The sequence below is a fragment of the Vibrio kanaloae genome (assembly GCF_024347535.1).
GTDB lineage: Bacteria > Pseudomonadota > Gammaproteobacteria > Enterobacterales > Vibrionaceae > Vibrio > Vibrio kanaloae.
The window spans coordinates 2,072,679-2,188,021 of sequence record NZ_AP025497.1 but is presented as its reverse complement, the minus strand read 5'-3'; the positions used below and the strand labels follow the sequence as shown (position 1 = coordinate 2,188,021).

At 44.0% G+C, this 115,343-nt stretch carries 101 protein-coding genes, 2 tRNA genes and 1 riboswitch (1 of these 104 only partly in view); of the genes, 57 read left to right on the top strand and 46 right to left on the bottom strand.

The features are described 5' to 3' along the window. Window positions 1-207: 207 nt before the first annotated feature. The 7 genes from OCV24_RS09875 to recR all read left to right on the top strand — a co-directional run bounded on the left by OCV24_RS09875 (window position 208) and on the right by recR (window position 6,164). On the top strand, window positions 208-1,311 hold the full coding sequence (locus OCV24_RS09875) for a response regulator (protein WP_150877799.1): 1,104 nt from the start codon (window positions 208-210) through the stop codon (window positions 1,309-1,311). A 155-nt stretch (window positions 1,312-1,466) separates the two neighbouring features. Beyond that, entirely contained in the window at window positions 1,467-1,604 is a 138-nt protein-coding gene (locus OCV24_RS09870; protein ID WP_004734169.1) for a hypothetical protein, read from the top strand. A gap of 119 nt (window positions 1,605-1,723) precedes the next feature. Then, window positions 1,724-2,095, top strand: coding sequence for a YbaN family protein (locus OCV24_RS09865; RefSeq protein WP_077680152.1), 372 nt, complete (start codon window positions 1,724-1,726; stop codon window positions 2,093-2,095). Between the two features lie 161 nt (window positions 2,096-2,256). After that, window positions 2,257-2,802, top strand: coding sequence for an adenine phosphoribosyltransferase (apt, locus tag OCV24_RS09860; protein WP_017056456.1), 546 nt, complete (start codon window positions 2,257-2,259; stop codon window positions 2,800-2,802). An 18-nt stretch (window positions 2,803-2,820) separates the two neighbouring features. Then, on the top strand, window positions 2,821-5,004 hold the full coding sequence (gene dnaX, locus OCV24_RS09855) for a DNA polymerase III subunit gamma/tau (RefSeq protein WP_150877801.1): 2,184 nt from the start codon (window positions 2,821-2,823) through the stop codon (window positions 5,002-5,004). Window positions 5,005-5,156: 152 nt separating this feature from the next. Next, window positions 5,157-5,486, top strand: a complete 330-nt coding sequence (locus OCV24_RS09850; RefSeq protein WP_009848672.1) for a YbaB/EbfC family nucleoid-associated protein — start codon at window positions 5,157-5,159, stop codon at window positions 5,484-5,486. A 78-nt stretch (window positions 5,487-5,564) separates the two neighbouring features. Next, entirely contained in the window at window positions 5,565-6,164 is a 600-nt protein-coding gene (recR, locus tag OCV24_RS09845; protein WP_029626987.1) for a recombination mediator RecR, read from the top strand. A 220-nt stretch (window positions 6,165-6,384) separates the two neighbouring features. On the opposite strand, the gene OCV24_RS09840 is transcribed toward recR, so the two are convergent. After that, window positions 6,385-6,633 carry a YkgJ family cysteine cluster protein gene (locus OCV24_RS09840; RefSeq protein WP_017056459.1) on the bottom strand — a complete coding sequence of 83 codons (249 nt, stop codon included), beginning with the start codon at window positions 6,631-6,633 and terminating at the stop codon, window positions 6,385-6,387. 159 nt (window positions 6,634-6,792) lie between these two features. On the opposite strand from OCV24_RS09840, the gene OCV24_RS09835 reads away from it, so the two are divergent. Next, entirely contained in the window at window positions 6,793-7,230 is a 438-nt protein-coding gene (locus OCV24_RS09835) for a YcgN family cysteine cluster protein (RefSeq protein ID WP_017056460.1), read from the top strand. A gap of 123 nt (window positions 7,231-7,353) precedes the next feature. Here OCV24_RS09835 and OCV24_RS09830 read toward each other — a convergent pair whose 3' ends face one another. From OCV24_RS09830 to rlmA, 5 genes are all read right to left on the bottom strand, one after another. Beyond that, window positions 7,354-8,931 (bottom strand): alkaline phosphatase, encoded by a 1,578-nt coding sequence (locus tag OCV24_RS09830; RefSeq protein WP_102506571.1) that lies wholly within the window; start codon window positions 8,929-8,931, stop codon window positions 7,354-7,356. Between the two features lie 193 nt (window positions 8,932-9,124). Next, window positions 9,125-11,011 carry a BCCT family transporter gene (locus tag OCV24_RS09825; protein ID WP_150877803.1) on the bottom strand — a complete coding sequence of 629 codons (1,887 nt, stop codon included), beginning with the start codon at window positions 11,009-11,011 and terminating at the stop codon, window positions 9,125-9,127. A gap of 128 nt (window positions 11,012-11,139) precedes the next feature. Beyond that, window positions 11,140-11,493, bottom strand: coding sequence for a hypothetical protein (locus OCV24_RS09820; protein WP_017056463.1), 354 nt, complete (start codon window positions 11,491-11,493; stop codon window positions 11,140-11,142). A 274-nt stretch (window positions 11,494-11,767) separates the two neighbouring features. Beyond that, entirely contained in the window at window positions 11,768-12,721 is a 954-nt protein-coding gene (locus tag OCV24_RS09815; RefSeq protein WP_077680157.1) for a ChaN family lipoprotein, read from the bottom strand. A 75-nt stretch (window positions 12,722-12,796) separates the two neighbouring features. Then, entirely contained in the window at window positions 12,797-13,612 is an 816-nt protein-coding gene (rlmA, locus tag OCV24_RS09810) for a 23S rRNA (guanine(745)-N(1))-methyltransferase (protein WP_150877805.1), read from the bottom strand. 205 nt (window positions 13,613-13,817) lie between these two features. On the opposite strand from rlmA, the gene OCV24_RS09805 reads away from it, so the two are divergent. Further along, window positions 13,818-14,792 carry a nucleoside hydrolase gene (locus OCV24_RS09805; protein ID WP_146443014.1) on the top strand — a complete coding sequence of 325 codons (975 nt, stop codon included), beginning with the start codon at window positions 13,818-13,820 and terminating at the stop codon, window positions 14,790-14,792. Between the two features lie 93 nt (window positions 14,793-14,885). On the opposite strand, the gene OCV24_RS09800 is transcribed toward OCV24_RS09805, so the two are convergent. Both OCV24_RS09800 and gap read right to left on the bottom strand, forming a co-directional pair. Further along, on the bottom strand, window positions 14,886-15,770 hold the full coding sequence (locus OCV24_RS09800) for a D-hexose-6-phosphate mutarotase (protein ID WP_077680160.1): 885 nt from the start codon (window positions 15,768-15,770) through the stop codon (window positions 14,886-14,888). A 275-nt stretch (window positions 15,771-16,045) separates the two neighbouring features. Continuing rightward, the gene (gap, locus tag OCV24_RS09795) at window positions 16,046-17,041 is read right to left on the bottom strand and encodes a type I glyceraldehyde-3-phosphate dehydrogenase (RefSeq protein ID WP_017056468.1); all 996 of its coding nucleotides are present in this window, start codon (window positions 17,039-17,041) and stop codon (window positions 16,046-16,048) included. A 319-nt stretch (window positions 17,042-17,360) separates the two neighbouring features. Here gap and msrB point away from each other — a divergent pair, with 319 nt between their 5' ends. Beyond that, window positions 17,361-17,798: a peptide-methionine (R)-S-oxide reductase MsrB gene (gene msrB / locus OCV24_RS09790; protein WP_077680161.1), complete on the top strand. Its 438-nt coding sequence runs from the start codon at window positions 17,361-17,363 to the stop codon at window positions 17,796-17,798. Window positions 17,799-17,945: 147 nt separating this feature from the next. Here msrB and OCV24_RS09785 read toward each other — a convergent pair whose 3' ends face one another. Continuing rightward, window positions 17,946-18,752 (bottom strand): DUF2989 domain-containing protein, encoded by an 807-nt coding sequence (locus OCV24_RS09785; RefSeq protein ID WP_077680162.1) that lies wholly within the window; start codon window positions 18,750-18,752, stop codon window positions 17,946-17,948. 114 nt (window positions 18,753-18,866) lie between these two features. Here OCV24_RS09785 and OCV24_RS09780 point away from each other — a divergent pair, with 114 nt between their 5' ends. Then, window positions 18,867-19,148, top strand: coding sequence for a YeaC family protein (locus OCV24_RS09780; protein WP_017056471.1), 282 nt, complete (start codon window positions 18,867-18,869; stop codon window positions 19,146-19,148). A 163-nt stretch (window positions 19,149-19,311) separates the two neighbouring features. Here the strand turns inward: OCV24_RS09780 and ansA are convergent, their stop codons facing one another. Then, window positions 19,312-20,328: an asparaginase gene (gene ansA / locus OCV24_RS09775; protein WP_150877807.1), complete on the bottom strand. Its 1,017-nt coding sequence runs from the start codon at window positions 20,326-20,328 to the stop codon at window positions 19,312-19,314. Between the two features lie 110 nt (window positions 20,329-20,438). Next, window positions 20,439-22,289 carry a signal peptide peptidase SppA gene (gene sppA / locus OCV24_RS09770; protein WP_077680163.1) on the bottom strand — a complete coding sequence of 617 codons (1,851 nt, stop codon included), beginning with the start codon at window positions 22,287-22,289 and terminating at the stop codon, window positions 20,439-20,441. 289 nt (window positions 22,290-22,578) lie between these two features. On the opposite strand from sppA, the gene OCV24_RS09765 reads away from it, so the two are divergent. The 3 genes from OCV24_RS09765 to OCV24_RS09755 all read left to right on the top strand — a co-directional run bounded on the left by OCV24_RS09765 (window position 22,579) and on the right by OCV24_RS09755 (window position 27,468). Further along, window positions 22,579-24,588, top strand: coding sequence for an NADPH-dependent 2,4-dienoyl-CoA reductase (locus OCV24_RS09765; RefSeq protein ID WP_017056474.1), 2,010 nt, complete (start codon window positions 22,579-22,581; stop codon window positions 24,586-24,588). 207 nt (window positions 24,589-24,795) lie between these two features. After that, complete coding sequence (locus OCV24_RS09760; protein WP_017056475.1) at window positions 24,796-25,344, top strand: NAD(P)H nitroreductase; 549 nt, start codon at window positions 24,796-24,798, stop codon at window positions 25,342-25,344. A gap of 114 nt (window positions 25,345-25,458) precedes the next feature. Then, window positions 25,459-27,468 carry a DNA topoisomerase III gene (locus tag OCV24_RS09755; RefSeq protein WP_150877809.1) on the top strand — a complete coding sequence of 670 codons (2,010 nt, stop codon included), beginning with the start codon at window positions 25,459-25,461 and terminating at the stop codon, window positions 27,466-27,468. A gap of 18 nt (window positions 27,469-27,486) precedes the next feature. Here the strand turns inward: OCV24_RS09755 and OCV24_RS09750 are convergent, their stop codons facing one another. After that, entirely contained in the window at window positions 27,487-28,488 is a 1,002-nt protein-coding gene (locus tag OCV24_RS09750; RefSeq protein ID WP_102506564.1) for a DUF3080 domain-containing protein, read from the bottom strand. Between the two features lie 7 nt (window positions 28,489-28,495). Then, on the bottom strand, window positions 28,496-29,182 hold the full coding sequence (locus OCV24_RS09745; protein WP_046222679.1) for an SDR family oxidoreductase: 687 nt from the start codon (window positions 29,180-29,182) through the stop codon (window positions 28,496-28,498). A 261-nt stretch (window positions 29,183-29,443) separates the two neighbouring features. On the opposite strand from OCV24_RS09745, the gene OCV24_RS09740 reads away from it, so the two are divergent. Continuing rightward, window positions 29,444-30,364: a histone deacetylase family protein gene (locus OCV24_RS09740; RefSeq protein ID WP_102506563.1), complete on the top strand. Its 921-nt coding sequence runs from the start codon at window positions 29,444-29,446 to the stop codon at window positions 30,362-30,364. 193 nt (window positions 30,365-30,557) lie between these two features. Beyond that, entirely contained in the window at window positions 30,558-32,684 is a 2,127-nt protein-coding gene (locus OCV24_RS09735) for a methyl-accepting chemotaxis protein (RefSeq protein ID WP_150877811.1), read from the top strand. A 75-nt stretch (window positions 32,685-32,759) separates the two neighbouring features. On the opposite strand, the gene OCV24_RS09730 is transcribed toward OCV24_RS09735, so the two are convergent. The 3 genes from OCV24_RS09730 to OCV24_RS09720 all read right to left on the bottom strand — a co-directional run bounded on the left by OCV24_RS09730 (window position 32,760) and on the right by OCV24_RS09720 (window position 35,046). Further along, window positions 32,760-32,850, bottom strand: a tRNA-Ser gene (locus OCV24_RS09730). 137 nt (window positions 32,851-32,987) lie between these two features. Beyond that, window positions 32,988-34,790, bottom strand: coding sequence for a DUF3413 domain-containing protein (locus OCV24_RS09725; RefSeq protein ID WP_150877813.1), 1,803 nt, complete (start codon window positions 34,788-34,790; stop codon window positions 32,988-32,990). A 28-nt stretch (window positions 34,791-34,818) separates the two neighbouring features. Continuing rightward, complete coding sequence (locus tag OCV24_RS09720) at window positions 34,819-35,046, bottom strand: YejL family protein (RefSeq protein WP_017056482.1); 228 nt, start codon at window positions 35,044-35,046, stop codon at window positions 34,819-34,821. A gap of 84 nt (window positions 35,047-35,130) precedes the next feature. Here OCV24_RS09720 and yejK point away from each other — a divergent pair, with 84 nt between their 5' ends. From yejK to OCV24_RS09705, 3 genes are all read left to right on the top strand, one after another. Continuing rightward, window positions 35,131-36,135 carry a nucleoid-associated protein YejK gene (yejK, locus tag OCV24_RS09715; RefSeq protein WP_017056483.1) on the top strand — a complete coding sequence of 335 codons (1,005 nt, stop codon included), beginning with the start codon at window positions 35,131-35,133 and terminating at the stop codon, window positions 36,133-36,135. 106 nt (window positions 36,136-36,241) lie between these two features. Beyond that, complete coding sequence (locus OCV24_RS09710; RefSeq protein ID WP_136998622.1) at window positions 36,242-37,660, top strand: Hpt domain-containing protein; 1,419 nt, start codon at window positions 36,242-36,244, stop codon at window positions 37,658-37,660. Window positions 37,661-37,744: 84 nt separating this feature from the next. Next, window positions 37,745-38,923: a chemotaxis protein gene (locus OCV24_RS09705; protein ID WP_136998621.1), complete on the top strand. Its 1,179-nt coding sequence runs from the start codon at window positions 37,745-37,747 to the stop codon at window positions 38,921-38,923. Window positions 38,924-39,012: 89 nt separating this feature from the next. On the opposite strand, the gene nhaC is transcribed toward OCV24_RS09705, so the two are convergent. Next, window positions 39,013-40,449, bottom strand: coding sequence for a Na+/H+ antiporter NhaC (gene nhaC, locus OCV24_RS09700; protein WP_017056486.1), 1,437 nt, complete (start codon window positions 40,447-40,449; stop codon window positions 39,013-39,015). A 498-nt stretch (window positions 40,450-40,947) separates the two neighbouring features. On the opposite strand from nhaC, the gene asd reads away from it, so the two are divergent. After that, the gene (gene asd, locus OCV24_RS09695) at window positions 40,948-42,066 is read left to right on the top strand and encodes an aspartate-semialdehyde dehydrogenase (RefSeq protein ID WP_017056487.1); all 1,119 of its coding nucleotides are present in this window, start codon (window positions 40,948-40,950) and stop codon (window positions 42,064-42,066) included. A gap of 78 nt (window positions 42,067-42,144) precedes the next feature. Here the strand turns inward: asd and OCV24_RS09690 are convergent, their stop codons facing one another. Continuing rightward, window positions 42,145-42,990, bottom strand: a complete 846-nt coding sequence (locus OCV24_RS09690) for an ion transporter (protein ID WP_077680174.1) — start codon at window positions 42,988-42,990, stop codon at window positions 42,145-42,147. Between the two features lie 145 nt (window positions 42,991-43,135). Beyond that, complete coding sequence (locus tag OCV24_RS09685; RefSeq protein ID WP_060467319.1) at window positions 43,136-43,774, bottom strand: YchE family NAAT transporter; 639 nt, start codon at window positions 43,772-43,774, stop codon at window positions 43,136-43,138. A gap of 638 nt (window positions 43,775-44,412) precedes the next feature. Here OCV24_RS09685 and adhE point away from each other — a divergent pair. Further along, window positions 44,413-47,118, top strand: coding sequence for a bifunctional acetaldehyde-CoA/alcohol dehydrogenase (adhE, locus tag OCV24_RS09680; protein ID WP_137025239.1), 2,706 nt, complete (start codon window positions 44,413-44,415; stop codon window positions 47,116-47,118). A 200-nt stretch (window positions 47,119-47,318) separates the two neighbouring features. Here adhE and OCV24_RS09675 read toward each other — a convergent pair whose 3' ends face one another. The 3 genes from OCV24_RS09675 to sodB all read right to left on the bottom strand — a co-directional run bounded on the left by OCV24_RS09675 (window position 47,319) and on the right by sodB (window position 49,653). Beyond that, complete coding sequence (locus OCV24_RS09675; RefSeq protein ID WP_017056491.1) at window positions 47,319-48,002, bottom strand: SDR family oxidoreductase; 684 nt, start codon at window positions 48,000-48,002, stop codon at window positions 47,319-47,321. A 275-nt stretch (window positions 48,003-48,277) separates the two neighbouring features. Next, complete coding sequence (locus tag OCV24_RS09670; protein ID WP_261878789.1) at window positions 48,278-48,781, bottom strand: VC2046/SO_2500 family protein; 504 nt, start codon at window positions 48,779-48,781, stop codon at window positions 48,278-48,280. A 287-nt stretch (window positions 48,782-49,068) separates the two neighbouring features. Further along, window positions 49,069-49,653, bottom strand: a complete 585-nt coding sequence (gene sodB, locus OCV24_RS09665) for a superoxide dismutase [Fe] (RefSeq protein WP_010437112.1) — start codon at window positions 49,651-49,653, stop codon at window positions 49,069-49,071. Between the two features lie 269 nt (window positions 49,654-49,922). Here sodB and OCV24_RS09660 point away from each other — a divergent pair, with 269 nt between their 5' ends. Together OCV24_RS09660 and OCV24_RS09655 are read left to right on the top strand one after the other, a co-directional pair. Beyond that, window positions 49,923-50,261 (top strand): Grx4 family monothiol glutaredoxin, encoded by a 339-nt coding sequence (locus OCV24_RS09660; RefSeq protein ID WP_017056493.1) that lies wholly within the window; start codon window positions 49,923-49,925, stop codon window positions 50,259-50,261. 98 nt (window positions 50,262-50,359) lie between these two features. After that, entirely contained in the window at window positions 50,360-50,989 is a 630-nt protein-coding gene (locus OCV24_RS09655) for a DsbA family protein (protein WP_046222686.1), read from the top strand. A 193-nt stretch (window positions 50,990-51,182) separates the two neighbouring features. Here the strand turns inward: OCV24_RS09655 and OCV24_RS09650 are convergent, their stop codons facing one another. After that, on the bottom strand, window positions 51,183-52,508 hold the full coding sequence (locus OCV24_RS09650; protein WP_029626989.1) for a Na+/H+ antiporter family protein: 1,326 nt from the start codon (window positions 52,506-52,508) through the stop codon (window positions 51,183-51,185). A 65-nt stretch (window positions 52,509-52,573) separates the two neighbouring features. After that, window positions 52,574-53,218 (bottom strand): ribonuclease T, encoded by a 645-nt coding sequence (rnt, locus tag OCV24_RS09645; protein ID WP_017061178.1) that lies wholly within the window; start codon window positions 53,216-53,218, stop codon window positions 52,574-52,576. Between the two features lie 188 nt (window positions 53,219-53,406). Between rnt and motY the strand changes: the two genes are divergently transcribed. Continuing rightward, entirely contained in the window at window positions 53,407-54,288 is an 882-nt protein-coding gene (gene motY / locus OCV24_RS09640) for a flagellar protein MotY (RefSeq protein ID WP_017056497.1), read from the top strand. Window positions 54,289-54,396: 108 nt separating this feature from the next. Here motY and OCV24_RS09635 read toward each other — a convergent pair whose 3' ends face one another. The 10 genes from OCV24_RS09635 to OCV24_RS09590 form a co-directional block, all read right to left on the bottom strand. Continuing rightward, window positions 54,397-54,831, bottom strand: a complete 435-nt coding sequence (locus OCV24_RS09635; protein ID WP_017056498.1) for a DUF2753 domain-containing protein — start codon at window positions 54,829-54,831, stop codon at window positions 54,397-54,399. Window positions 54,832-55,041: 210 nt separating this feature from the next. Further along, complete coding sequence (gloA, locus tag OCV24_RS09630) at window positions 55,042-55,458, bottom strand: lactoylglutathione lyase (RefSeq protein ID WP_017056499.1); 417 nt, start codon at window positions 55,456-55,458, stop codon at window positions 55,042-55,044. A gap of 118 nt (window positions 55,459-55,576) precedes the next feature. Further along, a complete protein-coding gene (gene nth / locus OCV24_RS09625; protein WP_010437137.1) occupies window positions 55,577-56,212 on the bottom strand; it encodes an endonuclease III in 636 nt (211 codons plus the stop codon). Window positions 56,213-56,392: 180 nt separating this feature from the next. Beyond that, window positions 56,393-57,085: an electron transport complex subunit E gene (locus OCV24_RS09620; RefSeq protein WP_029626991.1), complete on the bottom strand. Its 693-nt coding sequence runs from the start codon at window positions 57,083-57,085 to the stop codon at window positions 56,393-56,395. After that, window positions 57,085-57,714, bottom strand: coding sequence for an electron transport complex subunit RsxG (gene rsxG, locus OCV24_RS09615; RefSeq protein WP_017056501.1), 630 nt, complete (start codon window positions 57,712-57,714; stop codon window positions 57,085-57,087). Before rsxG ends, OCV24_RS09620 begins: the two co-directional genes overlap by 1 nt. A gap of 12 nt (window positions 57,715-57,726) precedes the next feature. Then, window positions 57,727-58,773, bottom strand: a complete 1,047-nt coding sequence (rsxD, locus tag OCV24_RS09610) for an electron transport complex subunit RsxD (RefSeq protein ID WP_017056502.1) — start codon at window positions 58,771-58,773, stop codon at window positions 57,727-57,729. Next, window positions 58,773-61,457 (bottom strand): electron transport complex subunit RsxC, encoded by a 2,685-nt coding sequence (gene rsxC / locus OCV24_RS09605; RefSeq protein WP_150877815.1) that lies wholly within the window; start codon window positions 61,455-61,457, stop codon window positions 58,773-58,775. Before rsxC ends, rsxD begins: the two co-directional genes overlap by 1 nt. Before the next feature lie 7 nt (window positions 61,458-61,464). After that, on the bottom strand, window positions 61,465-62,058 hold the full coding sequence (rsxB, locus tag OCV24_RS09600) for an electron transport complex subunit RsxB (RefSeq protein ID WP_150877817.1): 594 nt from the start codon (window positions 62,056-62,058) through the stop codon (window positions 61,465-61,467). Window positions 62,059-62,060: 2 nt separating this feature from the next. After that, the gene (gene rsxA, locus OCV24_RS09595; protein ID WP_046222689.1) at window positions 62,061-62,639 is read right to left on the bottom strand and encodes an electron transport complex subunit RsxA; all 579 of its coding nucleotides are present in this window, start codon (window positions 62,637-62,639) and stop codon (window positions 62,061-62,063) included. A 361-nt stretch (window positions 62,640-63,000) separates the two neighbouring features. Further along, window positions 63,001-63,076 (bottom strand) — tRNA-Asn (locus OCV24_RS09590). A gap of 509 nt (window positions 63,077-63,585) precedes the next feature. Between OCV24_RS09590 and uvrB the strand changes: the two genes are divergently transcribed. The 3 genes from uvrB (at window position 63,586) to luxU (ending at window position 67,675) form a co-directional block, all read left to right on the top strand. Next, window positions 63,586-65,616, top strand: a complete 2,031-nt coding sequence (gene uvrB / locus OCV24_RS09585; RefSeq protein WP_017056504.1) for an excinuclease ABC subunit UvrB — start codon at window positions 63,586-63,588, stop codon at window positions 65,614-65,616. A 302-nt stretch (window positions 65,617-65,918) separates the two neighbouring features. Then, complete coding sequence (luxO, locus tag OCV24_RS09580) at window positions 65,919-67,307, top strand: quorum-sensing sigma-54 dependent transcriptional regulator LuxO (protein WP_017056505.1); 1,389 nt, start codon at window positions 65,919-65,921, stop codon at window positions 67,305-67,307. 23 nt (window positions 67,308-67,330) lie between these two features. Next, complete coding sequence (luxU, locus tag OCV24_RS09575) at window positions 67,331-67,675, top strand: quorum-sensing phosphorelay protein LuxU (RefSeq protein ID WP_017056506.1); 345 nt, start codon at window positions 67,331-67,333, stop codon at window positions 67,673-67,675. Window positions 67,676-67,774: 99 nt separating this feature from the next. Here the strand turns inward: luxU and OCV24_RS09570 are convergent, their stop codons facing one another. Beyond that, window positions 67,775-68,662, bottom strand: a complete 888-nt coding sequence (locus tag OCV24_RS09570) for a YvcK family protein (RefSeq protein ID WP_017056507.1) — start codon at window positions 68,660-68,662, stop codon at window positions 67,775-67,777. Window positions 68,663-68,855: 193 nt separating this feature from the next. Next, window positions 68,856-69,008, top strand: a riboswitch (molybdenum cofactor riboswitch). Between OCV24_RS09570 and moaA the strand changes: the two genes are divergently transcribed. The 11 genes from moaA (at window position 68,997) to OCV24_RS09515 (ending at window position 79,144) form a co-directional block, all read left to right on the top strand. After that, window positions 68,997-69,986, top strand: coding sequence for a GTP 3',8-cyclase MoaA (gene moaA / locus OCV24_RS09565; RefSeq protein WP_017056508.1), 990 nt, complete (start codon window positions 68,997-68,999; stop codon window positions 69,984-69,986). It overlaps the preceding riboswitch by 12 nt. 92 nt (window positions 69,987-70,078) lie before the next feature. After that, window positions 70,079-70,591 (top strand): molybdenum cofactor biosynthesis protein B, encoded by a 513-nt coding sequence (moaB, locus tag OCV24_RS09560; RefSeq protein WP_010437177.1) that lies wholly within the window; start codon window positions 70,079-70,081, stop codon window positions 70,589-70,591. A 12-nt stretch (window positions 70,592-70,603) separates the two neighbouring features. Beyond that, a complete protein-coding gene (moaC, locus tag OCV24_RS09555; protein ID WP_017054953.1) occupies window positions 70,604-71,083 on the top strand; it encodes a cyclic pyranopterin monophosphate synthase MoaC in 480 nt (159 codons plus the stop codon). After that, complete coding sequence (moaD, locus tag OCV24_RS09550) at window positions 71,080-71,325, top strand: molybdopterin synthase sulfur carrier subunit (RefSeq protein ID WP_017054954.1); 246 nt, start codon at window positions 71,080-71,082, stop codon at window positions 71,323-71,325. Before moaC ends, moaD begins: the two co-directional genes overlap by 4 nt. Before the next feature lie 2 nt (window positions 71,326-71,327). Continuing rightward, complete coding sequence (moaE, locus tag OCV24_RS09545) at window positions 71,328-71,801, top strand: molybdopterin synthase catalytic subunit MoaE (protein ID WP_046222691.1); 474 nt, start codon at window positions 71,328-71,330, stop codon at window positions 71,799-71,801. A gap of 637 nt (window positions 71,802-72,438) precedes the next feature. After that, window positions 72,439-74,070, top strand: coding sequence for an ABC transporter substrate-binding protein (locus tag OCV24_RS09540; RefSeq protein WP_017054956.1), 1,632 nt, complete (start codon window positions 72,439-72,441; stop codon window positions 74,068-74,070). A 116-nt stretch (window positions 74,071-74,186) separates the two neighbouring features. Next, window positions 74,187-75,107, top strand: coding sequence for an oligopeptide ABC transporter permease OppB (oppB, locus tag OCV24_RS09535; protein ID WP_017054957.1), 921 nt, complete (start codon window positions 74,187-74,189; stop codon window positions 75,105-75,107). 15 nt (window positions 75,108-75,122) lie between these two features. Continuing rightward, window positions 75,123-76,025, top strand: coding sequence for an oligopeptide ABC transporter permease OppC (oppC, locus tag OCV24_RS09530; RefSeq protein WP_017054958.1), 903 nt, complete (start codon window positions 75,123-75,125; stop codon window positions 76,023-76,025). A 42-nt stretch (window positions 76,026-76,067) separates the two neighbouring features. Beyond that, entirely contained in the window at window positions 76,068-77,039 is a 972-nt protein-coding gene (gene oppD, locus OCV24_RS09525) for an ABC transporter ATP-binding protein (RefSeq protein ID WP_017054959.1), read from the top strand. After that, a complete protein-coding gene (gene oppF, locus OCV24_RS09520) occupies window positions 77,036-78,022 on the top strand; it encodes a murein tripeptide/oligopeptide ABC transporter ATP binding protein OppF (RefSeq protein WP_167514248.1) in 987 nt (328 codons plus the stop codon). Before oppD ends, oppF begins: the two co-directional genes overlap by 4 nt. Window positions 78,023-78,205: 183 nt before the next feature. Beyond that, window positions 78,206-79,144, top strand: a complete 939-nt coding sequence (locus OCV24_RS09515) for a glutathione S-transferase family protein (protein WP_150877823.1) — start codon at window positions 78,206-78,208, stop codon at window positions 79,142-79,144. A 92-nt stretch (window positions 79,145-79,236) separates the two neighbouring features. Here the strand turns inward: OCV24_RS09515 and pta are convergent, their stop codons facing one another. Both pta and OCV24_RS09505 read right to left on the bottom strand, forming a co-directional pair. Continuing rightward, a complete protein-coding gene (gene pta / locus OCV24_RS09510; RefSeq protein WP_150877825.1) occupies window positions 79,237-81,402 on the bottom strand; it encodes a phosphate acetyltransferase in 2,166 nt (721 codons plus the stop codon). A gap of 146 nt (window positions 81,403-81,548) precedes the next feature. Next, window positions 81,549-82,745 (bottom strand): acetate kinase, encoded by a 1,197-nt coding sequence (locus OCV24_RS09505; RefSeq protein WP_046222695.1) that lies wholly within the window; start codon window positions 82,743-82,745, stop codon window positions 81,549-81,551. Window positions 82,746-83,087: 342 nt separating this feature from the next. On the opposite strand from OCV24_RS09505, the gene yfbV reads away from it, so the two are divergent. From yfbV to OCV24_RS09490, 3 genes are all read left to right on the top strand, one after another. Then, window positions 83,088-83,540: a terminus macrodomain insulation protein YfbV gene (gene yfbV / locus OCV24_RS09500; protein WP_077680184.1), complete on the top strand. Its 453-nt coding sequence runs from the start codon at window positions 83,088-83,090 to the stop codon at window positions 83,538-83,540. Window positions 83,541-83,808: 268 nt separating this feature from the next. Further along, window positions 83,809-84,774 carry an ABC transporter substrate-binding protein gene (locus OCV24_RS09495; protein ID WP_077680185.1) on the top strand — a complete coding sequence of 322 codons (966 nt, stop codon included), beginning with the start codon at window positions 83,809-83,811 and terminating at the stop codon, window positions 84,772-84,774. Window positions 84,775-85,030: 256 nt separating this feature from the next. Continuing rightward, complete coding sequence (locus tag OCV24_RS09490) at window positions 85,031-86,503, top strand: GGDEF domain-containing protein (protein ID WP_150877828.1); 1,473 nt, start codon at window positions 85,031-85,033, stop codon at window positions 86,501-86,503. 42 nt (window positions 86,504-86,545) lie between these two features. Here OCV24_RS09490 and dusC read toward each other — a convergent pair whose 3' ends face one another. After that, entirely contained in the window at window positions 86,546-87,502 is a 957-nt protein-coding gene (dusC, locus tag OCV24_RS09485) for a tRNA dihydrouridine(16) synthase DusC (protein ID WP_137025202.1), read from the bottom strand. Window positions 87,503-87,704: 202 nt separating this feature from the next. On the opposite strand from dusC, the gene OCV24_RS09480 reads away from it, so the two are divergent. After that, window positions 87,705-88,325: a YecA/YgfB family protein gene (locus OCV24_RS09480; protein WP_017054968.1), complete on the top strand. Its 621-nt coding sequence runs from the start codon at window positions 87,705-87,707 to the stop codon at window positions 88,323-88,325. Between the two features lie 128 nt (window positions 88,326-88,453). Here OCV24_RS09480 and dsbB read toward each other — a convergent pair whose 3' ends face one another. Together dsbB and nhaB are read right to left on the bottom strand one after the other, a co-directional pair. After that, complete coding sequence (gene dsbB, locus OCV24_RS09475) at window positions 88,454-88,963, bottom strand: disulfide bond formation protein DsbB (protein WP_102507178.1); 510 nt, start codon at window positions 88,961-88,963, stop codon at window positions 88,454-88,456. A gap of 146 nt (window positions 88,964-89,109) precedes the next feature. Further along, the gene (gene nhaB, locus OCV24_RS09470; RefSeq protein WP_017054970.1) at window positions 89,110-90,702 is read right to left on the bottom strand and encodes a Na(+)/H(+) antiporter NhaB; all 1,593 of its coding nucleotides are present in this window, start codon (window positions 90,700-90,702) and stop codon (window positions 89,110-89,112) included. Window positions 90,703-91,342: 640 nt separating this feature from the next. On the opposite strand from nhaB, the gene fadR reads away from it, so the two are divergent. Beyond that, window positions 91,343-92,182, top strand: a complete 840-nt coding sequence (gene fadR / locus OCV24_RS09465) for a fatty acid metabolism transcriptional regulator FadR (RefSeq protein ID WP_017054971.1) — start codon at window positions 91,343-91,345, stop codon at window positions 92,180-92,182. Window positions 92,183-92,308: 126 nt separating this feature from the next. On the opposite strand, the gene OCV24_RS09460 is transcribed toward fadR, so the two are convergent. Beyond that, on the bottom strand, window positions 92,309-92,788 hold the full coding sequence (locus OCV24_RS09460; protein WP_046222700.1) for a YehS family protein: 480 nt from the start codon (window positions 92,786-92,788) through the stop codon (window positions 92,309-92,311). A 238-nt stretch (window positions 92,789-93,026) separates the two neighbouring features. Beyond that, window positions 93,027-95,087 carry a methionine--tRNA ligase gene (metG, locus tag OCV24_RS09455; protein ID WP_146449988.1) on the bottom strand — a complete coding sequence of 687 codons (2,061 nt, stop codon included), beginning with the start codon at window positions 95,085-95,087 and terminating at the stop codon, window positions 93,027-93,029. Window positions 95,088-95,244: 157 nt separating this feature from the next. Between metG and apbC the strand changes: the two genes are divergently transcribed. The 3 genes from apbC to OCV24_RS09440 all read left to right on the top strand — a co-directional run bounded on the left by apbC (window position 95,245) and on the right by OCV24_RS09440 (window position 99,445). Then, the gene (gene apbC / locus OCV24_RS09450) at window positions 95,245-96,321 is read left to right on the top strand and encodes an iron-sulfur cluster carrier protein ApbC (RefSeq protein WP_150877830.1); all 1,077 of its coding nucleotides are present in this window, start codon (window positions 95,245-95,247) and stop codon (window positions 96,319-96,321) included. 247 nt (window positions 96,322-96,568) lie between these two features. Next, on the top strand, window positions 96,569-97,210 hold the full coding sequence (gene udk, locus OCV24_RS09445) for a uridine kinase (protein ID WP_017054975.1): 642 nt from the start codon (window positions 96,569-96,571) through the stop codon (window positions 97,208-97,210). Window positions 97,211-97,318: 108 nt separating this feature from the next. Next, the gene (locus tag OCV24_RS09440) at window positions 97,319-99,445 is read left to right on the top strand and encodes an AsmA family protein (RefSeq protein WP_017054976.1); all 2,127 of its coding nucleotides are present in this window, start codon (window positions 97,319-97,321) and stop codon (window positions 99,443-99,445) included. A gap of 143 nt (window positions 99,446-99,588) precedes the next feature. On the opposite strand, the gene cobO is transcribed toward OCV24_RS09440, so the two are convergent. Then, window positions 99,589-100,194, bottom strand: coding sequence for a cob(I)yrinic acid a,c-diamide adenosyltransferase (gene cobO / locus OCV24_RS09435; protein ID WP_017054977.1), 606 nt, complete (start codon window positions 100,192-100,194; stop codon window positions 99,589-99,591). An 84-nt stretch (window positions 100,195-100,278) separates the two neighbouring features. Here cobO and OCV24_RS09430 point away from each other — a divergent pair, with 84 nt between their 5' ends. Continuing rightward, entirely contained in the window at window positions 100,279-100,728 is a 450-nt protein-coding gene (locus tag OCV24_RS09430; RefSeq protein ID WP_017054978.1) for a low molecular weight protein-tyrosine-phosphatase, read from the top strand. A gap of 110 nt (window positions 100,729-100,838) precedes the next feature. On the opposite strand, the gene OCV24_RS09425 is transcribed toward OCV24_RS09430, so the two are convergent. Together OCV24_RS09425 and rne are read right to left on the bottom strand one after the other, a co-directional pair. Beyond that, a complete protein-coding gene (locus OCV24_RS09425; protein WP_017054979.1) occupies window positions 100,839-102,386 on the bottom strand; it encodes a SulP family inorganic anion transporter in 1,548 nt (515 codons plus the stop codon). 258 nt (window positions 102,387-102,644) lie between these two features. Further along, entirely contained in the window at window positions 102,645-105,785 is a 3,141-nt protein-coding gene (rne, locus tag OCV24_RS09420; RefSeq protein WP_150877832.1) for a ribonuclease E, read from the bottom strand. A gap of 618 nt (window positions 105,786-106,403) precedes the next feature. Here rne and rluC point away from each other — a divergent pair. Then, window positions 106,404-107,348: a 23S rRNA pseudouridine(955/2504/2580) synthase RluC gene (gene rluC / locus OCV24_RS09415; protein ID WP_017054981.1), complete on the top strand. Its 945-nt coding sequence runs from the start codon at window positions 106,404-106,406 to the stop codon at window positions 107,346-107,348. Window positions 107,349-107,625: 277 nt separating this feature from the next. Here the strand turns inward: rluC and OCV24_RS09410 are convergent, their stop codons facing one another. After that, entirely contained in the window at window positions 107,626-108,207 is a 582-nt protein-coding gene (locus OCV24_RS09410; RefSeq protein ID WP_150877834.1) for a Maf family protein, read from the bottom strand. Window positions 108,208-108,356: 149 nt separating this feature from the next. On the opposite strand from OCV24_RS09410, the gene yceD reads away from it, so the two are divergent. From yceD to pabC, 9 genes are all read left to right on the top strand, one after another. Further along, window positions 108,357-108,884, top strand: coding sequence for a 23S rRNA accumulation protein YceD (gene yceD / locus OCV24_RS09405; protein ID WP_017054983.1), 528 nt, complete (start codon window positions 108,357-108,359; stop codon window positions 108,882-108,884). A gap of 35 nt (window positions 108,885-108,919) precedes the next feature. Continuing rightward, window positions 108,920-109,090, top strand: a complete 171-nt coding sequence (rpmF, locus tag OCV24_RS09400; RefSeq protein ID WP_004737376.1) for a 50S ribosomal protein L32 — start codon at window positions 108,920-108,922, stop codon at window positions 109,088-109,090. 9 nt (window positions 109,091-109,099) lie between these two features. Next, the gene (plsX, locus tag OCV24_RS09395) at window positions 109,100-110,125 is read left to right on the top strand and encodes a phosphate acyltransferase PlsX (RefSeq protein WP_017054984.1); all 1,026 of its coding nucleotides are present in this window, start codon (window positions 109,100-109,102) and stop codon (window positions 110,123-110,125) included. A gap of 5 nt (window positions 110,126-110,130) precedes the next feature. Then, window positions 110,131-111,081: a beta-ketoacyl-ACP synthase III gene (locus tag OCV24_RS09390; RefSeq protein ID WP_017054985.1), complete on the top strand. Its 951-nt coding sequence runs from the start codon at window positions 110,131-110,133 to the stop codon at window positions 111,079-111,081. Window positions 111,082-111,161: 80 nt separating this feature from the next. Next, window positions 111,162-112,085 (top strand): ACP S-malonyltransferase, encoded by a 924-nt coding sequence (gene fabD, locus OCV24_RS09385; RefSeq protein ID WP_017054986.1) that lies wholly within the window; start codon window positions 111,162-111,164, stop codon window positions 112,083-112,085. Window positions 112,086-112,110: 25 nt separating this feature from the next. Next, the gene (gene fabG, locus OCV24_RS09380) at window positions 112,111-112,845 is read left to right on the top strand and encodes a 3-oxoacyl-ACP reductase FabG (protein WP_029626769.1); all 735 of its coding nucleotides are present in this window, start codon (window positions 112,111-112,113) and stop codon (window positions 112,843-112,845) included. 166 nt (window positions 112,846-113,011) lie between these two features. Continuing rightward, a complete protein-coding gene (gene acpP / locus OCV24_RS09375) occupies window positions 113,012-113,245 on the top strand; it encodes an acyl carrier protein (RefSeq protein WP_004737381.1) in 234 nt (77 codons plus the stop codon). A gap of 93 nt (window positions 113,246-113,338) precedes the next feature. Further along, window positions 113,339-114,583, top strand: coding sequence for a beta-ketoacyl-ACP synthase II (gene fabF, locus OCV24_RS09370; RefSeq protein WP_010437291.1), 1,245 nt, complete (start codon window positions 113,339-113,341; stop codon window positions 114,581-114,583). Window positions 114,584-114,687: 104 nt separating this feature from the next. Beyond that, window positions 114,688-115,343: the 5' portion of an aminodeoxychorismate lyase gene (gene pabC / locus OCV24_RS09365; RefSeq protein WP_150877836.1), read on the top strand. The gene runs 223 nt beyond the window's last position; only the first 656 of its 879 coding nucleotides appear in the window; it begins with the start codon at window positions 114,688-114,690; the stop codon falls past the right edge of the window.

The following is a 115,343-nucleotide window of genomic DNA, read 5'->3' as shown; positions in this document are numbered from 1 at the left end:
CAATCTCATCTAATTTATACGTAACAGTGAGATCAATGTTTGCGTTACGTCAACTCGTTGCATTATTTACAAGTATTCCAACCCTCGTCACGGATTACCAGTAAAGAGTGAACATTTGTGTATTTAGCATTTTGTTACTAAGTTTTATATTAGTTCTTAGAACAGATAACAATAATAATTCGACTTAGTTTTGTGAGGTTATAGATTATGTACAAAACTCACAGTCAGCCAGTAATGACCTCGGCTCAGGAAGTAATCAACCCGAAATGCGTGATGTTGGTTGATGATGATCCTATTTTTCGCCGTATAACCAGCGCGTACTTAGACACGATTGGTTATAAAGTGGTTGAGGCTGAAAATGGACTGGACGCTCTGCAAAAGCTCAGAGACTCGGCGCCAGATTTAATTGTGTGTGACTTGTCAATGCCGATCCTGGACGGCATTGAGCTTGTGGAAGAGCTCAGTTTAGAGTATCCATCATTGCCTATGATCGTTGTCTCAGGGACAGACGATATGTCGGATGTGGCGAAAGCATTACGATTTGGCATCAAAGACTTCTTAGCCAAACCTTTAGAGGATCACGGTCACTTAGGCAGTGCAATCGCGAATACGTTAAAAGATTCATTCGACAACATTTCGGATCAACGAGATTTTTCAAGCCAATGGTTTTGTGTGGATGACGGAGGAGAGATCCCCGAAGATCAAGAGCTGCATTGGCACCTTAATTATTTACAAGAAAACCCAAGTGCAGCAAAAGACTTACTGCATGCGCTGCTGCCTGAAAAAGATACAAGACAAGGCTCATGGTGTTGTAGTTATCGATTATTGCAATCAACAGAGATGATGCCGCTTGTGTTTGACTACGCATGGATGATGAATGGGCAGTTTGCTTTTTACCTCGTCGATTCGTCCTCTTCTGATAATGCCAGCTCAGCGTCTACATTGTTGGTGCGAGCGCTATTTCACGATTACATAAGAAATAGAAAAGATTTTAATGTTGATCTCAAAGATATTACTGAGATTTTAGAGAAGGGGATTGAGTGCTCCAAATGTGCCACGCCCGTTAATGCATTGTTTGGTGTCGCCAACCTTGCCGAGGGTACCATCTCTGTTTTGCCTGCGGGTCTAGATGGACGCTGGTCGAATGGTGAGATGAATCAAAACATTGCCGCTGGTGAGCGTTTAGGCGAAAACTGTAAGAAGAATTTTATTACGAGAGACTTGCCGATTGAACAAGGCTGCCAACTCTCATTGAGCTTGCTTGGAGCGGCGAGCTTTAGTTTAGACATACACCAAGGGTCTACCGATTAACCCTATATTTCCTCGGTTTTTGTGAATAATTGATTAAGGTATAGTTGCGCAAATGGTGTGGCTATGCCTTTTTTGTTAAATGTCAATTTAGCAAAGCGGGTTTGGTTCACCAGATAGCACATACTTACCTTTACTAACAAAAACAAGAAGCAATCATGGCAGATAACAAAGACTTTCAAGACCCGTTTAATGTATTCTATTTTTTAGGATTTTTAGCCGCATTTTTAGCGATTCCATTGTTACCAGCAACATTAACGTTGATCCGTGTATTCAATGGTTACGCAACATTTTAGTTAACCGATTTCCGTTTGCTGAATCGTAGTTGACTGACTCATAGTTGACTGATTAATAGTTAACGGGTCGTAATTAATTTAAGGAGGCCACAATTAGCGTTCGAGTTTTAAGTCTCAATATTGCTGGTGGCCTTTGTATATTTCTCGCAGTGCTAGGGATAGTTTTACCTGTTCTGCCAACCACGCCTTTTCTTCTTCTTGCTAGCGCATGCTTCATGCGAAGCAATCCTAAAGTTCATAAATGGATGCATGAACACAAAACGCTGGGTCCTTTACTGAACAATTGGTATCAACATGGTGCCGTAACCAAACAAGTTAAAACGCGCGGTGTGTTCTTTATCTTGTTGAGTTTTGCGTTATCCATCTGCTTTTCCCCGATCATTTGGGTTAAGGTTTTCCTTATTTGCGTACTTGTTATTCTTCTCACATGGTTTATGCGACTTCCGACCCATGAGTTGGTTGCTGACAGCAAAGAAAATCACTACCATTAAGCCAATGTGCCTGCTTGTAAAGCGGGCGTTTATTATTTCAGCAATCAGGGCTATGACTCTCGTTGCAATGAATACCAATCGTACCTTTCCTTAATTCCAAGCGTTGATGTTTGATTCATTAACGAGGGTTTGGAAAGCGGCCTAATGAAGTGCATAAGATTATGAACACAGAAAAAATCTCCCTGATCAAAGCAAGCATCAAAAGCATCCCTGATTACCCTAAAGCAGGTATTTTGTTCCGTGACGTAACAAGCTTGATGGAAGACCCTGCGGCTTACAAAGCGACTATTGACCTGCTAGCGGAAACATTCAAGGACATGGGCTTTACTAAGATCGTTGGTACGGAAGCTCGTGGTTTCTTATTTGGTGCGCCTTTGGCTCTTGAGCTAGGTGTTGGCTTCATTCCTGTTCGTAAACCTGGCAAGCTGCCTCGTGAAACTGTGGCTCAATCTTATGAACTTGAGTACGGTACAGATACATTAGAAATCCATACCGACGCTATCGTTGAAGGCGATAAAGTGCTGATGGTTGATGATTTGTTAGCAACAGGCGGTACGATTGAAGCAACAACAAAGCTGATTCGTAGGCTCGGTGGTGTGGCAGAGCACGCTGCATTTGTTATTAACCTTCCAGAAATCGGTGGTGACAAGCGCTTAAAAGGCTTAGGTCTAGAAGTGTTTAGCATCTGCGAATTCGACGGTCACTAATCCTTTTCGGAATTATTCATGAGCTATCTTGCGTTAGCGCGAAAATGGCGACCAACCAAATTCAAAGAAGTGGTTGGTCAAGCCCATGTTTTAACAGCATTAGAGAATGCCCTTAGCCAAAATAGGTTGCATCACGCATACCTGTTCAGCGGCACACGAGGTGTCGGTAAAACGACCATCGGCCGTTTATTTGCTAAGGGTCTCAACTGTGAAACAGGCATTACCTCAACCCCTTGTGGTGAATGTGCAACCTGTAAAGAGATTGATGAAGGTCGTTTTGTTGATCTTCTTGAAATCGATGCTGCCTCTCGAACTAAGGTAGAAGATACCCGCGAGCTTCTGGACAATGTTCAGTACAAGCCAGCACGTGGTCGCTTCAAGGTTTACCTTATCGATGAAGTACACATGCTTTCTAGGCACAGTTTTAACGCGCTTCTAAAGACCTTAGAAGAGCCGCCTGAGTATGTGAAATTTTTGCTCGCAACGACCGATCCACAGAAGCTTCCAGTGACGATTCTATCGCGTTGTCTGCAGTTCCACCTTAAGCCGATCAGTGTTGATAATATTCACGAGCAGCTCGATCATATTCTTGAACAAGAAAGTGTTGCGTCTGAGTCTCGTGCGCTTGGGATGATTGCTCATGCGGCTGACGGCAGTATGCGTGATGCTCTGAGTTTAACGGATCAAGCTATCGCATTAGGCAACGGCAATGTTGTGACAGACACTGTGGCTCATATGCTCGGTACGCTAGACACCGACCAAGCCATTCACTTGCTAGAAGCGATCAGCAGTAAGCAGCCGCAAGTAGCAATGGCTTGCATCGAAGGTCTTGCCGAGAATGGTGTGGAATGGGATGGTTTATTGAGTCAACTTGCGACCCAGTTACATCGCCTTGCAATGTTTCAAGCATTACCATCAACCTTAGATAAAGCACAGCCTGATGCTGAACGGATAGAACTGCTTAGCAACGCATTAAGCCCACAAGATATCCAACTGTACTATCAGATTGTGTTGAAAGGACGTCAAGACCTACCGTTATCACCCACTGCGCGTGTTGGTATTGAGATGGTGGCTTTACGTATGTTGGCGTTTAGACCTGCAGAACAAGCAATGGCAACGGCAATATCGACTCAGTCGACGAGCACTGCGTCAATGGCAGCTCCGAGACAGTCTCAGATGCAACAACAGGCGCCTCAACAGCAAGCTATGCAGTCGCCACCTGTACAACAGGCTCAGCAGCAGAATCCAGCACAGTATTCAGATTCGCAAGGTTACGCTGGCCATTCAGGCAGCCAAGGTTATCCTGAGCAGGATTACTCGCACAGTCAGTATGATGCACCACCGACTTATGACGAACGCCCTAGCTATGGTGCAGAGCAGCCTCAACAGCAAGCGAATTATCAGAATCAGAGCCCAGCTCAGCCACACAACGCTGCTTCACCTGTTTCTTCTGCTCCGCAAGGACAATCAGAACGTCCTGCTTCGCCTGTAAGTGGTTTACGCCACCAACTGCGTTCTCAACGCAGAGGCAGCGCAGTACCAACAGATAGCAAAGGTTCAGCGCCAAAAAAGGCTAAAGCGACACCAGCTAAAACTTCAGTTCTTGACCGAGTTGCTCAGCAACACGGTGGCTCTGAGCGGGTGTCGCCAGCTTCTTTATCTATCTCTTCGACAGAAAAGGTGACCAATGATAATGAACCTTATCGCTGGAAACCGTCTAAACCTGTAGTGAAAGAGGTGAACAAAGAGCTTACACCCACTCAGATCAAGCGCGCGTTGGAGCATGTTAAGACACCAGAAATGGTCGAAAAATTGCTTCAAGAGTCTATTTCTCAAGATCAATGGTCCGCCACGATTCAAAAGCTAGAGACAGCCAAGCTTGTTGAACAGTTAGCATTAAACTCAGTGTTTTCTAAAAATGGAACATCAATTACTCTAACGTTAAGAGCGAGTCAGGCTCACTTGAATACGGACCGTGCGCAGAGCGAACTATTACAGTCTCTCAATGCCGTACTCGGAGAAGAGTGTCATTTGAGCGTTGAAATCGGTGAGGGTGGAGAAACGCCTCTAGAACTACGAGAAAGATTGTATCAAGGCAAGTTGAAAGACGCGTTTACCAGTTTGGAAAACGATGCCAACGTACAGTTTATCGAAAAGCGTTTTGCTGCGGAGCTCGACAGAGACAGCGTTCGTCCTATCTAGAACACTGTCTCATTTAGTGACCGGCATATCATCGCAGATAATCAAATCTGAGAACTGAACATCGAGGGGTTGAATCGCATTGTTTTAACCCCCATTTAGGCACGTATAGCTTAATTAATTTTAATAAACCAATTAGACCAGAGAGTATTAACATGTTTGGTAAAGGCGGTATGGGCAACATGATGAAGCAAGCCCAGCAAATGCAAGAGCGCATGCAAAAGCTTCAAGAAGAAATCGCAAATATGGAAGTTACAGGTGAGTCAGGTGCTGGCCTTGTAAAGGTAACGATCACTGGTAGTCACAGCGTTCGCCGTGTTGATATCGATGAAAGTTTAATGGAAGACGATAAAGAGATGCTTGAAGATCTTATCGCTGCTGCTTTCAACGATGCGGCTCGTCGTGTTGAAGAAACTCAAAAAGAGAAAATGGCTGGCGTAACTGGTGGAATGCAACTTCCACCAGGTATGAAGATGCCTTTCTAAGTAACTTATTCTTAAAGATTCATTCAAGTAATGGTTTGTTGTGAACGAACGGTTACCTGAAAATCAGAACGGTTAAATATGCGTACCAGTCACATGCTGGAGCATCTGATGGAGGCCTTACGTTGTCTGCCTGGGGTTGGTCCCAAGTCGGCGCAGCGTATGGCCTTTCATTTGTTACAGCGCGATAGAAAAGGCGGCCTACAGTTGGCTGAAGCTCTTAGCCAAGCAATGACTGAAATTGGTCACTGTAATGAGTGCCGTACTTTTACCGAAGAAGATACTTGCCATATTTGTACTAATCCTAAACGTCAGGATAACGGTCAGATATGTGTAGTAGAAAGCCCTGCAGATATTGCAGCAATTGAAGCAACTGGCCAATATTCAGGTCGTTACTTTGTGTTGATGGGGCATCTTTCACCACTAGATGGTATTGGTCCAAGTGATATCGGTCTCGATGTTTTGGACTACCGTTTACGCCGTGGTGATATCTCTGAAGTAATCCTAGCGACGAACCCGACAGTTGAAGGGGAAGCAACAGCACATTACATCGCAGAGCTGTGTAGTGCCCATGAAGTGAACGCAAGCCGTATTGCTCATGGTGTTCCCGTTGGTGGTGAGCTAGAGCTGGTGGATGGCACCACGCTTTCTCACTCCTTACTAGGTCGTCATAAGATCTAAAAAAGCCGCTTGGTGAATTATCACTAAGCGGCTTTTTCTTTTACCTGCATAGATAGAAGCGACGATTAAACGGCGCTATTACCTAACACCACCCCAAATGTTCCGACCATTTCTAACGTATACCTATTCATAACAATTCTTATTAATCTGGAATAGTCTCAACAAGACAGTTGAGATTTCGCAAATTTGTGAAATCTTGCGGATATAAGAGCAAATATGCTTAGGTTATCGCTTCTAACTCGATAAGGTTATCGAGTGCTTCTTGGTCCGTCTTTCCACAAACACTAGGGCAGGCTTTGAACTGATGGCAGACTTTAGGACGTGAAGGTTGCCCGAATAACTTACATAGGTCTTGTTCATTTAATTGGATGCAGCGTACGCCAGCAGGTTTGCCATTAGGCATTCCAGGAATAGCAGATGTAATACTCGGAGCGATACAACAAGCTCCACAACCTAAACGACATTCCATCAAATTGAACTCACTAAATAACAGGGTGCGCGATAGTAGCAAAAAATGATGAGAGTGACAGCTGTTGATTGAATCAAAGAATGAACAATTATTATCCTTGAATTTATTATGGGCTAGCGGTATAACACGCACCCCAGTAAACAAGTATGAAGTAATCCTATGACGACCCCATTTTGGCAAGAAAAAACACTAGAGCAGATGACAGAGAATGAGTGGGAATCACTGTGTGACGGTTGTGGTAAGTGTTGCCTACATAAACTAATGGATGAAGATAGTGATGAAGTGTACTACACCAACGTGGCGTGTAGTTGGTTAAACGATAAAACATGTTCGTGTAAAGATTACCCGAACCGCTTCACGTCAGGTGAAGAGTGTTTGAAGCTGACTCGTGACAAGATCGATGAATTTCATTGGCTACCAGACACCTGTGCTTACCGTCTTCTATCAGAATCTAAGCCGATTCCTAAATGGCACCCATTGATCACGGGTTCTAAATCAGAGATGCATGCAGCAGGTGAAAGCGTTCGTAATCAAGTGGTATACGAAATTGATGTGGTTGATTGGGAAGACCACATTTTGAACCACCCGAATCGCTAGTTATTCTAAAAACAGCCGCTCTTGAGCGGCTGTTTTGTTATTCGGTAGTACCAAAAAAAACCAACAATTAGAATCAAAAAAACGCCCCGAAGGGCGCTTGCTCAAACGAGTAAAAAGTTCAGGCTAGTTTACTTGTTGTTTAATGTACTCACCCAGTTCTGAGTGGTGCATGATTTTCGAAACTGGCAGTATTTTCTCTGCTGGGCCCCAAGCAAAAACGTTCACTGGTGTGTGAGTGTGTGTGCCTGTACCCCAAACGATATTTTGACCGGTTGCTTGTTCACGAGCAAGTAGGTTGCCACGGTCGTTATATGGGAAGAAAGCATCGAAATCGTTGATAGCAGGCACTTCCTCTGCCGACAAGTATTTGTGCTGAGCCAATCGGTATGGGTTCGGCTTACTGGCTAATATGTTTTTCGCTTGTTCCGCTGTGATAGGGAACTCACTGTTTTTGTTGACGATCTCAGCCAGCTTTTCAGGTGTTTGTTGCGCTTTATCCAGCTTCTGATATTCGCTGATCATGCCATAGTAGCTTTGTTTCTGATTATATAAACCATCTAGAATGTCGAATGCACCAAAGTTAAAGTTGGGTGCATAGTCGCGATCAGAGAAAGCTTCGCCAGAACGTTTCTGTGGTTTTGGTAGGTTGTCAGAAGAGTAGCTGAAACCGAAAGAGCCTGTTTCGTGGTCTGCGGTCACAATCACGATCGTGTCTTCACGATCTTTTGCCCATTCATACACCGTTTGGATCGCTTCATCAAACTTGAGCAGTTCATGCAGCATAGTGCCGGCATCGTTACTATGGCCCGCCCAGTCGATTTGACCACCTTCAACCATTAGGAAAAAGCCGTCTTCATCTTTGGATAACACGTTGAGTGCTTTTTGTGTCATCTCTTTCAAGCTTGGCTGAGTACGTTCGCCACTCTTTTTCTTATTGCTGTAAGCGATGCCGTCATCCATGCCTGAGTAGGCGAACAGGCCAAGTAGCTTATCGCCTTTAGCTTCTTCTAACATGCTACGGTTAAACGCTAGTTGGTAGCCGTCCTTTTCTGCTTCAGTTAGAAGGTTACGGTCGTCTTTACGTTTTGATTTTAGGTAAACATCGCCCTGAGTCAATTTCTCAAGTTGCTTGTAGGTTTCGCCTTTGTCATTGGTCGATTTTGGAATCCAGTGACGTAGCCCGCCTGAAAGCATTACATCAACGCCCGTTTCTAGCATGTCGTTAGCAATTTGGTTTTCGAGTGAACGGTGAGGTTGGTGAGCCGCAAAAGAAGCGGGTGTCGCGTGAGTTAAACGCGTGTCGGACACTAGGCCAGTTGCTTTACCTGCTTTTTTGGCTTTCTCAAGTACAGTCTCGACATGATTGCCTTGCGAGTCAATGCCAATCACTTCTGAACCACTATAGATACCCGTTGCAAGCATGGTTGCAGAACAAGCGGAATCCACCACAATCGCATCTTCTGGGTGAGTCAGGGATGAACCAATGACCCCTTCTTGCGCTAATTGGTAAAGGGCGGTTTTATTCCCTTTATAAATGGAATTTGGCGCCTGGTTTGCGTAGGTTTCCAATAAGCCAACTTGCTGAGGCCCCATACCATCACCAATCATCAGAATGACGTTTTTGATTTCTGCTGAAAGTACGTTGAATGAGAGTGTTGAGGTCGCCACTGCGGCAATGATTGGTTTAATAATGTGCTTCATTAGTTGTCCCTTTTCATATAAGCCGGATGATTAGAACATCAAAATGTGTCAAAGTCGTTTCACATTTGTTTCATAATTATAAATTTGAGTAATAACTCAAAGTTCTGAGAGAACATAAAAAAAGACTCACGTTTCGGTGAGCCTTTTGCTTACTTAGGAGTGTCCAAGTAAATGGACGACGTTATGGCTAATATTAAGCAAGTTGTAGTTCCGTAACCACTTGATTGAATGCGATTCGAGCATTCTGAGCCTGCTCAGATAACTCGATCTTTTTAGCTTGTGCGGTACTCAGATTACTCTCGGCCTGCTCAAGTGCTTGTTGTAGGTTCTCTGGTAACTCGTGAGTTTCCATTTGTGAACCTTGTTCTAACACATAAGCGCGAATTTCTTTCTTCACTGCGGCAAGTTCTGTGTAAGCAACACGCTCAAGTTCTGCAGCTTCTTGTGCTGCATCTCTTTCTTTCTCAAACTGAGCCAGTGCCATACCTTCTGCAGACCATGGATCCATGTCTGGCAACTCTTCGATGTTGATCGTTGGTTCGATGTACGCATCTTGGTGGCGCAGGTCGAGGTTAGTCGCACGAACCGCTGAGATCATCAGCATCACAGAAATAACAAGCAACGGTAAACCACCGACAATTGCCGCGGTTTGTAGTGTACTTAAACCGCCCAAGAACATCAGAATCGTTGGCAAGAACGATAGAGTAAATGCCCAGAACATACGGTTCCAGCGCATTGGCTCTTCGGTCACGTTGTTTTGTACAACAGACGCCAGGATGTATGAGATCGAGTCAAATGTTGTTGCCGTGAAGATGATACACAGCATTGTAAATACAGCGATAACCAGCGAACTCATTGGCAGCTGTGCAAGCATCGAGAAGATAGCTTTGGTTGCGCCTTCCGCATTCAAAATCGCAACGACATCTAGCTCACCAGAAAGCTGCAGCGATAGGCCGTAGTTACCTAAGATCATGAAGAATAGGAAACAACCTAGAGAACCAAAGAAGATCGAACCTGACACCATTTGTTTGATGGTTCTGCCGCGAGAGATACGCGCAACAAACAGACCCATACTCGGTGCAAATACTAGCCACCATGCCCAGTAGAAAATCGTCCAGTCTTGTGGGAAGTGAGTGTTTTCGAATGTACCGTAGCCACCAAATGGTTCAGCCCACGTTGCCATCACGAAGAAGTTAGACAGTAGACGACCAATTGAGTCTAAACCTGTTTCTAACATGAAGATTGTTGGACCCGCGATCAGAACGAAAGCCAGTAGACCCATCGCACCCCAGAAGTTGATGTTACTTAGGATCTTGATGCCTTTTTCCAATCCAGCATAAGATGAGTAAGCAAAAATCGCAGTACACACTAAAAGCACCATCACTTGCGTTAGGTTATTTTTAGGTAGACCAAATAGGTGATTCAGACCTTCAGTGATTAGAGGTGCAGCTAAACCTAACGTTGTTGCAGCGCCGCCTAATAGACCGAAAATGAAAAGGATATCGACGATTTTTCCAGGTACGCCTTTACTGCGGTGTTCACCAAGAACAGGCATTAACGCACTAGAGATCTTTAGAACTGGCTGTTTACGTACATAGAAGAAGTAAGCGATAGGAATCGCAGGGATCAGGTAGATAGACCACGCGATTGGTCCCCAGTGGAACAAACCGTAAGTTGCAGCCCAACGAACCGCCTCTTCACTGCCCGGCTCTAGTTGGAAAGGCGGTGATTGGTAGTAGTAAGCCCACTCAATACAGCCCCAGTACAAGATACTTGCACCGATACCGCCACAAAATAGCATTGCAGCCCATGATGCTGTTTTGAATTCAGGCTCTTCATCAGCTTCGCCCAGTTTAATTTGGCCCATATCACTGAATACAACGTAAACCATAAATGCACAGGCGGCGAGGCCTAGCGCAAGATATAGAAATCCAAGTTGGTCTGTCATGAATGTTTTCGCAACCGCAATCCAGTCTGCGCCCTGTGCAGGGAACAAAATGAGCGGGAAAACTATCGTGAGTAGGAGTGCAATCGCACCAAAGAAGGTAGGCTTATCAATAAGCTCAAAAGTGTTTTTCACGAGTATTATTCCATTAAAATGAGAGCGGAATTATGGAATGAACTCGTTTTTTAGACCAAATCGGGTATGTTGTCGTGACGACAAATCGCTTTAATGCAGAGAGGAAGGTGCAGAAACAGAGGGGAAAGTTAGATTAAGGCAAGTAGAATGCCACCCACGGTTGCCGCTGCGGATAAGTATTGCCCAGCTGAATAAGAACCATCGTCCTCTTCTTCAATCTTATCTGGATGATCCATACCTAAAGCGCCATGAGCAAATGACTCAACCTTATCGGTAACGGTCTCGTTTTCAGCTTCGACTTTCTTGGCTTCTTTATCGATTTCTTTAAGTGCAGATAATAGGGCTTTGCCTTCATCAGAAAGCTTGACGGTATTTTGTTCAACCTTAAGCGGTGCAGGCTTTTCAGCTTCAGTGCTTTTAGCTTGTGCATTCATTTTCGAAGGTGAATACAGCTGAGTATTACTCGTTCCTACTGGCGTCATATCGCTCTCCTTACCTATCCTTAAATATAGTATCGGCAGAGGTGTGAAAAACTTGTGCAATTAATCATCGATAGTGATGTTTTTTATTTGCACATTACATTTTCGTCTGCTTGGTTAAATCGTCTATTTACTAAGCAAGTCTTGTGCCGATAAGAATGTTTGATTTAGATAGAGTTAGGATGAATGACGGGAACGTGATCAAGTTTTGACGATGGGCTAATTATCTAGGATTAGCCCATCGACTCTTTAGCTTAGAAGAGTGGATCAACAGACCTTACTCACACTCTAGGCTAGCGCTGCGTTTTGACAGGTGCTTGTATGCCTTCATTCGGTTCTCTTTCTTAACAAAGCGAGCCGGCGGCGAAAGCACTTCAAGCTGATAATCATTGCTATCCGTTGAGATCGCTTCAACCGGGCTGATGATGGCGATTTTCAAATCAGGGTTACGACGTAGAATCGATGCTGCCGTCCCTAAACCACCCTCGGTGTGGAACTTGCCAGCCACATGAATTACTTGTTTATCAGGGTTTGATGCTAGGTAATCCACAATCGACTCAGCCATGGTTTCGTCCCAGGTAACCTGAGCGGCAAACTGCTTTTCTGTTTGCTCTGGCGTGCCGTGGTGCATAGAAGCCATGAACTTTTCTTTGTATGGGCTATCGCCAGTATCCACTTCGGCGGCAATCCATTGGCGTTGCTCGGTCGATAACTGGTCTAGGTAAGGCAATCCTTTACGGCCAATACACTGAACAAATGGCTTTGGTGCATTTGCCGCAATAACATCGACGTCGTTGGCTTTTGCGAACTCAACTAACGCGCGGTAATCACTTTCGTAATTTGGCCAAGCAGCCGCTTTAGACATGAGAACTTGTTCGCCAATCTCATCATTTAGATATTGGTTTAATGTGTCTTGATGCTCTCGAGTGAATTGTTCCATTGAAAGCGCAATGTTTGATGTGGCGTTGCGGCGCGCTTTTAAGAAATTGGTTTGGAAGCGATGGATTGCCGAGTGAGTGTGCCATTCGCCAATAAGAACCACATCAGCGTCAATCAGCTGTTTAGGTAATGCATTGAGAGAAAGCGCTTCGCCTTGTGGAGACGCGAATTGGTAATCATAGAATGTGGAAATGGTTTCCGTTTGAGCCACTTTTTGAGAAGTGTCTTTTGCAGGTTGACTAGCACAAGCCGTGAGAAGAGTAGCTAATCCGATAAGAATAATACGTTGCATGAAATGCCTCCTTGAAGAACACGCATACTAAAGGAGGCAAGATGAGATTTCAATGCAAACGATAATCAATATCAATTAAATTTGTTTGCGGTACACTCGCAGCATAAAGTCAGCTTCACAGTTGAATTGCTCTGCCTCGGTGAGTTGTTGTTTAAACTCTTCACTCGCCTTCCAAGCAAACGGCGTCATCTGTAGCAGGTCGAATGCATCTGACCCCGATAGTTCCATCATATAGTTTAGTTGCTCTTGGTGCTCAAGCGTAAAACCTTCGATTACTTCTGGATCTTCGTCGTGCAAGCGAACGCCATCATAAATTGCATCACGCAGTTGATACAGGTGTCGGCTAGCTGGTGTCACGGTGATCACCACACCATTATCTTTGATGGTGCGTTGTAACTCTTCAGCCTTGCAAGGCGCATAAATGCGTAGAATGCCGTCTAAGCTGCTTTCAGCAAAGGGTAAGCGATGACTTGATGCAACTGAGAAGTCGACAGCAGGGTAGCGTTTAGCGGCGTATTTGATAGCAATCTTAGAAATGTCTAGGCCAAAAGTCGCACCATTCTTTTCTTGAAGATTCACGGCAATTTCGTTGGTGTAATACCCTTCGCCACAACCAATATCCAATAGGCTAGGCGCCTCTTCTGGTAGATAGCGAGAACACAACGTCACAACCGCTTGGCGCATTGGGTCATAGTGGTTACCTTCAAGGAAGCGACGACGTGCCTGCATCATCTCTTTGTTGTCACCTGGATCTTTTGAGCGTTTGTGGTGCGCAGGCATCAAATTGACATAGCCTTCTTTCGCTAGGTCGAACTGATGGTTCTTTTCACACTTAAACGTACGATCGTTTTGAGATAAAGGTTGGTGACACAAAGGGCATTGGTAAGTCATGACGCTCTCAGAGGCATAGAGTTGGGCGCAAATTCTACCAAAAAGGTCTGCATCAGGCTAAATAAAAAGACGAAAACATCCGCTCTTAGAATGATGAGTTTAAGTACTATTTCAATCAAAATCATAGCATTAGGTTTAGATCACGTTTATCTGATTTTTTTATGGGTATCGTTCCCTCCTTCCTACTGTTTAATTAGAAGCTGATATGACAAAGAAAATCATCTTAGACACAGATCCGGGCATCGATGATGCAATGGCAATCCTATTTTCAGAAGCGCACCCGGATATTGACCTGATGGGCATCACCACGGTTTATGGTAATGCGACGATAGACAACGGTACTCGGAATGCTCTCTATTTGAAGCAGAGATTTGGTATGAACGCGCTTGTGGCTAAGGGGACGGATAAACCCTTAATCAGAGATCCCGTTGGAGCCACGGTTGTTGTGCATGGCGAGGAAGGTTTTGGTGATGTAAAAGCGCCAAGTTCGTTAGATGTCACAGCGATTGATAAGCCAGCTTATCAGTTCATTGTCGACAGTGTTAGAGCTGAACCGGGAGAGATTACTCTTGTGGCGGTTGGCCCTCTTACTAACCTCGCACTCGCTCTGGAAGCCGACCCAGAAATTGTCGATTTGGTAAAAGAAGTGGTCGTTATGGGAGGCGCGTTCGGTGAAAATGACCATAGAGGTAATGTAACACCATTTGCGGAAGCGAATATCCATGATGACCCTCATGCAGCCGACAAGGTATTTACTGCCTCATGGCCTGTTGTGATTATCGGTCTTGATGTTACTGAGGAGAGCTTTTTTACTCGCCAATACCTAGATGATTTGCGAGACGAAGCTGGAGAGGTAGGGCAGTTTATCTGGGATGTCAGCCGTTACTACTTAAAGTTCTATTCTGAAAAAGTAGGTATGGAAGGGTGTCATGTTCACGATCCTTCAGCGATTGCTTATGTTATCCAACCATCTCTGTTTACCTGTCGTAGTGGCTCGGTCAGAGTCGTGACTGATGGTCCAGCTGAAGGAATGACGATTCAGAAAGCTGACCAACGTAAATATATGAATGATGAGTGGAGTTCATTCCCCGCACAAAAGGTCGGCGTTCAAGTGGACAACAATGCGTTATTGTCACTCTATCGAGAAACTTTAGTTCACTATTCACAGCAGCAAAGCTAATTGATAGCCATCATAGTATTGTTAATAAGTCGTTTAAAAAGTAGCTGTAAAAAGGCCGGATGAACCGGCCTTTAAATAGTCTTATTGAGTCGCTTACTGAGCGGAAATCACCGTAATCAGTTGGTGGTTTTCGCCAGGCTGTAGCGTTTTTCCTGCTTCTAGGCTTGGTGCATGCAGTGTTGATTCTACGCACAGCATGGTTAGGTAACCGTCGTCTTGCATGTCACCCATACTTGCAGCGCCTTCTGCCCATGGGTTCCATAGTACTGCAGAATTATGACCGTGGTTTTCAACTGTTAGCGTGCGATCTAGCTTTTTGTCAGCAATATAGATTTGCGCTTCTGGTTGTGTGTAAACGCGGTCAATCGTGTCGGTCAGTACCAGTTCAGCACCGCCTTGGCAGATCTTGCCACCTTGCAGGCTATCAATGTACTCAGCGCCCATACCAGTGGTCGTTGTGCTGTGGATATCGCCAATATTTAGGTAAGTGTGCAGCGCGCCAGAGAAAGTCCATGGATGCGAATCTGTGTTCTTCACATCCAAAGTTACTTTTAGTTGGTCGCCAATCTCAACGTTCAATCGAGCATCGAATTGATGAGGCCATACTGCCAGCGTCGCTTCGTTAGGTTCCAGACCTAAGCTCACAATCACGCCAGCTTCGCTTTCACGATGCTCAACCAATTGCCACTCACTTGAACGAGCAAAGCCATGTGCAGGTGCTGCAATGCGACCAAACCAAGGCCAACATACCGGAATACCGCCACGTAGGGCTGTTTTTCCGTCGAATTTAGCTTGTTGGCTCATCCAAATCAGGTCTTCTTGACCTTGTGGCTGGAATGACACGACATGGCCGCCAAACAGTGAAATCGCTGCGTTTGCTTTATCATGGATAACGCGAACCAGTTTTACACCTTGGTGTTCAACGATAGTGACGTTGTCAGAAAGTACAGTCAGTGCCGGCAGAGTAGATAAATCCATTACATGATCCTTCTAAGGAAATTAAATTCAAATGCTGACTGTAACAACGGTGCTTGTGATTTTATGAGTGACAATCAGAGCCAGTATTGGAATTTAATTTTAGCGTTTTAGCTTAATCTGTAGCGTTTTAATGAGCCAAAGGTATTTTAACGAGCGAAATAAATGCCGTTCAAAAGGTAACAGGTATTAAAAAGGCGACACTAAGGTCGCCTTTTTCAAAGTCTGCTCAAAACAGTCTTCGCTAATGCTTATCTAAAGCGATTTCTAAAAAGAAATTACTTAGAGATGTGAGCGATTAGGTCTAGAACTTTGTTTGAGTAACCGATTTCGTTGTCGTACCAAGATACAACTTTAACGAATTTGTCAGTTAGAGCAACACCAGCTTTAGCATCGAATACTGAAGTTTGAGTTTCGCCGATGAAGTCTTGAGAAACAACTTGGTCTTCTGTGTAGCCTAGAACGCCAGCCATTTCGCCTTCAGAAGCTTCTTTCATTGCAGCACAAATTTCTTCGTAAGATGCAGCTTCTTTTAGGTTAACAGTTAGGTCAACTACAGATACGTTAGCAGTTGGTACACGGAAAGCCATACCAGTTAGAAGGCCGTTTAGTTCTGGAAGAACAACGCCTACAGCTTTAGCAGCACCAGTTGAAGATGGGATGATGTTTTGAGAAGCACCACGGCCACCGCGCCAGTCTTTAGCAGAAGGGCCATCTACAGTTTTTTGAGTTGCTGTAGTAGCGTGAACTGTAGTCATAAGACCAGATTCAATGCCCCACTTATCGTTAAGTACTTTAGCGATAGGTGCAAGACAGTTAGTAGTACAAGAAGCGTTAGAAACGATGTCTTGGCCAGCGTAAGATGCTTGGTTAACGCCCATTACGAACATTGGAGTTGCATCTTTAGAAGGACCAGTAAGAACAACTTTCTTAGCACCAGCAGTGATGTGCTTACGTGCAGTCTCGTCAGTTAGGAAAAGACCAGTTGCTTCAGCAACTACGTCTACGTCGATAGCATCCCACTTAAGATCTTCTGGGTTACGTTCAGCTGTAACACGTACAGTTTTACCGTTAACGATTAGGTTACCGCCTTCAACTTCAACAGTACCGTTGAAACGGCCGTGAGTTGAGTCGTACTTAAGCATGTATGCCATGTACTCTACGTCGATTAGATCGTTAATACCTACTACTTCGATGTCTGCACGCTCTTGAGCTGCGCGGAATACGAAACGGCCGATACGGCCAAAACCGTTAATACCTACTTTGATAGTCATTGTAGTTGCTCCACAACTTAATTTCTGATTAAAGATAACTGGTAGTAAAATTACAGAATCCAGTATACATCTGCAATAGATAATCCGACTTAACTTGTTTAAAGTCAAAAAAAAGCGCCGCTTTTCTTAACAATTGGGTGTAAGTGGTTGAAAATTGACCATTGCGAATGGCTCTGTACCCTTCCAGTTGGGTAAAATACCTCTAAATGATGATTCATTTATGAGTGTATATGTACAATGTTTTCTAGTGAGAAAGTATGTGCTACAAAATTACTTACATGCAAGCCTTTAAAGAAAAAAGTAAATATAATAAATGAGAATGTGGAGATATATTAACGTGATTCAAAAGGAAGAAAATATGATAAAGCCTGATGAATACTGGCGTGAACGCCTATCAGACGACGAGTTTGCAGTGTGTCGTCAACGTGGTACTGAAGCCCCATATAGCGGTAAGTTACTACACAACCAAGAGACGGGTATCTATAGCTGTACATGCTGCGAAAGCCCTTTGTTTCTGTCGGATAACAAATACGACTCTGGGTGCGGATGGCCTAGTTTTGATGCCCCTGTAACGGATGAAGCCGTACGCTATATAGAAGATCTAAGTCACGGAATGAAGCGTGTAGAGATCCGTTGTGCTGCTTGTGATAGCCATTTAGGTCACGTTTTTCCTGATGGTCCGAAGACAACCGGTGAGCGATTCTGTGTTAATTCGGTGTCGTTAATTTTCAACAAAAATGACAAAAGTACGAAATAACTTGTCACTATTGTTTAATCCTTACAGATCGCATTTGTCGCTTAAGGAACCTTGAACGACTCAGATTACAGAGTTAACTCTAGTACAAATAAAAACAGCTACCATCATGGTAGCTGTTTTTATTTTTAATAAGTGGGAACGGCAAGCTCAATAATTTGGGATTACGGAAGAGCTGTAAACTCCATCTTCAATAGCTTCGACAATTTTATCAGCATCTTTGTTTAACTGTTGGTATTTTGGCTTGGCGAAACGATAAAGAACAGCCAACTCCGCTTCAGATGCTATCGGTACATTAAATTCTTTGGCTACCATTGCCCACACGTACGCTTTTTCCATGTGACCTAGGCTGTGGTTGATGCTGGCCATAGACTTGAAGATTTCAGTATTAACGATTGAACCATTAGATAATGTCAGGGCATTATTGAGCAATTTTAACGTTTTAGCATGATCTCTCGTGGTATAGAAAGTCGCTAAGGCATACTGCATTTCTGCGGTATTTAAGGCTTCTTTTCCTTCTAACTGTAAGAAACTGCGCCTTGCGCTGATGTCGCCAGTTTGTGACCACAAAAAGTAGAGTGTTTCAGGCGTGTCTGATTGAGCTAGTTCTTCAACAATGCGTTCAGACTCTTCAATACTGTGCATTAAAGAGGTAAAGCGGCGTTCTTGAAGTTTGGATTGGTCGATCGTCTCGATCTGTGCGGCAAGCTCTAGGCATTTCTTATAGGCAGTGACCAGTTTAAATTCTTTAATCTTATTGGTTTCGGTTGGTTGTTTTTGGACTTCAAATCGATGCCATATAAGGTCGGTACGCGCAACGCGACATTGACCGTCATTCATGTTCAATTGCTCACACTGTAACGCCGGGTTGCTTTGGCACAACTGATCGGTGTTTTTGTTCCCTTCAAGACACCCAACTAAAGTGAGAGGCAATATGCCAACCGCCAACCATTTCATAATTTTCATATTCCTTCACTTGTGATCAAATACACTTATTTTCGGTCAGGTTCTTGACTCAATTCTGTTACGGGTTATTTTCTGGTGAAAATTGTTAAAACTAAGGCTTTTACCATGGATGCAGAACAACTTCTTAGCGCAATGACTCCCGAAGTCTACGAACGTTTAACTTACGCTGTTGAAACGGGTAAATGGCCAGAAGGCACGGTGCTCTCAAAAGAACAGCGCGATTCGTGTATGCAAGCGGTTATGTTATACCAATCTAAACATAACTCTGAAGCTCAACATATGACAATTGCAGCTGGCGGTGAGATGAGTTTTAAATCTAAGTCTGAACTAAAGAAACAGTTTAAATCAGACCAAGAAGATATTGTTAGGGTTAACCCAAATCATTAATCTTAAATTACAACAAAGGGGTGGCACTGTGCCATCCCTTTTATTGTTAAGTTGTTTATTTGTAAGCAATAAAACGACTTAGTTCACGTTAAAACCCTTTGATTATCATCGTGAAACGACAGGATTCACGTCAAGGCCTTGGCTCAAGGACCACTTAACAATCTTATAAGTTCATCTCACCACGTAACACTTGTTGCATCTGAGTCTTCACTTCTTCATAGCTCAAGCTCTGGCTTAATAGATAGTGTAACTTCGCTAATGCCGCTTCTGGGGTCATATCGTAACCACTGATTACACCTGCTTCCGCTAAGGCACAGCCTGTTGCGTAACCCCCCATGTTGACTTTACCCGCCAAGCATTGAGTCAAGTTCACCACAATGACACCTCGCTCTGAGGCCTCTTTTAAGTGTTGAAGAAGTTCGGGGTTTTGTGGCGCATTACCGACACCAAAAGTAAGCAGAATCATTGCATTAACTGGTTGCAACAGCGTGTTGCGGATCACTTCGTGTGAGATGCCTGGGTACATTGTGATCACGCCGATAGGTTGCGGAGTAATGTTATGAACCTTAAACGCACCTCTTGGTTGTTCGTTTACTTTTACGTTATTGCTAAGTTGGATGTTGATACCCGCTTCTAGCAATGGGGTCAGGTTTGGGGAAGTAAACGCATTGAAGCCATCAGCGTGTGATTTGGTGCTACGGTTACCACGCATCAACCTGTTGTTGAAGAACAGTGTCACTTCGTTGATAGGGTAATTCGCCGCGATGTGCAGTGCGTTCAGTAGGTTGGCTTGTCCATCTGAGCGTAGCTCTGCGAGTGGAATCTGAGAGCCCGTTACAATCACAGGCTTGCCTAGGTTTTCTAACATGAACGACAGCGCAGAAGCGGTGTAAGCCATTGTGTCAGTACCGTGCAAGATCACGAAACCATCGTATTTATCGTAGTTCGCTCGGATATCATCAGCGATAGTCTGCCAATCAAGCGGCGTCATATCTGAAGAGTCCATTAACGGAGAGTATTCATGTATGGTGTACTCAGGCATCTCTGGGCGATGGAATTCAGGCATGCCAGCTAGCTGCTTATCCATGAAACCTGCGACTGGGACATAACCGTGATCAACAGATTTCTGCATGCCAATAGTACCGCCAGTGTACGCGATATAGATGTGTTTTCTTTCCATAGCGATTAATACTTAGTGTGATATAGGGAACAGGAGGGCAATTATAGCGGATTGTCATGCAATAAAAAGAGGCACCTAACACAGAGGCGCCTCTTGGTTATTGGTTTACCTTATTGAACTTGGCAGTTTAAGCAAAAAGCATAACGGCCTTGTGGGTCGTTAAAGCTGCCTAACAGCTGGCTATCTTGAGCTAACTGCTGAGTAACTGGCTGTAAACTGCTAGGTATCATGGATTGAATATCAAGACCAATCGACATCTGGACTTGATTCATGAATTCTTGAATAAATTGTTCAGTTGCTGAAAGAGGCTCTTCCACCCAGTAAATGTTGTAGGTTTCTAACTCGGCAAGTGAAGCCGCCGCTGCAATCGCATCATCAAAATCACCAATTTCATCGACTAGGCCTCTCTGCATCGCATCTTGACCTGTCCATACTCTACCTTGAGCGATCTCGTCGACGGAACCAATGTCCATGCTGCGATTTTCTCCAACCAAGCTGATGAAACGGCGGTAGCCATTTTCAATGCCCATTTGAAAAGCGTCTTTAGCGCCATCACTTAGTCCTGTCGTAATACCCAGATCGGAGAAGGGTGATGTGCCAACGCCATCAGTGTAAACACCAATGTCATTTAGTCCTTTTTCGAAGGTCGTGATGACGCTGAAGATACCAATCGAGCCAGTTAGTGTGGTTGGTTGAGCTAAGATCTTGTCCGCGCTCATAGAGATCCAATAACCACCAGAAGCGGCAAGGCTAGACATGGACACGACAACAGGTTTGCCTGCTTGTTTGATTGCTTCTATTTCATTACGTATTACTTCTGAAGCAAATGCGCTGCCACCGGGGCTATCTACTCGAAGTACGACGGCTTTCACTTTGTCGTCGTTACGAGCTTGGCGAAGTAGTGCGGCAGTCGTGTCCCCACCAACCGTACCACGTGGTTGCTTACCATCCATAATGGCACCACTGGCAACAATTACAGCAACATCATGCGATTCACTTGTTAGGTCTGGAAGCATCGTTGCACGGTATTCGTAGTAGCCAAGCGCGTTGTAGCTGTCTTGACCATCGCTGCCAAACACGTCTGCAAGTTTGAGTCGTACTTGCTGGCGAGTCGCTAGCTCATCAATTAAGCCAAGCTTTTCTGCCAGTTTTGCGATATCACCGTCTACTGACTCAAGGTCTTCCAAGAATGATTCCATGCTTGGGTTTAGAGTTTTAGCATCTATTTGGCGATTGTTGGTCACGTCATCGACGTATGCACCCCACAGTTGGCCTAGCCAACGTGATGCTGACTCTTTGGAAGCATCTGACATGTCGTCACGAATAAAAGGCTCGATTGCAGACTTGTAAGTGCCTACTCGGAACACATGTGTGTTCACGTCTAGCTTCTCTAATAAGGTTTTGTAATAAAGTGAATAAGCGCTGTAGCCTTTAAGAAGGACACCACCATCTGGCGACAAGAATACTTTAGTCGCGTAGCTCGCTAGGTAGTATTGGCTCTGGTTGTAAAAGTCACCTACCGCATAAATCGGCTTACCAGCTGCTTTGAACTCGTTCAGTGCCTTAGCAATGTAACGAAGCTTGGTTAGATTGGTTTCTGGTAGCTCTTTAAGCGCTAACACAATGCCCGTTACGTTTTCATCGTCTTTGGCGTAGCGAATCGTTTCAACAATATCAAACAGTACGTTTTCTTTCGGAAAGTCTTTACCAAGCAATGACCCTGTTACGGAGTCCATCGGGTTGATATAACGGCTTTGTTCTACAATTGGACCCGATAGGTTAAGTACTAAAGCCGATTGTTGTGGAACGACCGGCTTAGTCGTAGTCGAGTGGAAGTATACAAAGTAAATGATGGCGATACTGAGTAAAAAGATGATGTTAACAAGCGCAAGACGTACAAACGTAATGAGCTTCCAAATCCCTTTAAAAATCATACCGATAAATTTGAATATTTTTTTCATTCTTTCTCCACGGTGAGATAACGTTGCCTGAACAAGCCGTAAACCATTAATCTCATAATATTAAGCTGCTTAGTATCCTACGATAATTCCCAAGCTCAAACTACACCAAGAATAGTTTATCGATATATATTCTCATTAAGTATAGGGTCTATTGACCTTTAGAGTTGGCTTTTGAAGCATTAAAATTCAAAGCACTATGATCGGTGTTACAAAAATGTAAACGGTTGTTTGAACTTTTGATGATTGAACTATAGTGTGGTCAGACCACAAGGATAAAATAATAGAAGTGATGTCTGCCATGTACCCACATTTACTTGAACCGCTCGATCTTGGATTTACTCAGTTACGTAACCGTGTATTGATGGGATCAATGCACACAGGTTTAGAAGAAAATAAAGAAGGCCTACACAAACTCGCCGCGTTTTATGAAGAGCGAGCAAAAGGAGGCGTTGGTCTTATTGTTACCGGTGGTTTCTCTCCTAATTTACGTGGCAGATTGACCCCATTTAGTGCTGAATTCAGCAAGGTTAAACACGCAAAAGCGCATCAAGTTGTTACCGAAGCCGTACACAAACATGGTGGTAAAATTGCGCTTCAGTTATTACATGCTGGTCGCTATGCCATGCATCCATTCGCGCAAAGTGCTTCGGGCATCAAAGCGCCAATCGCTAAGTTTGCACCGAGTGAGATGAGCCCTCGTCAAATTAGGAAAACTATTGATGCCTTTGCGAACAGTGCTGAGCTAGCTCAAGTCGCTGGTTACGACGGCATTGAAATCATGGGCTCTGAAGGTTACTTAATTAACCAATTCATCTGTAAACGTACCAACATGCGTTACGACGAATGGGGCGGTTCTTATGAGAAGCGTATGCGTTTCCCGCTGGAGATTGTTAAATCGATCCGTGAGGCGGTGGGTGATGACTTTATTATTATTTTCCGACTGTCGATGCTGGATTTGGTTGAGCAAGGCAGCACCTTTGAAGATGTTGTTCTACTGGCTCAAAAGCTAGAAGAAGCCGGCGTGACCATTATCAATACCGGTATCGGTTGGCACGAAGCGCGCATTCCGACCATCGCGACGCAAGTACCACGAGGCGCGTTCTCTTGGGTGACGGAAAAAGTGAAACCATACGTATCGATTCCAGTGGTGACTTGTAACCGGATCAACACGCCAGAAGAGGCTGAACGCATCCTCAGTTCAGGACAGGCCGACATGGTTTCAATGGCGCGTCCTTTCTTGGCGGACCCGGACTTTGTTAATAAAGCCGCTCAAGACCAAGCGCAGTTCATCAATACCTGTATCGGTTGTAACCAAGCTTGTCTTGATAACGTGTTTAAGGGTAAACGCGCGAGCTGTTTGGTTAACCCACGCGCTTGTTACGAAACCGAAATTGTTGTGCAACCAGCTCAAGCGACTAAGACTATTGCGGTTGTCGGCGCAGGCCCTGCAGGCTTAGCGTGTGCGACGACCTTAGCGCAGCGTGGACACAAGGTTGACTTGATTGAGAAAAATGACCGTATCGGCGGCCAGTTTAGATTGGCCATGCAGATCCCAGGTAAAGAAGAGTTTAGAGAAACCATTCGTTACTTTGCTAACCAAATCGATGCATCAGGCGTCAATTTAAAACTGGATACCGAAGCGACGTTCGAGATGTTGTTGAAGTACGATGAAGTGGTGATGGCAGCAGGTGTAGAACCAAGAAAGCTCGATATTGAAGGCATTGACCAAGAAAACGTGGTTGATTACCAAACCTTGATTCGCGATAAGACACCAGTAGGAAAAAAGGTCGCAATTGTTGGTGCTGGTGGTATCGGTATTGATGTGGCAACTATGCTGACAGAGCCGACTTCACATAGCTTGGATGACTGGCTGCATGAGTGGGGCATCGATAAGAACATGGAACACCCAGGCGGGCTTTATCCTTACCCTGATTCGTTCAGCGATAAAACGGTGTGGGTTATGCAGCGTAAAGAAGGTCGTGTTGGTAAAGGCCCGGGTAAAACGACGGGCTGGATTCATAAACGTACGCTAGAAAAACGAGGTGTGAACCTACTTGGCGGCGTGAGCTACAATAAAATTGATGACCAAGGTCTGCATATCAGCGTTGGTAAAAAAGACCAAGTGTTGGATGCCGATTCCGTTGTTGTGTGTGCAGGCCAAGTATCGGTTCGACCATTTGAAGGCATGTGGCAAGAGTTTGGTGGCAAACTGCACGTGATAGGCGGTGCCGATTATGCCGGTGAGCTGGATGCCGTACGTGCAATTCGTCAAGGTGTTGAGCTAGCTATCAAGTTATAGAATCAGCTATCAAACTGTAATTTTATCGGCAGATATTGTTACTTAATATGCTGAGTTAGATTTTGAACAAGGCTCCTAGGTCATAGATTTAGGAGCCTTTATTGTTTCTAATCTAGGTTAAAGAGACAGTCGTTGAGATTTATTATCGTTTGTATTCTGTGCTAAAGTTCAAGTATATAAATAATAAAGAAATAGTAAGGACTTCAAATGGATGCTTTGGATCTATTGCTCAACCGACGCTCTATCGCAAAACTCTCTGATCCGGCACCTGAAGGTGTCGCGTTAGAAAATATAATCAAAGCGGGCTTACGTGCTCCTGACCATGGCGCACTAACACCTTGGCGCTTTGTTATCGCGCAAGGTTCAGGCCTACAAAAGCTTTCAGACATCTTGGTGCGCGCCGCTGAAGCGGACGAAAGCGAAGAAGCGGTGATCGAGAAAGTAAAGAAAGCCCCGTTCCGAGCTCCTATGGTGATCACCGTGATTGCTAAAGTGACTGAGCACGAGAAAGTGCCCGCGATCGAACAACACCTTTCTGCTGGTTGTGCTGCGCAAGCCATGCAAATGGCCGCAGTCGCACAAGGTTTTCAAGGTTTTTGGCGCTCAGGGAAATGGATGTTCCATCCAGAAGTTCGCCAAGCATTTGGCCTAGAAGGCGATGACGAAATTGTTGGTTTCTTATATTTGGGTACTCCGGGTTGTACGCCAATGAAAGTGCCAGAGCGTGAATTCTCAAAGTTCGTCGAGTTCTTATAAAGAACATTGAAGCTGAATAGTGGAATGCTAACTGTATAAACAACCAGTTTTCCTTGATTTCTAGGGGCCACATTAGATAATGTGGCCCTAATTGTTTGTAGTATCTGGAAAAACATGTCTCGCCTTATTATTGCTGAAAAACCAAGCCTAGGCCGCGCGATCGCCGCCGCTCTACCGAATCCACAGAAGGAAGACCAAGGGTTTATCAAATGTGGTAATGGGGATGTGGTGACTTGGTGTATTGGACACTTATTGGAGCAGGTTGAGCCGGATGCTTATGACGACCGCTATAAAAAATGGAACTTGGCCGATCTTCCTATCGTGCCAGAGCAGTGGCAATTAAGACCGCGTAAGACTTCAAGCAAACAGCTTACGGTGATCCGAAAGCTATTGAAGGACGCGACCCAAATTGTCCATGCGGGCGACCCGGATAGAGAAGGGCAGCTGCTGGTTGATGAAGTGATTGACTACTGCAAGGTGTCCAAGGCCAAGAAAGAGTCGATGGACAGGCTGCTGATTAGTGACTTGAACTTGCCAGCGGTAAAGCGAGCGCTCTCTCAAATGCGCAGCAACCGTGATTTTATTCCACTGTCTATTTCGGCTTTAGCACGCTCTAGAGCTGATTGGTTGTATGGAATGAACATGACTCGCGCCTATACCTTGCTAGGTCAAAAAGCCGGTTATCAAGGCGTATTGTCGGTAGGGCGAGTACAAACTCCAGTGCTTGGTTTGGTGGTGAGACGAGATGAAGAGATCGAAAACTTCATTCCGAAAGATTACTTCACTTTGCATGCGCTGATCCCTTATCAAAACAACGGCCAGAGCTTTGATATTCGTGCTCGTTGGAAACCAAGCGAAGCATGTAAGCCGTGGCAAGACGAAGAAGGCCGAGTGCTCAATCGAAAGTTGGTTGAAAATGTCGCTCAGCGAATTGCGAATCAACCTGCAACCGTGACGGAATCAGAGCAGAAGCAAAGCAAACAAGCCGCGCCGCTTCCTTATTCGTTGTCTGCGTTGCAGATTGATGCGTCTAAACGTTTTGGCATGAGTGCTCAGCAGGTATTAGACACTTGTCAGTCTTTGTACGAGAAACACAAGCTCATCACTTACCCGCGTTCTGATAGCCGCTATCTTCCTAAAGAACATTACTCGCAGCGAGAGTCGATAGTGGATGCCATCGCTAACAATGCGAAAGAGCTGCAAAGTGGTGCTCAAGGCGTAGATCTTTCACTGAAATCAAAAGCGTGGAACGACAGCAAGGTCGATGCTCACCACGCGATTATTCCTACTCCGAAGAAATCATCGGTGAATGGTTTGTCTGCCAATGAAATGAAAATCTATCAACAAGTCGCTCGCCAGTATCTAATGCAATTCTACCCACCTGCTATTTTTGCCGATGCCAAGTTAGTCTTTGATATTGCTGGTGGTGTGTTTATCGCAAAAGGGCGTCAGCTTATCAATCCCGGTTGGAAAGTGTTGATGGGTAAAACAGATACCGAAGATAAAGGTGATGGCACGGATACGGTGCCTCCGTTAGACAAAGGAACCGTACTGACCTGTCGTGAAGGTGTGATTGGCGATAAGAAAACCGAACCGCCAAAGCACTTCACCGAAGCGACCTTGCTACAAGCAATGACTGGTATCGCGCGCTTTGTCGCAAACAAAGACCTGAAAGCCATTTTGAAAGAGACCGACGGCCTTGGTACTGAAGCAACCCGTGCAGGCATTCTAGATACTCTTTTCAAAAGACAGCTGCTAACGCGCCAAGGTAAGAGCATTCATAGTAGCCCTGCGGGTAGAGGCTTGATTCATGCCCTACCTGAGGATTCTACCTTTCCAGACATGACGGCACACTGGGAACACCAATTGCAAGGCATGGCTGAGCGTAACCAAGCGTATCAACCTTTTATGCAAGCGTTGGAAAGCAAGATTGATGGTTTGATGGGCAAGGTAAAAACAGGTGAAGTCCCTGAGTCTCTGCGTCATCTTCCTAAAGTCGAAAGACCAGCTTTTAAACGCCGTAAAGGCGGTGGTGCGAAGTCTTATGCCAACAAAGGTACGTATGCCAAGACAGGTTCGTATGCTAAGAAAGGCACTTCCGCTAAAAAGGGCACTAAAAGCTGAGACTTATTGAGTTAAGACTTAACGTCCAACCTTGCGCCCACAACGCTTAAACAGCTGCTGCCAATAATCCACATGGCGACGAGTTGAGGCGCGAAAGGCTTGATGTGCATCTTGAATGGGAAAGTAATAACTGTGTAGGTCAGGTTGCGCGTCAAACATCCCTAGTTGCGGGGCTAACTGCTGATAGTAGCTATCGAGTTGCGCCATGTAGGGCTGAACCTTGCCAATGTATTGTTGATCGAACACATTGTTGAGATAACGGAACTTAGTGGTGTCTCGTTGTTTCCCGCAGATGATATTGGCATCAAAGGTTGTCAGCTGTTTGGTGATGGTATTGAGCTCAACCGAGGCATGAGCGAGCGAGTAGTACAAATCTCCAAGCGTTGAACTCTTCTCCAATACTTCTTGAACCTCAGTGGTTTTGCCGGAAACGAGCGGAATGTTTAACACTTGATTGATATGTTGTAAGGCATCACTGGTTTGTCGTACCTGATCGCCGATATCAGCGCGTACCCACTGACTACCCCGCATTTGTGACTGCATCGCATCACTGGCATAGATGAGATTCCATTGGTGCAATGGAAACTGTGCGAGTTTCTGTTGCTCAATTTCTTTGAGTAATTCTACGATCTCTGGGTCTAATTCATTACTGGATAAACATTTACCCACACCTGCAAGTAGCGCGACTTGATAATCGTAATTACGAAACTGATCCGCGACCTTGCCCAGAACCGAATTTCTTTCTGCAATCAGATTGAACAAGCCACACTGGCGAAGCTGATAGCTGTCGATGAGACCGATAGAGAGTGTGGGCACGTCAAGCAGCAGTTCTCGTTTTCTCGGTAGGCTTTCAAACTCCCAATCCTCTTTGAGTTCTTCAGCATCTTGTACTCTGGCTATCTTGGTTTGGTAGTCGTCGAACAAGTCGCCGGGGCCATCACTGAAACAGCCAGCTAGCATCACTGTTAGACAAAACAGCGTTGAGTGCTTAACTAGGTTTGAGAGATGCCCTGTATTCATCTGTGGATTACCAGTCTATTTCGCTGCCATCGAAATTGAAGAAGTGACCACTCACTTCGGTATTCGCTGACTCGATGACTTTTATAAGACCAGAAGCTGAGGTGTCGGTGTCGATCAGAGCATTAGGGCCTCCCATTTCAGTCTGTACCCAGCCTGGATGAAGTGCTAACACCGTAAAGCCATTCTCGGTTAAGTCGTTGCTTAGGCTCTTCACCACGGAGTTTAGAGCGGCTTTGGAGGAGCGATAGATATAACCGCCGCCTGAGGTGTTCTCGGTCATGCTGCCGACTTTAGAGGATAAACAAGCGACCTTTTTGATATCGCTGTGTTCTAATAAAGGCAATAGCGTTTCGACAAGTTTCAGCGGAGCAATGGTGTTGACTTCGAATACACGACGCCACTCTTCAACATCGGTATTACCCAGCCCATAGCCTTTAGGACCATAGTAGCCAGCATTGTTAATCAAGACATCAATCGACGGAATTTGAGAGGAGAGTTGGCTCACCGCTTGGTAATCGGTTATCTCTAATTGAATACAGGTCAGGTTGGTGTTGTGCTCTGCGAGTGAGAGCAGTTCTTTTGCTGAATTGGCATCACGGTAAGTCGCGTACACCTTGTGATTACCTTTTAAGTATTGTTGAGTCAGGCTAAAGCCAATGCCGCGGTTCGCTCCAGTAATAAAAATTACATTCATGGTGATTCCTTTTCAGTTCAATTAGTTAAGTTTGATGGCTTAACACGAGAAAATCAACGGTCCACCAACTGGCCATTAGCATTCCTACAAAAATCATTATTGCAGCCATCGAGCCGCAGATCACCCCAAGGATGAGTATTACGTTTTTCATTGTTGCCTTTGAAATGCATTGTGGATAATGATAATTGTTATTATTAATTAAGGTTGTCGCCAAGTCTGAGGCTGTTATGATTTTAAGAAAGATACGCAATTAACTTGATTATGATTCCTTTAATTTACCACCCAATCTATTCGCAATTACCTTTACCTGAAGGTCATCGTTATCCGATTAACAAATATCAGTTGTTACACAGTGCAGTTAAGGTGCTAATGGATAGCAGTCCACTATGGAACAGCAAGTTTGAAGTGTTCCAGCCCACGCCGGTTTCGGTTGACCAAGTAAAACAGGTTCACGATAGCGAGTATGTGGATTTGCTTGTTTCTGGAAATCTACCCGCAGCAAAGATGAGACGCATCGGCTTCCCGTGGAGTGAGTCACTTATTGAAAGAACGCTCTATTCTAGCGGTGGAACCTGCTTGACCGCGGAAATGGCGATAGAGTGCGGTTTAGCGATTCATTTGAGTGGTGGTTATCATCACGCGCATCATGACTTTGGAAGCGGTTTTTGTTTGTTGAACGATTTGGTATTGGCGGCAAAGCACGCCTTGACCTTTGAGCACATAGATAAGGTGCTGATCGTTGATAGTGACGTACACCACGGTGATGGCACTGCGACGCTTTGCCAAGAGAATGACGACATCATTACTTTGTCGTTCCACTGCGACAAAAACTTCCCGGCACGAAAACCGCTATCTGATTTAGATGTGCCATTAAGCCGTGAAACCGAAGATGAAGAGTTTCTGCGCTGTTTCGCACAAGTCACCAAACTGGCAATTGCTCATCACCAACCGGATCTCATCATTTATGATGCGGGTATCGATATCCATCAAGACGATGAACTGGGTTATTTGAATGTTTCCACACAAGGGATATTTGAACGTGACTGCTTCATGATCGGCTTAGCGAAATCAGAATCTATTCCGATGGCCTGCGTAGTCGGTGGCGGATATCGAACTCAACATCAAGATTTGGTGCCGATTCACATGCAGCTGTTAAAAGCGGCTTATCATGTTTACGGCTAACCTCTCAAATTGGCGACTGGATAGCTCATTGAAATGATGGTGTGAAATAAGGCCTCTTGCATCATAAAAGACACGCTTGCACCATTATAATTCATATAAAGTACTTTTTTATTAATTAGTTACGTATTTGTGTGATTAATTGTGGTCTGTAAATTGCTTTACCCATGTGTCTATAAAAACACAAGGGATAAAAATGAACCTGACGGACAAGGAACGTAGTTGGCTTAATTGGTTTGGCGCAACAGGAAAACTGGCTATGCGCAGAGCTTGTTTCCTCAATCGAAGTAGGACGGAGGAACTTGAACAAGCTTTTGAAAGTATTGCTCACACGCGAGTTCAACTTCTGCATAACTGGGTCAAGAATCAATGGGATTTTTTAGAAGACTCTGCGGTTTATTTAGCAAGTCGAACGGAAGAACAAGCTCAGGGGACGTTAGCTAGCCTTCTTAAACGCAGTACGGATTTTTCTGAGTTGGCGATCGTCGATGCCAAGGGGATCGCACAAGCATCGAGTTATCATGAACATATAGGGGTTACTCTTGGAGATAAGAAGGCTTTAGTTGAAGGAGCTTCAAAGCGTTATCTTCATGGGCCGTATATGGATCCACGCACGTTGAACGTAGGGGCCTCGAGTTCATCGTTTCATGACCAAGTGACGCTGATGTTTTATGTCCCCTTTTCTCGGGATGAAGGGCCACAGCAGTTCTTATGTGGTCGGGTTCCAAATGATGTTATTGGTGACATTATTCAGAGAGAAGCGGGGCATATTTATAGCGAATCGGGTGATAACTATATCTTTATGGTCGACTCCATTCATGATCCTCATACTCAGCCGGGTGTTGCGCTCTCTCGTTCTCGCTTTGAAGATAATACCTTTTCACACGGCGAGAACTTAAAGCAAGGGATTCATACTGATTGGGGAACGGTTAAGATCCAGCAGCACACCGAATTTGAGATTCGCTTTACGGACCCAGCCACCAACCAGCTTCACCCAGGCGTAAGAGAAACCATTAAAAATGGCAGTAACCTGTTTATAGATTATCCCGGGTATTCCGACTATCGCCACATACCCGTTATTGGCAAAGGTATCACCTTTCAATTGGATGGTTCATCAGATACCTTTGGCATGATGTGTGAGTCCGATTTAGAAGAGGTCTACAGAGACCGAAGCCTAAGTTATACCTTATCTAAACACTTCATCAGCTGCATGCTACTGCCTCTATTTGTTCCATTACTGTTTGCCAACCTTTATACACTCACACCTTTTATGCAGATTGGCATTATGTTCGCTTGCGCGTTGCTTTCATTGGGCTTATTCCGTTTAGTTAGCGCCAAACCATTAGCGAAGAAGATTCACGAAATGACCGGGGTAATGCAGACCTTAGCCGAAGGTGATGGCAACTTAAGTCGGAGACTAGATCCCACCACATTCAGCCATAATGAACTTGGCAACCTAGGGCGCTGGACTAACAGTTTTATCGACAATTTAGATAACACGGTGAGTGAGTTGATCCATGCGAGTCACGAAGTTAGAGAGGTTTCGGAGTCGATGTTTCGTCGCAGTGTCGTGATGAAGCAAACCAGTGATGATGCATCACAAGCGTTAAGCAATATGCTTCAGTTGAGTCAGCATCAACAGAGTGAAATTACTCATGCGAGTGTCTCAGCAACGCAAATGGATACGGTGATGAAACAAGCCGTCCTGAGCGCGGAAAAGGAATACAAACAGTCTGTCGAAGGCATGGAGATTGTTCGCAATATCGTAGAAAGCTCGGCGCATAGCGTGAATGAGGTGAATAATGAAATGACCAAGGTGTCTGACATTATAGATATCATTACTGACATTACCGCGCAGACTAACCTTTTGGCCTTGAATGCGGCCATCGAGTCGGCAAGAGCAGGTGAACACGGGAGAGGGTTCTCTGTCGTCGCTTCTGAAGTAAGAACTCTGGCTGATCGTACTTCACAAGCCGCTAACCATATTAGTGACCTAATGAAAGAGCTGCATAGTAAGTCTCGCAGTGCTGTGGAATCCATGGAGCGAGGTGTTGAGAATGTGAGTAAAGGAAACTTAACAGTCGACTCAAACGCCCGCAGTGAACAAATTCAAGCAGCGGTGAGTGATCTCTTTACCACGATGTCTAACTTAGATGAAAACAGTCAGAAAAACGGACAAACGGCAGATAAAGCCCAACGTTCAATATCTGACTTACAACTGTCTACTAAGCAACTCGCACGTCGAGTCTCGTTAATGGGTAATGCATTGAGCCGCTTAGACCAATTGATTGGACGCTTTGAAGTGAGCCGAAAGGTGGCGTAGTAGAAACTACGTAAGCTCTTTACGCAAACGCCAGATACAAAAAAGCCGCTGATTTCTCAGCGGCTTTCTTTAATGTGGTGGAGGGATAGGGATTTGAACCCTAGAACCGCTATTAACGGTTGCCGGTTTTCAAGACCGGTGCTTTCGACCACTCAGCCATCCCTCCAGTGGCGTGAATAATATAAGGGGTAGAGGAACTTGTAAACCCTTAATTTTCATAATTTTGTTTGGTTGCTTATTTTCTAATCGCTCATGGTTATAAAAAAGGAAGCGACTGGCTTCCCTTTTATAATTGACGATCATTTAATCATTTTTTGTGTAGAAACGCTGTAGCTCAGTAAGGCCTTGCATCAATACAGGTAAGCGAGGGCTGATATCTTTTAGGCGTTTATAGTTTTGGTCGTATAACTTGTAATTACCAAATTTATCTAACACCGTTGTTTGTTTGTCTGTGATTAGGGCTAGCTCACGAGAGTCGCCAGCTAAAATCCATTTCCTATTACGTTCATCAAACAGATTGCGCCCGCTGCTGAAATCGGTGGGGTTCGAAGATACCCCCAGTAATTCTTGCATTAACGTGACAGACACGTCCAGATGACTTGAGCGATGAGTGTACTCAGATGGTGACTTACCCGGCCAGCTGATAAACAAAGGAACCTGTAGTTGGTAACGACTATAGTTAGAGTTGGCACCCCAGCTATTCGTTTTAGTCTCATTAAATTCTGTACCGTGATTTGAGGTAATGATGACAACAGTATTATCGCTAAGCTCTAAACGTTCTAGTTCAGCATAAATAGTAGACAACTGCTTGTCAGCTGCTTGTGCTGATTTTTTGTAGTCAGCAGCAAAGCGTTCTTCAGTGCTTAACTCAGAGTCAGAATTTAAATCGTAGTTCGAAAAGTTATCAAGTGTAGTCAGCTCAATAAAGTTGAACCAAGGACCTTTGGTTTTTGGTGACTGAACCCAATCAGACCATGCTTGAATAGCACTCTGATCATTGAGAGTCGCTTGCTCTGGTGTCACTTCACGACCACGGAAAATAATTTCTGAATACAGTGGGTCTTCAAAGTTATCACCACTGAACGCAGCAAATTTATAATTATGATGCTCTAACACACCTAATAGCACGGCGCTTGAGCCTTGTGCTTTGATGCTGCTTGAATAACTACTTGGCAGGCCGTAAAACAAACCAAAAATACCATACATATCGTTACTTGAGCTGTAATGATTTGTGAAGTTGATTGCTTGTTGAGAAAAGGTGTAGCTATTTGGCATTGCTGTTGCGTTTAATGCATCAGAACGAAGGTTGTTTACACTTACCATCAGGACGTTTAGGTCATCACTGCGACGGTTGTATTGAATTTTTTCTAGCGGATAGCTAACTAAATTTACGCTTTCTTTGTTCTCTTCCAAGCGCTGTAGGTACTCTTCACGATCTAACAGACCATGTTTTTCCATAAAGCTTTTCGCTGTCATTGGGTAAGACAGTGGGAAGTTGGCTTTTTGGCTTGTTATCGGGTTATAGAAAAAGGCATCAGCCCACATATAAGTGAGGTGACTGCTGATGAAGCATAAAAAGAAAACTGCCGCAATTGGTCGGCCGATGTGCTTGTGAGATAGTTTACGCTGTTTACGCCAAACCCATTCAGACAGACCTAGCTGTAATAAGAAGATAAGTGGCATAACAATGAAGAGGTGTTGCAAATCAGAAGTGAATGCAGACTCCTCTCCACTAAATAAAACCTCCCACACGACAGGTGTCAGGTGGAGGTTTATATTTTGATACGTTTGGGTATCAATTAGCAGGACAGTTAAACCTATGGTCGCGAAGCAAACGGCAACCAAACGTAATAACTTCCTCGACGGAAGAACAAAAGTGAGCGGAAACAGCACTAATAGATAGAGCGCGAAGACTAAAAAGCCAAAATGACCAACCCATGATGCAGCCAAATAAAATTGACCCAATAGGGTTTCTGGCCAAGCAGATTGAGTAATATAACGAGTACCGATCAACATCGCAGCAATGATGTTGAAAAATGCAAACCAGTGACCCCAACCAACCAGTCGAGATACGCGATCGCTATATGAGTTTGCGCTGTCTACCATTTATAATTCTTTTATCCGTCAATCAAACTTAGTGAGACTTTTTATCTTCAAGAGAAGAAATCAAAGCTTCGGCAAATTTTTCAGCAATTCCTTTGCGCTGTGAAGCAGCAACGTTCTGATTTAAGACATTGGTTGCGATATTTCCAGCGATCATCAGTGAAAGTTCTGGTGAAGCTTTGTGCTTAGATAACACGGCACCTACTTCAGCTAGGATTTTTTCAACTTGATCATCTGTATATTTAGATGTAATCGGCATAAGGACTCTAATAATGATAGTAAAAGCGGCTTATGATAACCTACTATGCACAACAACTGAAACCTGAACGGTAATATTTTCACTATGAGCCTTCACCTTTCCAACGTAATTTTACATCAACTAAGCAAGAATGATCAGGAAGAGCTGATTGTTAACTATCGTGCTGAATCTTTAGAAAACGATGCTTCATCTGAAAGCCTAGTCGCTGAACTTCATCGAGTGTTCAACTCAAAAGCAGGCAAAGGGTTTGGTTCTTTCAAATCCGACAGCGAATTCCAGCAGTCGTTGCATGAATTTCGGGCGGGAGAGCAAAGTTTCTATGATTTTTCTCAGAAAAGTGCGCTACGTCTAAAAGATGAACTTTCAAAATACCCTTTTGCTGACGAGGGTACTTTGGTGTTAGCCGAATACCAATCACTGGCAACGGACTATCTTTTTATTGGTTTGTTACCTTCGAATCAAAGTCTGAAAGTAACGGAAGGGCTAGACATTAGCGCGACTGACTACCTTGATATTTCAAAGATGGACATCGTCGCGCGTCTTGATCTTTCTACATACGATACAGATAAAGAATCGAATCGTTACCTTACTTATATTAAGGGGCGTGTTGGGCGTAAAGTTGCTGATTTCTTCCTCGACTTCCTTCAAGCCGAAGTGGGTTTAGATGCTAAGCAGCAAAACCAAGTATTGATGCAAGCGGTAGAAGATTTTGTTTCTGACTCTAAATTAGAGAAAGAAGAAGCGATTAGCTATAAAAAGCAGGTGGCGGATTACTGCAATGAACAGCTAAAAGCCGGTGATGAGGTTCAAGTTCGTGAGCTTTCAGGTGAATTACCAGCAAGCACTGATGGCACTAGCTTCTTTGACTATACTAGTGAACAAGGCTACGAGTTAGAAGATAGCTTTCCTGCAGATCGCGCAACTATGCGTAAACTAACAAAATTTGTTGGTGCTGGTGGCGGTTTGAATGTTAGTTTTGATAGTCTGCTTCTTGGTGAACGTGTTTTTTACGATCCGGAGACAGATACACTAACGATTAAAGGTACGCCCCCGAACTTGCGTGACCAATTGACTCGTAACAAGTCATAACACCTGTTCATAGATAATAGCGGCAGCGGGATGTTGTCGCTTATTTTTCGCTTTACACTCTCTGATAACTGCAATGGTGTGAAGTCGATACGTACAAGGAATATTGATGGAACAATCAGTGGCAACGCCCCATCGCTTTAAAAAGCCAGCAACTTTCTTGGTTGTATTTCTGACTCTATGGTTACTTCCTGCGTTGGCCATCCTTCAGCTTAGCCGTTCTTACAACCATTCCCTTGCTCAAATTGAAGAACTCGACATTCGTGTTACTGAGTTGAGGCAGTCGCTTTACTTCTCTGAACCTCTTCGAGTCTCCCGTATTAATGACTTAGCCCTTGATGCACAGTTAGTGTATTCGATTCGACTGCAGATTGAATCTGATTTTCAACACACATTCTTTCGGCCTGATGTTAATCAGCTACTTTATGTTGTGGACCAATTTCTTGAGAAGTTTGATGAATTCATCCCAATAGAAAGTCAGGTTCAAGACCTTGTCGATAACATAAAGATATTACGCGCTGATACTGGCCTGTATCCTGAGCTAAAACCATTACTGAATGAACTCGGTGTGGTTGTTTTTGAAGCCATGTATTCCGACACTCATCGTTCATCAGCGACTTATCGAGCTTTTGATTCTATTTTGGATAAGTCTTATTTGTTAGAAGACGAAGAGAAAGATGCTATCCAACAGTTACTGGCTGACGCTTCCGTATTGTTGGGTGATTATGCTCGGATAAATTTTCTGGTTGATAAAATTAAGAAAAACTCGGTTAACGAACAGATCATTAAACTTGAAGCTGAATTTAATGACCGTCAATTCAAGCTCTTAACTGTCATGCTAGGCTTAAGTTTAGTTGCGATAATAGCGTTGGTTTGGTGGGGAGTTAGCTCTAAACGAGTGATGCAAGAAGTAGATCAAGAACTGGGTCGAGATCCTGAAGTGAAGTCTAGTAAGGACAATGTCCCCCCATTTTCTAGTGCAGAAGATAGATCGTTTGAAGAACATAATGACAATGTAATGTCCTCGGCTATCAAGCAATCCGAAAATGACTCTTACCTATCGGAAAGGGACTCACGGGACCAAAACTCCGAGCTTCAGCCTCCAAAGCAACCTGGCGTTGCAATACAACAAACTATTCAGCACAACACAGAAGAGGCGCAAATGTCTGAGGGGTATATTGTCAGCGTGACGGATTCAAAGCCTGAGATTGATATCGAAGAAATGTTAGACACGCTCGATGGTGATGTTGAGTCCGTTGAATTGTTGCTTGGTGTCTTTGTACAAGATCATGCTGACGATTTCGCTAAGTTCCAATCTTTGCTCACTCAAGATGAACCTGCTGCTGCTCGTGTTGTACATAGCCTAAAAGGTGTTGCTGGTAGCATTAAAGCGTCCAGATTAGCGATTATTGCCGCAAGTATTGAAATGACAATGAAACAATCTAGACCTATCAGTGAACACGATTTAGAAGAGCTGGAACAGGCGATTCAGGCTTCAGTTGACTCTGCTATGGCATATTTAGAATAATCATACTAATTTTGTGGGAATCTTGACAATACTCTGACGAAGTGCTCATACAATCCGCGCCATTAGTCTTTGTCAGAGGTGGATATGTTGCGTGTTTCTAGTAAGTGTTTGATGGTGTGGTTATTTATCATAGTTCTAAGTGGTTGTTCTCTCTTAGAAGTTAAGTTAGATAGCCAAACAACACCGCTGACTCAACAAGAGCTCAATGCTCGGATTATGACGCGTGAATACGCTAGAATTTTCTTTACTCGCGTGGAAGATTCTGCGGATCTCATCGCTCAATCTTATCCTGACGACGATACTTTACACCAATCTTATGTTCTGCTTTGGAAAATACATGCAGAGCAGGGACTTCAGCAAGCGGCTTACCAAACTTCTCCGACTTCAGCGTTAATTGATTCGTGGGTATTTACTGCTCAAATGGATCAATTTTATACGCAAGGTGATGGTGCCGACCTATTCGAAACTGATCATGCAGTAGAAACCGCTCACGCTCTTACTCAAGAAGCGGAAAAATTGGCAAAAGGCGTATTGAGTACTAGTGACTTTAAGAAGAGCCAAGCGTTTGTCGAGCAGTTTGCTGCTAGCTATCCATTTAAAAATCTCACATTTAGGATTACGCCCGCTTACCATGATTGGCTTACTTACTTAGGTAAAGACGAATCTCAAATCGTGCAAAATTTGGGAAGCATGCCAGAAGCAATGAGTGATGCATCAGACCGTTTAAGTGTAATGGCTGATCAGACGCCAAAGCTGATGTCGTGGAAGGCCGAATTGGTTGCATTGAACAGCTCACTAACGGGTGAAGATCTGTCTACGACGTTGGAAAGCCTTCGTCAAACATCAGCAAGCATGCAAGACTTTATCGAAAATAACCCTGAGTACATGCGAACGCTGGCTTCTATTCTGTCGACAGAAATGCAGCCATTGCTAAACGATTTTAGTGATAAAACCGACCAAAAATTAGCGATGCTGAGCGATGAACGCGTGGCACTGGAAAAGATGGTGACGCGTGAGAGAGAAGCTTTAGTACAGATGATTGAGAAAGAGCGCATTGAGATTGCAGGTATTGTGACTTCAGAAAGAGAGCTGTTCACTCAAGATCTAGACCGTGTTTCTCAAGAAGTGGTCGTGCTTGCGATTGATAAGCTAATGGAGTTAATCAAAGGTGTGATTATCTACTTCATCCTGTTTATCTTGGTGGTGTTCTTTGCACCGTTAGGCATCGGTTACTGGTTGGGGAAACGAACCGCCAACAAATAAGTAAATTCCTAATTCAGTAACTAAGTAGATCAAAAAAAGAGCGCTCTAGGGCGCTCTTTTTGCATGTAAATCATTAACGTTTGAATGACTTACGCTTGCTGCTTGTTTAATTGTGCCGTTTCCTCAGTTTCAAGTGCTGGCGCTGTCGGTTCACACTTATCAACGAACCAGCCCATGTAAGACGTCACGATCGTTACGATGATACAGATAAAGCTTAGCCACATGAACGGTGCGTAAGACAGCGTCGCAACGCCAAGAATACTCGCCATGTAAATACCGTTATCACTCCACGGAACCATACCTGACGTTAGAGTGCCACCAAACTCAGCGTTGCGAGAAAGGTTCTTACGTTTGTAGCCTAAACGGTCGTAGTTTTTCGCACAGATTTTTGGCGTAAGGATAAGTGATACATACATCGCTGAACCAAATACGTTACCCATGAAAGCCGTACCAATGGTGCTAGTTGCTAGTGAGCCTGCGCTGTTTACACGGCGCTCGAACACTTTAGCAATCGTCTCTAGCACGCCTACTTTATCCAGTAAGCCACCGAAACCTAAACCAAACACGATAACCGCAACCGAACCAAGCATTGAAGACATGCCGCCACGGTTAAGAATTGAATCAATGAACTCAACACCAGATGAGATAGAGAACGGTGCCCATGCTGTGTTAAATGCAGTAAGGAAGTCGATCTCTTGGATCATGACTGCCCAGATAATACCTAGCAGAGAACCAAAACTGATCACAGGGAATGAAGGCATGCGGAAAGCTAATAGGCCAAGCACGATCACTACTGGAACGAATGAGTAAGGTGTGATGTAGAACTGAGCTTCCATTGCTTTAATCACAGAGTCTACTTGGCTCATGTCAACGTTGCCCGCATAGTGGAAACCAAATGCGGTAAACATAATGCCCGTAATTACGTAGCTTATTAACGCAACAGGCAGCATGCCCTTTATGTGTTCAACTACTTCAACACCAGACATTGAAGAAGCAAGGATCACTGAATCAGACAGAGGTGACATCTTATCGCCGAAGTAACAGCCCGAAAGTACAGCGCCTGCGGTGATTGGTGCTGGAACACCTAGGCCTTGGCCAATACCCATCATCGCAATGCCGGCTGTACCCGCTGCACCCCAAGAAGTGCCGGTAGCCAATGCTGTTAGAGAGCAGATGATCATGGTCGCTAAAAGGAAGATAGAAGGGTGAATAGCTTTCAGACCATAATAGATGATAGTAGGTACGATCCCGCCCGAGATCCAGGTACCAACAAGAGCGCCCACAGCTAAAAGTATTAAAACTGCGCCTAAACCGTTGGATATACCTTTGAGCGCTGCTTTTTCTAAGTCTTTGTATTGGTGGCCAAGACGAATACCAAGAACCATGATAATGAACCAACCAATATACAAGGCAAGTTGAATAGGAAGGTCAAGCTTAGCTGTAAAGGAAAAAGCAAGGGATAGGAATAATCCTAACGCGATGAATACCTGCAATAGGTTCGGTAGGCGAGTTTTACTCTGCTTCATAAAAGCCTCTTGTGATTTCGAGCATTTATAGTGCTTCGTTATAGTGTGTTTACGAAGTGGACACTACAGTAATTAGTTTATTATATCGAAAAAATACCTCCAAGTTGTGATATTTGACTGTTAAGTAAATCAAAGTTGGTTTCATAATCTAAAAAAGTGTTAAATTCATGATTATTATATGTTGGTTTTTGTTTTTATTTTGTGAAGCATTATGCTGCTTAACCTTTCTTAACTAGTGGTTATTGCTATTGTAGAGCGAGAGGGCCGTTTGAAAATTGAACGTTTTATCGAGGTAAACGTTTGAATTGAATGAATACTGAGTGTTTTGTCAATGATAAAGGAATGGAATGCTTAACTGAGATAACTGCATTATTCATCGTGTTCACTTAAAATAAACGAAAAAGTTACACTTTTTTACAAAAAGCACTTGAGTTCTGTTTCTGAAAAACTTATAGATGGGGGGTAATAATTTTTTAATTTATACATGGAGAGTGAGAGATGAGAGTAGGTCTAGTTGGTTGGCGTGGTATGGTTGGTTCTGTACTAATGCAACGTATGGTTGAAGAGAAAGACTTCGACCTAATTGAGCCTGTTTATTACAGCACATCTCAGATTGGTATCCCTGCTCCTGTTTTAGGTGGTAAAGATGCGGGTCTACTTCAAGATGCTTTTGACATTGATAGCCTAAAACAACTTGATGCAGTGATCACTTGTCAAGGTGGCGATTATACATCAAAGGTGTACCCAGCACTGCGCCAAGCAGGTTGGAAGGGTTACTGGATTGATGCTGCTTCTACCTTGCGAATGGACACTGATTCAATCATAGCTCTTGATCCTGTGAACTTGGCTCAAATACAGCAAGGTATTCATGACGGTACAAATACTTTCGTTGGTGGTAATTGCACTGTGAGCTTAATGCTTATGGCGCTAGGCGGCCTATATGAGAAAGGCATGGTCGAGTGGATGAGTGCTATGACTTATCAAGCGGCATCAGGTGCTGGCGCTAAGAATATGCGTGAGCTTATCTCGCAAATGGGCGTGATCAACGACAGTGTAAGCTCTGAGTTGGCTAATCCTTCAAGTTCGATTCTTGATATTGATAAGAAGGTTGCCGATACGATTCGTTCATCTTCATTCCCAACAGATCAATTTGGTGCTCCTCTTGCGGGCTCACTGATTCCTTGGATCGATGTAAAACGTGAGAACGGCCAAAGTAAAGAAGAGTGGAAAGCGGGTGCAGAAGCGAACAAAATCCTTGGCCTAGATGGTCAGCCAATTCCTATCGATGGTACGTGTGTCCGAATCGGTGCAATGCGTTGTCACGCTCAAGCATTGACGATCAAGCTTAAGCAAGACGTTCCAATGGACGAAATCGAAGAGATCATCGCAACGCACAATGATTGGGTTAAAGTGATACCTAATGATCGTGATATCACAGCGCAAGAGCTGACGCCTGCTAAAGTAACAGGGACAATGTCGGTACCTGTTGGCCGTCTGCGTAAAATGTCTATGGGGAACGATTTCTTGAACGCGTTCACTGTGGGTGACCAATTACTTTGGGGTGCAGCAGAACCACTACGTCGTACTTTACGTATTATCTTAGCTGAGAAAGCATAACGGACTGATTTACTGAAAGTAGTGAGTGAAGAAGCGCCTTAGGGCGCTTTTTTTGTTTTTAATGACAAGGATTTGTGTTCACTCTTGTTCTTTAACAACGACTCGCTTATCTGGATCTGCTAACCCACTAGCACAATGTTTGCAGTACATGGCATCAGAATCATGACCAGCGCGGTTGCAGTTTGGGCATTTGACCAACTCTTTATGCGAGTTCATTTCATTACTGAGTTCTGCGGTAATAATCCCGGTCGGCACGGCTAAGATTGAGTAACCCAAGAGCATAGTCAGAGATGCGATAGCTTTACCTAATGCGGTTTGCGGCACCATGTCGCCGTAACCTACGGTTGTGATGGTCACGATGGCCCAATATATGCTCTGAGGTATGCTGGTGAAGCCATTTTCTGGCCCTTCAATAATAAAAATCAAAGCGCCGAAGATCGTAACAAGAATACCGACGGTGCTGAAGAATATGAATATTTTCCTTCTTGCCATCAACAGTGAACGCAGAAGGATATTAGAGTCCTGTAAGTAGCGAATCAATTTAAGAATTCTAAATATACGCATGACACGCAATAGCCTAATAACGCCCATGAACGATGCGCCGGGGAAAAAGATAGCAATGTAAGTTGGAAGAATCGCTAATAGGTCAACCACACCGAAGAAGCTAGTGGCGTAAGATTTTGGGTTAGGTGAGCAGTAGAGCCTTAACAGATATTCCAGTGTGAATAGTGCCGTGAAGCTGTACTCGATGTAGCGTAAATGTTGTGACCATTCGGTCGCCACACTAGGAATTGACTCTAAAATCAGGACGATAAGTGAGGCCACAATCGCGATGATAAGTGAGATATCAAACGCACGTCCAGCACGTGTGTGGGTACCAAAGATAATGACGTATAAATGATGCTTTATAGGCTGGCGTGACATAAGGTGAAGTTCATCTTTTGTTAAAGTTGTTAATAACCATTATACAAGCTTCATAATAACGAGGCGAGTGAAAGTCCAATCGCTTTACCCGCCTCATTGATATTACATAGCTGATTGCCACTCATTAGATGATCCAAGCTAAACGTTACGCTAACCCTGGGAATAGGTTACGTAAGCCGTTGGCGATGAATTCGATACCTAATGCACCAAGAATCAACCCCATGATACGTGTAATAACGTTGATACCCGTTTGACCTAGGAAACGAACAATAACCGGAGCTGAACGGAACAAAAGCCAAGAGCAAGTTGTGAAAGCAATAATGCTAATGCCGATGCCTACCGTATCAATAGCAGCGGGGTAACGGGAACCGTAAACAATCGTAGAACTGATTGCTCCCGGGCCAGCCATTAGAGGCATTGCCAGTGGAACAACACCGATTTGCTCTTTGCTGATGTATTCCGATTTCTCTTGTTTGTTCTGCTTATCTTCACCGAGTTTACCGCTCATCATCGAAAATGCGATGCTTAGTAATAGCAGGCCACCTGCAACGCGGAATGAATCTAGTGAGATGCTAAACATATCCAGAAGTAATTGTCCCGCAATCAGCGATACAATCAAGATAACGGCAACAGCAATATTGGCTTGCAAGGCTGTTTTGTTCCTCTCTTCTGGCGGCATATGGGCAGTAAGAGAAACAAAAACAGGCATGATGCCGATTGGGTTTACGGCAGCAACAAGCCCAAGGAAGAATTGCATAAAGATTGCGAGTTCTAAGCCTTGCATGAGAGCGATCTCCAGTTAGCGTACTTAATGTGGAAGGTTTGATCTGTGAATATTCTGAGCGCGTAATGTAAGGGACAATTTCAATTTGTACGAATGAAAAAAACTAACTTGAAATAGGTGATTGTTTTTAGAAAAACTAATTGAATCTCACTTTTGTATTAGTCTTGTTTCAAGTTAGTCGTTAGTGTTTCATTTTGTAACTTCTTGTTGGGTAACTGTTAGCTGTCGCACGAAATTAATAAAAGTTATGTCAGAAGCTAGCCCGTGCAATGGTATGGATATACTCTCAGTAGCACGAATATAGCTGTATACATGTAATTTAAAGGACTAAAAATGAAATTTTTTTACAGTTTATGGCGCTATGTGAAAAAAACTTGTCTGTTTGATTGTTTTTTGTACGCGCGATAAGTGTGATTTTAATCTATATAAATCATGCTCTTAAGTTGAAATTTGTGATTGTCTTACTACTTTCTGGTTAATTATTTTTGGGTAACTGATCTGGGTCAATTTTTTTCACACAATGAAATAATATACTCAGTCCTGAAAGCAATTTACTAAGAACGTTGTCGATTAAAGTTAAAGACAAGCAGCGAATTTAATAAAAAGTTTTTAATATTTATTATTTTAGGAGATCCACCATGCCTGTAACTAACTTAGCGGAACTTGATGCTCTAGTAGCTCGCGTTAAAGCAGCACAAGAAGAGTTTGCAACATTCTCTCAAGAGAAAGTAGACGCAATCTTCCGCGCAGCTTCTCTTGCTGCTAACCACGCTCGTATTCCACTTGCTCAACAAGCAGTTGCTGAATCTGGAATGGGTATTGTTGAAGATAAGGTTATCAAAAACCACTTTGCATCTGAATTTATCTACAACAAATACAAAGACGAAAAAACATGTGGCATCTTAGAAGAAGATGACAACCTAGGCACAATGACTATCGCTGAGCCTGTAGGTATCATCTGTGGTATCGTTCCAACAACGAACCCAACTTCTACAGCAATCTTCAAATCTCTAATTTCTCTTAAGACACGTAACGGCATCATCTTCTCGCCACACCCACGTGCAAAGAACTCAACTAACGACGCAGCGAAACTAGTTCTAGACGCAGCTGTTGCAGCTGGTGCTCCGAGAGACATCATCGGTTGGATCGACCAACCATCTGTAGAGCTTTCTAACGCGCTGATGAAGCACGAGGGTATTGCACTTATCCTTGCTACTGGTGGTCCAGGCATGGTTAAAGCAGCATACTCTTCTGGTAAGCCTGCTATCGGTGTTGGTGCTGGTAACGTTCCTGTCGTTATCGATGAAACAGCTGACATCAAACGTGCTGTAGCATCTATCCTTATGTCTAAAACATTCGATAACGGCGTTGTATGTGCTTCTGAGCAAGCTGCAATCGTAGTTGGTGAAGTATACGACGAAGTGAAAGAGCGTTTCGCTTCTCACAAAGCTCACGTTCTGTCTAAAGCTGACGCAGATAAAGTACGTAAAGTGCTTCTTATCGATGGCAACCTAAACGCTAAAATCGTAGGTCAACCTGCTCCAGCAATCGCTGAAATGGCGGGTGTTAAAGTTCCTGCTGATACAAAAGTACTTGTAGGTGAAGGTCTTGGTAAAGTTTCTTACGATGACGAATTCGCTCACGAGAAACTATCTCCAACTTTAGGTCTATTCCGCGCAGACGACTTCGAAGACGCAGTTGCTCAAGCGGTAACTATGGTTGAAATCGGTGGTATCGGTCACACATCTGGTCTTTACACTAACCAAGATACTAACGCAGACCGCATCCGTTACTTCGGTGACAAGATGAAGACTGCTCGTATCCTAATCAACATCCCGACTACTCACGGTGGTATCGGTGACCTGTACAACTTCAACGTTGCACCTTCTCTAACTCTAGGTTGTGGTTCATGGGGTGGTAACTCTATCTCTGAGAACGTAGGTCCTAAGCACCTTATCAACAAGAAAACTGTAGCGAAGCGAGCTGAAAACATGTTGTGGCACAAACTACCTAAGTCTATCTACTTCCGTCGTGGTAGCCTTCCAATCGCAATGAGCGACCTAGAAGGTAAGAAACGCGCATTCCTAGTAACTGACCGTTTCCTATTCAACAACGGTTACGCAGATGACGTAGTTAGCCTGCTTAAAGCACAAGGCATCGAAGTTCAAACTTTCTTCGACGTAGAAGCGGATCCAACGCTATCTGTTGTTGAGAAAGGCGCTGAAGCAATGAAGAGCTTCCAACCTGACGTAATCCTTGCTCTAGGTGGCGGTTCTCCAATGGATGCTGCTAAGATCATGTGGGTTATGTACGAGCACCCAGAAACTCACTTCGAAGAACTAGCAATGCGCTTTATGGATATCCGTAAACGTATCTACAAGTTCCCTAAAATGGGTCAAAAAGCTGAGCTTGTATGTATCACTACAACTTCAGGTACAGGTTCAGAGGTTACTCCATTCGCTGTTGTTACAGACGACAAGACTGGTGCTAAATACCCACTAGCTGATTACGAAATCACGCCAAACATGGCTATCGTTGATGCGAACCTAGTAATGAACATGCCTAAGTCTCTAACAGCGTTCGGTGGTTACGATGCAGTAACTCACGCTCTTGAAGCTTACGTATCTGTTCTAGCGAACGAGTACTCAGACGGTCAAGCTCTTCAAGCACTTAAGATGCTTAAAGAATACCTACCATCAAGCTACAAAAATGGTGCGGCTGACCCAATCGCTCGTGAGAAAGTACACAACGCAGCAACTATCGCTGGTGTAGCATTTGCGAACGCATTCCTAGGTGTGTGTCACTCAATGGCTCACAAAATTGGTGCTGAGTTCCACCTACCACACGGTCTTGCTAACGCACTACTTATCTCGAACGTTGTACGTTACAACGCGAACGATAACCCAACTAAGCAGACTGCATTCTCTCAGTACGACCGTCCACAGGCTCGTCGTCGTTACGCTGAAGTTGCTGACCACCTAGGCCTAAGCCAAGCTGGTGACCGTACTGCTCAGAAGATTGAACGTCTACTGACTTGGTTAGAAGAGCTTAAAGTTGACCTAGACATCCCACTATCTATCCAAGCTGCGGGTGTTAACGAGTCTGACTTCATCGCGAAACTAGACGAGCTAGCTGTTGAAGCGTTCGATGATCAGTGTACAGGTGCTAACCCACGTTACCCTCTAATCACTGAGCTAAAAGAAGTTCTAACAACTTCTTACTTCGGCCAACCATACGTTGAAGGCGAAACTTTCGAAGGTACTACAGTTATCCTTAAGAAAGCAGACCAAAAGCCAGCTGAAGCGAAAGCGCCAAAAGCTAAAAAAGAAAAAGCTAACGCATAATAAGTAAGTATTAGTTTGAGATAAGTTTTCGCTAGCAAGATACTTATCTAATCGGGTAAAGAACAAAGCCCCAGTCGAGAGACTGGGGCTTTTTATATTTGTTTGTTTTTTGTGGTCTACTTTAACGAAGGTTTATGCTTTTTGCCCCGTGCTACCCAGTAGGTGCAAGTTGTTTGTTTTTAATTAAAATGGGAGAGGAGTTAAACCTCAGCGGCAACTACTCGCCCACTGAAGTAGTCATTAGAGATTATGTATTCAGCAGTTCTGGTTAGCTCGTCTTGCAGCTGTGCCCAGTGACAACGGTTAAACTTACCGTCGGCATTGTGAATAGCGGGAACGACACCACCTACACGGATATTAAACGGGGTTAATTCTTTAGCCCAGCTGTGGGTAAAGCCCGTAATCATCGAGTTTGCACTCTCCAAGCCTGATACGTCATGAAAGTCGTCGTGAGATATCACATTAACGATCACCCCCTCCTTATTTGCTTCGCGTAACCTCTCTGCACTAATCTGCCCAAATGCAAAAAGGGTCGACGCTTTCGAAGACAAATCCTCGATAAAGCTGCTGACTGGTTGGTCACCAATCAGACTAGGCATTGGGGAACTGATCCAGTTATTGACTAATACATCAGGTGTGGTGTTGAAAGTGCGTTGGACAAAATCAAAGACATCTAATATGGCTTGATTATGGTTATCTTCGAGTTTGTAACGGTAGACGGAGTCTGAGACGCGAGAGCATTGGAGATAGGTTTTTTCAAGTGCTGTAGGATCCTTATCACAAAGGATAACAGTAGCTCCGAGGTTAACAAAGTGGTTCGCAATCGTCCCTCCTAAACGCGATCCTGCTGATGTCACCAATATGATTGAGCTTTTTATTTCCATCTCAGTACCTAAACAAATCGTCCATGTGGGATAAGGATGGGTTAAATTTCATACAATGGGTGTGAATTGGTTCAAACTAAGGTGTGCCAATTAATAAGTTTTTATGAACTTAGTGGCAAGTCACATTTTCCAGTAACTTCAAGAAGTAATCGACAACTCGAGTTTTTAATTCATCCAAGGCCGATGGTTCATATCACTCATATCAATCATTCTTTAACGTGAATGGAAGAGAGTACAGATGAATATAGAGCTAGAGTAAGAAAAGGAGAGTGAAGCTATACTTGAGCTTGAATTTGATACTGACGTTGGGCTGTAGATAACGCGTTATAGAGCGTGGCATGAGACAGATCAGGGACATGCTTGTTCGCCAGTTTACGTCGGTCATGACCAGAAAGGTTTTGGTAAACCTCTTCGGGTAAGTCGGCCGTATCTTCAGGCATAAAAGCGAGCGCTTCAGGTTTCAAGTAATGGCTGAGTTTTGCGCTGGCAAGGCTAGCTTGATGAAAATGATTAGATTGCTGAGCTGAAATCTCATACGAAGATTGGTTCGAACGCAGCTGCTGCGGTTCTGCAACGCCGAAGTGTTTACGCAGGCGATCTTCAGTTGTCTCTGTGACTTCAATGGTGTCAATCGGCGTGCAATCACGAACGTCATTAGAAAACATAGATAACAGCAACGCGAAATCTGCACGGCGACCTTGCTCAACCGCTTGGCTGATCCCGATGCCGAACTTCAGTTCGTTGATGATCCCTGCTTTGTCTAAAGTGTGTATTTGCATGACGCCTCTCATTTGATACTCCTTTAACGGCATGGAGTCGGCAAACTTTAGTCTTTAATTACAAGCGAATAGAGAATTTATGCAGGGCGGGGAAGAGTGCTAGGAGTTGGTCGAGAAGTAAGCTCTCTTGGCTAAGTGGCTAAGTGGCTAAGTGGCTAACTGGTTAATAGGTTAATAGGCTAAGAAAGGTCTAGATTTTGTGGAATACGATAGATACAAAAAAGCTCACGCCGAGGCATGAGCTTTCAATAGATAACTCGCTATAAATAGCGTAGCGTAAGTAATAATTACTTAGCTAGGTTCTCTTCTACGAAAGACCAGTTTACTAGGTTCCAGAATGCAGCCATGTAGTCAGGGCGAACATTGCGGAAATCGATGTAGTAAGCGTGTTCCCATAGGTCAACAGTTAGAAGTGGAGTAACACCTTCTTCTGTTAGAGGAGTTGCAGCGTTAGAAGTGTTAACGATGTCTAGAGAACCGTCAGCTTTCTTAACTAACCAAGTCCAAGAAGAACCGAAGTTATTGATTGCTGAATCAGTGAATTTTGCTTTGAATTCTTCGAAAGAACCGAATGCAGCGTTAATAGCTTCTGCAACAGCGCCAGTTGGTTCGCCGCCTGCTTTAGGAGCAAGACAGTGCCAGTAGAACGTGTGGTTCCAGATTTGAGCTGCGTTATTGAAAACACCACCAGTAGAAGTCTTAATGATCTCTTCTAGTGTTTTACCTTCAAATTCAGTACCAGGGATAAGGCCGTTTAGCTTAACAACGTAAGTGTTGTGGTGCTTACCGTGGTGGAAATCTAGCGTTTCTGCTGAAATGTGTGGTTCTAGTGCGTCTTTCGCGTAAGGAAGAGCCGGTAGTTCAAATGCCATTGATCAATTCTCCATTGATATGAAAGAGTTAACTCTTTCGATTGCTTCCAGTGATATTATTATTCATGGTTCGCTATACGGCTAACCATGGTCAATTTTCTGACTTGGAGTATAGTTTAGCAAGTTTTTACTTTATTAAAAGCCCAATTCATCACTTTTATTTGAATTGCTAGCTCAGTTTGTTAGCCTTTTTTTTTATATGGTTTTTATTCTTTTGGTTTGGGGTAGAATAAAGGCAATAAAAGCCGTAATCCATCAACGAGGAAGCAATGGAAACTATCGATAAAATCAAACAGCAACTTGAAGAAAACACGATTCTACTTTACATGAAAGGTTCACCTAAGCTACCAAGCTGTGGTTTTTCTTCTCAAGCATCTCAAGCTCTAATGGCGTGTGGTGAAAAGTTTGCTTACGTAGATATCCTACAAAACCCTGATATCCGTGCAGAGCTTCCGGTTTACGCACAGTGGCCAACTTTCCCACAACTTTGGGTTGAAGGTGAGCTAATCGGTGGTTGTGACATCATTCTTGAGATGTTCCAAAAAGGTGAACTTCAGCCAATCATCAAAGAAGCGGCGGCTAAAGTTGCTGGCGATGACGCTGAGTAAGTTCTAGCCTTTGCGCTGAATAGTTAAAATGAGGGGCCTTAATCAGGCTCCTTTTTTATTGGAATTGATCGAATCATTGACTCGATAAGGAATGAACAATGAACGTAAAACTTCATTATGTGCATGATCCAATGTGCAGCTGGTGCTGGGGTTACAAGCCAACACTTGAGTTATTGAAACAACAATTGCCTGCGAGCATTGAGTTTAACTATGTAGTGGGTGGTTTAGCCCCGGATTCTGATGAGCCAATGTCAGAAGAGATGAAAGGCAAGCTGCAAGCAATCTGGAAGCAGATCGAAGCTAAGCTAGGTACCGAGTTTAACCACGAGTTTTGGACTGAGTGCAAGCCTGTTCGCAGCACTTACCCTGCGTGCCGTGCTGTGATTGCCGCAGGTTTTCAAGATCACTACGAAGCGATGCTGGAAGGGGTTCAACACGCTTACTACCTTCGTGCGATGTTGCCACACTGCCAAGGAACGCATCTGCAGTTGGCTGAAGAATTAGGCATGAATGTACAACAGTTTGAAAATGATCTTTCTAGCAAGTTATTGGAAAGTGAGTTGGCTGACCAATTAGGTTTTAAAGAAGCGATGGGAGTATTCTCTTACCCGACTTTAATGCTTGAAGTGAACGGCATCTTTAGTGAAGTTGAATTGGATTACCATTCAACGGACGCAACGCTTAGATCTATTCGCGAAATTCTAGTGAGCAATGCTCCCGCTGCATAATTCAGCGAGAGTTGTCTGTGTTGACGCAATGATCTCTAAGGCTTACTCATAAGAGTAAGCCTTTTTTGTTTGGCGTCGCTAGTTCATTGAGAGTGAGCGGAAGGGAGAGTGGAATGAACCCCAGATACAAAAAAGACCGCACAGGGCGGTCTTTATAAAAGTGAGCGTAGGGTTCTTTAACTACAGAACCTAATTACAGAACCATAGCTGCAATCCAACCGAATACGATCAGTGGGATGTTGTAGTGCAGGAATGTTGGAACTACGGTTTCCCAAACATGCTCATGTTGACCATCAGCATTTAGACCAGACGTTGGACCTAGTGTTGAGTCAGAAGCCGGAGAGCCCGCATCACCAAGTGCTGCTGCTGTACCTACTAGAGCGATTGTTGCCATTGGCGAGAAACCAAATGCTGCCGCTAGTGGAACGTAGATAGTCGCAAGGATTGGAATCGTTGAGAACGAAGAACCAATGCCCATAGTAACCAATAGACCAACAATTAGCATAAGTAGTGCAGCTAGAGGTTTGTTGTCGCCGATGCTTGTTGAAAGTGCTTCAACCAGAGATTCAACGCCACCCGTTTGCTTCATAACTGCCGCAAAACCGGCCGCTGCAATCATGATGAAACCGATCATTGCCATCATGTGAACGCCCTTGGTGAAGACATCTTGCGTCTCTTTCCAAGCGATTACGCCACCGAAGGTAAATACCATGAAACCAGCAAGTGCACCGATGATCATAGACCCCGTCGACAGTTGAACCGTTAGTGCTGCAACGATACCTGCCGCCGCTACTAGGATGTGCTTCTTGTTGATCTCTTTCACTTCTGTTGAAACAACAGTGTGAGAGGTTTCTTTGTATTGGCGAGGCTTACGGTAAGTAAAGAATACTGCAGTAAGAAGGCCGAAGATCATGCCTGCTGCTGGTAACAACATTGCCATAGGTACTTGGCTTGCTACAACGTTTTCAAGACCGTTGTCGTGAAGGTTTTTAAGCAGGATGTTGTTTAGGAAGATGCCACCAAAGCCAATCGGTAACACCATGTAAGGTGTAATCAGACCAAAAGTAAGCACACACGCAACTAAACGACGGTCTAGGTTCATTTTTGCGAATACGCCTAGTAGAGGTGGGATTAAGATTGGGATGAAGGCGATATGTACAGGAATCACGTTTTGCGAAGACATGGTCACTAAGATCAACGACGCAAGGATGCCGTATTTAAGGCCAGTCGATGCCGCACTGTTCTCTTTGCCGTGAATGCGTTTGATAACACTTTGAGCAAGGAGATCTGTGATACCAGAACGTGAGATAGCAACAGCGAATGTACCAAGCATAGCGTAGCTAAGTGCGATAGTTGCACCGCCACCTAATCCACTTTCGAAAGCTGCGACTGCGTCGTTCAAGCCCATACCAGAGGCAACGCCACCGATAATTGCGCTGAACGTAAGAGCAACGACAACGTTTACGCGCATCAAAGCTAAAACAAGCATGATGCAAACTGAAATTACAACAGGATTCATATTATTCTCGGGATGTTGTGTTTTTTATGAAGGTAATACGAACAAACGTTTACCGACTCTATTTGTTATTCTTCGTCAACAAGCGGCCAACCACCAAGGGCTTTCCATTTATTTACTATGCCGCAAAATAACTCTGTGGTTTTTTGCGTATCATATAAAGCAGAGTGTGCTTCTTTGTTGTCAAATTCCATCCCTGCAGTGCGGCAAGCTTTAGCCAAAACGGTTTGACCGTAGGCAAGACCACTAAGAGCTGCAGTGTCAAAAGTTGCAAATGGATGGAACGGGACGCGTTTAAGCTTACAGCGCTCACTTGCCGCATTCACGAAGTTCAAATCAAATGTAGCGTTGTGAGCAACCATGATTGCGCGACTGCAATCTGAAGCTTTTTGTTCTTTTCGCACTAGCTTGTAGATTTCTTTAAGGGCTTCTTGTTCCGACACAGCACCACGTAATGGGCTAAATGGGTCTTTAATTCCGTTAAAGTCTAATGCTGCCTGCTCTATATTTGCGCCTTCAAAAGGCTCAATGTGAAAATGAAGCGTTGATGCAGGGTGCAGGTCTCCGTTCTCATCCATTTTTAATGTAATGGCACAGATTTCTAATAATGCATCGGTTTCTGCGTTAAACCCTGCGGTTTCCACGTCAATGACCACTGGAAAATAGCCGCGAAAGCGTTTTTTTAGGGTCAGAGCCTCGTTTTCTACAGTCATGTTAGCCCAAATAAGTGTGATTAAGCCTGCATTATTGCAGATAATAGCAGTGATAAAAACTAGGGAAGGGCAATAAATCATAAATTAGCCACCCCATTTCGGCTTGATAATTGCATATTTAAACACGAGAGAAAAATGCGGCAATTGGCTGCATTGTTAAACGAATTGCTTAAGAGATACTCCACTTTATGAAGAAACAACTCATAACAGGTTCAATGCTATTTTCGCTACTTGTGTCGTCATCGGTCATGGCACAAGAAAAGCGTTACGGAGCATCTCCTCAACAGTCAACGTGGGAGATGGTGGCCAACACACCACTAGAATGTCGCTTGGTTCACCCAATTCCAAACTTTGGTGATGCTGAGTTCTCATCTCGCGCGAGTAAAAAAATCATTTTGGACTTTGAGCTTAAAATGCGCCGCCCAATGGGTGCGACGCGCAATGTAAGCTTGATCTCTATGCCGCCACCTTGGCGTCCGGGCGAAAGTGCTGATCGCATGACAACCATTAAGTTCTTCCAACAATTTGATGGGTACGTTGGCGGTCAAACGGCGTGGGGTATCTTGAGTGAACTGGAGAAAGGGCGCTACCCTACATTCAGTTACCAAGAGTGGCAGAGCCGAGATCAGCGTATCGAAGTGTCGTTGTCGTCGGTGTTATTCCAAGAAAAGTACAATGTATTTAGTGACTGTATTGCAAACTTATTGCCTTACAGCTTTGAAGATATCTCTTTTACTATTCTGCATTACGATCGCAATAGCGATCAGTTGAATAAGTCGTCACGTAAAAGGCTAAGCCAGATCGCAGATTATGTTCGTTACAACCAAGATATCGACCTTGTGCTAGTCGCGACGTACACGGACTCTGCAGACAGTAAAAGTATTAGCCAGAACCTCTCTGAGAGAAGAGCTGAGTCGTTAAGAGAGTACTTCAAGTCACTTGGTTTACCTGGAGACCGTATTCAAGTTCAAGGTTATGGTAAACGTCGTCCGATTGCCGATAACAGCTCACCAATTGGCAAAGATAAAAACCGACGCGTTGTTATCTCTTTAGGTCGTACACAGGTTTAAGCTGAACGACCCTAAATGTAAAGAGGCGAGCTTTTTTCTACTTAAATGGGGCTGTAATGTAAGTGCCTTAGCCACGAAAAAACTATTTGAGTTTAATCAAAAGCAAACTTAATTTAGGCGAAAACGGGCGATAATTTCACAGTTGGTTGCGGTATCGATTTTTTCAACCATAGAGGCAATTTTAGGGTTAGGATGGCGTTTCATGAAATCGATAAGCGCTTTTTTACAGCAGCCAATAGAGTCAATGAAGCTTGAACATTGCGTATTAGGGCATTGAGGGATAAGTGTCAGCACTTTTTCTGAAGCCAGTTGGAGATATTTGAGTTCATAATCTGTCTCGCCAGCCCATCGCCAAAACTGGGCGAGATTATGGCAAGAGATGACGGAAATAAGTAAGCGTTCATCGGCTTGAATATCGGTACGCTCAGTGATTTTTTCGCTTAAGTTCAATGCCTGCTTATAGTGAAGAATACTTCGTACAGGATCGTCGAGTTGTAATGCCGTGTCGGCAAGTAACGTGTGTTTTTCCCATTCGCTAATCATTGTATGACCTCACTGGTTTAGAGAGGTTTAATTTAAATGATAATCATTATCATGTAAAGCGTTTAGATAGGATTGTTACAATAAATGATTGAGCAAAAATATGAGCGATCGCAATAAACAAAAAGCGAGCATAGCGCTCGCTTTCTACTATTGGTCAATCCACGTTTGAGGATTACTTTTCAAAGTCATCCTTGGTCTTTTAGATTTAAATTAACCTTCTAACCCCGCACTTGCTTGCTTGTTCTGAATAAGCTCAATCATGTAGCCATCTGGGTCTTTTACAAAGGCAATGTGTGTTGTTCCTCCCTTAACTGGCCCCGCTTCTCTAGTCACATCACCACCCGCGGCTTTAATCGCATCACACGTTGTGTAGATATCGTCTACACCAATCGCAACGTGACCAAAAGCAGAGCCAAGGTCGTATTCAGACGTTCCCCAGTTGTATGTAAGCTCAATTACAGCACCTTGAGATTCGTCACCAAAGCCAACGAAAGCCAGTGTGTATTCATACTCTTTGTTTTCGTTCTTACGTAATAGCTGCATGCCCATTACATTGGTGTAGAACTCGATAGACTTATCTAGATCACCAACGCGTAGCATGGTGTGTAAAATACGGCCGTTTGACATGATTTGCTCCTAGCTTTAACTGTGTATACGTTTTGTAATTCTGTTGTTGTACCGCAAGAAGAGTGCGGTGTTGTTTAGCTTATTAGCTTATTAGCTTTTTGATTAGACCTTATTAGCCCTAGACGTCTGTTTTTTCTTTAAACTCGCATAGATCTTCAATGATACAGCTGCCACAACGTGGTTTACGCGCGACACAAGTGTAGCGTCCATGAAGAATGAGCCAATGGTGGACATCCAGTTTGAATTCTTTTGGAATGACTTTGAGCAGCTTAGCTTCAACATCGTCGACTGTTTTGCCCATCGCTAACTTAGTGCGGTTTGATACGCGATAGATGTGAGTATCCACGGCAATGGTTGGCCAACCGAAAGCGGTGTTCAATACTACGTTGGCAGTTTTACGACCAACGCCAGGAAGGGCTTCTAATGCCGCACGATCTTCCGGTACTTCACCATTGTGTAGGTCAAGCAGCATTCGACACGTTTTAATGGTGTTTTCTGCTTTTGAATTAAATAGGCCGATTGTCTTGATGTACTCTTTTAAGCCATCGACACCTAGGTCGAAAATCGCCTGTGGAGTATTAGCCACTGGGTAAAGCTTATCCGTTGCTTTGTTCACGCTGACATCGGTTGCCTGTGCAGACAAAAGTACGGCAATCAGCAACTCGAAAGGGCTGTTCCAGTTAAGCTCAGTCTCTGGCTTTGGGTTGTTTTCTCTTAAACGCTCAAGTATTTCTACTCGTTTTACATTGTTCATAGCGACATTACTTTCAAATAGTTAGGGCTTGAGTTTCGGTATTCAATTAATTCCGAATACTCAGGCTTTATCATCGGTTACGCGCTCTTATGAGCGTCATTATTATGTGTGTACTTGGTCAATCTATATATCTGCTGAGCGGTTGAGCTTTTCAGCAGGGTTTTAAGCTACTGTAACTTATCAGGCATTGGTAACGCGAGCGCGTTCAATAGTTGGTTTTTCTTGTTTTGGCTGTCTAGATTTTACTTGGTTGTCGATGATGTTTTTCAAAGCAATCAAGAAACCAACACCAATAAAGGCACCTGGTGGAAGCAGAGCTAATAAGAAACTGTTATCAAATTGGAATATCTGGATGCGTAACATTGAAGCCCAGTCACCAAGAAGTAGGTCGGCGCCATCAAACAGAGTCCCATTACCTATCACCTCACGCATCGCACCTAACACAATCAGTACCGATGTCATGCCAAGACCCATCCAAAAACCATCTTGAGCAGCAGGCAACACCGCATTTTTTGAAGCGAATGCTTCCGCTCTGCCAATGATGATGCAGTTGGTTACGATCAGTGGTATGAAGATACCCAAAGATAGATAAAGTCCGTACGCGTAGGCATTCATCAGAAGTTGAACACAGGTTACTAGTGAAGCAATGATCATCACGAATACTGGGATGCGAACTTCTTTTGGTACATGGTTACGAACCAAAGAGACGCAAACGTTCGAACCGACCAGAACAAGTAACGTGGCAATGCCTAATCCAAGCGCGTTAGTCACGGTTGAGGAAACCGCGAGTAGAGGGCATAACCCAAGAAGTTGCACTAGGGCAGGGTTATTGGCCCACATGCCATTTTTAATTAGTGTTTTATGTTCATTCATCATTCACCACCACAATTTAGAGGTTGAGCAAGCAATGCTTGGCGATTTTTGTTAACGTATTCAACCGTTTGTTTCACTGACTTTACGACGGCTCTCGGTGTAATAGTTGCGCCGGTAAACTGATCGAAATCACCGCCATCTTTGCGAACCTTCCATCGATCAAGATTCGACTCAGTTACTTGTTTGCCTGCAAAAGAGAGAATCCAATCACTCACTCGTAGATCAATCTTATCACCCAACCCCGGAGTTTCTTGATGGGAAAGAACGCGAGTACCTAAAATAGTGCCGTCTATTTTCATTCCAACAATCACCTTGATTGCACCGTTGTAGCCGTCTGGTGCAATGGCTTCGATCGCGATTGCACTCGGTTCTTCGTTGAGTCTAGCAATGTAAGCTGGCATGGCTTGTTTGGTTCCAAGCGCCTCGGCTTCAACTAAGGTACAAGCTGAAAAAAGCTCATTGTCATGTAACTCGTGTGGGATTACTTGGTTAAGTACCGATAGCAATTGAGCTTGTTCTTGCAGTGTTATCTGCTCTTTGGTTAGCTCGTGAGTCACCGCTACCAAACCGGTGGAAGCACACGCAAAAATAGCGAGTACAAGACCGTTTTTCTTAATTGCATTTAGCATGGTATCCGCTCCTTAGTGGCCGTATGTACGAGGTTTGGTGTAGTAGTCAATCAATGGAACACACATGTTGGCTAACAATACAGCAAACGCCACGCCGTCAGGGAAGCCACCCCAACTGCGGATGATAAAGACTAAGCCGCCGATCAGAGCACCAAACACTAAACGGCCTTTGACTGTCGTTGATGCTGAAACAGGGTCGGTCGCAATGAAAAATGCGCCGAGCATAGTCGCACCAGACAATAGATGAATGGTCGGTGATGCGGTCTCGCCAGGAGTGAACATCAAGAACACTAGGCTAAATACAGTCAAACTGCCTAGAAATGCCACTGGGATATGCCACTGAATCACGCGTTGTTTAATGAGCACAAGGCCGCCGACTAGATAAGCAAGGTTCACCCATTCCCAGCCTACACCAGCTAACCAGCTGAATTGAGGTTGAGACAGTGCTTCTGAAGCTGTATTGCCCGCCGTTAATGCGGTTTTGAATGCATCGAGTGGTGTCGCCATCGTTGTGCCATCAATACCAAGGCGAGCTTGTTGTAGAGACAACCCTTCATTATTGAAGCCAGTAAAGATCATCAAGAATGAGTCAACAAAGCTCGTTGCTTCAGCCGTTAAGCTGGTCGGTGCATTCCAACTGGTCATCTGGACTGGGAATGAGATCAGCAAAACAACGTAAGCGACCATCGCCGGGTTAAATGGGTTTTGTCCAAGGCCGCCGTAAAGGTGTTTCGCGATAATAATAGCGAAGAACATACCTATTACTAGAATCCACCACGGTGAGTGTGGAGGAATAGCAACACTGAGTAGCCATGCTGTCACAACAGCACTGTAATCACGCAGTGCCATCACTGGCGGACGTTTTCTCAATAGCATTACGGCTGCTTCAAAGCTAACAGCAAGTGCGATAGCAAATACTAACTGGATGAGTGTACCCCATCCAAAGAAGTAGGTTTGAGCTAGTAGACCTGGCAATGCACAAATAGCCACCCATTTCATGAGATCTGGGGTGCTTCTACGATTGTGCGCGTGCGGTGAGCTGGCGATAAAGAAGGCCACTACTCTTTCTCCTCATTGTTCTTTTTATCTTGCTCTTGCTGCGCTTTTCTTGCTTTAGCACGAGCAATTGCGGCAGCAACGGCTGCTTTCTTAGGGTCGACGGATTCTGAGTGAGCTTCCGTTTCAATTTCATCTGCAGGTTCAGGAGCGGTTTCTTGTGCTTCGACCTGTTTAGCTTGCTGTGCTTTCTTCGCCTTAGCGCGAGCTATTGCAGCGGCAACGGCAGCTTTTTTGGGATCGATTGGTTCTTGTTGAGTTTCAGCTTCAACTTTAGTTACTGGTTCGGGCGTTTCAGTTGTCTCTTCCTGCTTGGCTTGTTGTACTTTCTTAGCTTTAGCACGTGCGATAGCGGCAGCAACGGCAGCTTTTTTGGGATGGACTGACTCCTGTTGAGTTTCAGCTTCAACTTCAATTACTGGTTCAGGAGTTTCTGCTGTCTCTGCCTGTTTCGCTTGCTGAGCTTTTTTCGCTTTAGCGCGAGCAATGGCCGCAGCGACAGCATCTTTCTTGGTATCGCCAGTACTTTCAGCCGGAGCCTCGGAAGCTGAACCTGCTTGTTGGGCTTTCTTGGCTTTAGCGCGAGCAATAGCCGCAGCAACGGCATCTTTCTTGGCATCGCCAGTTCTTTCAGCCGGAGCTTCACTTTCGGTTTGAGTAGCTGATTCCGCTTGTTGAGCTTTCTTGGCTTTAGCACGAGCGATAGCTGCAGCAACGGTATCTTTCTTGGCATCGCCAGTACTTTCAGTTGGAGCGTCAGATGTTGATTCCGCCTGCTGAGCCTTCTTCGCTTTAGCACGAGCAATGGCTGCAGCAACAGCATCTTTCTTGGCATCGCCAGTACTTTCAGCCGGAGCGTCAGAAGCTGATTCCGCTTGTTGAGCTTTCTTCGCTTTAGCACGAGCAATCGCCGCAGCGACAGCATCTTTCTTGCCATCACCAGAGCTTTCTGCAGGAGTATCAGCGGCTGCTTGTTGTGCCTTGCGCTCTCGAGCTTGTCGTTTACGTTCTTCACGCAGTTTCGACATTTCAGAGTTGTCTGGTTCAGCGCCATCCGCTTTCTGAGCTGCCGCTTGTTTCGCTTTTGCCTTCGCAATAGCAGCAGCTACCGCAGGTTTCACGGCTGGTTCTGCATTAGGAGCTTGGTCTGCCGCGGCTTTTTGCGCTTTAACGCGAGCAATCGCAGCTGCAATCGCATCATCACCATCCGCAGACTTCATATCTTTACGACGGTTGTCAGCAGCTTTCTTGAAGCGGTTTTCACGCTCTGCTTTGTCGCGCTCCATACGAGCGTTTTTCTCTTCGAAACGAATCTTAGCGCGCTCTGCAGCTGTTGCTTCGTCTTTTCTTGTTTTGATTTCAGCTTTCGCTTGGCGATAGTATTGAACAAGAGGGATTTCACTTGGGCAGACAAACGCACAAGCACCACATTCAATACAGTCTTTAATATTCAGCTCTTCACACTTATCCAACTCGTTGGCTTTGGCATGCCATTGCAGTTGTTGAGGAAGTAGAGACGCAGGGCAAGCTTCAGCACACGCGCTGCAACGAATACATTCCATCTCGTAAGTGCTTGGTGAGATCTCACGACGCGTTGGCGCTAAAATACAGTTCGACGTTTTAGTGATTGGCACATTGGCATGCGGCAAGGTAAAGCCCATCATCGGGCCGCCCAAAATCAAACGTGGCAGTTTTTTATCCGCTTTGTAGCCAAATTCCTCTAGTAACTCGTGTACTGGTGTACCTAATAGCGCCCAAACGTTACGAGGTTGCTTAAAGGTTTTACCGGTTAAAGTCACCACGCGGTTAATCACTGGTTCACCGTCGATTACTGCTCTTTTAATCGAGTAGAGAGAGCCGACGTTTTGAACCAATACACCAATGTCCGCAGGAATACCGCCAGCAGGCACCTCTTTGTTAGTGAGGATCTTGATGAGTTGTTTCTCACCACCGGAAGGGTATTTGGTTGGGATAACACGAATGACGATGTCTTTGTTTTTCGCTGCTATTTCAAGTGCTTTTATTGCATCAGGTTTATTGTCTTCAATACCGATAACGGTCAGCTTTGGTTGAAGGATATGTTCAACCACTTCAATGCCTTTTAATACTTCTTCGGCATGTTCTTGAAGTAACTTGTCATCAGAGGTGATGTAAGGTTCACATTCAGCAGCGTTGACGATCAAAATGTCGGTACGACCAAGGCCTGACTGAAGCTTTTTCGCGGTAGGGAAGCCTGCGCCGCCCATGCCTGAAATACCAGCTTGGCGAATCACATCTAGCAGTTCGTCTGAGTTCTTAGAAGAAAAATCTTCAACCGGATGTTTTTCTATCCAAGTGTCTAAACCGTCCGGTTTAATAACGACACTCAGCTCGTTCAAACCTGAAGGGTGGGCAGTGGTTCTTGGTTCGATAACGGTAATCACACCCGATGTTGGTGCGTGTACCGGCAACGTAAAACCCGTGTCCAAGGCTGTCAGTTGTTGGCCTTTTAGCACGGTGTCACCAGCAGTAACCAATAAGTTACCTGGCTTGCCGATGTGTTGTTTTACAGGAAGAACGATTTCTTCAGGAAGCCTTGCATGAACGATGTCAGTGGTATTGGATTGTTTCTTGTTTTCAGCAGGGTGCACGCCGCCTGGGAAATTCCAAATAGAGCCCGTGCGAATTTGTTCAATTAAAGAGATCATACTAACCCTACGCCTTAGGCTCTGACGCAGTCGCATCAGTCGCTTGGTTAGTGATATCAGTAACAGGAATGATGTTCATCTGCCATTTCCAATTATCAGTCGTCGTTGCCACTGGAATCATTTCAATACAGTCAGTAGGGCACGGTGCGACACATAAGTCACAACCTGTACATTCATCTTTAATTACTGTGTGTAGAGCCTTGGTGCCACCAACAATGGCGTCAACCGGACAGGCTTGAATACACTTGGTACAGCCGATACACATATCTTCATGAATGAAAGCAACGGTTTTTACTTTGTTATCTAAGTCATGAGCGGAGTCTTCAACTTCTACGCCCATTAAGTCTGCTAGCTTCTCAATGGTTGCTTGTCCGCCAGGAGGACATTTGTTGATCTTGTCTCCGTTAGCGATCGCCTCTGCGTATGGACGACAACCAGGGTAGCCACACTGACCACATTGAGTTTGCGGCAATATGGTATCGATTTGATCGACGATAGGATCGGCTTCGACTTTAAAACGGATAGAAGCAAAGCCCAAAATAGCGCCAAAAATAGCGGCTAAAACGGCTAGCGCAATGATCGCAATTAAAATGGTACTCATGCTTATTTCACCAACCCAGTAAAGCCCATAAATGCCAGGGACATTAGGCCTGCTGTGATCATCGCAATCGATGCGCCTTTGAATGGCATTGGAACATCAGCAACCGTAATACGTTCACGCATCGCAGCGAATAGGATAAGAACAAGGGAGAACCCCACCGCAGCGCCGAAACCATAGATGATCGACTGAATGAAGTTGTGGTTTTCATTGATGTTCAAAAGCGCCACACCTAACACCGCGCAGTTGGTGGTGATAAGAGGCAGGAAGATACCCAATAGGCGATAAAGAGTCGGGCTGGTTTTGTGAACAACCATTTCCGTAAATTGAACGACCACCGCGATAACCAAGATGAAACTCATGGTACGCAGGTATTCAATACCCAGAGGGGTAAGGATGTAGGTTTCTACTAGGTATGCAGATACCGACGCTAACGTCAGAACGAAAGTCGTCGCGAGGCCCATGCCAATCGCAGTCTCCAGCTTCTTGGAGACTCCCATAAATGGACATAGCCCTAAAAACTTCACTAGCACAAAGTTATTGACCAGCACTGTGCCAACCAGCAACAAAAGGTATTCGGTCATAATGGATTAATTCTTGAGATTCCGATCCCGATATTATCCTGCTTTGCTCACCTAATAACAACCAAGGATCACTAGGGATTTAGACACTTGGTGAAAAAAACATCAGGTAATCGTTTGATTGTTAAAAGTCACACTAAGTATAGACGGCCAATTTTTACTTGCTGAGACACGTTTATAGCAGTGGCTAAATTGGATCTTTAATGAATGGAGACAGATCTTAGCACTAGCTACAAGGCAACAATCGTTGGTTCTTTGGGTGCAGGTTTATCCCAAGGAGTCGTAAAAGGGGACAGTATAAGAAAAAGAATAAAAGGCATCAAAACGCAAAAAGCCGTATCGAGTGATACGGCTTTTTTAAATTTGGCTCCCCTTGCAAGACTTGAACTTGCGACATACGGATTAACAGTCCGCCGTTCTACCAACTGAACTAAAGGGGAATTACTTGTGAACGGCGAGAATTCTAATAACAGTCCGTTTTTCTGTCAACAAAAAATAGCAGAAAAAAGTAAGATAAAAAACTTTACTTTCTTGAACGCCTTATTGGATTTAGCTTGGATGTAGTTATCCACCAAAATTGTGGATAAGTGTGTGTGTTAAACTTTAATAACAATAATTGAAATAAATCTAAAAATGTAACAAATGCAGCTAATCGTATGTATTTTAAGGGTTTATTTAGAGATGTCGCTATTGTATAACTTTTTTAGATTACAGCGATAACAGTAAAATAGGCGGTATTTTTAGATTTTTTGGGGAAAAGTAGTGGATTAAAAATAGAGTAATTTAGTTGAAGAGATCTTGCAGGGGCACGGATAATACCAAGTTCTAAACATAAAAGCTATAACTGATATCGAGTCTTAAGAAGCATTTCTCTAGATAATAGTTGCAACAACACTCCTCCTAGAGTGACAATGACCTGATTAAAAAAACAGTATGGAAATGGCGACCTATGAGTAAACTCTTTGACTTGGTATCGGACTACAGCCCGTCTGGGGACCAGCCGACAGCGATAACCAAATTACTAGACGGATTAGATTCTGGTTTGGCACATCAAACGCTATTAGGGGTAACGGGCTCAGGTAAAACCTTTACGCTTGCCAACGTCATTTCCCAATCTCAAAGACCTGCGATCTTGTTAGCGCCGAATAAGACATTGGCGGCTCAACTTTATGGTGAAATGAAATCTTTTTTCCCCAATAATGCCGTAGAGTATTTTGTTTCTTACTACGATTACTACCAACCAGAAGCCTATGTACCGACCACAGACACATTCATCGAGAAAGATGCGTCTGTGAATGCCCATATCGAGCAAATGAGGCTTTCGGCAACCAAGGCCTTGCTAGAACGGAAAGATGCCATCATCGTCGCGTCTGTATCGGCTATCTACGGTTTGGGTGATCCTAAGTCTTACTTGAAGATGATGCTTCACTTGAGCCGCGGTGAGGTTATGGACCAACGTGACATCTTACGCCGCTTAGCTGAACTTCAATATTCGAGAAATGATGTCGCATTTGAACGAGGCCAGTTCCGTGTTCGTGGTGAGGTCATTGATATCTTCCCTGCTGAATCTGACCAAGATGCAGTGCGAATCGAAATGTTCGATGATGAAGTCGACTGTATAAGCATCTTTGATCCCCTGACTGGTGCAATTAAACAAAGAGATTTACCGCGCTTTACCGTTTACCCCAAAACTCACTATGTAACGCCTAGGGAGAAAATCCTTGAGGCGATTGAGAACATTAAAGATGAACTTCGAGACCGAACTCAATATTTAAAAGACAACAATAAGCTTCTGGAAGAACAACGTATCTCTCAAAGAACGCAGTTTGATATCGAGATGATGACTGAGCTTGGCTTCTGTTCGGGTATCGAAAACTATTCACGATACTTGAGTGGTCGTGCGGAAGGGGAAGCGCCTCCGACATTATTTGATTACTTGCCTGATGATGGTCTGTTGATTATCGATGAGTCACACGTGACTGTACCGCAAATTGGCGCCATGTATAAAGGTGATCGCTCTCGTAAAGAGACTCTGGTTGAATTTGGTTTCCGCCTGCCTTCTGCATTGGATAACCGCCCAATGAAATTTGACGAGTTTGAATCGATAGCTCCGCAGACTATTTTTGTATCAGCAACGCCAGGCAATTACGAGATTGAAAAGTCAAATGGTGAAATTGCTGATCAAGTCGTTCGTCCGACAGGTCTTTTAGACCCAGTTATTGAAGTAAGGCCTGTGTCGACTCAAGTTGATGACCTGTTGTCTGAAATCAGAATACGCTCAGTGAAAGAAGAGCGTGTTTTGGTCACAACATTGACTAAGAGAATGGCGGAAGACTTAACCGAATACCTAAGTGAGCACGGCGTTAAAGTGCGTTACTTGCACTCAGATATCGATACCGTTGAGCGTGTAGAGATCATCCGAGACCTACGTTTGGGCGAGTTCGACGTGTTAGTGGGTATTAACTTACTTCGTGAAGGTTTGGATATGCCTGAAGTATCGCTGGTGGCGATTCTTGATGCTGACAAAGAGGGCTTCTTGCGATCTGAACGTTCTCTTATTCAAACGATTGGTCGTGCGGCACGTAACTTGGAGGGCCGAGCGATCTTGTATGGAGACTCAATTACTAAGTCGATGAGAAAAGCGATTGATGAAACCGACCGTCGCAGGGAGAAACAACAGGCTTACAATGAAGAGCAAGGCATCACTCCGCAAGCACTGAAACGTAATATCAAAGATATTATGGAGCTGGGTGATCTCACTAAGTCTAAACAGCAGAGACAATCTAAGCAGGTTCCACTATCGAAAGTCGCCGAGCCTTCTGAAAATTACACCGTGCTTACCCCGCAGCAGCTTGATAAAGAGATCAGTAAGCTAGAAGCGGCGATGTATCAACATGCTCAGAACTTGGAATTTGAATTAGCGGCACAAAAGCGTGATGAGATAGAGCAGTTGAGAAAGCAGTTCATTACCAACAGCTAATCTCACTTCTTATTCAAGAAGTTCATATCGGACAAGTTTAAAGTGGAGAGTGTTCCAGACAAAAAACAGCCAGTAGTAAATGTTCTACTGGCTTACGTTTGTGAACAATGAGTCCACTAACAACGTCAGTTGGCTAGGTGACCCGAAGGTCAATATAGCCTTTGCATCGTTCGTGCCATGTAGCTAATACATTGATTATTTGAAGCAGGTAAAGAAATATAATACAAATACTGTGGTTAATTTGCATAATGCAAAGCGGAATGCGACTATAATAAGAAATGCAAATTATAAATGGCTAGGATATGCAATCAAAAACGCTAGATAACAAATCAAAGTATTTGTTGATGGTGGAGGATACGGCTTCGGTCGCAGCGTTGTATCGCTCTTATCTGACACCGCTCGAAATTGATATCAACATTGTCGGCACAGGTCGCGATGCAATTGAGAGTTTGAATCATCGAATCCCAGATCTAATTTTGTTAGATCTGCGTCTTCCTGATATGACGGGTATGGACGTACTATTTGCTGTAAAACAAAAATACCCTGAAGTCCCCGTTATCTTCATGACGGCTCATGGCTCGATCGATACCGCCGTAGAAGCCATGCGTCATGGTTCTCAAGATTTCCTTATTAAACCTTGTGAAGCCGACCGACTCCGTATTACGGTGAATAACGCGATACGCAAAGCCACTAAACTTAAGAACAGCTCTGAAAATCCGGGTAATCAAAACTACCAAGGATTCATCGGTAGTAGCCAAACCATGCAGCAGGTTTACCGAACCATCGATTCTGCCGCATCAAGTAAGGCGAGTATTTTTATCACAGGTGAAAGTGGTACCGGTAAAGAAGTATGTGCAGAAGCCATTCATGCAGCGAGTAAGCGTGGTGATAAGCCTTTCATTGCGATTAACTGCGCGGCTATCCCTAAAGATTTGATTGAAAGTGAGCTGTTTGGCCACGTCAAAGGTGCCTTTACGGGCGCAGCAACCGATCGCCAAGGTGCTGCTGAACTAGCAGATGGTGGAACCCTGTTCCTCGATGAGTTATGCGAAATGGATCTTGAATTGCAAACCAAGCTTCTGCGTTTCATTCAAACCGGCACCTTCCAAAAAGTCGGTTCTTCAAAAATGAAGAGCGTTGATGTGCGCTTTGTTTGCGCGACCAACCGTGACCCTTGGAAAGAAGTACAAGAAGGTCGCTTTAGAGAAGATTTATACTATCGTTTATACGTGATCCCTCTTCACTTGCCGCCACTGCGTGAGCGTGGAGAAGATGTCATCGAGATCGCATACTCGTTACTAGGCTACATGTCGGTTGAGGAAGGTAAGGCTTTCGTACGCTTTGCTCAGGAAGTGTTGGATCGCTTTAATCAATACGAGTGGCCGGGTAACGTTCGTCAGCTACAAAACGTTTTACGAAATGTGGTGGTATTGAATAATGGTAAAGAGATTACTCTGAACATGCTCCCACCTCCACTGAACCAGCCGATTGAGAATCGTCTGCGACTGAAAGAGAAGCAGAATGAAGACATCACTGTAAAAGATATTTTTCCATTGTGGATCACTGAGAAAACGGCAATCGAACAGGCCATAAAAGCGTGTGACGGTAATATCCCTCGCGCGGCTGGTTTCTTGGATGTCAGTCCATCAACGATTTACCGTAAATTGCAAACGTGGAATGCGAAGCCGTAATTACCAAACAATAAGAAAGAACGATGATGAAAGTATTAAATCAGCAAAAAGTTGATGAGCTTGCCGGTGAAATAGGGCAAGAGAATGTTCCGGTGTTGCTTGAGATCTTTTTAGGAGAATTGAAGGGATATTACGAGCACTTGGAGCTAAATAAAGATACCGATACTTCCAAGTATTTGGCCGATATCAGTCATGCATTGAAGAGCAGTGCTGCGAGTTTTGGTGCTGATTCTTTGTGTAGTTTCGCCATTAGTTTAGATGCCAAAGTTAAGCAAGCGTTGCCAGTGACAGAAGTGGATTTTAAAGATATGCAAGAACTTCTGTTATCAACGTACACGGAATATCAGCAGTTGATGACTGATCTCTAAAACGGTTGATGATGATATAAGTAGGTATTAAAAAAGGAGCATGACGCTCCTTTTTTTTACTGGCCTCTGTCGTTTATCCCAAGCTATAAGCTATGTGCATTAAGCTAGTTGAGCTCGAATCGCTTGTTGAAGCTTTAAACGGTCATGTCGCCAATCTCGGTTAGGGGAGGCAAGGTCGGTGGTTACGCAGTTCCAAAGTCCTTCAAGTTCAGGGTGCGGCGCATTACCCAGCACGATATCAATTTTTCTCGCTTTGCAGGTACGTTCACACCACTCCAACTGCTCTTGAAGTGTCATTTTCCCTGCAGGGCCATGTTCTGGCGAAAGGTTTTCGATGAAGATAACCTTAGCCTTGGTGTTCGCAGCAATGGCTTTCCCAATCTCAGGAAGGAGAAGAGGGGGCATAACACTGGTCAGGAAGCTGCCAGGGCCAAGAACGATGCAGTCGGCTTGTTCGACAGCTGCAACGGCTTCTTTGGTTGCAGGCACTTCTGGAGACAAGTCCATCATGCGCAGTTTTTCTGTCATGTCGTCAACATTGGTTTCACCCGTAACCCAGCGACCATCCATTGATAACGCTGTGAGATCGGAAGGGTGCTCTGTCATCGGGACGATATTGACGTCAACCTTGAGCATATTTCGAATTAGGTTAATTGCTTCTAGTGGGCGAACAGAGAGGTTGTCTAATGCTGTGAGCATCAGATTACCGAGGTTGTGGCCGTTCAGTTCACCTTGACCGCGAAAACGGTACTCAAACATCATCGAACTGATGGAAGGTTCGGTGATCAATTGGTTGATACAGTTACGAGTGTCTCCCCAAGCTATACCACCTTGACAGTCTCGAATTCGTCCGGTTGAACCACCGTTATCTGTTGTTGCGACAATGCCAGTCGCATTGCTACCAAAGTCTTTTAATGCAGCAAGCATACGACCTAAGCCATGGCCTCCACCGATTGCTACGACTTTCTTTGATGAATAAATGTTCATTTTTTGTTCTATTAAATTATTACTAACTATAATTTAGGTTAAATGCTTCTTGTCAGATACTTAACAAGAGTTAATTTGAGGGTTTGGTACATTTTTTTTGTTGATATGACCCGTTTTTGGTTATCAAAGCTAGATTCACGTACAAATATTAAGTATTTTATTACTCAGCTACTGTTCGTGTAAGTATAACGTGCAGTTGCCATAACTCCGAGCTCTTGCATGCTAAGTCGCACAGTGGTATTTGCTGTACCGATACGCATCAAGAGCCAGTGACATGTTGTCACAAGGGCTTAATTGGAAATGATTATGCCTCCCGTGTTTGGAAAGGTGTTCCGTGGCGCAACAATTCGAAGATAGATTCCATCGCAAGTTTTATTACTTGCGCTTGTCGGTTACAGACGTCTGTAACTTTAAATGTACTTACTGCTTGCCAGATGGTTATAAACCGTCAGGGCAGAAAAACTCGTCTTTTTTAAGTGTCCCCGAGATCAAACGCATTGTAAAAGCGTTTGCAGATTGTGGCACCTCAAAGATCCGCATTACAGGCGGAGAGCCGAGCCTGCGTAAAGACTTTCCTGAAATTATACATACTGTTGCCACTACTCCAGGCATCGAAAAGGTAGCCACCACAACCAACGGTTATCGCATGGAGAAACAAGTAGGGCAATGGCGTGATGCTGGTTTAACCCACATAAATGTCAGCGTGGATAGCTTAGATTCGCGCATGTTCCATCAGATCACTGGTGAGAATAAGTTTACTGAGGTTATGCGAGGTATTGATAAAGCGTTTGAAGTTGGCTTTGAACAAGTCAAAGTAAACGTCGTATTAATGAAAGACCTCAACAGTCAGGAATTACCAGCCTTCCTTAATTGGATCAAAGACAAACCTATTCAATTACGTTTTATCGAGCTGATGAAAACCGGCGAGATGGACGAGTTGTTTGATAAACACCATGTGTCTGGCGTTGCGATTCGCAACCAGCTTATTGCTAATGGTTGGCTGTTAAAAGTCAAAGCCGTTAATGATGGGCCGGCGCAAGTGTTTGTCCACCCTGACTACAAGGGTGAAATCGGTTTGATCATGCCTTACGAGAAAGACTTTTGTGAGAGTTGTAACCGACTGCGTGTATCTGCGACCGGTAAGCTTCATCTATGTCTGTTTGGCGACCACGGTGTTGAACTGAGAGATCTGATTCAAGAAGATCAACAAGAGCAAGAGCTTATTGATCGAATTCAGGCTCAGCTTCAAACCAAGTCCGTTAGCCACTTCTTGCATGATGGCAACAGCGGCATGACTCCAAACTTGGCGTCAATCGGCGGTTAACCCGCTATACATACTCTAAAGCATTTTATCGCTCAGCTTCTTTAAGCTGGGCGAATCAGTCTAATCATTGAAAAATTTATATAGGTGAACAAATGGGTCACGCAGAAAGCAAATTCCAAGCAGCAAACATCGCAGTACTAACCGTTTCAGATACTCGTACAGAAGAAAATGATACGTCAGGTGGTTATCTAGCTGAGCATGCTAAAGAAGCCGGCCACAACGTGGTTGATAAACAAATCGTTATCGACGACATGTACAAGATCCGTGCGATCGTATCTCAGTGGATTGCTGATGACAGCGTACAAGCGATCATGATTACTGGTGGTACGGGTTTTACGTCTCGTGACAGCACACCTGAAGCGCTTAAGCCTTTGTTCGATAAAGAAGTAGAGGGTTTTGGTGAGCTATTCCGTCAAGTGTCTTACGAAGAGATCGGTACATCGACAATTCAATCTCGTGCGATTGCGGGCTTTGCTAACCACACAGTAATCTTTGCAATGCCAGGTTCTACAGGTGCGTGTCGCACAGGTTGGACTAAGATCATCAAGCAACAGATGGATGCTAGCCATCGTCCTTGTAACTTTATGCCACACCTTTCTGTATAAGGCGGTTTTAGTATGAGCCAATTTACACACATTAACGCGTCTGGCGAAGCAAACATGGTCGATGTATCGGCTAAAGCGGAAACGGTACGCGAAGCAAGAGCGGAAGCTTACGTTCAAATGTCTGCTGAAACGCTAGAGCTGATTGTTTCTGGTAGCCACCATAAAGGTGATGTTTTCGCAACGGCACGCATTGCTGGTATCCAAGCGGCTAAGAAGACATGGGATCTGATTCCACTGTGTCATCCTTTGCTACTGACTAAAGTAGAAGTTCAGCTTGAAGCAATCAAATCTGAAAACAAGGTTCGTATCGAATCTGTCTGTAAGCTTGCTGGTAAGACAGGCGTAGAAATGGAAGCGCTGACCGCAGCTTCGGTCGCTGCGTTGACTATTTACGATATGTGTAAAGCTGTTCAGAAAGACATTGTTATCGAGAACGTACGCCTGTTAGAGAAGACGGGTGGTAAATCAGGTCACTTCAAGGTGGAATCATGATTACAGTACTCTTCTTTGCTCAAACTCGTGAACTGGTTGGTGTGGACAGCGTTGAAGTTGATGCACAGTTCAAGACGATTGAAGCGATTCGTAGCCATCTTGTAGAAAAAGAAGGGAAATGGGACATCGCATTGGAAGAGGGCAAGCTTCTCGCTGCGCTTAACCAATCCATCGTACCTTTGACTACGGAAGTGAAAGATGGCGATGAAGTCGCTTTTTTCCCGCCAGTAACGGGAGGCTAAGTATGAATGATTCTCGAGTTATAGATCTAAGAGTAGTAGTTACTGCAGATGATTTTTCTGTGGGTGACGAATACGATTATCTAGCTCAAGGCACAGCTGCAGGAGCGGTAGTGACGTTTGTCGGTAAAGTTCGGGACATGAATCTTGGCGACAATGTGATTGGTTTGTCTCTGGAGCATTACCCTGGCATGACAGAGAAGTCGCTGAGCGAGATTTGTGATCAAGCTGAAGCGCGCTGGCCTATTCAGAAGATGCGAGTGATTCACCGCGTTGGTGACCTAGATATCGGTGATCAGATAGTTTACGTTGGTGTATCCAGTGCGCATCGCAGTTCAGCCTTTGAAGCCTGTGAGTTTGTTATGGATTTCCTCAAAACCAAAGCTCCGTTTTGGAAAAAAGAACGTACTACCGAGGCGACTCGTTGGGTCGATTCTCGAGATTCAGATGCAAAAGCTGCGGAGCGTTGGGGAAAGTAAGCCTCTCAACATTGTGTTTGATCCAGAAGTAAACAGTAGAAAGCCGACGATTAACGTCGGTTTTTTTGTGGATACTATAAAGTTTTTGTATAAAAAACGTTGTCCTGATAAATAATTACTCGGCTAGATTGCATGTAAATTCAAGGGCTTATTTGGTCTGGATTGGTGCGTCGCTTTATCCGTTTTAGTGCAGAACACTATGCTATTTTGTTTAAAGTGATGACCCTCACAAATAGTGCAGTCTGTTTAGGTGATATGTGATATGCAATTAGATTTAATGTGGCATTAATGTTAATTTTCTGGCGGTGTTATAGGACAAGATGCTAAAAAAAAGTATCAATACAGATACATCAACACTAAAGGCTGTTTCTTAATAAAGTTACTCTGTGTAATTCACTACGCATTAGGTTTTTATTAGATATTTACACTGATATCATGAATATTTTGGGAAATTCTCCGATTTTTTGCGACATGTTAATAGCAAATTACTTCAATGGTTGATAGTGTGAGCCGCAATCTTTGTAAGGTTTTAGGTTTTAATGCTTAATATTTGAGCTAAATACATCTAAATCACTGCCTTTCAGTGAACCGAGCAAAGAAGTCATGGATGCAATACAAAAAACTTGGAGTTTATTAAATGTACAAGAATAAAATCACTCAAGCCCTTCTTCTAGGTGCAGGTCTGGCAGTGGCTGCCACTTCTACTCTTTCTATCGCTGCTGACGTTCCAGCAGGTACAGAACTAGCAAAAGTTCAGGAACTGGTCCGCGGTAACGGTACTGAAGTTGCGACTATCGACCCTCACAAATCTCAAGGTGTACCAGAATCTCACGTAATTCGTGATCTTTTAGAAGGTCTAGTGAACCAAGACGGCGAAGGTAACACTATCCCAGGGGTAGCCGAAAGTTGGGAAACGACAGACAACAAAACATTCACTTTCCACCTACGTAAAGATGCAAAATGGTCTAATGGCGATCCTGTAACAGCTGAAGATTTCGTTTACAGTTGGCAACGTGCAGTCGATCCTGCCACTGCTTCTCCATACGCTTGGTACATGGAATATACTAAGATGGTGAACGCGAAAGACATCGTAGCGGGTAAGAAGGACAAGAGTGAACTCGGCGTTAAAGCTGTAGATGAATATACGCTTGTTGTTGAATTAGAAACAGCGGTACCATACTTCGTAATGATGATGGGCCATACCACAGTGAAGCCAGTGCATAAGGCAACTGTTGAAAAATATGGTGACCAATGGACTAAGCCAGATCACTTCGTTGGTAACGGTGCATTTGTTCCAAATCAATGGGTCGTTAATGAGCGTCTTGAGTTAGTTCGTAATGAAAATTACTGGGATAACGATCATACCGTTCTCAATAAAGTAACGTTCCTACCAATCGAAAATCAAGTAGCGGAAATGAACCGCTTTTTATCCGGTGAAATCGACTTCACGTATGATTTGCCAATTGAGCATTTCAAGCGTATGAAAAAGGAGCACCCAGAAGACCTTTCCGTCGTGGGTAATCTTTGTAGTTACTACTACTCATTCAATACTAAGAAAAAGCCTTTCGATGATGTACGTGTACGTAAAGCGATTTCTTATGCGATTGATCGTGACATAGTTGCTGGCGCCATTATGGGGCAAGGACAGAAACCTGCGTACTTCTTGACGCCGGAGATCACGGCTGGATTTGATCCTGAGCTTCCTCAGTACGGTAAAATGTCTCAAAAAGAACGTAACGCCGAAGCGGCGCGCCTTCTTGAAGAAGCAGGTTTTGGAAAAGATAACCCTCTCGAGTTCTCTCTCCTGTATAACACTGATGAGAACCACAAGAAAGTTGCAGTAGCTCTTGGTTCTATGTGGAAGAAAACGCTAGGGCTTAAAATTACGCTTGAAAACCAAGAGTGGAAAACTTACCTATCTTCTAAAGATACCGGCAACTTTGAAGTCGCTCGTGCAGGTTGGTGTGGTGATTACAACGAAGCATCTACATTTTTAACCTTGATGGTTAGTGCTAATACAACAGGCGGCCAACATTGGGGAAATACCGATTATGACGCTTTGATGGACAAGGCTATTAATTCAACGTCAGAACAAGAACGTACCGCTCTGTATTTAGAAGCAGAAAAGCTAATGGCGAATGAGATGCCTATTGCTCCTATTTATCAGTACGTAAAAACACGTTTACTGAACCCGCATGTCGGTGGCTTCCCAGCTAATAATGCGGAAGAGAAAATCTACTCAAAAGACCTCTATATCAAAGCTCAATAATAAGCGCTTCGATTATAAAAAGTTAATATAACTATAACGATACAGACACTACATGCACAGGGTGTGCATGTAGCGTTTTTCTAATTTTCATTGTCACAGACTGAAAGAGTGAGTTTATGTTTAAATTCATTATGAAAAGGATATTTGAAGCGATTCCAACCATGTTGGTGTTGATCACTATCTCTTTTTTTCTTATGCGTTTTGCTCCGGGCAATCCGTTTTCAAGCGAACGTCCATTACCGCCAGAGGTTATGGCGAACATCGAAGCAAAATATGGCTTAGATAAACCTGTATTTGAGCAGTACACCACGTACTTGACCAATATTCTACAAGGTGATTTTGGCCCTTCGTTCAAATATTTAGATTACTCTGTTAACGAGTTAATCTCGGTTGCACTTCCTGTATCGGCAAAGGTAGGCCTTGTTGCTTTTATCTTTACGTTATTAATGGGGGTTACCATAGGGACGATAGCCGCGCTGAAGCACAACACCTGGGTTGATTACACCATAATGTCGACCGCCATGCTCGGTGTTGTAATGCCTTCGTTTGTATTGGCTCCAGCTCTTATCTATGTGTTTTCTTTACACTTAAACCTTTTTCCTGCCGGTGGTTGGCTCGATGGGTCGGCTAAATACCTCGTTCTACCGGTTATTGCGATGTCTCTTCTATATGTAGCAACCTTTGCTCGTATCACTCGCGGGAGCATGATCGAAACCTTAAATAGTAACTTTATCCGTACTGCTCGAGCTAAAGGTCTAAGCTACCGTTATATTGTTCTTAAACATGCACTTAAGCCAGCAATGCTACCAGTTGTGTCATACATGGGACCAGCGTTTGTCGGTATCATTACAGGTTCAGTTGTTGTTGAAACCATCTTTGGCCTACCGGGCATTGGTAAGCTGTTTGTTAACGCTGCGTTTAACCGTGATTATTCGTTAGTAATGGGTGTAACCATTCTGATTGGTTTCCTATTTATCTTGTTCAACGCAATTGTTGATATTTTACTAGCGCTTATTGACCCGAAAATTCGCTACTAGCAGGGACGCATGGTTATGTTGAATAAAAAAGAAAATTTAGAAGCGATCGAAAACTTCTCTGAGAGTTTGGAAATTGAAGGTCGTAGCTTGTGGCAGGATGCACGTATTCGTTTTATGCGAAACAAAGCCGCAATGATCAGTCTGTTCATTCTAACGATTATGGTGCTATCGGTAATCTTCTTACCGATGCTTGCGCAGCATGCTTACGATGACACTGACTGGTACGCAATGCACGTAGGTCCAAATGCTGATCACTGGTTTGGTACTGACAGTTTAGGTCGTGACCTATATGTTCGTACGATGATTGGTGGCCGTATCTCTCTTATGGTGGGTGTGATGGGCGCATTCGTAGCAGTCCTGATTGGTACGCTTTACGGTGCTGCTTCAGGCTTCATTGGTGGTCGTACTGACCGAGTGATGATGCGTATCCTAGAGATCTTATACGCGGTGCCATTCATGTTCCTCGTGATCGTATTGGTAACGTTCTTTGGCCGTAATATCGTACTCATCTTTGTTGCTATCGGTGCGATTGCTTGGCTCGATATGGCACGAATTGTACGTGGTCAAACGTTGAGTTTACGCAGTAAAGAGTTCATTGAAGCTGCTCACGTATGTGGTGTCAGCAAATGGAAAATCATTACACGTCATATCGTACCGAACGTATTGGGTATTGTTGCGGTTTACTCAACGCTACTGATTCCAAGCATGATCCTTACAGAATCATTCTTATCTTTCCTTGGTCTTGGTGTTCAAGAGCCTATGACAAGTTGGGGCGCGCTGTTACAAGAAGGTTCGCAAACAATGGAAGTTGCAATTTGGCAACTGGCATTCCCAGCGGCATTCATGGTAGTTACGCTGTTCTGCTTTAACTACGTAGGTGATGGTCTGCGCGACGCGCTTGATCCAAAAGACAGATAACGAAATAGCAATCAAAAGCTATAAAAGATTAAGGAAGCAATAATGAGCTTATTAGATGTCAAAGATCTGCGCGTAGAATTTACCACGCAAGATGGTATCGTCACCGCAGTAAATGATCTGAATTTCTCACTCAACCAAGGCGAAACTCTGGGTATCGTGGGTGAGTCAGGTTCAGGTAAATCTCAAACGGTATTTGCACTGATGGGACTGCTGGCGAAGAACGGCATTATTTCAGGAAGTGCGAAGTTTGAAGGCAATGAAATTCTCAATTTGCCAGAGAAAGAACTTAACAAGGTTCGCGCCGAACAGATCGCAATGATCTTTCAAGATCCAATGACATCACTGAATCCTTACATGAAAGTAAGTGATCAGTTGATGGAAGTACTTATGCTACATAAAGGCATGGGTAAAGCAGAAGCGTTTGAAGAATCAGTACGCATGCTTGAAGCGGTGAAAATCCCTGAAGCTCGCAAGCGTATTACTATGTATCCGCATGAGTTTTCTGGCGGTATGCGTCAGCGTGTGATGATTGCAATGGCGCTATTGTGTCGTCCAAAACTGCTTATCGCGGATGAACCGACAACCGCTTTGGATGTAACTATTCAGGCGCAAATCATGGAATTGCTGAACGAATTGAAAGATGAGTTTAATACGGCAATTATCATGATTACCCATGATTTGGGGGTGGTTGCGGGATCATGTGAAAAAGTACTTGTGATGTACGCTGGTCGTACTATGGAATACGGTACGGTTGATGAAATTTTCTACGAGCCAAGCCACCCATACGCTGAAGGCTTACTGAAAGCGATCCCTCGTTTAGATACCGAAGGTGAAATTCTACCGACGATTCCAGGTAACCCTCCTAACTTACTTCGCCTGCCTACAGGTTGTCCTTATCAGGATCGTTGTCACCGTGTAATGGACCGTTGTAAGCAAGAAGCACCAATTTTGCAGCCATTTGCAAAAGATCGTCAGCGTGCTTGTTTTTCTGATTGGGAGACTTGGACAAAATGAGTAAAGAATTACTATTAGATATTAAAGACCTGAAAGTTCACTTTAGCATCGCGGCTAAGTCAGCTTGGCCATGGGCGAAACCATCAAACCTAAAAGCGGTTGATGGTGTGGATGTTCATCTTTACGAAGGTGAAACGCTGGGCGTAGTAGGTGAGTCAGGTTGTGGGAAATCAACGTTTGCACGCGCTATTATCGGCTTGGTTGAAGCAACTGACGGTCAAGTAATGTGGTTAGGTCAAGACTTAACTAAGATGCAAGAAGTGAAACGTCGTGAGACTCGTAAAGAAATTCAGATGATCTTCCAAGATCCGCTAGCGTCGCTTAACCCACGTATGTCAGTAGGCGACATCATTGCCGAGCCTCTACAAACTTTCTATCCAGAGCTTTCTAAACAGGAAGTGAAGGACAGAGTTAAAGAGATGATGGCAAAGGTTGGTTTGCTGCCAAACGTAATCAACCGTTATCCGCATGAATTCTCTGGTGGTCAATGTCAGCGTATCGGTATTGCGCGTGCGCTTATTCTGAAACCTAAGATGATCATCTGTGATGAGCCTGTTTCAGCACTTGATGTGTCTATCCAAGCTCAAGTCGTAAATCTTCTTATGGAACTACAGAAAGAGTTAGGTTTGTCTTTGGTATTCATCGCGCATGATTTGTCAGTGGTTAAACACATCTCTGACCGTGTATTGGTGATGTACTTAGGTAACGCGGTAGAGCTGGGTGAATCGGATGCTTTATTCGCTGACCCCAAGCACCCATACACCAAAGCCCTGATGTCTGCAGTTCCAATTCCAGACCCTCGCTTAGAGCGCAGCAAAACGATTCAGATGTTGGAAGGTGATTTACCATCGCCAATCAACCCACCATCAGGTTGTGTGTTCCGTACTCGTTGCCCTGAAGCAACTGAGGCCTGCGCGCAAACCAAGCCAACCATTCAAGGCGATGACGTACACGCAGTATCTTGCTTGCACGTACAAGTCTAGAACCCGTTTGATACGGTTCAGCCTGTGACAGGCTTAAGCGCAACTTGTTTATGAGTTGCGCTTTTTTTGTACCTAAACAAACCTTCTTCAAATAATTCGAACAACTAAGCCAACTTATTCTAGTTTTGAAAAAATGGGACTTTTTTATACTAGAGAAAAGATTTGCAAGGCAGAGGTTTAGATATGGGCAAGTTAGTTGAAGGTGTTTGGCACGATGTGTGGTACGACACCAAAGAAAGCGGCGGTAAGTTCGTTCGTGAAGACGCAGGCTTTCGTTACTGGGTCGAGAATAAGCAGGACGCACAATTTCAGCCAGAAAGCGGCCGTTATCATTTATATGTATCATTAGCTTGCCCTTGGGCGCACCGAACTCTGATCTTCCGTGAGCTGAAAGGCCTAACTGATCATATTGATGTGACGGTAGTCTGCCCAGACATGATGAGCGAAGGTTGGCAAATGGGGTTACCGGAACCTCTTTTCGGCCACACTCGTATGCACCAAATCTACACCCAAGCCAAACCGGACTATTCAGGAAGAGTAACAGTACCTGTTTTATGGGATAAGAAAACCAACACTATCGTGAGTAACGAGTCGTCTGAAATCATCCGAATGTTTAACTCAGAATTTAACGAGTTAACAGGCAACACGGATGATTACTATCCGCGGGAATTGGCGAGCAAGATTGATGAGTGGAACGATTATATCTATCCGAATATTAATAATGGTGTTTATCGCACCGGCTTTGCGACAACACAAGAAGCTTATGAAGAAGCGTATGACGCCTTATTTGAAGCGTTAGATAAAGTTGATGCTCATCTTAGCGAACACCGTTATCTGGCGGGTAATAAGATTACAGAAGCGGATTGGAGATTGTTTACCACTTTAGTTCGATTCGACGCAGTGTATGTGGCTCACTTCAAGTGTAACAAGCAGCGAATAGCGGACTACGCTAATATTCAGGGCTACCTGAAAGAGCTGTTTCAGGTCGAAGGTATTAAAGAAACAACTGATTTTTACCACATCAAACGTCACTATTATTACAGCCACACAGGTATTAACCCAACCCAAGTTGTGCCGAAAGGGCCTGCACTTGATTTAGAATCAGCCCATGGACGAGGTTAGATTAATCTTAAGAGCATCAAATAACCTTAAGCATTAGACATAAAAAAACCCTAGATAAGAATCTAGGGTTTTTGCTCTCTACAAAAGAAAAATTAGTTAACTACTTTTTCTTCAGCTTGAGCTGCTTGATCCGCTTGGATAGCCGTTAGAGCAACGGTGTAAACGATGTCGTCTACCAGAGCGCCACGAGACAAGTCATTTACTGGCTTGCGCATACCTTGAAGCATTGGACCAATAGACACTAGGTCTGCTGAACGCTGTACCGCTTTGTAAGTCGTGTTACCCGTGTTTAGGTCTGGGAATACGAATACTGTCGCTTTACCTGCAACTGGAGAGTTAGGTGCTTTAGAAGCAGCAACGTTTTCCATGATTGCTGCATCGTACTGTAGAGGACCGTCGATCACTAGATCAGGACGTTTCTCTTGAGCAAGTTTGGTTGCTTCACGTACTTTATCTACATCTGCACCTTTACCAGATTCACCAGTAGAGTAAGAGATCATAGCAACACGTGGGTCGATACCGAATGCCGCAGCAGAATCTGCAGATTGGATAGCGATTTCAGCAAGTTGTTCTGCTGTTGGATCTGGGTTGATCGCACAGTCACCGTATACAAGAACTTGATCAGGCAGAAGCATGAAGAAGATTGAAGATACGATAGAAGCATCAGGAGCCGTCTTGATGATCTGGAACGGAGGAACAATAGTGTTCGCCGTTGTGTGAACAGCACCAGAAACTAGACCGTCAACTTCACCCGCTTCGAGCATCATAGTGCCTAGGAATACTGAATCGTTTAGCTTCTCACGAGCCACAACTTCAGTCATACCTTTAGCGCCACGAAGTTCTACTAGACGAGCAACGTAGTTTTCGCGAACTGATGCAGAATCAATGATCTCAACGCCTGCGCCAAGCTCAACGCCTTGCTGTGCAGCAACGCGACGGATTTCTTCAGGGTTACCTAGAAGCACACATGTTGCGATACCGCGCTCAGCACAGATAGCCGCAGCTTTTACCGTACGTGGCTCATCACCTTCAGGAAGAACAATACGCTTAGCCGCTTTACGAGCGAATTCAGTTAGCTGGTAACGGAATGCTGGTGGGCTTAGACGACGAATGCCTTGAGTTCCTTCAGATAGAGAATCAATCCAAGGTCCATCAATGTGGCTAGCAACGTGATCGTTAACAAACTCGATACGCTCTTTATCGTCCGCAGGAACTTCTAGGTTGAAGCTTTGTAGGTTTAGAGACGTCTGCCAAGTGTTACCTTGAGCTTTGAAGATCGGTAAGCCTGAAGCAAATGCTGGTGCACAAAGTTTAGCAATGCTTTCTGGGATGTCGTAACCGCCAGTCAGCAAAATTGCACCAATTTCAACACCATTTTTCGCAGCAAGTGCCGCAGCAACGATAACGTCAGGACGGTCTGCAGAAGTTACTAGCAGTGAACCTGGCTTAAAGTGTTCAATCATGTGCGGTAGAGAACGAGCACAGAAAGTGATGCTCTTAATACGACGTTTAGATATCTCACCTTCATTAACGATTTCAGCGTTAAGGTGCTTAGCCATATCAACCGCACGAGTTGCGATTAGGTCGATGCTCCATGGCACGCAGCCAAGAACACGGATAGGGCTAGAGTTGAAGATTTGCATGACTTCAAGATTCGCTTGCTGAGCGCTATCTGCATCATCGAAGATTTCAGAAAGGTCAGGACGAGTACGGCCAGCTTCATCAACAGGAGCGTTAAGCTTGTTGATGATTACACCTTTAATACTCTTGTTCTTAGTACCGCCGAAGTTAGAACATGCTACTTCGATACGCTCTTTAAGTTGCGTAGGGTTGTCAGTACCAGGAGTTGCAACGAATACGATCTCCGCGCCAAGTGTCTTCGCGATTTCTGCGTTTACTTGGTTTGCAAATGGGTGCTTACGAGTTGGAACTAGGCCTTCAATAAGCGTAACTTCTGCGTCTTTGTTGATCTTGTTGTATTGTTCAACAACAGACTCAAGAAGTTCGTCCATTTTTTCGCTACCGATCAAAGCTTCAGCTTTAGTCATCGCGATAGGCTCACCAATCTTAATGTCGCTGTTTACGCTGATAATAGTAGACGTTAGATCGGGTTGATCACCACCGCTACGAGGTTGAGCAATTGGCTTGTAGAAAGAAACACTTACGCCCTTGCGCTCCATAGCGCGAAGAACACCCATGCTAACACTAGTAAGACCAACACCAGCGCTTGTAGGGATAAGCATAATAGTACGTGACATTGACGAACACCTTTGACTATTGGAAATAAAAAAGCTCAACGGCTATCCCCACCGATATTTAAATTGGGGTAGGAATAGAAGTTGAGCCCCATTTTCTTAGTATGAAAAGCTGACTAGCTTCAAGTGAAACTAGTCAGAAAAATCAATTAAAGACCTGCTAGTTCTGCAGTGTCTTCAGCAATGACTAGCTCTTCGTTAGTTGAGATAACCATTGCAGGGATGCGGCTGTTAGCTGTAGTGATAGTACCTTCGCCGCCGAAACGAGCTTTAAGGTTAGCTTCGCTGTCAACTTCGATGCCGAAGATGCCTAGGCGGTTAAGCACCATTTCACGGATTGGGCCAGAGTTCTCGCCGATGCCGCCAGTGAAAGTGATTGCGTCTAGACGACCTTCTAGAGTTGCAGTGTAACCAGCAACGTATTTAGCTAGACGGTGACAGAACACGTCCATTGCACGAGTTGCTTCTTCTTTTTCACCGTAGTTGTCTTCAACGAAACGACAGTCAGAAGTCACTTCAGTTAGACCAGCAAGACCAGACTCTTTAGTCAGCATGTTGTTGATTTCTTCAACAGAGTAACCAAGAGCGTCGTGTAGGTGGAAGATGATAGCAGGATCTAGGTCACCACAACGAGTACCCATTACAAGGCCTTCAAGAGGAGTAAGACCCATAGACGTATCTACAGATTGACCGTTCTTGATAGCACATACAGAAGCGCCGTTACCTAGGTGACAGTTGATGATGTTAACTTCTTCAACTGGCTTGTTTAGTAGGCCTGCAACTTCACGAGTGATGAATAGGTGAGAAGTACCGTGCATGCCGTAACGACGGATACCGTGCTCTTTATATAGGTTGTACGGTAGAGCGTATAGGTAAGACTCAGAAGGCATTGTTTGGTGGAACGCAGTGTCAAATACAGCAACGTTCTTAAGGCCAGGGAAGTTCTGTTGAGCTGCTTCGATACCGATAAGATGAGCTGGGTTGTGAAGAGGTGCGAAAGTCGCAGCGTCTTGAATACCTTTAAGAACTTCATCAGTGATAAGGGCAGAAGAAGTAAACTGCTCGCCACCGTGTACGATACGGTGACCGATAGCGCCAAGGTTAGCTTTAAGCTCTGGCTTAGAAGCAAGAATAGTTTCTACCATGAAAGATAGTGCTTCTACGTGAGCTGCGCCCGCGCCTAGTTGTGCTTCGTGCTTGCCATCAAGTTTCCACTTCATACGAGCTTCTGGAAGACCTAGACACTCAGCAAGACCAGTGAGGTGCTCCGCACCTGTTTCTGCATCAACCACAGCGAATTTAAGAGAAGAACTACCACAGTTTAAAACTAAAACTAGCTTAGACATTAATGACTACCTGTTAATTTTTCTGATCGAAATCAGTTAAGGATGAAAATTAATCTCAAGAATAGACGAAGCATGTGGGCTTGCGTACTAACCTTGGTCAAAAAAACGTTAATTTCCGTATAAAGTGAAAGCGCACTTTTTCAAAAAAGAGGCTTGAGCATTCCTTGCAGAAGTCTTCTCAAAGTTGCTTAAATTGTAAATAAGGGCAACAATGAGATTGAGGTCTGCAAATAATAGCGATATTGTGCAAATATAACAAAAAAATTTGAAATAATATTATTTTTCGTCAAATTCTTGTGTTTTTAGTTGATGGTTTCAACTTTTTTTTAGTGGGAGGCTCATATGAGCAATAGAGTTGGTTTAACGAGCAGTTTAAAAGATGGCCAAAAATACATGGATCTTTGGCCTGTCCGAAAAGAGTTAAACGCTATTTTCCCAGAGCAACGCATCATTAAAGCCACGCGCTTTGGTGTAAAAGTGATGCCCGCGATAGCTGCTATCAGCGTTTTGACGCAAATGGTCTTTAATAATAACCAAGCGATACCGCAAGCCGTAGTTATGGCTTTGTTTGCTATTAGTTTACCGCTTCAAGGTATGTGGTGGTTAGGCAATCGCTCAAACACTCAACTCCCGCCAGCGTTAGTATCGTGGTATCGCGAACTGCACGAGAAGATCAGCGAAACAGGTTTTGCATTGGAGCCAATGAAGCCACGCCCTCGCTATAAAGAATTGGCGATCATTTTGAACCGTGCATTCCGCCAGTTAGATAAATCGTCAATGGAACGCTGGTTCTAACAATACCTCATCGATCCTTATCGTCTGAGAACGGCTACACATCGTTGATGGTTTGTTCTCAGATTTTGCGCATCTACTTGTGCCCACTTAGTTTGTTATTTGCTGACTCATCTCGACCAATCTTTCTCACATAATTAGAACTTTGTTGTGTTTCTGTTAGATATCACTTCAAGTTATTAATTGTTGTTGGTAATTATATCAATAGCGGGTGTGGTATTATTCTCTTAGATCGAACAATAACAACGAGATCTTGATGAAGGAAGTATTGATGGTTTCGGTAAGAAAAGTATTAACGGCTGCTTTGAGTGGTTTTCTGCTGCTATGGACTGGAAACGTGATGGCAAACATAGTCAAAGTGTCAGTATCGCAAGTGGTAGACCATCCTGATTTAAACGCGACACGTTTAGGATTGATTGAAGGGCTACGAGCTAAAGGTTTTGAATCTGGTAAAAACTTAGAGTTTTCCTATGAGCTAGCTGATGGTAATCCAGCGCAAGCTGCGAAAATAGCTAGAAAGTTCGTCAGTGAAAACCCTCATGTATTAGTCGGCATCTCGACACCTACCTCTCAGGCTCTAGTATCGGCAACACGATCCATTCCTATTGTGTTTACAGCGGTTACAGATCCAATCGGGGCAAGACTTGTAAAACAGTTGGAAAAACCGGGTCGAAATGTCACTGGCCTTTCTGACTTATCACCGATCTCTCAACATGTATCGTTAATTAGAGAACTTTTTCCTCAGGCAAGTTCAATCGGTGTTGTTTACAATCCGGCAGAGGCAAATGCGGTTGCTTTAATCGGGCTATTGAGAAAGGCTGCGCGAGATTTTGGTTTCACTCTCCTCATCGAAAAAGCATTGAGTGTTGAAGACGTAGAAGCAAAAGCAAAATCTGTCGCTAGGAAGTCTGATGTTATCTACGCGTTGACCGACAATACTGTTGCAAGCGGTATGGAAGAACTTATAGAAGCAGCGAATCAAGCAGGGACGCCAGTGGTTGCAGGGGCCACTTCTTATGTTGGGCAGGGAGCTATTGCAGGTTTAGGTCTAGATTATTATGACGTTGGAGTGAAAACTGCTGACTATGTAGTTGCGATTCTGAATGGGCAAAAACCTGGAAAGTTGAGTGTCAAAACTGCGCAGAGTTCACAGCTGATGGTTAACCTAGACGCTGCTCGTGCACTTGGCGTGATCGTGCCTCAGTCTGTGCTTGAGCGTGCCGTCATTAGCCGATAAACCTCTTTAGTAGGTCTCAATTGACGGACTATCTATCAGTTACTTTGTTAACAGAGCTTGAATTAGTTTTTAATGATTCAAACTTAATCATCTTAATATCAAACAGCGTTCTTTTTTATTAGTTTGCGAATAGTCACTTCACCGTTAAGCCTGCCGTTAATATCAATTTACATTATTTTATATCGAGAGGGCTGTGGATTAGTGTAATAATATTAATGGTATAAATGAAAGTAGCTAAACGCTAAGAGCAAATTATATGAAAATAAACAGGCGCTTTAGCCTTCACTTTGTCTTCGGATTTCCCGTCGTGATCGCCTTAATGCTGCTTAGTTTAATAGTTAAGAACCATTTTGACGCTGTAGAAAAGGAAATCGACAGCGAATTTCACCGTATCGAAGAGGCGTTTAAACGGACGGCTAAAATCGTCATCGCCTTAGATTATAGCTTTTCTAATTACCATAAATCCGGTAATCCTTTTTCCCTCGACCATAACAAACAAGTGGTTGGTGGCCTTTGTCGTATTTGGCCTATTGACGTGTTACTGCTTGCCGATGGCAAAACTTCAGACATTCCCTCTATTGATATCAACTACATGTTGGTTGGTGAGGAGTCCTTATGTTCTGAAAACAGTGATAGTGACAGTTACATAAATGCCTCAAAGAAGATTACTCTGGCGCCTATTCTTTCATTCTTGTCCCAGCTTGATGAGTATCACAACGGCATTTACTTTATTGATACACTTGGTTACGTTATTTCATCACCTGAAGATATTGCTAAGGGATTAAGCAAAGAACTACTGTCGACAATCAAAAGTCGCCCTTATTGGCAGAAAACAGCTAACAACCCAGATCATCTAACACTATCTGGCCCTGCATACCGGTTTGATTCCCTTGATCGAATTATTAGTATGACAATTCCAGTATTTCATAAAGGAGCCCATCAAGGGATGTTATCGGTGGATATTGATGCTGATAAGCTACTTGCTAACTCTAGTGAGCATCTAGTGGGTCGAATTGTTATCGTTGATATCACATTAGTCAATCCGACTGATAATGCCACCTTCTATCACGAGATAGCATTGGAAGGGGTCGCGTCTCATCAAGCGATTTACTACGAGTTTGACCTTGCGAAAGAGATTGAGCACTTTTTTGTTTATGAGAAAGACAGCCTTATTGTGGCTATTATCGTGTATATGTTTTCTGTAACGATTTTTTTCTACGTTAATTCCAATATGGAACGTATCTATTTTAAAGATCTTGCAGCTAAAGATCCTATGACTGGGTTATTGAATCGACGTGGCTTGGAAGTTTTTTGGAGTAGCGTAGAACATGACCAATTGTTTGCTTTAATAGTATTTGATATTGATGACTTCAAGTCGATTAATGATACCTATGGTCATGATAAAGGTGATGATGTGATTCGTTATATGTCGCGTCAGATTAGTAGTAGTATTCGAAATAGCGATGTAGCTGCAAGGTTTGGTGGGGAAGAATTCGTCGTTTATCTGGAAGGTGATGATCGAGCGGCCATGATAAAAACATTACAACGCGTTAAAAATGCAATTAGTGCAAACTCAACGGACATTATCCCTGATGGTTTCACGATATCAGGTGGGGTTTGTATTGTTGAGGCTGAACACAACAACCTCAACTTTGACGAGATATTCAAATACGCGGATGAAAAGCTTTATGTGGCTAAGACTACTGGCAAAGACCGCATAGTATTTTAACCACGCTATTGAGGCTTTATAAAGAGATAAGAGGGAACTCACTCAAACTGTTTGGCTGTGTTCCTCTTGATAACGCTGAAGGCGCTCTACAATGGGAGGCGCTTTCTTGAAAGTACGAATTTCTTTAAATAGTTCGTTCGCTTCAGGGTAACCTTTACTCAGGTAGACAAACCACTGCTTTACTCTATTGGGGTAGTACATGCCTTTATCCCCTTTAATTTGAAACTCTGAATAACGCAATAAAAGTTCAATCACTCTATTCCACGGCATTTTTTGATGGTCGTGCTTAACGACATTACCAAGGTTCGGAATGTTGAAGGCGCCTCGGCAAACCATCAATGAGTCCACCCCTGTTGCTTTAATGCAATCTTGGCCATCTTGATAGTTCCAAATTTCCCCATTGGCAATCAACGGCAGAGACGTTTTCTCTCTTATTTGATTGATGTAGTCCCATTTGATTTCGCTGGCTTTATAGCCGCCAATTTTGGTTCGTGCATGTACGGTGAGTTCGTCAGCTTTTGCTTGCTCGATAGCGTCGACAATTTCAAAGCACTCTTCAGGATGCTCCCAGCCTAATCGAATTTTTGCGGAAACGGGAATGTGTGCAGGCACCGCCTCTCGGCAGGCTTTTACCACTTGATAGATGAGTTCTGGCTCTTTTAACAGTGAAGCTCCACCATTACTTTTGTTTACCGCCTTTGCAGGGCAACCAAAGTTAATATCAATGCCTTTAGCGCCTAAATTTGCAGCTTGGAAGGCATTTTCGGCCATCCAATTTGGGTGTTGTCCAAGAAGTTGGAGATGGATAGGCACACCTGCCATGGTTTGAGAGCCTTGATGTAATTCAGGGCAAATACGGTGGAAAACATGCGGAGGCAGAAGTTGATCAACTACGCGCACAAACTCTGTCACACAGAGGTCATAATCATTGATCTCTGTCAGAATTTCGCGCATTAGATGATCTAGTACGCCCTCCATAGGGCCAAGTATTACTCGCATATTGTTTGCTACCGAAACTGAGTGTACCGAAAATTTAAGAGGCGTGATTGTACGGTGTGCTTACAGGATTGTCACTATGAGTGTGGTGTACCTACTACTATATCTTTGCCGGTTAGATGGATGTCGGTTTCATTGGTTAATAGCGACATTTTAGGAGCGATGGCGTTATAATACAGAAAATGCCCCAATATCCAGAGCTTTCATGACATATCAATTATTAAGCCTACCTGAATCTATCTCAGACATTACGCCGCCGTTTATTGAAGGTGCAATCCTTGCGTCTAACCTAGCGACAAAGCCACTCGACCCTGAAGAATGGCTTGCTATTGTAGCGCCTGAAGCGGGCAAAGAGCTTGTAACATTAGTGACGGAACAGATTAACCGCCAGCATAACCTGATTCAGCGTAGTGAATACTTACTGTCTGACGTTTTGACTGAAGGTGACTTCAATGAGCAGTTCGCAGATTTTGCGGAAGGTTTCATGATGGTTTGGCCAACAGTGGAAGAGCAGTGGCAGAGCGTAACAGTCGTGGATGGCACTCTGCGCATGTTACAAGCGCTCCTAACAACCTTGATGCTTGCGATTGATGAAGAGCAAACTCAACAACAAATGATCGCTGCAGGGCTTACCAACCCACCATCGCTTGCCGATTTAGTGGGTCAAGTCGATCTGATGATCTCAGAAGTGGCAATGGCAGCGGATGAAGCTATGTTGGGCAATAAATCCCAGAGCGTAAACCCGTTTAAAGATATTGGTCGAAACGACCTTTGCCCATGTGAAAGCGGCAAGAAGTTTAAACAATGCTGCGGTAAAAACAGCTAATTACGGCTTATTGAGCAACTTAGCTTGAGTGAGTAACAGATTTTCTTAAGTGATAAAATTTTAAGTAATAAAAAAGTCGACCTTTGGGTCGACTTTTTCGTTTCTGAACATGATGAATGAGCTAATTGTTAATCATTCTTTGATTTAACGAATTGAGAAATCACTACAAAACCGAAAGCAACTAAGTTACCCGCGAAGATGATGACCAGCCACTGTGGCATTGAAAGCTCTAAGAACTGCCACACAACCTTGCTGCAGTCACCATAAGCCTCAAACATCCAAGGAGCCCATTGGTTTAAAGGTGCCCAGCTAGGGAAGGTCACGAATAGGTCACAAGTAGCAAAAGGAGACGGATTAAACTGATAGTCAACGTGTTCTAAAGCCAGTGTCAAACCTTTGTATGCGCCAAACCCCCAACCAGCTAGGCCCAACCAGCGCGATATTGGATTGTTCGGAGCAATTACACCAATGAGGGCAGCAACACCAATTGCGAGCATAGCAACGCGTTCATAGATACACATCACGCAAGGGCCAAGCATCATCACATGTTGAAAAAAAAGAGCGCACGCCTCAAAAAATACAATAAAAGCCAGCAGTAAAAGCCAAGATAAACGTCCCTTAGAGAAGTCTTTGAGCATTACAAAAAAGTTCACGAATTTAACCCTGTCTATAAAATAAAAAAGCTCTGAATACTCAGAGCTTTTTATCTTGGATAAGTTTCCTAATCAACGAATATTTTTGACTAGTTAGATACACTTATTGTGCTTTACAACACAAAGTTGGATCAGTGACCACCAGAGATAACTGGAGCAACGACTTCACCTGCTCGATGAATGATCCAACCAGCATCGTAGAACCATGCTGTCATCGGCTCTACCAAGAACACGATGCCTGCTAGGCCAACCAGTGCCAAAACGATTGTGTAAGGCAGTGCCATGATAACCATGCGTCCGTAAGATAGTCTAATTAACGGAGCCAGTGCTGATGTTAATAGGAACAAGAATGCTGCCTGACCGTTTGGCGTTGCAACCGAAGGTAGGTTAGTACCCGTGTTGATCGCCACTGCGAGTAGGTCGAATTGGTCACGAGTGATGATACCTTCAATAAGCGCTGTTTTCACTTCGTTAATGTAAACCGTACCTACGAATACGTTATCTGAAACCATCGATAAGATACCGTTGGCCACATAGAATAGTGCGAGTTGAGCACCTTTATCTTCAACGTGAAGTACAGCATCAATTACAGGCTTAAATAATGATTGGTCGATGATTACTGCAACGATGCAGAAGAAAACAGCTAACAGAGCGGTGAATGGTAGTGCTTCCTCAAACGCTTTACCCATTGAGTGCTCTTCGATAACGCCAGTAAATGCCGTTGCCAGGATGATAACTGAAAGGCCAATCAAACCCACTTCAGCAACGTGAAGCGCAAGGCCTACAATAAGCCAAACTGCGATTGCACCTTGAACCCATAGTTTTGCTATGTCTTGCTTTGTACGATTTGCTCGTTCTTTATTGTCGAACTCGACCAAAATTTGGCGAACGTTATTTGGTAGTTTTGCACCATAGCCAAACACTTTGAATTTTTCTACAAGTGCGCAAGTTAGAATACCGCAGATGAATACTGGCAGCGTGACAGGCAGCATACGGATGATAAACTCACCAAACTCCCAACTCGCTTGTTTAGCTATCACTAAGTTCTGTGGTTCACCGACCATAGTCATGACACCACCTAGTGCCGTGCCCACGCCTGCATGCATGAGTAGTGAACGTAAGAAGGCCCGGTAGTTTTCTAAGTCATCACGAGTTAGCTCAGAGATCTCTTCATCATGAGTATGATCGTGTGCAGACGTTGAGCCTTTGCCTGATGCCACTTTGTGGTAGATAGAATAGAAGCCAACCGCAACACTGATCACAACGGCAATTACTGTTAACGCATCTAGGAATGCCGATAAAAAAGCGGCAGCGATACAGAAAGCAACAGAAAGCAGTATTTTAGATTGGATACCGAGCAGTATCTTCGTGAAAATGAACAAAAGCAGTTCTTTCATGAAGTAGATGCCAGCAACCATGAATACCAATAAGAGTAATACAGGAAGGTTAGCTTGTAGCTCGTGGTATACCATTTCAGGTTTGGTCATGCCTATGGCGACCGCTTGAATCGCCAGTAAACCTCCTGGTTGAAGAGGATAGCATTTTAAAGCCATTGCTAAAGTGAAAATAAACTCAACCACTAATAGCCAGCCCGCAACAAATGGGTCAACTAGGAAAAAAACAAATGGATTGATGATTAAAAAGGAAATGATGGCAAGTTTATACCAATCAGGAGCTTTACCAAGGAAGTTCTTGATAAAAGCGTTTCCGAGAGACATCGGCATGTTAATACTCTTTTATGTTGATTATGAATAGACAAGCAATACAACATTTTGAAGATCGAGCTATAGAAACAATTAAAAACTATAGCTAACAGTGACTTAGAAAAACTACATTCCATGTAACGTTCTGTGGTCTTGCCAAGTCACTCCCTTAGAAACTCAAGCACTGCTTATTTTTGAGCGAAACTCTACTCTTAGATAACATTTAGTCAACAGGAAAAGTTCTGTAGTGCTAAAAATACCACTTTTTTGTTGAGAAACGCGATCAAAGTAGTTCGAGCATATCACTTAAAATTTAATAAAAACCGACTAGAATCAATATTTAATCGAAATGATTGAAAATCACAGAATAAAAGCGGTTTATGTGTGATTTTTACAACTTAATATTGCAATTTAATGGCTCTTAAATTATGACCAATATCATTGATTTTAAAGAATTTTTGTTGTGTTAATGAATTGTTGGAATGCTTGTTTATGGTCACTTGCTTTCTAAAGCTGGGGTGCAAACGTGTGTTTGTCTTTAGAGTTTTAGCTCTATTACTTGATATGAGTGAGTTAAGTTTTTGAGGGTGTTTCCGCTAGGTGTGACTAGTGGTATGATGAGTAAATTAGAACAGAATAATTTAATTGGATTGAAGTGTAGATGGTCATTAAGGCGAAGAGCCCGGCAGGTTTTGCAGAAAAGTATATTATTGAAAGTATTTGGAATGGCCGTTTTGCTCCTGGCTCTATCTTACCCGCTGAGCGTGAGCTTTCTGAACTGATTGGTGTAACACGCACCACGCTTCGTGAAGTGCTTCAGCGTCTTGCTCGTGATGGTTGGTTGACAATCCAACACGGCAAACCAACCAAAGTAAACCAGTTTATGGAAACCTCAGGTCTTCATATTCTAGATACGTTAATGACGTTGGATGTTGATAACGCAAGTAAAATGGTCGAAGACTTACTTGCTGCTCGTACTAATATCAGCCCGATCTTTATGCGTTATGCATTCAAAGCAAACAAAGAAGCTTCAGAGCGTACTATTAGCAACGTGATTGAATCTTGTGAAGCGCTACTTGCGGCACCAACGTGGGATGAGTTCTTAGAGTCATCACCATACGCCGACAAGATTAAGCAAGCAGTCAAAGAAGATTCAGAGAAAGATGAAGCGAAACGTCAGACGATCTTAATCGCGAAGACTTTCAACTTCTATGACTACATGCTTTTTCAACGTTTGGCGTTCCACTCAGGTAATCAAATTTATGGTTTGATTTTCAACGGAGTACGTAAATTCTATGACCGCATTGGTAGTTACTACTTCTCCAACCCAGAAGCTCGACGTTTGGCGATAAACTTTTATAAAGAGTTGTTCGTTATTTGTGAGAGTGGTCAACGAGAAAACTTGCCACTGGTGATCCGTAATTACGGCATCGCAAGCGCGCAGGTTTGGAATGAAATGAAAACAACGTTGCCAACTAACTTCACTGAAGACGATAGTTAATCCGGTAAACGCTAATCTGATAAATTTTAGGTTTATTCGGTAAGTGACATAAAGAAAACGAAAAAGCGGCGAGATAATCAAATTATCTCGCCGCTTTTGTATTTCTGAAGAGAGGATGTTAGTAACTTAAGCTACAAACTCTTCTGAATCTGGGCGGTTTGTAAATTGGACGCCATTTAGAAAATCACAAAGTAGTTGGTCTTCACATACCTTGTAGTTTTTGTTTTCTGGTTTACGGAAGTACGCACCAACCTCGTGCTTGCTCAAGCTAATGCCGACGACTTCTAATATGTCCAGTACATCTTCTGCTTTCATGTTTAATGCAATACGTAGCTTCATGAAAATCATGTTGTTAGTTAGATCAACTTCAGGTTTAGGTTGAGCACCTTCTTTTTTACCACGTTTAAGGTTGATGAAACCATTTAGGAATACCGCTAACTCTTTGTCTTTCATCTTAGAGCATGACTTGTCATTGTCGTCTTTTAGCCAGTTAATTACTTGGTCATGAGCAACAGTCACCTCAGCTTGCTCAATAGCTTTAATGATTTGTGCATTTTTAAGGTTTAGTGCGTGTTGAATACGACGCAAGATTTCGTTGTTAGTCACTGAAGGTTCCTAAAAAGGGTTTAGAGAGTAAAGTGGATTTGATCGGCGCTCATTGTTATCAACAAAAATAGCTACCGATAAAAACGGACGTCGATACACCATCACTCTACATAGCATAGTTGATGGCGACTCTAACAGAGAACGTCTGTATTCGGTAGATATAAAAAATCCCCGATGAATTTGCTACATTGGGGATTAATTCGCTACGAGTGCAGCTTTATCTTGACTGAGGTCAGAATTACATTACACGCATACCAGGTTGAGCACCTTCGTGTGGCTCAAGGATCCATAGGTCGCTGCCGCCAGGGCCCGCTGCTAGGATCATGCCTTCAGACATACCAAATTTCATCTTACGAGGTTTTAGGTTGGCTACCATTACAGTTAGCTTGCCTTCTAGCTCTTCAGGTTTGTATGCTGATTTGATACCAGAGAATACTTGGCGAGTCTCACCACCGATGTCCAGTTGGAACTTCAGTAGTTTGTTCGCTTTTGGTACTTCTTCACAAGAGATGATACGAGCAATACGCATGTCTACTGCAGCAAAGGCATCGAACTCAATCTCGTCTGCGATTGGCTCTTTGTCTAGCTCAGTTTGGCTTGCTTGTTCTTTTTCAGCTTCTGCTTTTTCTTTCGCTGCTGCTTCAGCGGCTGCATCTTCTTTAGAAGACTCGATCATGGCTTCCACTTTCTTCGGATCAATGCGGCTAAATAGCGCTTTGAACTTAGTGATTTCGTGATCAGTTAGCGGCGCTGCAACACCTTCCCACGTTAGTTCTTCGTTTAGGAAAGCTTCGGTGCGAGCCGCAAGCTCAGGCATCACTGGTTTCAGGTAAGCCATTAGTACGCGGAATAGGTTAATACCGACAGAAGAAACTTCTTGAAGCTCTTGCTCTTTACCTTCTTCTTTTGCAAGAACCCAAGGTGCTTTCTCATCGATGTACTGGTTAGCTTTATCAGCTAGTGCAGTAATTTCACGAATAGCGCGGCTGAACTCACGAGTTTCGTATAGCTCACCGATACGCTCAGCAGCAGCAACGAATTCGTTGTAAAGTTCTGGTTCTGCAAATTCAGCAGAAAGCTTGCCTTCAAAACGCTTAGTGATGAAGCCAGCGTTACGAGAAGCTAGGTTAACGATCTTGTTTACTACATCAGCGTTTACACGTTGAGTGAAGTCTTCAAGGTTAAGGTCTAAATCATCGATACGGCTGTTTAGCTTAGCAGCGTAGTAGTAACGTAGACACTCAGGGTCTAAGTGATTTAGGTACGTACTTGCTTTAATGAATGTGCCTTTAGATTTAGACATCTTAGCACCGTTAACCGTTACGTAGCCGTGTACAAATACGTTGTTTGGCTTACGGAAGCCCGCGCCGTCTAGCATTGCTGGCCAGAATAGGCTGTGGAAGTAAACGATGTCTTTACCGATGAAGTGGTAAAGTTCAGCTGTGCTGTCTTTCTTCCAGTATTCGTCGAAGTCTAGGTCATCGCGCTTGTCACAAAGGTTTTTGAATGACCCCATGTAACCGATAGGAGCATCTAGCCAAACGTAGAAGAACTTGTCTTTTTCGCCTGGGATTTCAAAGCCAAAGTAAGGTGCATCACGTGAGATATCCCACTGTTGCAGACCAGACTCAAACCATTCCTGCATTTTGTTTGCAGTTTCATTCTGTAGAGAGCCAGAACGAGTCCACTCTTTTAGCATGCTTTCGAACTGAGGTAGGTCGAAGAAGAAGTGCTCAGAATCTTTCATTACTGGAGTTGCGCCAGAAACCGCTGATTTAGGATTAATCAGTTCAGTTGGGCTGTATGTTTCACCGCAGTTATCACAGTTATCACCATACTGGTCTTCTGACTTACACTTAGGGCAAGTACCTTTTACGAAGCGGTCCGGTAGGAACATCTCTTTCTCAGGATCGAAAAGCTGAGAAATAGTACGGCTAGAAATGAAGCCGTTCTTTTTAAGTTCTAGGTAGATGTGAGAAGCCAGTTCACGGTTCTCTTCGCTGTGTGTGCTGTGGTAGTTATCAAAGCTGATATCAAAGCCAGCGAAGTCTTTTTGGTGCTCTTCACTAACAGCAGCGATCATCTCTTCTGGCGTGATACCCATCTGTTGAGCTTTAAGCATAATTGGCGTGCCGTGAGCATCGTCAGCACAGATGAAGTTTACAGTGTTGCCACGTAGACGCTGGTATCGAACCCAGATATCAGCTTGGATATGCTCAAGCATATGGCCAAGGTGAATAGAGCCGTTAGCGTACGGAAGCGCACAAGTTACCAAAAGTTGTCTTGGATCAGTTGCCATACTTAATAATTCGCTTTTTTGATAGGTATAAATTTGAGAGGTAATACTACTTTATAACGTGTGATACGCCAAGGTATCAGACAAAGGATTCCCCTAGTTTTTTAGGGGTTCAGTCTTCATCTCGTGGGTGATAGCATAAATAAAAAAAGGAGCCCCAATGCGTAACTTTACTTCTAAGCAAGATTTCTGTTCATGGTTGAATGAGTTCGAGTCACCAATCCTCATCCCAGAGTGGGCGCTACACCAAAATATTGTATCGGTTGATCCGCGTGGATCATTTGTTATCACCTTACCTTTTGCCGCTAATCAGCTTGCGGTTGAATTGGAACAGTGGCTTCACTCTCAGATTGAACAACAGCTTGTTAGCGCTTTTCAGTTTGAAGTAAAAGTGAAACCGTCTGCGCTGGAAACCACAGTCGCGACGCCATTGAAGGGCGTGAAGAACATCATCGCCGTGACATCTGCAAAGGGTGGGGTGGGTAAATCGACGACTTCAGTCAACCTTGCTTTGGCTTTATCTAAGTCTGGTTCAAAAGTGGGTTTATTGGATGCAGATATCTATGGCCCTTCTGTGCCGATGATGCTTGGCCAATTACACGCGAAACCAGAAGTTCAAAATAACAAGTGGATGATGCCAATTGAAGTGCACGGTATTTTCACTCACTCCATTGGTTACCTTGTATCGAAAGATGATGCTGCCATTTGGCGTGGCCCAATGGCGGCCAAGGCATTAGGCCAACTTGTTAATGAAACGGTATGGCCAGAGTTGGATTACCTAGTCATCGATATGCCACCGGGCACGGGGGATATTCAGTTAACATTGTCACAACAGATTCCTGTGACAGGTGCTGTTGTGGTGACTACACCGCAAGATTTGGCATTAGCCGATGCTCGTAAAGGTGTGGCGATGTTCGATAAAGTGAGCGTGCCAGTGGCAGGCTTAGTGGAAAACATGAGCTACCATATTTGTAGTCACTGTGGCGAAAAAGAGCATATATTCGGTGCTGGTGGCGCAGAAGCGATGTCAGAAGAGTTTCACCTCGATATCTTGGCGCAAATTCCATTGCATATTGATGTGAGAGAAGACATTGACGCAGGTTGCCCGACGGTAATACGTCGTCCGGATAGTGAGCATACGCGTCACTATCTAGAACTTGCTGAAAATATCGCTGCGAAAATGTTCTGGACGGGAAAAGCGAGACCAGAAGCGATTAACTTTTCGATGGTTGAATAGCGCGGATCAATGCAAAAAGTATCTAGGTTACCAACATAGCTGTTTGAAGTTGGACAAATAATTATTGGGGTGCGCAAATAGTTATAAGGGAGCTGTTTGAAAGCAAACGATTGTATTCATGAAATGCATTGATATCATCAATTTGACTGCAATTAGCTAGAATGGCGACTAGAATCTATGTTGTTTAGCCCCTATAATCAGGCAGTTTATCTATTCCCACCACCAAACCATATCGGGTGCAAAATTAATGTCTGATAATAATCAATGTGTCATCGTAGGTATCGCTGGCGCTTCAGCTTCAGGAAAAAGTCTGATTGCTAGTACGATTTATAATGAGCTGCGCGAAAAAGTAGGCGACCATCAAATTGGTGTTATCACGGAAGATTGCTATTACAGCGACCAAAGTCACTTGAGTATGGAAGAGCGTGTTAAAACTAACTACGATCACCCAAATGCATTAGATCATGATCTTTTATGTGAACATCTACAGCAGCTAATGAGTGGCAATGCCGTAGAAGTTCCTGAATACAGTTACACTGAGCACACACGTACTTCTGAAACGACTACACTTACACCTAAGAAAGTGATCATTTTAGAAGGTATTCTGCTATTAACAGACCCGCGTCTTCGTAACCTAATGCACGCAAGTGTTTTTATGGATACACCGTTAGACATCTGTTTATTGCGTCGTGTTAAACGTGATGTAGAAGAGCGTGGACGTACAATGGATACTGTACTTAAACAATATCAAAAAACAGTGCGTCCAATGTTCATGCAGTTTATCGAGCCTTCGAAACAACATGCAGACATCATCGTTCCTCGTGGTGGTAAAAATCGTATTGCGATTGATGTGTTAAAAGCACACATTGCGAAGTTGTTGAAGTCTTAATCGAATAAAACTTTAGCCTAAGTGACTCACTTAGCTTTATTTTTTACCGAATCAGTGGCACTTTTATAGTGCCACTTTCTTTTTGGAATCTAAGCAAGGAATATGCGGATGAAGAAACTACTCATTTTCGTAGCCGTACCAGTATTTGTTGTCATTGCAGCAGTTCTGGCACTAGTGTTGTTAGTGAATCCTAACCAATTTAAGCCATTAATTGTCGAACAAGCCCAGAAACACACCGGCCTAGAGCTAGTGATCGAGGGCGATATCAGCTGGCAATTCTTTCCATCGATTGGCTTTGAACTTGGTCAAACTGAATTACGTAATCCTGAAGGGTTTACCCAACCGAACTTATTTAAGGTTGATACCGTTGGCGTTGATGTTTCGGTTACTCCGCTATTTAGCAATCAATTAGAGATTGGCAACATTACTCTAGACGGCGCAGAGTTCTATTTGGAAACGCTTAAAGATGGCCGTAAGAATATCGATGCACTAACACAAGCGGCAGCACCTCAAGAGTCAGAGCCGGTAGTAGATACAACGGCTGAATCAGCCTCAGTACCTCAAGAAAAAAGTGCGGCTGAAGCTTCTAATTGGACGATCAATCTTGCAGGTGTCACCATCTCAAACGCACTGTTTGAAATGGACGACAAGCAAGCCGGTTCATTCACTAAGTTATACGATGTGTCTTTGAATTTATCTGAGTTCGCAGTAGATACATGGACAACCGCGACTTTTGCCGCTTCTGGCGAAAACAATCAACAGAAATTTTCTGCAAACGGCAGTGCTGAATTTAAACTAGCGGAAGGCTTCGCGAGTTACGCGCTGCGCAATATTGATCTAAACGCCAAGTTTAATGACCCTGCTACATCAATTGACTCCGCAAAAATTGGTTTAGATATATTTGAGTTCGATAAGGTAAGCCAACTGACTTACGCAGTGGTAGGTAAAGCATCAGGTCTTGACTTAGACCTGAAAGGTAGCGGTGAACTAATCGTCGATAGCGCGATTTCAAAAGTGACACTGAACAGGTTAACGTTAGACTCAACATTCAAAGGCGACACGCTTCCTCAGTCTCCAATGAAAGTCGATATGCTGTCTGATTTGACCTTTGATCTAACGAAGAGCCATTTGAGCTTTGTGTTAGAAAAGCTGCAAGCAAACTCTATCGCGCTAGATGGTAAAGCTGACGTAACCCTGTCTGAAATTCCAAAGGTTCGTTTTTCTCTTCATAGCCCGAACATCGACCTTGATGAGTTCTTAGGCCTAGGTAACACAACAGAAACGGCGAGCACGGCTCCTTCTGGTTCTGCTGGTGGTTCAAAGTCAAACTCAGGTAGCTCTGCACCTGCGAAAGAAGTGGAACCTGATCTGTCGGCTCTGAAAACGTTAGATGTGAAAGGTGATATCACGATTGATAAGTTCAAGGCGAGCAATGCGAAAATGCAGAATGTTAAAACATCATTCTCGGTTAACCGTGGTATCGCAGAGCTAACCTCATTCACATCGAACCTTTACCAAGGCTCTATTTCTGCAACAGCTAAGTTAGACGCACGTAAAACACCGGCGACTTATACGGCTAAGAAGAAAATCAAAGGCGTGAAGGTACAACCGTTACTGGTTGATGTTGCGAATAACGATACGCTGGAAGGTACCGGTAATATCGATGTTAACGTTAAAGGTAAAAGCCTGACTCCGACTGGCATTAAGAAAAACTTAGTTGGCACAATCGTGATTAACTTTGAAGATGGTGCGGTAAATGGTATCAACGTTGCTCAACTGATTCGAGAGAACTACGCCAAGATAAAAGGCGAAAAAGTCGAAAGCAAAGGAGAAGCTCAAAAAACGGATTTCAGTGCAATGAAAGCGACGCTGAAGGTCGACAAAGGTTGGGTTTCAACGAACGACTTGTCGGCACAGTCGCCACTACTGCGCGTTACTGGCCAAGGTAAAGCGAACTTCATTAATGAAACGGTCGATTTCCTTGTTCGTACATCAATTGTGGGTTCGCTTGAAGGTCAGGGCGGTAAGAGCATTGACGACCTGAAAGATGTGACTATCCCAATTAAGGTGACTGGCCAGTGGGCAGACCCGAAATTTGCACTTGTTTTTGATGATGTATTGAAACAGAAAGCACAGAAAGAGATTGACCGTGGTGTGAACAAGCTAACGGATAAGATCAAAGACGAGAAAACCAAAGAAGCGGTAGATGGTTTATTGAAAGGTTTCTTTAACTAAACGTTTCTAACTCGTATAGAAAAGAAGCGCCATTCCTACTGTAGGAATGGCGCTTTTGTTTGGATGCTTATAATACTTGTCCCTTGCTCTAGGGAATGACGATAGGGGAGATGACCGAGTCGGGGATCTCAGGTTGAAGGCTATTACCAGTCAACGCCTTGTAGCGCTTTGACTCCAGATTCGAAAGCGTGCTTCACGTTACGAACTTCAGATACCGTATCTGCCATTTCTGTTAGAGTACGGTGAGCCCCACGGCCTGTAATGATTACAGACTGCATCTTCGGACGGTTATTCAACGCCTCAACCACTTCATCGAGTTCGATGTAGCCATAACTTACCATGTAGGTTAGCTCATCAAACAGAATTACATCAATCGACTCGTCAGCCAGCATGCGTTGACACTCTTTCCATACGCGCTGTGCGGCTTCGATATCTTGAGCTTTGTTTTGAGTTTCCCACGTAAAACCTGTGCCCATGACTTGGAACTCTACATCGAGTTTTTGGAGAACGTTCTTTTCGCCGTTATCCCAAGTGCCTTTAACAAACTGAGCAACGGCACATTTCTTACCGTGACCCACTGCGCGAGTAATGGTGCCGAAGCCTGATGTTGATTTGCCTTTACCGTTACCAGTGATGACCAACAATAGGCCTTTTACTTCTTGTGCTGCAGCGACACGAGCATCGACTTGTTCTTTTACTTTCTGTTGTCTTGCTTTGTGGCGTTGTTCTTTGTTGTCTTCAGTCGACATAACAAATCCTTTTAAGTTGTGATTGCACCTATCATAGCCTAACTTAACGATATCAAAAACCATCGGAAGAACAGGTGATTAGGGATGAAAAAGATACTCGTAGTTTGTATGGGGAATATTTGCCGTTCGCCAACAGGAGAAGCGGTGTTAAGGAAGAAAGCTCAACAGCTGGATATTGACGTTGTGGTCGACTCTGCGGGGACGATTGGTTTTCATCAAGGTAACTCGCCGGACTCGCGTTCGAGATCTGCAGGAGAGGAGCGAGGCTACAGCTTTAAGGGGATTACTTCTCGTAAAGTGGTTGATAATGACTTCGAAGAATTTGACCTGATACTCGCTGCAGATAGGGCCAATTTAGACGACTTAATGAGCCAATGTCCAGTGCACCTGCAATACAAGATTGCGCTGTTTTTGAGTTTTGGCGAGTCGCAGTATCAAGAAATACCTGACCCATATTATGGGGAAGGGAATGGCTTTGAATTGGTTTTGGATTTAATTGAAGAGTCCAGTGAACCGATTCTGCGTTCGATCTGATGTCTAAGTTATATTAAGCATCTGAGTCATCAGTAAATCACAGATATAAAAAAGGCCGGCATTCATTCAATGTCGACCTTCTTAAATCTAGCTTTAAGCTATGGCTAAGATTACTTAGACATTACTTTGTAGATTGGATCTTCTGCAACGTTTGATTCAACCAAACTACCTGCTTTGTGTAGCATTGTGACACAGTCTTGGCTTAGGTGGCGAAGGTGAAGCGTTTTACCTTGTGCTGCGTAACGCTCAGCAATCGTATCAATCGCTTCAATAGCAGAGTGGTCAGTAACGCGTGAATTGGCGAAATCAACGATAACATCTTGTGGATCGTTGTATGCGTCAAATAACTCAAGGAAGTTAGCCGTTGAACCAAAGAAGATTGGGCCGTTAACTTTGTACTCTTTAGAGCCTTTGCCGTTTACAGATGTGTCTGCGTAGATATGCTTAGCATGTTGCCACGCAAACATTAGTGCTGAGGCAATAACACCCACAAATACAGCAACCGCAAGATCCGTCATTACAGTTACAACTGTAACAAGGACGATAACGAAGAAGTCTTGCTTAGGTACGCGACGTGCAAGCTTGAAGGTTGCCCATTCAAACGTACCGATAACAACCATAAACATGACGCCCACTAGTGCTGCTAGAGGAATCATTTCAATAAGCGCAGAGCCGAATAGGATGAACATCAGTAGTGCAACGGCAGCAACGATGCCAGAAAGACGACCACGACCACCTGAGTTTACGTTGATCATCGATTGACCGATCATCGCACAACCACCCATCGCACCAAAGACTGAACACGTCACGTTAGCCATACCTTGACCAACACATTCACGGTTAGATTGACCACGAGTGTTTGTCATTTCGTCTAGTACGGTTAGCGTCAGTAGTGATTCAATTAGACCAATCGCTGCAAGAATCACGGCGTAAGGCAGGATAATGTATAGCGTTTCTAGGCTAAGCGGCACTGCTGGAATAGAGAATGTTGGTAGAGAGCCTGCTAGTGTTGCTGCTTCGTCACCAGACATAGTACGTAGGAAATCGACAACAGTACGAGTTTCAAGATCAAGGCCAACAACCAAAGCCGTTACCGTCACAATAGCAACCAATGAAGATGGTACCGCTGTTGTCAGTTTAGGTAGGAAGTGGATGATAGCCATAGTGAGTGCCACAAGGCCTAACATCAGTGTCATTTGACCGCTTGGTAACCAAGTCAACGCACCTGTTACGTCTGGCGCTTTAAATTGACCAAGCTGAGCTAGGAAGATAACAATGGCCAAACCGTTCACGAAACCAATCATTACTGGGTGTGGAACGATACGGATAAATTTACCTAGTTTAAATACACCTGCTGCAATTTGCAGAAGGCCAGCCAGCATAACGGCTGCGAATAGGTATTGAACACCATGGGTTGCCACTAGGCTCACCATTACAACGGCCATTGCACCAGTTGCACCAGAAATCATACCTGGACGGCCGCCAAAGACAGAAGTGATTAAACCTACGATGAATGCAGCGTATAGACCAACCATTGGGTCAACGCCAGCAACAAAGGCGAATGCTACAGCTTCAGGTACCAGAGCTAGGGCTACTGTTAGACCTGAAAGCACGTCATTCTTTACAGAGTGCTTTGAAAATTGTGGGAATTCGAACATGTTTGCTCAGCTATGCTTAAGATGGATTTACCGACACGGGTGTATTGCGTAGCCAAACAGTGATGGAAAAGAGCGGCAATAGCGAAGTGTCGAAAAGATAAGTGCGCGAATGCTACCCAAAAATGTGATTAAGTTCAAGGTTGAACCTAACTTTGAGTAATATATCTGTTAATTTTTATTCGATTAGTAGATATGAAAAAGGCTGCTTTAATAAGCAGCCTTTGATTCTATTTACTTGCGATTATCTATCAGTAATCGCTAGTAGTTTGGCTTAGTCATCGCCGCGCCAGCTTTGTTCGACGCTGCCTGACTGCCTGCACCTTTCGATACAAAGCGCTCAGCGCGGAACGGAGCTGCAACAACTTCAATCTCTTTGATCTCTTGTGGACCAGGAGCTTTAGTCATTGGTGAACCTGCTTGCTTTTTAGCAACCGCTGCCTTTGGAGCTTCTGCTTTCACAACAGGTGCTTCTTCAACTTTTGCACTTTCAGCTTTAGGCGCTTCAGCTTCAACAACTGGTGCTGCTTCTGCTTGCACAGCTTCTGCTACAACAGGCGCTTCAACTTTCGTCGCTTCTGCAATCACTGGAGCTTCAACTTTCGCAGTTTCAACAATCACAGGTGCCTCTTCAACGACTGCAGGAGCTTCAACCTTAGGTTCAGTAGCCACTTCTTCAGCAATAACAGCATCTTCACGACGGATGATAACTTTACCCATTGCAAGCTCTGGACATGCGAAGCCGCCAGCCATTGCTACATTGCTTTGTGGTACCGTCTCTAGAGCAACATTCTGCTCTTGAACAGATGTTTGAGCTTCAACTGCTACTTGAACTTCAGCTACTTCAGGTTTTGCCTGCTTGTGGTGAGGTTTTGGAATGAAGCGAGGCATTACTTTACCCATCGCCATCTCTGGAGAAGCTACACCACCTTTACGTAGGCGGAATGGGTTAGGGCGACGATCACGACCGCGACGACGACGTTGACCACTTGCACGTAGGTGACGTGGAGAACGACGGTTACGACGTTGTTTCGGCTCTTCCTGTTCAGTTTGCTCTGCATTCGCTTGAGTTGCTTCTACTTGTTCCGCAACTTTTTGCTCTTGAGCTACTGACTGTTCTTTTGAAACAGATTGTTCTTTAGCAATAACCTGCTCTTTTGAAGCATTATCTTCAGCTTGAGCTTGCTGGTCTTTAACACGAACTTGCTTGTTCAGTTTACGACGCTGACGACGCTCTTTAATCTTAGCCGCTTTCGCTTCAGGCTTAGCCTTAGGCACTTCTGGTTTATCAGCTTGAGCTTCTGCCGCTAGCTGTAGACCTTCTTCTGCTAATTTAGATGGAGCTTGCTCTTCGCGTTGCTTATGCTCATCGCGTGGTTTGTTACGACGATCTTGCTTAGGCTTACGAGGCTGACGATTTTGCTGTGGAGCTACTTCTTTCTGCTCTTCAGGCTTCTCGTCACGAGCTGGCTTACGACGACGTTTGTTGTCACGGTTTTCGTTACGATTGTCACCACGCTCGCTACGTTCACCACGTTGGTTGCGACGACGGTTATCGTTACGATCACGGCGCTGACGATTGCCGTTGTTTCGATTGTTTTTAGGTTTTTCTTCTTCTTTTTTCTCTTCTTGTGCTTTTTGCTTCTCTTCTTGAGCTGCAGAGCTAAAGAGGAAGCTACCGATTGCTTTGAAGAAACGACCAATCAGGCCTGGTTCTTGAGTCGTTGCCGGCTCAGCTTTCTTCTCTACCGCTTTAGGTGCTGGATCCGAAGATGGAGATGGTGCTGATTGAGCTGGAGCTGCAAAACCTTTCAGAGCTGGCTCTTCGAGCTTTTTAGGACGAACAGTCTGTTCTGCTGGTTCTTTGCTTTCCGCTTCTTTTAGAGCTTCTAGCTTGTTAGGCAGTAGGTAAGACAGTAGATCGAACTCTTCACCTTCACGTACACGGATAACCTCAAAATGTGGTGTTTCCATGTCAGAGTTAGGTACAACAGTGATCTTAACTTCTTGGTTCTTCTCGATGTGATTTACTGAGCGACGTTTTTCGTTCAATAGGTAAGAAGCGATAGGAACAGGGACTACAGCAAGAACTTGCGCAGTGTTGTCTTTTAGAGCTTCTTCTTCAATTAGACGTAGAACAGACAGTGCTAGTGATTCGTTATCACGAACAACACCAGTACCTGTACAACGAGGACAAATGTGGTGGCTTGCTTCTGCTAATGATGGGCTCAAACGTTGGCGGGACATCTCTAGAAGACCAAAGCGAGAAATACGACCAATCTGAACACGTGCGCGATCTAAACGAACGGCATCACGTAGACGGCTCTCTACTTCGCGTTGGTGGCGAACCGGAGTCATATCGATAAAGTCGATTACAACAAGACCACCTAGATCACGTAGACGTAATTGACGTGCAATTTCATCGGCAGCTTCTAGGTTGGTGTTTAGCGCTGTTTCTTCAATATCGCCGCCCTTTGTTGCACGAGCAGAGTTGATATCGATAGAAGTCAGAGCTTCTGTTGGGTCGATTACGATAGAACCACCAGATGGAAGGCGAACTTCACGTTGGAAAGCAGATTCGATCTGGCTTTCAATCTGGTAATGGCTGAATAGTGGTACTTCACCATCGTATTTCTTAACGCGATTCATGAAATCTGGGCGTATTAATTGAATGTGCGCTTGTGCACGTTCAAAAATAGTATTGCTGTCGATTAGAATCTCGCCAATATCACGACGTAGGTAGTCACGAATTGCGCGAACAATAACGTTACTCTCTTGGTGAATTAGGAAAGGAGCTGCATTTGAATCAGAAGCTTGCTTGATAGCGCCCCAATGGTTCAATAGAACATTCAGGTCCCATTCTAGCTCTTCTGCACTTTTGCCAACACCCGCTGTACGCACGATTAAGCCCATACCTTGAGGAAGTTCAAGAGTGCTTAATGCTGCTTTCAGTTGAGTGCGTTCATCACCTTCGATACGACGAGAAATACCGCCAGCACGAGGGTTATTAGGCATAAGAACTAAGTAACTACCAGCCAAAGAGATGAAAGTTGTCAGTGCAGCACCTTTGCTACCACGTTCTTCTTTCTCTACTTGTACGATTACTTCTTGGCCTTCTTTTAGCACTTCTTTAATGCTAGGACGGCCTTGGTATGTATAACCTTCAGGGAAGTATTCGCGGGCAATTTCTTTAAGAGGGAGGAAACCGTGACGTTCTGCGCCGTAATCAACAAATGCCGCTTCTAGGCTTGGTTCAATACGGGTAATACGTCCTTTGTAGATATTCGCTTTTTTTGACTCGTGACCTGGACTTTCGATATCGAGATCGAACAGTCGCTGGCCGTCAACCAAAGCGACACGCAACTCTTCTTTTTGAGTTGCGTTAATTAACATTCTTTTCATTTAGAAATTCTCATTGTCTTTTCTTATTTTCATCATTGTTCTTATCGCTTTATTTCGTTTCTCATGGTGCCAGATCCCATGGCTTTATCGGTGCAGCCTCCCGGCTGGAGAGGGATGCTCTGGGGCACGTCAGTCATCATAGGGAGTTAACCTATGATCCGCGATGTGGCGGTGAATACTCAACATGAGTTTACGTGAGTAGAGCGATAAGGAGCTCAGTTGACCGTGTCTTACGCCGGTTGCAGCACTGTCTAATCTGAGTTATCTACTCATTTACTTGCTTATGAATGGTTAGCTGTTTAAATATTAATCAAACCATTGATAGCAGCTGTGAACTATAGCAGTGGTCGGTAAACACAGCAATCTGCTTTGTAGTAATGCGGTAAAAAAAACAGTTTTTGTTTGGGTTTTGATAGCTCTAACTCACTGTCTATAAATAATTTATCAACTGATATTTCAATTTGCACGAATCCTGGTGCTTTTTTGTTCGAAGAATCAAAGAAATATCAAACTTTGACCACTACTTAAGAAATGAGTGTTAGGTCTTCTGGATAAATAAGTTTGGAATAGGCTTAAGAAAATCTCAATTATCAAAAGTGACAGTGATACAATAGCGCAATGAGCGAAATTAGAACCCAAGTCCAATTCGTCGACATTGACGAAGATATGGCTGGTCAGCGTATCGATAACTTCTTACGCAACCAATTAAAAAACATTCCGAAAAGCATGATTTACCGAATCGTGCGTAAAGGCGAAGTCCGCGTAAATAAAAAACGCATCAAGGCTGAGTACAAGCTAAAAGCTGGCGATTTAGTCCGTATTCCTCCGGTTACGATTGAAGAGAAAACAGAAGAGAACGTGCCGAGCACGAAACTCAACAAGGTTTCAGAATTAGAACAGTGCATCATTTATGAAGATGATCACATGTTAATTCTTAATAAACCGTCTGGCACTGCTGTTCATGGTGGTAGCGGATTAAAGTTTGGCGCGATTGAAGCATTACGTGCTCTTCGCCCTGATGCTCGTTTTCTTGAATTAGTGCACCGTATCGATAGAGATACGTCTGGCATTTTGCTTGTTGCTAAGAAGCGTTCGGCGCTAAGACACCTTCAAGCACAGTTCCGTGAAAAAACGGTTCAGAAATACTACTTCGCTTTAGTCATGGGCGAATGGAAGAACAGCTGTAAAGTCGTTAACGCGCCTTTGTTAAAAAATGAAGTGAATAGCATTGTTCGAGTGAACCCGAATGGTAAAGCTTCTGAAACCCGCTTTAAGGTTTTAGAGAAATTCCAAGAGGCGACGTTGATTCAGGCTAGCCCGATTACAGGCCGTACACACCAAATCCGTGTGCACGCTCAGTATACTGGACACCCAATTGCTTGGGATGATCGCTATGGTGATCGTCGTTTCGACGCTTACACGGGCAAGGTTGGTCTTGATCGTCTGTTCCTACATGCAGCAAACATCAAGTTCACACACCCAGGTAGTGAAGAGAAGATGGATATCTCTGCGCCAATGGAAAGAAGGCTAGAGAAAGCCTTAACTGGTTTACGTAAGCTCTAAGAAGATACGAGATACGAGATACGAGATACGAAATCATAAATTTTTGTGAATTGAGTGTCAGACGCATCAAATTGAAAAGGTTGACGAATATCGTCAACCTTTTTTGTTTTATCTGTTGTAGAAGATCCCCAACTCGCCCGTTCCTCGCTCTTAAGGATGACAACTTTTTAAAGTCACGTTCTATAACATTAGCTGATTAGATAAAGTTTAGTGCCCCGTCATTCCCTAGACTGACGAAGGAAGGAATAGGGAATCTCTAACAAAGAGAGTGTATCCGTTACAACACACTCATTCCTTGCGTTTCTAACATATCGATGAGATCGATCAGCGGCAAGCCGATCAAAGTATTCGGGTCTTTCCCTTCCATCTGCTTAAACAACGCGATGCCTAACCCTTCACACATAAAGCTACCTGCGCAGTAATAAGGCTGTTCTTTCTCGACATAACTCATGATCTGTTGCTTAGTTAAATCGCGGAAATGCACAACAAAGGTGTCGAGACGCGTGTCAGCTTCATTGGTCTCGTTGTTCCAAACCGAAAGCCCAGTATAAAAAGTAATGCTCTTGCCGCTTTGACGAGATAACTGCTCGATCGCTTTTTCTCGAGTGTGAGGCTTACCTATGATCTCTCCATCAATCACACAAACCTGATCAGAGCCAATGACTAAGCTAGGTTGCTCCACAGTACAAGACTTAGCTTTGGCCTCGGCAAGGCGCATCACTAACTGTTGAGGTGCCTCTTCTGGAAGCGGCGTTTCATCGCAGTCTGGCTTGGCTGTAATGAAGCTTAACTGTAGTTTTTTGAGGATCTCTTGCCTAAATGGTGATGTAGAGGCTAAAACTAGTTGGTAATTTCTCATTTTAATTTACAATTCAAGGAAGCATTTATCTCAGGATAACGTAACTTGTCCTGCTATTCATAATGCTCTGAATAGGAAAGGCAGGAAAGTACATTTTTTTTGCCATTTCCTTTGACTAAACATGATTTGGAAGATAAGATTCGCGCCCTATGCAAAAGGAAAAAATACCGCGTACAGTTGATCCGGCAAGAACGGCTCAAAAACGACTCGATGTGAATGGTATCATTCAGGTCAGTCTTTTGAAGCGTTTAACTGAAGCAACTGAAGGCGTAAAACGTGACGCGCAAGTCTCAATGTCATTTGGGCTTGATGAACAACGATTAGTCGTTATCTCTGGTAAAGCTAACGTCGAAGTCGATTTAGAGTGTCAACGTTGTAATGAGGTTTTCGCACATGAGTGCGATGTCCAATTTACTTATACTCCTGTTTACAGTGAGAAAAGTGAAGAGGAAGCACCGGAAGAGTACGATTTGGTAGATCTGAACGAGTACGGTGAGTTAGACCTGATTCAATTAGTTGAAGACGAGTTCATCCTTGGATTGCCACAAATAGCAATGCACGACGATGCGAAATGTAGCGTTAACTCAAATAACTTGGTGTTTGGTGAACTTCCTGAAGAAATTGAGGAAGACAAAAAGCCGAATCCATTTGATGTTTTAAAAAGCTTAAAGAAGTAATTACTTCTTTAAGAATTTACATAGGAGTAGGGTCAATGGCCGTACAAAAGAGCAAGAAATCACGTTCAATGCGTGGCATGCGTCGTTCACACGATGCGCTAACTACAGCTGCACTTTCTGTAGACGCAACTTCAGGTGAAACTCACCTACGTCACAACGTGACTGCCGAAGGTTTCTACCGCGGCAAAAAGGTTATCAACAAGTAAGGTTGACCTTTGCAAAATCTAACCGTTGCGCTTGATGCAATGGGCGGGGACTTCGGTCCTCGTGTAACAGTGCCTGCCGCCGTGCAGGCACTGTCGTATTTCCCAGAGCTAAAAGTCATTCTAATAGGTGATCGAAACGCGATCACATCTCAATTATCTTCATTAGGTCGAATGCCTGATTCTCGTTTGAGTATCCAGCATTGTGATCGAGTCATTTCCAATTCTGAAAAACCTTCACTAGCCTTACGTAATAGTCAGGGTAGCTCTATGCGTGTCGCTATCGATCTGGTTGCCGAATCACAGGCTGATGCTTGTGTGAGTGGTGGTAACACTGGCGCACTGATGGCTTTATCCCGTTTCAGACTCAAACTTCTTCCCTGTATTGATAGGCCTGCATTGGTTTCAGCTTTGCCTACTGCATCCGGAAATCGCACATGGATGCTTGATTTAGGGGCGAACGTTTCTAGTGACGCAGATTCACTCTTTCAGTTTGCTGTCATGGGCAGTGCATTAGCAGAACAACATTTAGGTCGCGCACCACGTGTCGCTATCTTGAATATCGGTGCAGAAGAAATTAAAGGCAATGACCTTGTAAAACGATGCGCTGAAATGTTGTCTAATACTCAGTCTGTGAACTTCATAGGCTATATTGAGGGTAATCAATTACTTCAAGATGCTGCTGATGTCGTCGTATGTGATGGTTTTGTGGGCAATGTCTGCTTAAAAACGTGCGAAGGTACGGCTCAGCTCTTTATTGATAAGCTAAAAACGCGCATGATGGCTTCAACAATAAAGGGTTGGATAGCCAGAATGCTGTTTTCTGAGCTATTTACTGAATTAAAAACCTTGAACCCCGACCAGTATAACGGCGCAAGTTTGTTAGGATTGCGCGGCATTGTCATTAAAAGTCATGGAAGTGCTGATGTGTCTGCAGTCGTCAACGCGATTGGTGAAGCAGTACACGAGGTCAAACGACAAGTCCCCAGCCGCATTAGCGATCGTTTGGAAGCGGTTTTACTCGAGAGGCATTATTAGTCTTCATGTATAGCAAAATTTTAGGTACTGGCAGCTACTTGCCATCTCAGGTGCGTACTAACGCAGACTTAGAGAAAATGGTAGAGACTAGCGATGAGTGGATCGTTGCTAGAACTGGTATTAAAGAGCGTCGTATTTCAGCGGAAAACGAAACCGTTGCTGATATGGCGTTTTACGCTGCTGAAAATGCCATTGAAATGGCAGGTATCGACAAAGAAGAGATTGATTTAATCATCGTTGCGACAACCAGCAGTAGCCATACATTCCCGTCTTCGGCTTGTCAGGTACAAGGCAAGCTTGGTATCAAAGGCTGCCCTGCGTTTGATTTGGCTGCGGCGTGTTCTGGTTTTGTCTACGCACTGTCTGTTGCTGATCAACACATCAAGACTGGCATGTGTAAGAACGTTTTGGTAATTGGTGCTGATGCACTGTCAAAAACCTGTGATCCGACTGACCGCTCTACTATCATCCTATTTGGTGATGCAGCAGGCGCGGTGGTTGTAGGCGCAAGCGAAGAGCCAGGTATTTTGTCTACTCATATTTACTCTGACGGTAAATACGGTGAGCTTCTAAGCTTAGAAGTACCAGAGCGTGGCGGTGATGCAGACAAATGGCTGCACATGGCGGGCAACGAAGTATTTAAAGTGGCGGTAACTCAGCTTTCTAAGCTAGTTAAAGACACATTAGCGGCGAACAATATGGATAAGTCAGAGCTTGATTGGTTAGTTCCACACCAAGCGAACTACCGTATTATCTCGGCAACCGCTAAAAAGCTGACGATGTCGCTTGATCAAGTAGTGATTACTCTTGATAAGCACGGCAACACGTCAGCAGCTACCGTACCTACGGCTCTTGATGAGGCTGTTCGCGACGGGCGAATTAAACGTGGTCAAACGCTTCTACTTGAAGCATTTGGCGGCGGCTTCACTTGGGGTTCTGCGTTAGTTAAATTCTAACCCCAAGCGATAATCAACAAACAAGGCACATAACTTATGTGCCTTATTCAATTTTTTGCTTTGCTTAAAGGAAAATTACAATGAGCAAGTTTGCTATCGTATTCCCAGGCCAAGGTTCTCAAGCTATCGGTATGCTTGCTGACCTAGGCGAACAGTATGATGTTGTAAAACAGACATTTGCTGAAGCTTCAGAAGCACTTGGTTACGATCTATGGGCATTGGTTCAAGATGGTCCAGTAGAAAATCTAAATGAAACTTTTCGCACTCAACCGGCTCTATTAACAGCGTCTGTTGCAATTTGGCGTGTATGGCAAGAGCTTGGCCTAGAGCAACCTGTAAATCTAGCAGGTCACAGCCTAGGTGAATATTCTGCACTTGTATGTGCTGGCGTTATCGACTTTAAAGAAGCGATCAAGCTGGTTGAACTACGTGGTCAACTGATGCAAGAAGCGGTTCCTGCAGGTGTTGGTGCAATGTACGCAATCATCGGTCTAGACGATGAAGCGATTGCTAAAGCGTGTGAAGAAGCTGCGCAAGACGAAGTTGTGTCTCCAGTTAACTTTAACTCTCCTGGCCAAGTTGTTATCGCAGGTAACAAAGCAGCAGTAGAGCGTGCTGGTGCACTATGTAAAGAAGCGGGCGCTAAGCGTGCACTTCCTTTACCTGTTTCTGTGCCGTCTCACTGTGCACTGATGAAACCTGCAGCAGACAAGCTAGCAGTGGCTCTAGAAGCGCTAGAGTTCAACACGCCAGCATTGCCTGTTATCAATAACGTTGATGTTGTTGCTGAAACAGACCCTGCGAAAATTAAAGAGGCACTTGTTCGTCAGCTATACAGCCCAGTCCGTTGGACCGAAGGCGTACAAGCAATGAACGAGCAAGGCGTTGAGAAGCTACTAGAATTAGGTCCAGGTAAAGTTCTTACTGGTCTAACAAAACGAATCGTAAAAACTATGACAGCTGCTGCAGTTAATGACACTGCATCACTAGACGCTGCTAGGTAATTAATCACTTAATAGAGAAGTTATGATGAATTTAGAAGGCAAAGTTGCACTCGTTACAGGCGCAAGCCGTGGTATCGGTCGTGCAATCGCTGAACTTTTAGTTGAGCGTGGTGCTAAAGTTATCGGTACGGCTACTTCTGAAGGCGGCGCTGCTGCAATCAGTGAGTACCTAGGTGAGAGCGGTAAAGGTCTTGCTCTTAATGTAACAGATGTTGACTCAATTGCTGCTACACTGAAAACCATCAACGATGAATTTGGTGCAATTGATATTCTAGTTAACAACGCTGGTATCACTCGTGATAACCTACTGATGCGTATGAAAGACGATGAGTGGAATGACATCATTGATACTAACCTAACGCCTATTTTCCGCATGTCTAAAGCTGTATTGCGTGGCATGATGAAGAAGCGTCAAGGTCGTATTGTTAACGTTGGTTCTGTAGTCGGTACTATGGGTAACGCTGGTCAAGCTAACTACGCAGCTGCAAAAGCAGGCGTAATTGGTTTTACTAAATCAATGGCTCGTGAAGTTGCGTCTCGTGGCGTTACAGTGAACACTGTAGCTCCTGGTTTCATCGAAACTGACATGACTAAAGCGCTAAATGATGACCAACGTGCAGCAACTTTGGCGAATGTACCAGCAGGTCGACTAGGTGACCCTCGCGAAATCGCTGAAGCTGTGGTATTTTTGGCGTCACCTGCGGCAGCTTATATCACAGGTGAAACACTTCACGTCAATGGCGGTATGTACATGGTGTAAATTATGTGCAACATTTGTGCATGATTTAAGTCAAGATCATACGTAATTTCGGTTAAAATCGTGAAAATTGTGGTTTGACCAGAAAAGTTGACCTTGCAACTTTCAATAGATTGAATAAACTACGGAAAACATCGCATAAAGCGAACTCTGTAAAGGAAAAGAAAAAATGAGCAACCTCGAAGAACGCGTAAAGAAAATCATTGTTGAACAGCTAGGTGTAGACGAAGCTGAAGTTAAAAACGAAGCTTCTTTCGTTGATGACTTAGGTGCAGATTCTCTAGACACAGTTGAGCTAGTAATGGCTCTAGAAGAAGAATTCGACACTGAAATTCCAGATGAAGAAGCTGAGAAAATTACTACTGTTCAAGCAGCTATCGATTACGTAACTAGCGCTCAGTAATAATCTCTCCCAGGCGGTCACCTCGACCGCCTGTGTTTTATCTAACTCATCTATCCTCATCTTAAATCACCTCAATCCCCGGAGTGTAAAATCGTGTCCAAGCGTCGTGTAGTTGTCACTGGCATGGGTATGTTGTCACCGGTAGGCAACACTGTAGAATCTTCTTGGAAAGCCCTGCTAGCTGGTCAAAGTGGTATCGTTAATATCGATCATTTTGATGCAACCAATTTCTCAACTCGTTTTGCAGGTCTAGTTAAAGACTTTAACTGCGAAGAGTATATGACTAAAAAAGATGCTCGTAAGATGGACTTGTTCATCCAGTACGGCGTCGCAGCAGGTATTCAAGCTTTAGATGATTCAGCCCTAACTATTACTGAAGAAAACGCTCCACGTGTGGGTGTTGCTATCGGTTCTGGTATTGGTGGTCTTGGTTTGATCGAAGCAGGTCACCAAGCTCTAACTGAAAAAGGCCCTCGTAAGATCAGCCCGTTCTTCGTACCGTCGACGATCGTGAATATGATTGCTGGTCACATGTCTATCATGCGTGGCCTACGCGGTCCAAACATCGCGATTTCTACTGCATGTACGACTGGCCTACATAACATTGGTCACGCGGCTCGTATGATTGCATACGGCGATGCTGACGCAATGCTGGCGGGTGGTGCTGAAAAAGCATCAACGCCACTAGGTATGGGCGGTTTTGGTGCGGCTAAAGCACTGTCTACTCGTAACGATGAGCCTCAAAAAGCTTCTCGTCCATGGGACAAAGGCCGTGACGGCTTCGTTCTTGGCGACGGTGCAGGCATGATGGTTCTTGAAGAGTACGAACATGCGAAAGCTCGTGGCGCTAAGATTTACTGTGAGCTAGTTGGCTTCGGTATGTCGGGTGACGCTTACCACATGACATCTCCAAGTGAAGATGGCTCAGGTGGCGCACTAGCAATGGAAGCGGCTATGCGTGATGCTGGCATTACTGGTGAACAAATCGGTTATGTAAACGCACACGGTACTTCGACTCCTGCAGGTGATGTAGCGGAAGTTAAGGGCATCAAGCGTGCTCTTGGCGAAGCAGGCAGCAAGCAAGTATTGGTTTCTTCTACGAAATCAATGACAGGTCACCTTCTAGGTGCTGCTGGTTCTGCTGAAGCTATCATCACGGCAATGTCTCTGGTTGACCAAATTGTTCCACCAACAATCAACCTAGATGATCCTGAAGAAGGCTTAGATATTGACTTAGTACCTCACACTGCGCGTGAAGTTAGCAACATGGAATATGCTGCATGTAACTCATTCGGTTTCGGTGGTACAAACGGCTGTTTGATCTTCAAAAAGATTTAATCATCTTATTAAAGACGCAAACACTCGTAGATAGTCACAATTAGACTTGTTTTTAAACGGCTTGATGCTTTAGCATTGAGCCGTTTCTTTTTATGGGGAAAAACATGTTTTGGGTTGATGGAGAAAGCCAGCAAACTATCGATATTTTGGATCGCTCATTTCAGTACGGAGATGGCTGTTTTACGACAATGCTCGTGAGTAATGGTGAGGTACAACATTTTCACGATCATCAGCACCGTGTCGACGAGTGCCTTACAGCGCTGCGCATTTCTGCTCTTGATTGGGATGTTGTTAGTCTTTGGCTCGATACTGCACTTCAATACATCCAACATAGCGCTCTTCATGGCAAAAAGAACCTTGATAGTTCAGGCAAGCTCGATAACGCAAACAAGCCTCATAATCAAAAAGCAGGGATCAAGCTGCATGTTAGCCGTGGCGCTGGTGGGCGTGGCTACAGTACCAAGAATATCGCCAAGCCGACAATCACCATCAGTACCTTCGATTACCCCAGTCATTATTCAGCGTGGCAAGACTCAGGTGTTGAACTCGGTATCTGTCATCAAGCGTTAGGTTTGAGCCCACTACTTGCTGGCCATAAGCACAATAATCGTCTTGAGCAGATTTTGATGAAAGATGAAATGGATCAGGCTAATGAAGTGGATGGTGTGGTTCTTGATATATCGGGCAATGTGATTGAAACCACCATGGCCAATCTGTTTTGGCGAAAAGGTCAGGCGATATACACACCTCAACTCACTCA

Excerpts from the sequence above, each read along its gene's own strand:
- nhaB (WP_017054970.1), bottom strand. The coding sequence starts at position 90,702 with ATGCCGATGTCTCTCGGAAACGCTTTTATCAAGAACTTCCTTGGTAAA.
- nth (WP_010437137.1), bottom strand. The coding sequence starts at position 56,212 with ATGAACAATGTAAAACGAGTAGAAATACTTGAGCGTTTAAGAGAAAAC.
- dnaX (WP_150877801.1), top strand. The coding sequence starts at position 2,821 with ATGAGCTATCTTGCGTTAGCGCGAAAATGGCGACCAACCAAATTCAAA.
- OCV24_RS09765 (WP_017056474.1), top strand. The coding sequence starts at position 22,579 with ATGTCTGCCATGTACCCACATTTACTTGAACCGCTCGATCTTGGATTT.
- OCV24_RS09850 (WP_009848672.1), top strand. The coding sequence starts at position 5,157 with ATGTTTGGTAAAGGCGGTATGGGCAACATGATGAAGCAAGCCCAGCAA.
- OCV24_RS09870 (WP_004734169.1), top strand. The coding sequence starts at position 1,467 with ATGGCAGATAACAAAGACTTTCAAGACCCGTTTAATGTATTCTATTTT.
- OCV24_RS09650 (WP_029626989.1), bottom strand. The coding sequence starts at position 52,508 with ATGAATCCTGTTGTAATTTCAGTTTGCATCATGCTTGTTTTAGCTTTG.
- oppD (WP_017054959.1), top strand. The coding sequence starts at position 76,068 with ATGAGCTTATTAGATGTCAAAGATCTGCGCGTAGAATTTACCACGCAA.
- yejK (WP_017056483.1), top strand. The coding sequence starts at position 35,131 with ATGAGCCTTCACCTTTCCAACGTAATTTTACATCAACTAAGCAAGAAT.
- OCV24_RS09670 (WP_261878789.1), bottom strand. The coding sequence starts at position 48,781 with ATGCAAATACACACTTTAGACAAAGCAGGGATCATCAACGAACTGAAG.
- OCV24_RS09830 (WP_102506571.1), bottom strand. The coding sequence starts at position 8,931 with ATGAAGCACATTATTAAACCAATCATTGCCGCAGTGGCGACCTCAACA.
- OCV24_RS09540 (WP_017054956.1), top strand. The coding sequence starts at position 72,439 with ATGTACAAGAATAAAATCACTCAAGCCCTTCTTCTAGGTGCAGGTCTG.
- OCV24_RS09505 (WP_046222695.1), bottom strand. The coding sequence starts at position 82,745 with ATGTCTAAGCTAGTTTTAGTTTTAAACTGTGGTAGTTCTTCTCTTAAA.
- udk (WP_017054975.1), top strand. The coding sequence starts at position 96,569 with ATGTCTGATAATAATCAATGTGTCATCGTAGGTATCGCTGGCGCTTCA.
- OCV24_RS09705 (WP_136998621.1), top strand. The coding sequence starts at position 37,745 with ATGTTGCGTGTTTCTAGTAAGTGTTTGATGGTGTGGTTATTTATCATA.
- OCV24_RS09760 (WP_017056475.1), top strand. The coding sequence starts at position 24,796 with ATGGATGCTTTGGATCTATTGCTCAACCGACGCTCTATCGCAAAACTC.
- apt (WP_017056456.1), top strand. The coding sequence starts at position 2,257 with ATGAACACAGAAAAAATCTCCCTGATCAAAGCAAGCATCAAAAGCATC.
- pta (WP_150877825.1), bottom strand. The coding sequence starts at position 81,402 with ATGTCACGTACTATTATGCTTATCCCTACAAGCGCTGGTGTTGGTCTT.
- rpmF (WP_004737376.1), top strand. The coding sequence starts at position 108,920 with ATGGCCGTACAAAAGAGCAAGAAATCACGTTCAATGCGTGGCATGCGT.
- dusC (WP_137025202.1), bottom strand. The coding sequence starts at position 87,502 with ATGCGAGTAATACTTGGCCCTATGGAGGGCGTACTAGATCATCTAATG.
- OCV24_RS09480 (WP_017054968.1), top strand. The coding sequence starts at position 87,705 with ATGACATATCAATTATTAAGCCTACCTGAATCTATCTCAGACATTACG.
- OCV24_RS09430 (WP_017054978.1), top strand. The coding sequence starts at position 100,279 with ATGAAAAAGATACTCGTAGTTTGTATGGGGAATATTTGCCGTTCGCCA.
- OCV24_RS09570 (WP_017056507.1), bottom strand. The coding sequence starts at position 68,662 with ATGAACATTTATTCATCAAAGAAAGTCGTAGCAATCGGTGGAGGCCAT.
- OCV24_RS09725 (WP_150877813.1), bottom strand. The coding sequence starts at position 34,790 with ATGGTAGACAGCGCAAACTCATATAGCGATCGCGTATCTCGACTGGTT.
- OCV24_RS09780 (WP_017056471.1), top strand. The coding sequence starts at position 18,867 with ATGGATGCAGAACAACTTCTTAGCGCAATGACTCCCGAAGTCTACGAA.
- rsxA (WP_046222689.1), bottom strand. The coding sequence starts at position 62,639 with ATGACCGAATACCTTTTGTTGCTGGTTGGCACAGTGCTGGTCAATAAC.
- motY (WP_017056497.1), top strand. The coding sequence starts at position 53,407 with ATGAAGAAACAACTCATAACAGGTTCAATGCTATTTTCGCTACTTGTG.
- rsxG (WP_017056501.1), bottom strand. The coding sequence starts at position 57,714 with ATGCTAAATGCAATTAAGAAAAACGGTCTTGTACTCGCTATTTTTGCG.
- OCV24_RS09785 (WP_077680162.1), bottom strand. The coding sequence starts at position 18,752 with ATGAAATGGTTGGCGGTTGGCATATTGCCTCTCACTTTAGTTGGGTGT.
- luxO (WP_017056505.1), top strand. The coding sequence starts at position 65,919 with ATGCAATCAAAAACGCTAGATAACAAATCAAAGTATTTGTTGATGGTG.
- OCV24_RS09690 (WP_077680174.1), bottom strand. The coding sequence starts at position 42,990 with ATGTCACGCCAGCCTATAAAGCATCATTTATACGTCATTATCTTTGGT.
- moaC (WP_017054953.1), top strand. The coding sequence starts at position 70,604 with ATGAGCCAATTTACACACATTAACGCGTCTGGCGAAGCAAACATGGTC.
- msrB (WP_077680161.1), top strand. The coding sequence starts at position 17,361 with ATGTGGAGATATATTAACGTGATTCAAAAGGAAGAAAATATGATAAAG.
- moaE (WP_046222691.1), top strand. The coding sequence starts at position 71,328 with ATGAATGATTCTCGAGTTATAGATCTAAGAGTAGTAGTTACTGCAGAT.
- moaD (WP_017054954.1), top strand. The coding sequence starts at position 71,080 with ATGATTACAGTACTCTTCTTTGCTCAAACTCGTGAACTGGTTGGTGTG.
- fadR (WP_017054971.1), top strand. The coding sequence starts at position 91,343 with ATGGTCATTAAGGCGAAGAGCCCGGCAGGTTTTGCAGAAAAGTATATT.
- acpP (WP_004737381.1), top strand. The coding sequence starts at position 113,012 with ATGAGCAACCTCGAAGAACGCGTAAAGAAAATCATTGTTGAACAGCTA.
- nhaC (WP_017056486.1), bottom strand. The coding sequence starts at position 40,449 with ATGAAGCAGAGTAAAACTCGCCTACCGAACCTATTGCAGGTATTCATC.
- OCV24_RS09685 (WP_060467319.1), bottom strand. The coding sequence starts at position 43,774 with ATGCAAGGCTTAGAACTCGCAATCTTTATGCAATTCTTCCTTGGGCTT.
- OCV24_RS09710 (WP_136998622.1), top strand. The coding sequence starts at position 36,242 with ATGGAACAATCAGTGGCAACGCCCCATCGCTTTAAAAAGCCAGCAACT.
- rne (WP_150877832.1), bottom strand. The coding sequence starts at position 105,785 with ATGAAAAGAATGTTAATTAACGCAACTCAAAAAGAAGAGTTGCGTGTC.
- OCV24_RS09720 (WP_017056482.1), bottom strand. The coding sequence starts at position 35,046 with ATGCCGATTACATCTAAATATACAGATGATCAAGTTGAAAAAATCCTA.
- OCV24_RS09875 (WP_150877799.1), top strand. The coding sequence starts at position 208 with ATGTACAAAACTCACAGTCAGCCAGTAATGACCTCGGCTCAGGAAGTA.
- yceD (WP_017054983.1), top strand. The coding sequence starts at position 108,357 with ATGCAAAAGGAAAAAATACCGCGTACAGTTGATCCGGCAAGAACGGCT.
- OCV24_RS09675 (WP_017056491.1), bottom strand. The coding sequence starts at position 48,002 with ATGGAAATAAAAAGCTCAATCATATTGGTGACATCAGCAGGATCGCGT.
- OCV24_RS09515 (WP_150877823.1), top strand. The coding sequence starts at position 78,206 with ATGGGCAAGTTAGTTGAAGGTGTTTGGCACGATGTGTGGTACGACACC.
- dsbB (WP_102507178.1), bottom strand. The coding sequence starts at position 88,963 with ATGCTCAAAGACTTCTCTAAGGGACGTTTATCTTGGCTTTTACTGCTG.
- oppC (WP_017054958.1), top strand. The coding sequence starts at position 75,123 with ATGTTGAATAAAAAAGAAAATTTAGAAGCGATCGAAAACTTCTCTGAG.
- OCV24_RS09735 (WP_150877811.1), top strand. The coding sequence starts at position 30,558 with ATGAACCTGACGGACAAGGAACGTAGTTGGCTTAATTGGTTTGGCGCA.
- rnt (WP_017061178.1), bottom strand. The coding sequence starts at position 53,218 with ATGACTGTAGAAAACGAGGCTCTGACCCTAAAAAAACGCTTTCGCGGC.
- moaB (WP_010437177.1), top strand. The coding sequence starts at position 70,079 with ATGGGTCACGCAGAAAGCAAATTCCAAGCAGCAAACATCGCAGTACTA.
- OCV24_RS09740 (WP_102506563.1), top strand. The coding sequence starts at position 29,444 with ATGATTCCTTTAATTTACCACCCAATCTATTCGCAATTACCTTTACCT.
- sodB (WP_010437112.1), bottom strand. The coding sequence starts at position 49,653 with ATGGCATTTGAACTACCGGCTCTTCCTTACGCGAAAGACGCACTAGAA.
- OCV24_RS09620 (WP_029626991.1), bottom strand. The coding sequence starts at position 57,085 with ATGAATGAACATAAAACACTAATTAAAAATGGCATGTGGGCCAATAAC.
- metG (WP_146449988.1), bottom strand. The coding sequence starts at position 95,087 with ATGGCAACTGATCCAAGACAACTTTTGGTAACTTGTGCGCTTCCGTAC.
- apbC (WP_150877830.1), top strand. The coding sequence starts at position 95,245 with ATGCGTAACTTTACTTCTAAGCAAGATTTCTGTTCATGGTTGAATGAG.
- OCV24_RS09425 (WP_017054979.1), bottom strand. The coding sequence starts at position 102,386 with ATGTTCGAATTCCCACAATTTTCAAAGCACTCTGTAAAGAATGACGTG.
- OCV24_RS09840 (WP_017056459.1), bottom strand. The coding sequence starts at position 6,633 with ATGGAATGTCGTTTAGGTTGTGGAGCTTGTTGTATCGCTCCGAGTATT.
- OCV24_RS09655 (WP_046222686.1), top strand. The coding sequence starts at position 50,360 with ATGAACGTAAAACTTCATTATGTGCATGATCCAATGTGCAGCTGGTGC.
- OCV24_RS09410 (WP_150877834.1), bottom strand. The coding sequence starts at position 108,207 with ATGAGAAATTACCAACTAGTTTTAGCCTCTACATCACCATTTAGGCAA.
- OCV24_RS09820 (WP_017056463.1), bottom strand. The coding sequence starts at position 11,493 with ATGACGCCAGTAGGAACGAGTAATACTCAGCTGTATTCACCTTCGAAA.
- sppA (WP_077680163.1), bottom strand. The coding sequence starts at position 22,289 with ATGAAAAAAATATTCAAATTTATCGGTATGATTTTTAAAGGGATTTGG.
- rluC (WP_017054981.1), top strand. The coding sequence starts at position 106,404 with ATGAGCGAAATTAGAACCCAAGTCCAATTCGTCGACATTGACGAAGAT.
- uvrB (WP_017056504.1), top strand. The coding sequence starts at position 63,586 with ATGAGTAAACTCTTTGACTTGGTATCGGACTACAGCCCGTCTGGGGAC.
- fabG (WP_029626769.1), top strand. The coding sequence starts at position 112,111 with ATGAATTTAGAAGGCAAAGTTGCACTCGTTACAGGCGCAAGCCGTGGT.
- OCV24_RS09835 (WP_017056460.1), top strand. The coding sequence starts at position 6,793 with ATGACGACCCCATTTTGGCAAGAAAAAACACTAGAGCAGATGACAGAG.
- gloA (WP_017056499.1), bottom strand. The coding sequence starts at position 55,458 with ATGTCAAACGGCCGTATTTTACACACCATGCTACGCGTTGGTGATCTA.
- OCV24_RS09440 (WP_017054976.1), top strand. The coding sequence starts at position 97,319 with ATGAAGAAACTACTCATTTTCGTAGCCGTACCAGTATTTGTTGTCATT.
- oppF (WP_167514248.1), top strand. The coding sequence starts at position 77,036 with ATGAGTAAAGAATTACTATTAGATATTAAAGACCTGAAAGTTCACTTT.
- OCV24_RS09800 (WP_077680160.1), bottom strand. The coding sequence starts at position 15,770 with ATGGATTTATCTACTCTGCCGGCACTGACTGTACTTTCTGACAACGTC.
- recR (WP_029626987.1), top strand. The coding sequence starts at position 5,565 with ATGCGTACCAGTCACATGCTGGAGCATCTGATGGAGGCCTTACGTTGT.
- rsxB (WP_150877817.1), bottom strand. The coding sequence starts at position 62,058 with ATGAGTACCATTTTAATTGCGATCATTGCGCTAGCCGTTTTAGCCGCT.
- yfbV (WP_077680184.1), top strand. The coding sequence starts at position 83,088 with ATGAGCAATAGAGTTGGTTTAACGAGCAGTTTAAAAGATGGCCAAAAA.
- oppB (WP_017054957.1), top strand. The coding sequence starts at position 74,187 with ATGTTTAAATTCATTATGAAAAGGATATTTGAAGCGATTCCAACCATG.
- OCV24_RS09755 (WP_150877809.1), top strand. The coding sequence starts at position 25,459 with ATGTCTCGCCTTATTATTGCTGAAAAACCAAGCCTAGGCCGCGCGATC.
- OCV24_RS09635 (WP_017056498.1), bottom strand. The coding sequence starts at position 54,831 with ATGATTAGCGAATGGGAAAAACACACGTTACTTGCCGACACGGCATTA.
- ansA (WP_150877807.1), bottom strand. The coding sequence starts at position 20,328 with ATGGAAAGAAAACACATCTATATCGCGTACACTGGCGGTACTATTGGC.
- OCV24_RS09390 (WP_017054985.1), top strand. The coding sequence starts at position 110,131 with ATGTATAGCAAAATTTTAGGTACTGGCAGCTACTTGCCATCTCAGGTG.
- OCV24_RS09805 (WP_146443014.1), top strand. The coding sequence starts at position 13,818 with ATGACAAAGAAAATCATCTTAGACACAGATCCGGGCATCGATGATGCA.
- OCV24_RS09815 (WP_077680157.1), bottom strand. The coding sequence starts at position 12,721 with ATGCAACGTATTATTCTTATCGGATTAGCTACTCTTCTCACGGCTTGT.
- OCV24_RS09745 (WP_046222679.1), bottom strand. The coding sequence starts at position 29,182 with ATGAATGTAATTTTTATTACTGGAGCGAACCGCGGCATTGGCTTTAGC.
- luxU (WP_017056506.1), top strand. The coding sequence starts at position 67,331 with ATGATGAAAGTATTAAATCAGCAAAAAGTTGATGAGCTTGCCGGTGAA.
- rlmA (WP_150877805.1), bottom strand. The coding sequence starts at position 13,612 with ATGACTTACCAATGCCCTTTGTGTCACCAACCTTTATCTCAAAACGAT.
- OCV24_RS09750 (WP_102506564.1), bottom strand. The coding sequence starts at position 28,488 with ATGAATACAGGGCATCTCTCAAACCTAGTTAAGCACTCAACGCTGTTT.
- asd (WP_017056487.1), top strand. The coding sequence starts at position 40,948 with ATGAGAGTAGGTCTAGTTGGTTGGCGTGGTATGGTTGGTTCTGTACTA.
- cobO (WP_017054977.1), bottom strand. The coding sequence starts at position 100,194 with ATGTCGACTGAAGACAACAAAGAACAACGCCACAAAGCAAGACAACAG.
- OCV24_RS09490 (WP_150877828.1), top strand. The coding sequence starts at position 85,031 with ATGAAAATAAACAGGCGCTTTAGCCTTCACTTTGTCTTCGGATTTCCC.
- gap (WP_017056468.1), bottom strand. The coding sequence starts at position 17,041 with ATGACTATCAAAGTAGGTATTAACGGTTTTGGCCGTATCGGCCGTTTC.
- rsxC (WP_150877815.1), bottom strand. The coding sequence starts at position 61,457 with ATGATCTCTTTAATTGAACAAATTCGCACGGGCTCTATTTGGAATTTC.
- fabD (WP_017054986.1), top strand. The coding sequence starts at position 111,162 with ATGAGCAAGTTTGCTATCGTATTCCCAGGCCAAGGTTCTCAAGCTATC.
- adhE (WP_137025239.1), top strand. The coding sequence starts at position 44,413 with ATGCCTGTAACTAACTTAGCGGAACTTGATGCTCTAGTAGCTCGCGTT.
- OCV24_RS09495 (WP_077680185.1), top strand. The coding sequence starts at position 83,809 with ATGGTTTCGGTAAGAAAAGTATTAACGGCTGCTTTGAGTGGTTTTCTG.
- OCV24_RS09660 (WP_017056493.1), top strand. The coding sequence starts at position 49,923 with ATGGAAACTATCGATAAAATCAAACAGCAACTTGAAGAAAACACGATT.